At 39.8% G+C, this 100,899-nt stretch carries 135 protein-coding genes; 82 read left to right on the forward strand and 53 right to left on the reverse strand.

Translation table 11 applies throughout. The annotated features are described in order from the left end of the window. The first annotated feature begins 478 nt into the window (after positions 1-478). From BLP92_RS05960 to BLP92_RS05990, 7 genes are all read left to right on the forward strand, one after another. A complete protein-coding gene (locus BLP92_RS05960) occupies positions 479-949 on the forward strand; it encodes a hypothetical protein (protein ID WP_090841569.1) in 471 nt (156 codons plus the stop codon). 102 nt (positions 950-1,051) lie between these two features. Then, the gene (locus BLP92_RS05965) at positions 1,052-1,513 is read left to right on the forward strand and encodes a hypothetical protein (protein ID WP_244516674.1); all 462 of its coding nucleotides are present in this window, start codon (positions 1,052-1,054) and stop codon (positions 1,511-1,513) included. A 186-nt stretch (positions 1,514-1,699) separates the two neighbouring features. Beyond that, positions 1,700-2,152, forward strand: a complete 453-nt coding sequence (locus BLP92_RS05970) for a DUF4275 family protein (RefSeq protein ID WP_090841571.1) — start codon at positions 1,700-1,702, stop codon at positions 2,150-2,152. 237 nt (positions 2,153-2,389) lie between these two features. Next, entirely contained in the window at positions 2,390-2,830 is a 441-nt protein-coding gene (locus BLP92_RS05975; protein WP_244516676.1) for a stage III sporulation protein AH, read from the forward strand. 536 nt (positions 2,831-3,366) lie between these two features. Beyond that, complete coding sequence (locus tag BLP92_RS05980; protein ID WP_090841573.1) at positions 3,367-3,651, forward strand: hypothetical protein; 285 nt, start codon at positions 3,367-3,369, stop codon at positions 3,649-3,651. A 77-nt stretch (positions 3,652-3,728) separates the two neighbouring features. After that, positions 3,729-4,100: a hypothetical protein gene (locus tag BLP92_RS05985; protein ID WP_139148923.1), complete on the forward strand. Its 372-nt coding sequence runs from the start codon at positions 3,729-3,731 to the stop codon at positions 4,098-4,100. A 53-nt stretch (positions 4,101-4,153) separates the two neighbouring features. Then, positions 4,154-4,525 carry a hypothetical protein gene (locus BLP92_RS05990; RefSeq protein ID WP_090841577.1) on the forward strand — a complete coding sequence of 124 codons (372 nt, stop codon included), beginning with the start codon at positions 4,154-4,156 and terminating at the stop codon, positions 4,523-4,525. A gap of 280 nt (positions 4,526-4,805) precedes the next feature. Here BLP92_RS05990 and BLP92_RS05995 read toward each other — a convergent pair whose 3' ends face one another. From BLP92_RS05995 to BLP92_RS06005, 4 genes are all read right to left on the reverse strand, one after another. Further along, the gene (locus BLP92_RS05995) at positions 4,806-5,033 is read right to left on the reverse strand and encodes an AbrB family transcriptional regulator (protein ID WP_244516678.1); all 228 of its coding nucleotides are present in this window, start codon (positions 5,031-5,033) and stop codon (positions 4,806-4,808) included. A 126-nt stretch (positions 5,034-5,159) separates the two neighbouring features. Beyond that, complete coding sequence (gene relB / locus BLP92_RS18320) at positions 5,160-5,474, reverse strand: type II toxin-antitoxin system RelB family antitoxin (protein WP_425284427.1); 315 nt, start codon at positions 5,472-5,474, stop codon at positions 5,160-5,162. Continuing rightward, a complete protein-coding gene (locus BLP92_RS06000) occupies positions 5,369-5,692 on the reverse strand; it encodes a helix-turn-helix domain-containing protein (protein WP_090841579.1) in 324 nt (107 codons plus the stop codon). The genes relB (BLP92_RS18320) and BLP92_RS06000 overlap by 106 nt, the downstream gene beginning before the upstream one ends. Continuing rightward, entirely contained in the window at positions 5,689-6,051 is a 363-nt protein-coding gene (locus BLP92_RS06005; protein ID WP_090841581.1) for a type II toxin-antitoxin system RelE/ParE family toxin, read from the reverse strand. The genes BLP92_RS06000 and BLP92_RS06005 overlap by 4 nt, the downstream gene beginning before the upstream one ends. A 329-nt stretch (positions 6,052-6,380) precedes the next feature. On the opposite strand from BLP92_RS06005, the gene BLP92_RS18325 reads away from it, so the two are divergent. Then, positions 6,381-6,698 carry a TIGR04104 family putative zinc finger protein gene (locus tag BLP92_RS18325; RefSeq protein WP_090841583.1) on the forward strand — a complete coding sequence of 106 codons (318 nt, stop codon included), beginning with the start codon at positions 6,381-6,383 and terminating at the stop codon, positions 6,696-6,698. 269 nt (positions 6,699-6,967) lie between these two features. On the opposite strand, the gene BLP92_RS06015 is transcribed toward BLP92_RS18325, so the two are convergent. Further along, the gene (locus BLP92_RS06015; RefSeq protein WP_090841586.1) at positions 6,968-7,456 is read right to left on the reverse strand and encodes a toxin-antitoxin system TumE family protein; all 489 of its coding nucleotides are present in this window, start codon (positions 7,454-7,456) and stop codon (positions 6,968-6,970) included. Then, positions 7,457-8,194 (reverse strand): hypothetical protein, encoded by a 738-nt coding sequence (locus BLP92_RS06020; RefSeq protein WP_090841588.1) that lies wholly within the window; start codon positions 8,192-8,194, stop codon positions 7,457-7,459. Positions 8,195-8,571: 377 nt separating this feature from the next. Here BLP92_RS06020 and BLP92_RS06025 point away from each other — a divergent pair, with 377 nt between their 5' ends. Both BLP92_RS06025 and BLP92_RS06030 read left to right on the forward strand, forming a co-directional pair. After that, positions 8,572-8,799, forward strand: a complete 228-nt coding sequence (locus tag BLP92_RS06025) for a hypothetical protein (RefSeq protein WP_090841590.1) — start codon at positions 8,572-8,574, stop codon at positions 8,797-8,799. 89 nt (positions 8,800-8,888) lie between these two features. Then, entirely contained in the window at positions 8,889-9,701 is an 813-nt protein-coding gene (locus tag BLP92_RS06030; RefSeq protein WP_139148924.1) for an outer membrane lipoprotein-sorting protein, read from the forward strand. Positions 9,702-9,900: 199 nt separating this feature from the next. Here BLP92_RS06030 and BLP92_RS06035 read toward each other — a convergent pair whose 3' ends face one another. Together BLP92_RS06035 and BLP92_RS06040 are read right to left on the reverse strand one after the other, a co-directional pair. Then, positions 9,901-10,341: a hypothetical protein gene (locus BLP92_RS06035; RefSeq protein WP_090841594.1), complete on the reverse strand. Its 441-nt coding sequence runs from the start codon at positions 10,339-10,341 to the stop codon at positions 9,901-9,903. Then, the gene (locus tag BLP92_RS06040) at positions 10,299-10,754 is read right to left on the reverse strand and encodes a hypothetical protein (protein WP_090841596.1); all 456 of its coding nucleotides are present in this window, start codon (positions 10,752-10,754) and stop codon (positions 10,299-10,301) included. The genes BLP92_RS06035 and BLP92_RS06040 overlap by 43 nt, the downstream gene beginning before the upstream one ends. Before the next feature lie 395 nt (positions 10,755-11,149). Between BLP92_RS06040 and BLP92_RS06045 the strand changes: the two genes are divergently transcribed. Together BLP92_RS06045 and BLP92_RS06050 are read left to right on the forward strand one after the other, a co-directional pair. Next, positions 11,150-11,662 carry a hypothetical protein gene (locus tag BLP92_RS06045; RefSeq protein WP_090841598.1) on the forward strand — a complete coding sequence of 171 codons (513 nt, stop codon included), beginning with the start codon at positions 11,150-11,152 and terminating at the stop codon, positions 11,660-11,662. Positions 11,663-12,007: 345 nt separating this feature from the next. Next, complete coding sequence (locus tag BLP92_RS06050) at positions 12,008-12,340, forward strand: DUF3221 domain-containing protein (protein ID WP_090841600.1); 333 nt, start codon at positions 12,008-12,010, stop codon at positions 12,338-12,340. 88 nt (positions 12,341-12,428) lie between these two features. Here BLP92_RS06050 and BLP92_RS06055 read toward each other — a convergent pair whose 3' ends face one another. The 3 genes from BLP92_RS06055 to BLP92_RS06065 form a co-directional block, all read right to left on the reverse strand. Further along, positions 12,429-12,887, reverse strand: a complete 459-nt coding sequence (locus BLP92_RS06055) for a hypothetical protein (RefSeq protein WP_139148925.1) — start codon at positions 12,885-12,887, stop codon at positions 12,429-12,431. 107 nt (positions 12,888-12,994) lie between these two features. Then, complete coding sequence (locus tag BLP92_RS06060; RefSeq protein ID WP_090841604.1) at positions 12,995-13,420, reverse strand: RND transporter; 426 nt, start codon at positions 13,418-13,420, stop codon at positions 12,995-12,997. 176 nt (positions 13,421-13,596) lie between these two features. Beyond that, complete coding sequence (locus BLP92_RS06065; RefSeq protein ID WP_090841605.1) at positions 13,597-13,998, reverse strand: hypothetical protein; 402 nt, start codon at positions 13,996-13,998, stop codon at positions 13,597-13,599. Between the two features lie 197 nt (positions 13,999-14,195). On the opposite strand from BLP92_RS06065, the gene BLP92_RS06070 reads away from it, so the two are divergent. The 5 genes from BLP92_RS06070 (at position 14,196) to BLP92_RS06090 (ending at position 17,430) form a co-directional block, all read left to right on the forward strand. Continuing rightward, a complete protein-coding gene (locus tag BLP92_RS06070) occupies positions 14,196-14,660 on the forward strand; it encodes a hypothetical protein (protein WP_090841607.1) in 465 nt (154 codons plus the stop codon). A 17-nt stretch (positions 14,661-14,677) separates the two neighbouring features. Next, the gene (locus BLP92_RS06075) at positions 14,678-15,178 is read left to right on the forward strand and encodes a hypothetical protein (protein WP_090841608.1); all 501 of its coding nucleotides are present in this window, start codon (positions 14,678-14,680) and stop codon (positions 15,176-15,178) included. Positions 15,179-15,360: 182 nt separating this feature from the next. Next, a complete protein-coding gene (locus tag BLP92_RS06080; protein WP_090841610.1) occupies positions 15,361-15,645 on the forward strand; it encodes a hypothetical protein in 285 nt (94 codons plus the stop codon). Positions 15,646-15,905: 260 nt separating this feature from the next. Continuing rightward, the gene (locus tag BLP92_RS06085; RefSeq protein WP_090841612.1) at positions 15,906-16,460 is read left to right on the forward strand and encodes a hypothetical protein; all 555 of its coding nucleotides are present in this window, start codon (positions 15,906-15,908) and stop codon (positions 16,458-16,460) included. 247 nt (positions 16,461-16,707) lie between these two features. Beyond that, complete coding sequence (locus BLP92_RS06090) at positions 16,708-17,430, forward strand: hypothetical protein (protein WP_090841614.1); 723 nt, start codon at positions 16,708-16,710, stop codon at positions 17,428-17,430. Between the two features lie 255 nt (positions 17,431-17,685). On the opposite strand, the gene BLP92_RS17965 is transcribed toward BLP92_RS06090, so the two are convergent. Then, complete coding sequence (locus BLP92_RS17965; RefSeq protein ID WP_175444191.1) at positions 17,686-17,826, reverse strand: hypothetical protein; 141 nt, start codon at positions 17,824-17,826, stop codon at positions 17,686-17,688. Between the two features lie 100 nt (positions 17,827-17,926). Between BLP92_RS17965 and BLP92_RS06095 the strand changes: the two genes are divergently transcribed. Next, entirely contained in the window at positions 17,927-18,505 is a 579-nt protein-coding gene (locus BLP92_RS06095; RefSeq protein ID WP_090841616.1) for a hypothetical protein, read from the forward strand. Between the two features lie 573 nt (positions 18,506-19,078). Here the strand turns inward: BLP92_RS06095 and BLP92_RS06105 are convergent. Further along, positions 19,079-19,399, reverse strand: coding sequence for a hypothetical protein (locus BLP92_RS06105; RefSeq protein WP_090841618.1), 321 nt, complete (start codon positions 19,397-19,399; stop codon positions 19,079-19,081). A 371-nt stretch (positions 19,400-19,770) separates the two neighbouring features. Between BLP92_RS06105 and BLP92_RS06110 the strand changes: the two genes are divergently transcribed. Together BLP92_RS06110 and BLP92_RS06115 are read left to right on the forward strand one after the other, a co-directional pair. Next, entirely contained in the window at positions 19,771-19,962 is a 192-nt protein-coding gene (locus tag BLP92_RS06110) for a DUF6366 family protein (RefSeq protein WP_090841619.1), read from the forward strand. Between the two features lie 158 nt (positions 19,963-20,120). Beyond that, on the forward strand, positions 20,121-20,498 hold the full coding sequence (locus BLP92_RS06115; protein ID WP_090841621.1) for a hypothetical protein: 378 nt from the start codon (positions 20,121-20,123) through the stop codon (positions 20,496-20,498). Between the two features lie 215 nt (positions 20,499-20,713). On the opposite strand, the gene BLP92_RS06120 is transcribed toward BLP92_RS06115, so the two are convergent. The 3 genes from BLP92_RS06120 to BLP92_RS06130 all read right to left on the reverse strand — a co-directional run bounded on the left by BLP92_RS06120 (position 20,714) and on the right by BLP92_RS06130 (position 22,127). Next, the gene (locus BLP92_RS06120; RefSeq protein ID WP_090841623.1) at positions 20,714-21,031 is read right to left on the reverse strand and encodes a DUF3784 domain-containing protein; all 318 of its coding nucleotides are present in this window, start codon (positions 21,029-21,031) and stop codon (positions 20,714-20,716) included. 136 nt (positions 21,032-21,167) lie between these two features. Further along, positions 21,168-21,596, reverse strand: a complete 429-nt coding sequence (locus BLP92_RS06125) for a hypothetical protein (RefSeq protein WP_090841624.1) — start codon at positions 21,594-21,596, stop codon at positions 21,168-21,170. A gap of 108 nt (positions 21,597-21,704) precedes the next feature. Next, positions 21,705-22,127 carry a cytidine deaminase gene (locus BLP92_RS06130; protein ID WP_090841626.1) on the reverse strand — a complete coding sequence of 141 codons (423 nt, stop codon included), beginning with the start codon at positions 22,125-22,127 and terminating at the stop codon, positions 21,705-21,707. Between the two features lie 375 nt (positions 22,128-22,502). Between BLP92_RS06130 and BLP92_RS06135 the strand changes: the two genes are divergently transcribed. From BLP92_RS06135 to BLP92_RS06160, 6 genes are all read left to right on the forward strand, one after another. Further along, a complete protein-coding gene (locus BLP92_RS06135) occupies positions 22,503-23,366 on the forward strand; it encodes an alpha/beta fold hydrolase (protein WP_090841629.1) in 864 nt (287 codons plus the stop codon). 172 nt (positions 23,367-23,538) lie between these two features. Next, the gene (locus BLP92_RS06140; protein WP_090841631.1) at positions 23,539-24,021 is read left to right on the forward strand and encodes a hypothetical protein; all 483 of its coding nucleotides are present in this window, start codon (positions 23,539-23,541) and stop codon (positions 24,019-24,021) included. Positions 24,022-24,093: 72 nt separating this feature from the next. Next, positions 24,094-24,465 (forward strand): iron chaperone, encoded by a 372-nt coding sequence (locus tag BLP92_RS06145; protein WP_090841633.1) that lies wholly within the window; start codon positions 24,094-24,096, stop codon positions 24,463-24,465. 66 nt (positions 24,466-24,531) lie between these two features. After that, a complete protein-coding gene (locus BLP92_RS06150) occupies positions 24,532-25,095 on the forward strand; it encodes a GNAT family N-acetyltransferase (RefSeq protein ID WP_090841634.1) in 564 nt (187 codons plus the stop codon). A 304-nt stretch (positions 25,096-25,399) separates the two neighbouring features. Further along, positions 25,400-26,488, forward strand: coding sequence for a D-alanine--D-alanine ligase (locus BLP92_RS06155; RefSeq protein ID WP_090841830.1), 1,089 nt, complete (start codon positions 25,400-25,402; stop codon positions 26,486-26,488). A gap of 92 nt (positions 26,489-26,580) precedes the next feature. Further along, complete coding sequence (locus BLP92_RS06160) at positions 26,581-27,939, forward strand: UDP-N-acetylmuramoyl-tripeptide--D-alanyl-D-alanine ligase (RefSeq protein WP_090841636.1); 1,359 nt, start codon at positions 26,581-26,583, stop codon at positions 27,937-27,939. A 262-nt stretch (positions 27,940-28,201) separates the two neighbouring features. Here BLP92_RS06160 and BLP92_RS06165 read toward each other — a convergent pair whose 3' ends face one another. From BLP92_RS06165 to BLP92_RS06180, 4 genes are all read right to left on the reverse strand, one after another. Further along, on the reverse strand, positions 28,202-30,118 hold the full coding sequence (locus BLP92_RS06165; RefSeq protein ID WP_090841638.1) for an FtsX-like permease family protein: 1,917 nt from the start codon (positions 30,116-30,118) through the stop codon (positions 28,202-28,204). Beyond that, positions 30,108-30,866, reverse strand: coding sequence for an ABC transporter ATP-binding protein (locus tag BLP92_RS06170; RefSeq protein WP_090841640.1), 759 nt, complete (start codon positions 30,864-30,866; stop codon positions 30,108-30,110). Before BLP92_RS06170 ends, BLP92_RS06165 begins: the two co-directional genes overlap by 11 nt. 99 nt (positions 30,867-30,965) lie before the next feature. Next, positions 30,966-31,958: a sensor histidine kinase gene (locus BLP92_RS06175; protein ID WP_090841642.1), complete on the reverse strand. Its 993-nt coding sequence runs from the start codon at positions 31,956-31,958 to the stop codon at positions 30,966-30,968. Between the two features lie 5 nt (positions 31,959-31,963). After that, the gene (locus tag BLP92_RS06180; protein ID WP_090841644.1) at positions 31,964-32,641 is read right to left on the reverse strand and encodes a response regulator transcription factor; all 678 of its coding nucleotides are present in this window, start codon (positions 32,639-32,641) and stop codon (positions 31,964-31,966) included. A gap of 484 nt (positions 32,642-33,125) precedes the next feature. Here BLP92_RS06180 and BLP92_RS06185 point away from each other — a divergent pair, with 484 nt between their 5' ends. Beyond that, complete coding sequence (locus tag BLP92_RS06185; protein ID WP_090841646.1) at positions 33,126-33,374, forward strand: hypothetical protein; 249 nt, start codon at positions 33,126-33,128, stop codon at positions 33,372-33,374. Positions 33,375-33,522: 148 nt separating this feature from the next. Here BLP92_RS06185 and BLP92_RS06190 read toward each other — a convergent pair whose 3' ends face one another. Next, complete coding sequence (locus tag BLP92_RS06190) at positions 33,523-34,386, reverse strand: LysR family transcriptional regulator (protein WP_090841647.1); 864 nt, start codon at positions 34,384-34,386, stop codon at positions 33,523-33,525. 145 nt (positions 34,387-34,531) lie between these two features. On the opposite strand from BLP92_RS06190, the gene BLP92_RS06195 reads away from it, so the two are divergent. The 4 genes from BLP92_RS06195 to BLP92_RS06210 all read left to right on the forward strand — a co-directional run bounded on the left by BLP92_RS06195 (position 34,532) and on the right by BLP92_RS06210 (position 40,394). Then, positions 34,532-35,080 (forward strand): flavodoxin family protein, encoded by a 549-nt coding sequence (locus tag BLP92_RS06195; protein ID WP_175444202.1) that lies wholly within the window; start codon positions 34,532-34,534, stop codon positions 35,078-35,080. A gap of 349 nt (positions 35,081-35,429) precedes the next feature. Beyond that, a complete protein-coding gene (locus BLP92_RS06200; protein WP_090841651.1) occupies positions 35,430-35,882 on the forward strand; it encodes a CopY/TcrY family copper transport repressor in 453 nt (150 codons plus the stop codon). 107 nt (positions 35,883-35,989) lie between these two features. Next, positions 35,990-38,227, forward strand: coding sequence for a heavy metal translocating P-type ATPase (locus BLP92_RS06205; protein WP_090841653.1), 2,238 nt, complete (start codon positions 35,990-35,992; stop codon positions 38,225-38,227). A gap of 160 nt (positions 38,228-38,387) precedes the next feature. After that, positions 38,388-40,394 carry a copper-translocating P-type ATPase gene (locus tag BLP92_RS06210; protein WP_090841654.1) on the forward strand — a complete coding sequence of 669 codons (2,007 nt, stop codon included), beginning with the start codon at positions 38,388-38,390 and terminating at the stop codon, positions 40,392-40,394. A gap of 241 nt (positions 40,395-40,635) precedes the next feature. On the opposite strand, the gene BLP92_RS06215 is transcribed toward BLP92_RS06210, so the two are convergent. Then, complete coding sequence (locus BLP92_RS06215; RefSeq protein WP_090841656.1) at positions 40,636-41,079, reverse strand: small multi-drug export protein; 444 nt, start codon at positions 41,077-41,079, stop codon at positions 40,636-40,638. A 384-nt stretch (positions 41,080-41,463) separates the two neighbouring features. Between BLP92_RS06215 and BLP92_RS06225 the strand changes: the two genes are divergently transcribed. From BLP92_RS06225 to BLP92_RS17970, 3 genes are all read left to right on the forward strand, one after another. Then, on the forward strand, positions 41,464-42,069 hold the full coding sequence (locus BLP92_RS06225; RefSeq protein WP_090841661.1) for a TetR/AcrR family transcriptional regulator: 606 nt from the start codon (positions 41,464-41,466) through the stop codon (positions 42,067-42,069). A 398-nt stretch (positions 42,070-42,467) separates the two neighbouring features. After that, positions 42,468-42,869 carry a VOC family protein gene (locus BLP92_RS06230; protein ID WP_090841663.1) on the forward strand — a complete coding sequence of 134 codons (402 nt, stop codon included), beginning with the start codon at positions 42,468-42,470 and terminating at the stop codon, positions 42,867-42,869. A gap of 221 nt (positions 42,870-43,090) precedes the next feature. Beyond that, positions 43,091-43,234: a hypothetical protein gene (locus tag BLP92_RS17970; protein ID WP_175444192.1), complete on the forward strand. Its 144-nt coding sequence runs from the start codon at positions 43,091-43,093 to the stop codon at positions 43,232-43,234. A 273-nt stretch (positions 43,235-43,507) separates the two neighbouring features. Here the strand turns inward: BLP92_RS17970 and BLP92_RS17865 are convergent, their stop codons facing one another. Further along, entirely contained in the window at positions 43,508-43,624 is a 117-nt protein-coding gene (locus BLP92_RS17865; protein ID WP_139148926.1) for a replication domain protein, read from the reverse strand. Between the two features lie 70 nt (positions 43,625-43,694). Here BLP92_RS17865 and BLP92_RS06240 point away from each other — a divergent pair, with 70 nt between their 5' ends. Next, positions 43,695-43,937 carry a helix-turn-helix domain-containing protein gene (locus BLP92_RS06240; protein WP_090841667.1) on the forward strand — a complete coding sequence of 81 codons (243 nt, stop codon included), beginning with the start codon at positions 43,695-43,697 and terminating at the stop codon, positions 43,935-43,937. Between the two features lie 412 nt (positions 43,938-44,349). Here the strand turns inward: BLP92_RS06240 and BLP92_RS06245 are convergent, their stop codons facing one another. The 3 genes from BLP92_RS06245 to BLP92_RS06255 form a co-directional block, all read right to left on the reverse strand. Next, a complete protein-coding gene (locus BLP92_RS06245; RefSeq protein WP_090841668.1) occupies positions 44,350-44,886 on the reverse strand; it encodes a hypothetical protein in 537 nt (178 codons plus the stop codon). Positions 44,887-45,379: 493 nt separating this feature from the next. Further along, on the reverse strand, positions 45,380-45,703 hold the full coding sequence (locus BLP92_RS06250; RefSeq protein WP_090841670.1) for a hypothetical protein: 324 nt from the start codon (positions 45,701-45,703) through the stop codon (positions 45,380-45,382). Next, a complete protein-coding gene (locus tag BLP92_RS06255; protein WP_090841672.1) occupies positions 45,690-46,322 on the reverse strand; it encodes a DUF6088 family protein in 633 nt (210 codons plus the stop codon). The genes BLP92_RS06250 and BLP92_RS06255 overlap by 14 nt, the downstream gene beginning before the upstream one ends. Positions 46,323-46,374: 52 nt before the next feature. On the opposite strand from BLP92_RS06255, the gene BLP92_RS06260 reads away from it, so the two are divergent. The 3 genes from BLP92_RS06260 to BLP92_RS18330 all read left to right on the forward strand — a co-directional run bounded on the left by BLP92_RS06260 (position 46,375) and on the right by BLP92_RS18330 (position 47,446). After that, the gene (locus tag BLP92_RS06260) at positions 46,375-46,695 is read left to right on the forward strand and encodes a hypothetical protein (RefSeq protein WP_090841674.1); all 321 of its coding nucleotides are present in this window, start codon (positions 46,375-46,377) and stop codon (positions 46,693-46,695) included. A gap of 218 nt (positions 46,696-46,913) precedes the next feature. Continuing rightward, positions 46,914-47,195 (forward strand): AbrB/MazE/SpoVT family DNA-binding domain-containing protein, encoded by a 282-nt coding sequence (locus BLP92_RS06265; RefSeq protein WP_090841676.1) that lies wholly within the window; start codon positions 46,914-46,916, stop codon positions 47,193-47,195. Positions 47,196-47,278: 83 nt separating this feature from the next. Next, positions 47,279-47,446, forward strand: a complete 168-nt coding sequence (locus BLP92_RS18330) for a type II toxin-antitoxin system PemK/MazF family toxin (RefSeq protein ID WP_090841678.1) — start codon at positions 47,279-47,281, stop codon at positions 47,444-47,446. Between the two features lie 520 nt (positions 47,447-47,966). Here BLP92_RS18330 and BLP92_RS06275 read toward each other — a convergent pair. Both BLP92_RS06275 and BLP92_RS06280 read right to left on the reverse strand, forming a co-directional pair. Next, on the reverse strand, positions 47,967-48,251 hold the full coding sequence (locus BLP92_RS06275) for a helix-turn-helix domain-containing protein (RefSeq protein WP_090841680.1): 285 nt from the start codon (positions 48,249-48,251) through the stop codon (positions 47,967-47,969). After that, positions 48,226-48,606, reverse strand: coding sequence for a hypothetical protein (locus BLP92_RS06280; protein WP_090841682.1), 381 nt, complete (start codon positions 48,604-48,606; stop codon positions 48,226-48,228). Before BLP92_RS06280 ends, BLP92_RS06275 begins: the two co-directional genes overlap by 26 nt. Before the next feature lie 444 nt (positions 48,607-49,050). On the opposite strand from BLP92_RS06280, the gene BLP92_RS06285 reads away from it, so the two are divergent. After that, positions 49,051-49,599 carry a hypothetical protein gene (locus BLP92_RS06285; protein WP_090841684.1) on the forward strand — a complete coding sequence of 183 codons (549 nt, stop codon included), beginning with the start codon at positions 49,051-49,053 and terminating at the stop codon, positions 49,597-49,599. A gap of 787 nt (positions 49,600-50,386) precedes the next feature. Here the strand turns inward: BLP92_RS06285 and relB (BLP92_RS17870) are convergent. The 3 genes from relB (BLP92_RS17870) to BLP92_RS06295 all read right to left on the reverse strand — a co-directional run bounded on the left by relB (BLP92_RS17870) (position 50,387) and on the right by BLP92_RS06295 (position 51,890). Further along, positions 50,387-50,548 (reverse strand): type II toxin-antitoxin system RelB family antitoxin, encoded by a 162-nt coding sequence (gene relB, locus BLP92_RS17870; protein ID WP_139148928.1) that lies wholly within the window; start codon positions 50,546-50,548, stop codon positions 50,387-50,389. A gap of 265 nt (positions 50,549-50,813) precedes the next feature. Beyond that, a complete protein-coding gene (locus BLP92_RS06290; protein ID WP_090841686.1) occupies positions 50,814-51,407 on the reverse strand; it encodes a hypothetical protein in 594 nt (197 codons plus the stop codon). A 300-nt stretch (positions 51,408-51,707) separates the two neighbouring features. After that, positions 51,708-51,890, reverse strand: coding sequence for a hypothetical protein (locus BLP92_RS06295; RefSeq protein WP_090841688.1), 183 nt, complete (start codon positions 51,888-51,890; stop codon positions 51,708-51,710). Between the two features lie 425 nt (positions 51,891-52,315). On the opposite strand from BLP92_RS06295, the gene BLP92_RS06300 reads away from it, so the two are divergent. After that, the gene (locus BLP92_RS06300; RefSeq protein ID WP_090841690.1) at positions 52,316-53,380 is read left to right on the forward strand and encodes a hypothetical protein; all 1,065 of its coding nucleotides are present in this window, start codon (positions 52,316-52,318) and stop codon (positions 53,378-53,380) included. A 175-nt stretch (positions 53,381-53,555) separates the two neighbouring features. On the opposite strand, the gene BLP92_RS06305 is transcribed toward BLP92_RS06300, so the two are convergent. From BLP92_RS06305 to BLP92_RS06325, 5 genes are all read right to left on the reverse strand, one after another. Next, positions 53,556-53,753, reverse strand: a complete 198-nt coding sequence (locus tag BLP92_RS06305; protein WP_090841692.1) for a hypothetical protein — start codon at positions 53,751-53,753, stop codon at positions 53,556-53,558. A 230-nt stretch (positions 53,754-53,983) separates the two neighbouring features. Beyond that, entirely contained in the window at positions 53,984-54,421 is a 438-nt protein-coding gene (locus BLP92_RS06310) for a hypothetical protein (RefSeq protein ID WP_090841694.1), read from the reverse strand. 180 nt (positions 54,422-54,601) lie between these two features. Further along, complete coding sequence (locus tag BLP92_RS06315) at positions 54,602-55,063, reverse strand: GNAT family N-acetyltransferase (RefSeq protein ID WP_090841696.1); 462 nt, start codon at positions 55,061-55,063, stop codon at positions 54,602-54,604. A 70-nt stretch (positions 55,064-55,133) separates the two neighbouring features. Next, the gene (locus BLP92_RS06320; protein WP_090841698.1) at positions 55,134-56,330 is read right to left on the reverse strand and encodes a DUF2812 domain-containing protein; all 1,197 of its coding nucleotides are present in this window, start codon (positions 56,328-56,330) and stop codon (positions 55,134-55,136) included. Further along, entirely contained in the window at positions 56,323-56,664 is a 342-nt protein-coding gene (locus tag BLP92_RS06325; RefSeq protein ID WP_090841700.1) for a PadR family transcriptional regulator, read from the reverse strand. The genes BLP92_RS06320 and BLP92_RS06325 overlap by 8 nt, the downstream gene beginning before the upstream one ends. A gap of 510 nt (positions 56,665-57,174) precedes the next feature. Between BLP92_RS06325 and BLP92_RS06330 the strand changes: the two genes are divergently transcribed. The 5 genes from BLP92_RS06330 to BLP92_RS06350 all read left to right on the forward strand — a co-directional run bounded on the left by BLP92_RS06330 (position 57,175) and on the right by BLP92_RS06350 (position 60,882). Further along, positions 57,175-57,657 (forward strand): hypothetical protein, encoded by a 483-nt coding sequence (locus BLP92_RS06330; RefSeq protein WP_090841702.1) that lies wholly within the window; start codon positions 57,175-57,177, stop codon positions 57,655-57,657. A 177-nt stretch (positions 57,658-57,834) separates the two neighbouring features. Further along, positions 57,835-58,116 carry a hypothetical protein gene (locus tag BLP92_RS06335; protein ID WP_090841704.1) on the forward strand — a complete coding sequence of 94 codons (282 nt, stop codon included), beginning with the start codon at positions 57,835-57,837 and terminating at the stop codon, positions 58,114-58,116. 364 nt (positions 58,117-58,480) lie between these two features. After that, positions 58,481-59,203, forward strand: coding sequence for a class I SAM-dependent methyltransferase (locus BLP92_RS06340; protein ID WP_090841705.1), 723 nt, complete (start codon positions 58,481-58,483; stop codon positions 59,201-59,203). Positions 59,204-59,330: 127 nt separating this feature from the next. Then, entirely contained in the window at positions 59,331-60,077 is a 747-nt protein-coding gene (locus tag BLP92_RS06345; RefSeq protein ID WP_090841707.1) for a MerR family transcriptional regulator, read from the forward strand. 373 nt (positions 60,078-60,450) lie between these two features. Continuing rightward, complete coding sequence (locus BLP92_RS06350) at positions 60,451-60,882, forward strand: VOC family protein (RefSeq protein WP_090841709.1); 432 nt, start codon at positions 60,451-60,453, stop codon at positions 60,880-60,882. A 103-nt stretch (positions 60,883-60,985) separates the two neighbouring features. Here the strand turns inward: BLP92_RS06350 and BLP92_RS18165 are convergent, their stop codons facing one another. Beyond that, the gene (locus BLP92_RS18165) at positions 60,986-61,246 is read right to left on the reverse strand and encodes a GNAT family N-acetyltransferase (protein ID WP_342028381.1); all 261 of its coding nucleotides are present in this window, start codon (positions 61,244-61,246) and stop codon (positions 60,986-60,988) included. Further along, entirely contained in the window at positions 61,189-61,449 is a 261-nt protein-coding gene (locus BLP92_RS18170) for a hypothetical protein (RefSeq protein ID WP_244516680.1), read from the reverse strand. The genes BLP92_RS18165 and BLP92_RS18170 overlap by 58 nt, the downstream gene beginning before the upstream one ends. Positions 61,450-61,631: 182 nt before the next feature. Between BLP92_RS18170 and BLP92_RS06360 the strand changes: the two genes are divergently transcribed. Both BLP92_RS06360 and BLP92_RS06365 read left to right on the forward strand, forming a co-directional pair. Beyond that, positions 61,632-62,531 carry a DUF6612 family protein gene (locus tag BLP92_RS06360; protein WP_090841711.1) on the forward strand — a complete coding sequence of 300 codons (900 nt, stop codon included), beginning with the start codon at positions 61,632-61,634 and terminating at the stop codon, positions 62,529-62,531. A 191-nt stretch (positions 62,532-62,722) separates the two neighbouring features. Beyond that, the gene (locus BLP92_RS06365; protein ID WP_090841712.1) at positions 62,723-63,127 is read left to right on the forward strand and encodes a hypothetical protein; all 405 of its coding nucleotides are present in this window, start codon (positions 62,723-62,725) and stop codon (positions 63,125-63,127) included. Positions 63,128-63,243: 116 nt separating this feature from the next. On the opposite strand, the gene BLP92_RS06370 is transcribed toward BLP92_RS06365, so the two are convergent. Both BLP92_RS06370 and BLP92_RS06375 read right to left on the reverse strand, forming a co-directional pair. After that, the gene (locus BLP92_RS06370) at positions 63,244-63,603 is read right to left on the reverse strand and encodes a DUF4181 domain-containing protein (protein WP_090841714.1); all 360 of its coding nucleotides are present in this window, start codon (positions 63,601-63,603) and stop codon (positions 63,244-63,246) included. A 75-nt stretch (positions 63,604-63,678) separates the two neighbouring features. Next, complete coding sequence (locus tag BLP92_RS06375) at positions 63,679-63,867, reverse strand: hypothetical protein (RefSeq protein ID WP_090841716.1); 189 nt, start codon at positions 63,865-63,867, stop codon at positions 63,679-63,681. Between the two features lie 330 nt (positions 63,868-64,197). On the opposite strand from BLP92_RS06375, the gene BLP92_RS06380 reads away from it, so the two are divergent. The 14 genes from BLP92_RS06380 to BLP92_RS06440 all read left to right on the forward strand — a co-directional run bounded on the left by BLP92_RS06380 (position 64,198) and on the right by BLP92_RS06440 (position 72,810). Next, complete coding sequence (locus BLP92_RS06380) at positions 64,198-64,425, forward strand: hypothetical protein (RefSeq protein ID WP_090841718.1); 228 nt, start codon at positions 64,198-64,200, stop codon at positions 64,423-64,425. A gap of 186 nt (positions 64,426-64,611) precedes the next feature. Continuing rightward, positions 64,612-65,880: an MFS transporter gene (locus BLP92_RS06385; protein WP_090841720.1), complete on the forward strand. Its 1,269-nt coding sequence runs from the start codon at positions 64,612-64,614 to the stop codon at positions 65,878-65,880. A gap of 58 nt (positions 65,881-65,938) precedes the next feature. Continuing rightward, complete coding sequence (locus BLP92_RS17975; RefSeq protein WP_175444194.1) at positions 65,939-66,085, forward strand: hypothetical protein; 147 nt, start codon at positions 65,939-65,941, stop codon at positions 66,083-66,085. A gap of 18 nt (positions 66,086-66,103) precedes the next feature. Further along, positions 66,104-66,766 (forward strand): HAD family hydrolase, encoded by a 663-nt coding sequence (locus BLP92_RS06390; RefSeq protein ID WP_090841722.1) that lies wholly within the window; start codon positions 66,104-66,106, stop codon positions 66,764-66,766. 85 nt (positions 66,767-66,851) lie between these two features. Next, positions 66,852-67,178: a DnaJ family domain-containing protein gene (locus BLP92_RS06395; RefSeq protein WP_090841724.1), complete on the forward strand. Its 327-nt coding sequence runs from the start codon at positions 66,852-66,854 to the stop codon at positions 67,176-67,178. Between the two features lie 48 nt (positions 67,179-67,226). Beyond that, positions 67,227-67,685, forward strand: coding sequence for a GNAT family N-acetyltransferase (locus tag BLP92_RS06400; RefSeq protein ID WP_090841726.1), 459 nt, complete (start codon positions 67,227-67,229; stop codon positions 67,683-67,685). A gap of 69 nt (positions 67,686-67,754) precedes the next feature. After that, positions 67,755-68,051, forward strand: coding sequence for a TIGR04104 family putative zinc finger protein (locus tag BLP92_RS06405; protein WP_090841727.1), 297 nt, complete (start codon positions 67,755-67,757; stop codon positions 68,049-68,051). 70 nt (positions 68,052-68,121) lie between these two features. Beyond that, complete coding sequence (locus BLP92_RS06410; RefSeq protein WP_090841730.1) at positions 68,122-68,925, forward strand: aminoglycoside phosphotransferase family protein; 804 nt, start codon at positions 68,122-68,124, stop codon at positions 68,923-68,925. Between the two features lie 127 nt (positions 68,926-69,052). After that, entirely contained in the window at positions 69,053-69,538 is a 486-nt protein-coding gene (locus tag BLP92_RS06415; RefSeq protein ID WP_425284428.1) for a helicase, read from the forward strand. Beyond that, on the forward strand, positions 69,520-69,948 hold the full coding sequence (locus BLP92_RS06420; protein ID WP_090841734.1) for a hypothetical protein: 429 nt from the start codon (positions 69,520-69,522) through the stop codon (positions 69,946-69,948). The genes BLP92_RS06415 and BLP92_RS06420 overlap by 19 nt, the downstream gene beginning before the upstream one ends. Positions 69,949-70,765: 817 nt before the next feature. After that, the gene (locus BLP92_RS17980) at positions 70,766-70,927 is read left to right on the forward strand and encodes a hypothetical protein (RefSeq protein ID WP_175444195.1); all 162 of its coding nucleotides are present in this window, start codon (positions 70,766-70,768) and stop codon (positions 70,925-70,927) included. Positions 70,928-70,978: 51 nt separating this feature from the next. After that, entirely contained in the window at positions 70,979-71,464 is a 486-nt protein-coding gene (locus BLP92_RS06430; RefSeq protein WP_175444196.1) for a GNAT family N-acetyltransferase, read from the forward strand. A 157-nt stretch (positions 71,465-71,621) separates the two neighbouring features. Continuing rightward, on the forward strand, positions 71,622-72,122 hold the full coding sequence (locus tag BLP92_RS06435) for a VOC family protein (protein ID WP_090841736.1): 501 nt from the start codon (positions 71,622-71,624) through the stop codon (positions 72,120-72,122). 55 nt (positions 72,123-72,177) lie between these two features. Further along, entirely contained in the window at positions 72,178-72,810 is a 633-nt protein-coding gene (locus tag BLP92_RS06440; RefSeq protein WP_090841738.1) for a uridine kinase family protein, read from the forward strand. A 76-nt stretch (positions 72,811-72,886) separates the two neighbouring features. Here the strand turns inward: BLP92_RS06440 and BLP92_RS06445 are convergent, their stop codons facing one another. Further along, positions 72,887-73,849, reverse strand: a complete 963-nt coding sequence (locus tag BLP92_RS06445; protein ID WP_090841739.1) for an ABC transporter permease — start codon at positions 73,847-73,849, stop codon at positions 72,887-72,889. Beyond that, complete coding sequence (locus BLP92_RS06450; RefSeq protein ID WP_090841741.1) at positions 73,849-74,808, reverse strand: ABC transporter ATP-binding protein; 960 nt, start codon at positions 74,806-74,808, stop codon at positions 73,849-73,851. Before BLP92_RS06450 ends, BLP92_RS06445 begins: the two co-directional genes overlap by 1 nt. A gap of 279 nt (positions 74,809-75,087) precedes the next feature. On the opposite strand from BLP92_RS06450, the gene BLP92_RS06455 reads away from it, so the two are divergent. The 8 genes from BLP92_RS06455 (at position 75,088) to BLP92_RS18335 (ending at position 80,871) form a co-directional block, all read left to right on the forward strand. Next, positions 75,088-75,804, forward strand: a complete 717-nt coding sequence (locus BLP92_RS06455) for an NAD(P)-dependent oxidoreductase (RefSeq protein WP_090841743.1) — start codon at positions 75,088-75,090, stop codon at positions 75,802-75,804. A gap of 107 nt (positions 75,805-75,911) precedes the next feature. Beyond that, complete coding sequence (locus BLP92_RS06460; protein ID WP_280138085.1) at positions 75,912-76,145, forward strand: DUF4190 domain-containing protein; 234 nt, start codon at positions 75,912-75,914, stop codon at positions 76,143-76,145. A gap of 70 nt (positions 76,146-76,215) precedes the next feature. Further along, the gene (locus BLP92_RS06465; protein ID WP_090841746.1) at positions 76,216-77,049 is read left to right on the forward strand and encodes a dihydrodipicolinate synthase family protein; all 834 of its coding nucleotides are present in this window, start codon (positions 76,216-76,218) and stop codon (positions 77,047-77,049) included. Positions 77,050-77,110: 61 nt separating this feature from the next. Next, the gene (locus tag BLP92_RS06470) at positions 77,111-77,824 is read left to right on the forward strand and encodes a class I SAM-dependent DNA methyltransferase (RefSeq protein WP_342028382.1); all 714 of its coding nucleotides are present in this window, start codon (positions 77,111-77,113) and stop codon (positions 77,822-77,824) included. A 16-nt stretch (positions 77,825-77,840) separates the two neighbouring features. Next, complete coding sequence (locus tag BLP92_RS06475) at positions 77,841-78,029, forward strand: hypothetical protein (RefSeq protein ID WP_090841748.1); 189 nt, start codon at positions 77,841-77,843, stop codon at positions 78,027-78,029. Between the two features lie 377 nt (positions 78,030-78,406). Next, a complete protein-coding gene (locus BLP92_RS06480) occupies positions 78,407-79,015 on the forward strand; it encodes a dihydrofolate reductase family protein (RefSeq protein WP_090841750.1) in 609 nt (202 codons plus the stop codon). A 410-nt stretch (positions 79,016-79,425) separates the two neighbouring features. Continuing rightward, positions 79,426-80,562 carry a hypothetical protein gene (locus BLP92_RS06485; RefSeq protein WP_090841752.1) on the forward strand — a complete coding sequence of 379 codons (1,137 nt, stop codon included), beginning with the start codon at positions 79,426-79,428 and terminating at the stop codon, positions 80,560-80,562. Between the two features lie 222 nt (positions 80,563-80,784). Further along, a complete protein-coding gene (locus BLP92_RS18335; protein ID WP_425284432.1) occupies positions 80,785-80,871 on the forward strand; it encodes a putative holin-like toxin in 87 nt (28 codons plus the stop codon). A gap of 314 nt (positions 80,872-81,185) precedes the next feature. On the opposite strand, the gene BLP92_RS06490 is transcribed toward BLP92_RS18335, so the two are convergent. Next, positions 81,186-81,587, reverse strand: a complete 402-nt coding sequence (locus BLP92_RS06490) for a hypothetical protein (protein WP_090841754.1) — start codon at positions 81,585-81,587, stop codon at positions 81,186-81,188. Between the two features lie 394 nt (positions 81,588-81,981). Here BLP92_RS06490 and BLP92_RS06495 point away from each other — a divergent pair, with 394 nt between their 5' ends. Next, on the forward strand, positions 81,982-82,320 hold the full coding sequence (locus BLP92_RS06495) for an avidin-fold protein (RefSeq protein ID WP_175444197.1): 339 nt from the start codon (positions 81,982-81,984) through the stop codon (positions 82,318-82,320). Between the two features lie 427 nt (positions 82,321-82,747). After that, the gene (locus BLP92_RS06500; protein ID WP_175444198.1) at positions 82,748-83,248 is read left to right on the forward strand and encodes a Gmad2 immunoglobulin-like domain-containing protein; all 501 of its coding nucleotides are present in this window, start codon (positions 82,748-82,750) and stop codon (positions 83,246-83,248) included. A 121-nt stretch (positions 83,249-83,369) separates the two neighbouring features. Here the strand turns inward: BLP92_RS06500 and arr are convergent, their stop codons facing one another. Then, entirely contained in the window at positions 83,370-83,786 is a 417-nt protein-coding gene (gene arr / locus BLP92_RS06505) for an NAD(+)--rifampin ADP-ribosyltransferase (RefSeq protein ID WP_090841757.1), read from the reverse strand. Between the two features lie 318 nt (positions 83,787-84,104). On the opposite strand from arr, the gene BLP92_RS06510 reads away from it, so the two are divergent. Then, positions 84,105-86,117 carry a methyl-accepting chemotaxis protein gene (locus tag BLP92_RS06510; protein WP_175444199.1) on the forward strand — a complete coding sequence of 671 codons (2,013 nt, stop codon included), beginning with the start codon at positions 84,105-84,107 and terminating at the stop codon, positions 86,115-86,117. Between the two features lie 75 nt (positions 86,118-86,192). On the opposite strand, the gene BLP92_RS06515 is transcribed toward BLP92_RS06510, so the two are convergent. From BLP92_RS06515 to BLP92_RS06535, 5 genes are all read right to left on the reverse strand, one after another. Next, complete coding sequence (locus BLP92_RS06515) at positions 86,193-87,320, reverse strand: MFS transporter (protein WP_090841761.1); 1,128 nt, start codon at positions 87,318-87,320, stop codon at positions 86,193-86,195. Between the two features lie 74 nt (positions 87,321-87,394). Then, complete coding sequence (locus BLP92_RS06520; protein WP_090841763.1) at positions 87,395-87,910, reverse strand: TetR/AcrR family transcriptional regulator; 516 nt, start codon at positions 87,908-87,910, stop codon at positions 87,395-87,397. A gap of 303 nt (positions 87,911-88,213) precedes the next feature. Continuing rightward, positions 88,214-89,914: a cbb3-type cytochrome c oxidase subunit I gene (locus tag BLP92_RS06525; protein ID WP_090841765.1), complete on the reverse strand. Its 1,701-nt coding sequence runs from the start codon at positions 89,912-89,914 to the stop codon at positions 88,214-88,216. 22 nt (positions 89,915-89,936) lie between these two features. Then, positions 89,937-90,404 (reverse strand): cytochrome c oxidase subunit II, encoded by a 468-nt coding sequence (locus tag BLP92_RS06530; protein ID WP_090841767.1) that lies wholly within the window; start codon positions 90,402-90,404, stop codon positions 89,937-89,939. 31 nt (positions 90,405-90,435) lie between these two features. After that, a complete protein-coding gene (locus BLP92_RS06535) occupies positions 90,436-90,591 on the reverse strand; it encodes a cytochrome c oxidase subunit 2A (protein ID WP_090841769.1) in 156 nt (51 codons plus the stop codon). 348 nt (positions 90,592-90,939) lie between these two features. Between BLP92_RS06535 and BLP92_RS06540 the strand changes: the two genes are divergently transcribed. The 3 genes from BLP92_RS06540 to BLP92_RS06550 are packed head-to-tail and all read left to right on the forward strand — an operon-like array spanning position 90,940 to position 92,331. Next, complete coding sequence (locus tag BLP92_RS06540) at positions 90,940-91,383, forward strand: GNAT family N-acetyltransferase (protein ID WP_090841838.1); 444 nt, start codon at positions 90,940-90,942, stop codon at positions 91,381-91,383. Positions 91,384-91,442: 59 nt separating this feature from the next. Beyond that, positions 91,443-91,889 (forward strand): ASCH domain-containing protein, encoded by a 447-nt coding sequence (locus tag BLP92_RS06545; protein ID WP_090841771.1) that lies wholly within the window; start codon positions 91,443-91,445, stop codon positions 91,887-91,889. 25 nt (positions 91,890-91,914) lie between these two features. Further along, on the forward strand, positions 91,915-92,331 hold the full coding sequence (locus BLP92_RS06550; protein ID WP_090841773.1) for a hypothetical protein: 417 nt from the start codon (positions 91,915-91,917) through the stop codon (positions 92,329-92,331). A 76-nt stretch (positions 92,332-92,407) separates the two neighbouring features. Here the strand turns inward: BLP92_RS06550 and BLP92_RS06555 are convergent, their stop codons facing one another. From BLP92_RS06555 to BLP92_RS06565, 3 genes are all read right to left on the reverse strand, one after another. Then, a complete protein-coding gene (locus BLP92_RS06555; RefSeq protein ID WP_090841775.1) occupies positions 92,408-93,487 on the reverse strand; it encodes an NAD(P)H-dependent flavin oxidoreductase in 1,080 nt (359 codons plus the stop codon). 557 nt (positions 93,488-94,044) lie between these two features. Further along, positions 94,045-94,305, reverse strand: a complete 261-nt coding sequence (locus BLP92_RS06560; RefSeq protein WP_090841777.1) for a GlsB/YeaQ/YmgE family stress response membrane protein — start codon at positions 94,303-94,305, stop codon at positions 94,045-94,047. A gap of 243 nt (positions 94,306-94,548) precedes the next feature. After that, complete coding sequence (locus BLP92_RS06565) at positions 94,549-95,301, reverse strand: alpha/beta hydrolase (RefSeq protein WP_090841779.1); 753 nt, start codon at positions 95,299-95,301, stop codon at positions 94,549-94,551. Positions 95,302-95,642: 341 nt separating this feature from the next. Between BLP92_RS06565 and BLP92_RS06570 the strand changes: the two genes are divergently transcribed. The 7 genes from BLP92_RS06570 to BLP92_RS06600 all read left to right on the forward strand — a co-directional run bounded on the left by BLP92_RS06570 (position 95,643) and on the right by BLP92_RS06600 (position 99,593). After that, positions 95,643-96,026 carry a DUF302 domain-containing protein gene (locus BLP92_RS06570; RefSeq protein WP_090841781.1) on the forward strand — a complete coding sequence of 128 codons (384 nt, stop codon included), beginning with the start codon at positions 95,643-95,645 and terminating at the stop codon, positions 96,024-96,026. Between the two features lie 155 nt (positions 96,027-96,181). Continuing rightward, positions 96,182-96,442 carry a metal-sensitive transcriptional regulator gene (locus BLP92_RS06575; protein WP_090841783.1) on the forward strand — a complete coding sequence of 87 codons (261 nt, stop codon included), beginning with the start codon at positions 96,182-96,184 and terminating at the stop codon, positions 96,440-96,442. A 129-nt stretch (positions 96,443-96,571) separates the two neighbouring features. Further along, positions 96,572-97,051: a DsrE/DsrF/DrsH-like family protein gene (locus tag BLP92_RS06580; RefSeq protein ID WP_090841784.1), complete on the forward strand. Its 480-nt coding sequence runs from the start codon at positions 96,572-96,574 to the stop codon at positions 97,049-97,051. Positions 97,052-97,062: 11 nt separating this feature from the next. Next, positions 97,063-97,371, forward strand: a complete 309-nt coding sequence (locus tag BLP92_RS06585) for a rhodanese-like domain-containing protein (RefSeq protein WP_090841786.1) — start codon at positions 97,063-97,065, stop codon at positions 97,369-97,371. Positions 97,372-97,406: 35 nt separating this feature from the next. Further along, positions 97,407-97,979 carry a sulfurtransferase TusA family protein gene (locus BLP92_RS06590; RefSeq protein ID WP_090841788.1) on the forward strand — a complete coding sequence of 191 codons (573 nt, stop codon included), beginning with the start codon at positions 97,407-97,409 and terminating at the stop codon, positions 97,977-97,979. Positions 97,980-98,213: 234 nt separating this feature from the next. Then, positions 98,214-99,341 carry an MBL fold metallo-hydrolase gene (locus tag BLP92_RS06595; RefSeq protein WP_090841790.1) on the forward strand — a complete coding sequence of 376 codons (1,128 nt, stop codon included), beginning with the start codon at positions 98,214-98,216 and terminating at the stop codon, positions 99,339-99,341. Between the two features lie 24 nt (positions 99,342-99,365). Continuing rightward, entirely contained in the window at positions 99,366-99,593 is a 228-nt protein-coding gene (locus BLP92_RS06600; protein ID WP_090841792.1) for a sulfurtransferase TusA family protein, read from the forward strand. 495 nt (positions 99,594-100,088) lie between these two features. Here the strand turns inward: BLP92_RS06600 and BLP92_RS06605 are convergent. Then, positions 100,089-100,899 (reverse strand): IS110 family RNA-guided transposase (locus BLP92_RS06605; protein ID WP_090841841.1); only part of this gene is annotated, 811 nt, incomplete at its 5' end.

Raw genomic sequence — 100,899 nt, forward strand, 5'->3', positions numbered from 1 at the left:
CACTATGGATTTTGACGTTTATATCGATTTTATTAAACATATCCCCAATTCTTTTGGAGCTGAAAAATAAGAAATAATTATTTGTCGTGGGATCATTTTTATGAATAACAATAATCAGATACATAGAAAATCCAGAGTAAGATTGGATATTATAGTATGAATCAGTTTGGCGCGCTCAGTGGTTCCTTGTATAAAATTAATTCTGCGATTCAATGTAATGAAAAATAATTTAACTTTTTATTGTTTAACTGAACAGCCATCCCTCACCAGTGGAGATACCATCTCTTTAGGGGGAGAGAGAGTGTCCTATACAATCAGGCTGCAAGAAGATTTCCACTATGTTCCAGATGAACTCTATAACAATCCGTTGGAAATTTGGGAATTAAGTTTTGAAAAATAGTGGAAGTAACTTATTTGTGAGTTAAGTTACATTTAAAAGCTGGTAAACTTAAATGTTAATTTGAGGAAGGAGACTTTTATGGACTATTCTGAACTACTACAATACCAAGGCTATCTTTATTTAAATTCATTGTTCGAACCTGAAGACGGCACTTTAATTGTTGATATTGACCGCTGTATAATACCTGAAATTTCAAGTGGTGAAAATAATACTTTTTCTACTTATGACTCCGTCAATATGGATGAAACCCTCCCCGTTCTTCGGATTGAATTTGATACATATGTTGCTTATTCGGTTCGTAACGAGAGTTTTACTGCTTTGGACAAATACGAGGTTTATGAAGGGGGAGTTTTTTCGCTTTATTCAAAATCACGATATCTAGACTTTATTGAGCTCGGCACTATAGCTGATGATATACATCCTGGGAAATACAAACATTACGGAATAAATGCTCTAAATCACATAATTGATGTGATCTCGACGGAACCTCCAAGGATTTCATTCTTACAAAGAGATGGTCTACAAAATAACTTGTCTAAATTTATATAAGGATGTTGAATGTAGCTTAATACTAAGTTAAGTTACATTCAAATTTTCAGAAAATGAGTGTCCATGCGGTAATTAATCATTCTATTAAGAGGAGGGGACGTAGTGAAGTGGAATAAGATTAATAACTTTACCGACATTGAAAATTTTATGGATTTCTTCGGAGGATTTCACGATAGCTGTTTGAAAGAACTTTACATGTGGACGGAGGCTTTTGTTGATGAAGATCTCTCCATGAGTATGTCATCTGAATTGGATACCTGTGTACGTGTCTTGTTTCAAAGACAAGTTCTAGGACCTTCGGCAATCGAATTGCTCTTTAAAGGGGTTACTCACTTTCACATTCATCCACGTGCAGAAGACCAGGACTCAATCATTTATGGAGCTAAACTATTGCTGAAAGAAGGGCAATTCTACTGGGCAGAGAGTGAAGAATGGCAAATTGATCAACCGTTTCTTTATCCCATAAGCTGGATCTCCGCTAAAGAGCTTCATTGGCGTGAGGTCAGCTTATGGATGGGTAAAGAACAAAGATATGGTGTAATGAACAATGAAGAAAATCTTTGAATATTATAAGTTATAAATGTAACTTATTAGCTTACTTTTATGTACAAATAGAATTTTATCACTATTAATATTGACTGCAGGGTTACTATTTGTAACTGGCGGTAGTTTTTTAAAGTGCTGATATATTCAAGAAGCATGTTAAGCGATTTCTTAGGATATTACCAAATGTGAAAAGAGGTGTCATTCATGCCTAAAAAAAGAATGTCAGAAAAAACACAAAAGCAAGTAGAATTATTAAAAGTGAAAAATATACTAGTAGTATGCTTGGAAGCTGCGGAAGCTGAAGAACTGCGAAAAAATTGGGAAGGTGCATTTACGAAAAACATCACTCGGTTTGAGAAAAATCAAATTCATTTTAATGGGATGTTCTGGCATATATTTAGCTATAACAAAGTAAGCTCCTTAACGGGTAAAGAAGCGAGAGCTGCTTTTAACCAACAAAAGAAAAAGAAATGTTTTCTTTTTTACCAGGAAGAAAAGAGCGCTTTTTTTCTGGACAATGCTTCTGCTTTAGAAGATACAGATATTGTGAATAAACTTAACGGATTTATAGATGTATATATTGTAAGTGCTGATTTTAAGTGGACATATGTTATAACTCATGAGACAGAGTTTGGTCCCTACTTCTATAAAAATTAGATTGTTTTAATTTTCATGAATGTAGAGTTTCAATTTAGTATTTTTTATATAACGCTAAGTTTACATATTATTACTAATCGGGAGCTGTGTAACAGTCTAAGAAAAGAGGCTATCCAAAGCTGATCTTTCTCTTATAGAGGTACTTTTTTTATGCTTACAATCTCTTAGCATTCCAGGGTCTAAATTATAAAATTCGCTATAGCAACATGAATAATTTTTTAAAGCGGAGGAATTAAAATGCTGACTATAATGGAAAATGTAAAGAACAAACGATATAAAAAGCTAATTGACTTATTATACGTAAATTGCAATATATTTGCATTTGTTGAGGATAGACAACTGATGGAGATTGAAGATGAACGCCTTGCTTATATTGATTTTTTGATAGAACCAATCAAAGAACATTTCATTGAAAGAAAAATTCAACAAGAATGGGAAACGACATATCTACCTGAAGATACAGCTTATGTTTATTATTTCAATTTAAACAATGCTACAAGGCAATTCTTAAAAGAATGCAGCAATTCACTTTTTGATTGGAGAAGTCCAGAATTACCAGAGGACTTGATGTTCTACAAAAATGGAAAGTGCTTGTTGGCTGGCTGTTCACACGAAGAATTTTTCCTTGTTGATGAAAATATATGGGAGAGTTTTTTATTGAAAAACAGGCGTGGTTAGAAAAGCAAAACATTTGGGTTTTTAAAGATTTATGCGCGTGGATTGAATTGCAGCTTCTCTATGCTTGTCAGCTGCGGGTAGAGTGTCCTCTTTTACGTTTCCTCGATTATTTTCTTCTGCAGGGCCGGTTTCAATGATGATTTTTCGATTTTAAAGGTGTTTTTAATTCCAGATATTTTCTCTATGGCTTTCACTCCGCTTGCTTCCTCATTTATAGCAAAAGAATTTTCCTGCTGAGACTGCTCCGTATCTGCCTTCATAAATAGTATAATTTCACATTCGATTTATTGCTTCTCCAGTGAGAATGATCAGATGTTAAATTAAATCTTTATTATTACCGGTATATTCGTGTTAAAGCAAATACATAAGATTTAAGTCTGAAACAAAAAATACATCTTTCTCCGTTTGAATGTAGCTGCAAATAAAGATTCTAAAATGATCAGTAAGTTAATTCCATTTAAGGAAACATAAGATATAATAAGGTTATCTAAGTAAGCGGTACAGCATCGAAATAAAAACTTAAGGGAGATACCATCATGTGGATAATATTAGGGGTGATTGCTATAGCAGCAACTATTGCAAACCTCTGCATGTATGCAGCAGGTAAAGACTATAAAATTGCTATGGCAATGGGATTATCATTTACAGCGCTCACACTGACTGATGCATACAGCATGGTGTCGACCTGGGTAAAGGCGGAGGATTGGGGTGCTTTGTTTGATGTCGTGCCTACCATGGAAATAGCACTATGGATTTTGACGTTTATATCGATTTTATTAAACATATCCCCAATTCTTTTGGAGCTGAAAAATAAGAAATAATTATTTGTCGTGGGATCAACTTTAAAAATAATTTCTTTTCAAACTATCCAAATAATATAAAAGAAGAGGTGGCAACCTTGAAGATAATATTTAGATGGAGTATTCTAGTAATTTTTATTTTGTGCGGTTGTAATTCATCGAAATTGAGCTTTAGTGAAATTGATAATGTGCCTGATCATATGCAGGAAAATGTTGATTCGAATTTAAAGCTACAACAAATTACTGATGGAGAGAAAGGATATTATATTGTATTTCATTCAAGTGGAGAAGTAGAAACGGATTTAGATACACAAGGAGGCACTTTAACAATAAAATTGAATGAAACCAACCTGCAAGATGCTGCTGTCCAGCAAAATGTATACTATTTAACCACAGATGCAGAAACCGATACAATAGATGTTCATGTAAATGGTGAATCCACAGCTTTTGAGGAAATAGTTATTCAATAATCAGCGAAGAAATTCTTAATAACCTTTAATAATAAATGGCAGGTAGTGAAAAAATGACCTTTATTTGTTATATTGCAGCGGATGTTCCATTGACTGCAAGAAGTTATCAAGCACGTGATTTAGATGTACATTTCAATAAATATACAAAGGGTATAAAAGGGTTCAATCTTCCTTTACAAATTGAAATTGAATATGGCATTCTGACGAAAAAAGAGCTGGATATCTTGTTGGATTACCTTTATGAACACGCGGACCAATATAGAAAATGTACGTTCCAGGTGGCGAATTTTATCAATTCGACGAAACATTCAATGAAAGTCTTACAGAGGAAAAAGGTGTTACTGCATCAGATAAGGTCTCCCGAAGAATTGCTGTTAGAAGAAGGAGAGTTAATTACAATTAAGAAAATTCCGTTTATATATTAGGACATCTTATTAATAAAGAAATCAATTATTTAGGAAGAAGGAAGGCAACGAAATCGGTACGTATCACAAAACACGACCCTGAAAATAGAGATGCAAATGGGTATTACATCGTGGCAGAGGAATGGACCAGCATATCTGAGGTAGGAAACTCCTTCAGTGGAATAGTTTTTACGATGGAGGAATACCATCGTATGGAAGAAACATACATAAAAGCTGTGGAATTGTTCATGCAGAAAACTGGAACCACGCATTTGAAAATCAACTCATTGGAAAATTATAATCATGAAACAGAGAGGAATTTGAAAGACTGTAATTCGCGAAGCAGAATCTCAGCGCCTCTTGGGCTCAAACACGAGCACTTTTCGTAAGTGAATTCAACATTTTCATCTAAGACTTCTCCGGTAACGGCACAAGTGCGATCTGTCTCATATTTCCTAAGAAAAATCTTATCTTCTTCAAAAAAAATTCTGTCGGATCCCCTCCTGAAACACCCAAGGCACTTCTCCACCGATGGGGAGTGCCAATACGTCCTAACTGATCAACTTTTCTTACAATCCCAGTACTTTTCATTTTTACGACTCTTTTGAAAAATGAATATCATACATCGACTGTTATATACTAAATTTTTTTGACGTCATCCCAAGGAATGACTTGTTTCCATCCTAGCAAGAAAGCGGTCGAAATTTTCTCTATCCCATTCATCTTCAATATTTTCGATGATGATCTTTCGCATCAAGTCCGAGGCGGATATGTGTTTCAGTTTGGCGTAATCGCGGATGAGTTTGCTGTCCCGATCATCCACACGAAAGAAAATGTTGACCACAAAAAAACCTGGGAAATAGTTCAAACAGAAACAATTTGCTGTTCTTCGGCTACATGTGGCTGATTGCTCAAAATCTCTAATAGTCTCCGGGCAGCACCGCTCGGTTGGTTGGTACCGTGTTCCCACGATTCGATCGTTTTAACAGAAACACCGATTAAAGCTGCGAATGATTTTTGTGTTAAATTCATATGCAGGCGCAAATCCTTGATGTCTTGTGCAGAAAAAGTTGCTAGTTCCTTTATTACAACGGATTTGGTACGGGCTTTTGAGGGCTTACCTTCGGCATAGTCAATCGCTTGGCCTAAACTGGTTTTCAGTTCCTCAAAAAATTGTTTCTCTTTCATTTTTCATCCACCCTTTCGGAAGTATACAAGCTCTTCAGTTGGTCTACGAATTGTTTGAGCACCTTTTTTTGATCGGGTTTCAAGGTGGCTTGCTGATTTTTTGCGTAAATCAGCAGCAAAACGGTATGGGAAGCTGTCTGAATATCCAAATAGATAACTCGATAAGCACCACTTTTGCCCTGGTTCTCACTTTCGGGCGAAAAACGCATTTTTCGAAGGCCGCCTGTACCAGTGATGACAGCACCTTGACTCGGATCCATGAGTAATTGAAGTTCTAATTCACGCTGTTCAGCAGCACCGAGTCTAAGTTGTTTCCACTTTTGATCAAAATTTTCTACGTACACAAATGTCCGTTTCATAACTACCTCTTTGACTGATGACTTATATAAAGTATACCCTATTGAATAGGGTATTTCAATTTATGTTTTACTAAATTGTCCGATTTAACTTAAAAAGCCTATGAAGCGGAGCGAACATCACCTCTGCGCGCTGTACTGTTTCGTCTCATTCTAACTTGATTGGATTTGATCACAGTACAGGAGTTAGCATTCATCCAATTAATGAAGCGTGGGACACTCAAACAATAAACTGGGAGAATCAACCAGCAACAGGAAATTTAATTCCAACAAAAGGAACATATGATACAATAAAATCATCAATTTTTATTGGGTCTTAGGAGGTGGCAGTGATGAAACCTGTATTACCAACGTGTGAATCATGTGGTACGCAATGGACGTGGAAACAATCATTTAAAGCACTGCGAGGGTTTTACATGCACACCCAATGTCCGTATTGCGGGGAATCTCAGTTCGTCACCCCTTATAAACCTGGGCTGTTCCTAACATTTTTCCTTGCTGGCTCACCGCTTATAATGTTTTTATTCATCGATTTTACGGAATTAGGATTCTTAACCACATACGCAGTAATCCTGCCAATTTTGTTTATATCTAGTCCTTATATTTACAGATTGAAATCCAAAGAACCTCGACCGCCGATTGAAAACTGATTCTAAGGGACTGGCATTTCTGAAGGTTTTTTTGAACTTTATATTTTATTCTTTATTTCGGTATCTTAAATGATGATATTTTCAGCCTGAGAAATTCCATTTTGAAGGCTGATTTTTTTATTTTCATTCATCAACCATAGACTTTATCAGAGCCAAATTATTAAATATTACAAGGAATAGTCAAGATAACAATGGCAATCAAAGAAGCTGCAGATAAGCTTTTGAAACTTATCTGCAGCTTATACATTTGGTGTAAAGAAAAATAGTAATCAAAAGTTATGAGAACTGTCATAGTGTTTTCCCGTACAAATATAGGTTTGTAAGATTTGTATTACCTCTTCCAGGGTTTGAACGGCAGTAGATTTTCTTTGTTTAGGTTCTCCAGGCACATGGTGATGATGAAAGGGGTTGGTTTCTACCCAGCCAGAAGATCCTGGACGGTGGTTTTCGTTGCCGAAAGCCATGATGTGCCTAACTTGTTTCCCCTTGGCCCTTACTCTTTGTGATTCTTCCCAACCATAATGATACTGTATAATACTTCCGGATTCGTCTAATTTTTCGCTGATAGAAAGTATGGTTTCTCCGTATATCACATGATCTATTAAAGGGAATGCGGCTTTGATTTTATTTCTTCCTTTTGGTTGTATATACACTACAGAAGGGTATTTCACTTTTTCAAAAATTGAGGAAGAAGTATCTTCGAATAAGGAAGCAATGTAACCTAATCGTCTAATTTGATGCTGATTAGGAATATGCATTTAATCATCAAGGTCCTTTAATTCTTCTAAAGCGTCTTTCCAATCTTTAAAATCCTCAGGCTCTTCTAAATCGTATATATCGATTTTTTCATTTAAAATATCAGCAAAAATATTTTCGAATTTCCCACCATATTCTTCTTCGAAATTCTCTATTTCTTGCACCAGTTCTTCAATTAAACGTGCTTTCGTAAGATTTCTGCTGTCAAATTGAGCTTTTAATGCCAGAACCCGTGAGGCCCCTAGAGAAGATTGAAAGAAATAAGCATTATGGGCAGGGTATTTTTTATGCTGCGTTGTATCGGCCGTTTCCATGCCATTAGCAACCATACGGCTAAGAGTTGCTCTGGAAACACTTAACCTTTCCTGCAGCTGCTGGCTTGTGAGCAAATAATTGTTTTGATAAATAAATTCTAAATAGCCATATTCGGTTAATTCAAAATATAGTTTTTCTAAAAAAAACTTCAGTTCAGCAAAATCTTCTACAGAGGGAGCATCCATGCTTAAAAGCTCTAATTTTCGAAGTTCCGCCAAGTAACTATTTATTGTTTTCATGCTTTCTTCGTCAAAATTTGTCTTAAACTTTACATCATCAGATGGAGAGATATTGGTCACATATCGTTTGTAAAGAAGCTGCGCAAAATAAACGTGCTTTAAAAACTTACTAATGTAATACCGATAATCATCGCGAGTATCTTCCTCAGGAAAAAAAGCAGTCTGGGCAGCCAGATTTACCGTCATTGTATCAACACCTCCTTGAAGGTATTATAACAGAAATGAAACAAAAAATAAATTTTGTTTCATTAATAAAAGGAGCATTTTTGAAACAACTGAAAATATAGCTTGCTTTCAAAAAAACATATTCTAATTCATAGAATTCACTTACTTGAAAACTTTTTTAAATTAGAAATAAGAGTTGAATATAGATGAATTTGCTAAATTTCGCAGTATAATCTTCTTTGTTTTGTATGTGCAATGGAATTACAACAACTTCAAAACCCTCTTGTTTTTAGAAATATTTGTAATATGATTTCCGGTTTGTTATGTTCGAAGTGATTAGCAACTGTAACACCTTTCTTAAAATTTTTATCAAATAATTCATGGATAAGGTGGCTATGATGACAAATTCAAACAAATCAAAGTCGATGGGAATATTAGAAGCGATGGGTAAATCTCCATGGCGTTATTCATACAGCGCACTTTTATCTGTCGTGACGATGTTATTTATGGACATTGTATATAGTATGGCAAGCCCAAATGGCTTGTTTGGATTGATAGTTATCGCTGTCGCAGTTTTCTTAATAAATTATGCTTATGTCGTTAACAGAAAATCAAACAGGGAATAAAAACAGGAGAGGTTTGTTTGCATTTTTATAAAGCTGAACTAAATGTTATTTTCTTCTTCACAATATATGCAGGGAAAAGAGGTAATCAAGTGAAAAAACGATATATACTTTCTTTCACAAGTGTAATGGTACTCGCAGGTTGCGGTGATAACACTGCTGAAGAGAATGAGACAAATGATAACGGAAATGATGAAATAAATGAGGAAGCGGAAAATAATGCGCAGCTGGAGGAGGAAGAGGCTGCTGCTATTTTAGAGGAAGCATTAGCGGAGTTTGATGAGATAGAAAGTGTATACCGGGAAAGACCGATAGATTCTGACGGAGACGATCCGGACATTACGGGAGAGGAAAAAGAATGGGTTTTTGTTGAAGATGGCGACGTGCTCGTGCACCGGGAAAGAGAATTTCCGGAAGAAGAACTAAGGACGTACATGTTTACAGATCGGGAGGACCCAGAGTACGCAATTTTTTATGAGGAAGGCAGTCAAGAAGCGATCCGCTATCAAATTCCAGAGACTCCTACAGGAGCGGAAGAGGTGGCCTGGTTTCAACAGCAGCAGGAATTATTCGAAGCAATACTGGAGGATGGAGAGGCCGAACTGTTGAGAGATGAAGAATTAAATGGGTTCGATACCTATGTTCTCGAGACTTTCTATCAGGATGTATCTTACCGCTGGTTTGACCAGGAGACGCATTTTCAAGTTCGTGCGGAAGTCGACGTGGATCTGGAAGGGCCAGGGATAGTGGAGTCAAATATAGAAGAACGTGAGCTTACGGAGGAAGTATACACCTATGAAATCAACCCGACATTTGATGAATCTCTGTTTGAACTGCCGGAAGACATGGAACTCGCGGAAGGGTCTTATGAAGATATCCCGGAGGAACGGGTGGAAGAATTTTAATCATGCAGGAACTCTATTATATTTTCCTTTATGAATGAATTCCGTCATCCACTTTTAAATTGAAAATGTTTGAATGCTCCTATGGCAGGACCTTAAGCGTAGCAGAGTCATGAACTGCTCTTATTTCTCCGCGCAGCCGGGGATTATCATAAGCAAAAGAAAAGTGAATACTCCTTGATAAAAGCAACCCCTCCGTGAATTATCCTTCTATTAATGCGGTGTACAAAATATCTTCCTCTTCCACCACAGCGATAATATACAAAGAGGGTTCCTGCTTCTCTGAGGTGGAGTAAAGGGGCGTACCCGGAGGAAGCGCTGTGGAAGTAAATTCAGCAAAGTTTTCCGCGCGTAACGCAGTACTGTCAATTTCTCCAATTCTCTCTTCCTTTGTGAAATCCCTAATATCACCCCGCTCTATATTCGTAGCATTTGCGTATACTACGTCTTCGTATAGAAAGATATCTGCTTCAGGATTGGATGATAATATATCTTCAGGGTTCGGGTTTGCGGTTTCCTCCGGCGTATTACTGCAGGCAGCCAGCAGGAAGAAAATTAACAGTTTCCATTTGATAAGAGATCCCTCCGTTTCATCACGCCTTATTGGCTTTCTTCTAAATAAGAATCTGTTCTCTCGATCCACGTTTCTATATCAGCTGTCATTCCAAAAAATACATAGATTAAATAAGCGAGCGTCACGACAAAAAAACCTAAAACAATCCAATAAATAATTCTTCCTGACATCTCCATATAATCTCTGCTCTGTATTTTTGTTCGATAGAGGAAAAAGACGATGATTAATAAGACAATACTGGGGATTTGAAACAAAATTGTCTGCTGACGATCTATGATGTTTCTCAACGTTGCTGCAGCCAGAGCTACAGCGGAATCTGCATCTAAAGGGTAACTTCGTATTTCAGTCTGGTAAGAGCTATAAACCGTGAGCGTTTCGTTGCTTTCTTCGTAAGCATACCCGCCCGGCACAGCTTCCTGGAAATAAAAAAAGAAAATTAACATCGCAATTGGTATAAGCAGCAGGTAAGCAGCTTTTTTCAAAAAATCACTCCTATGTCTTTAATCTTTCAGCTGAAAGCACAGCGCAGCCAGACACGGATCACAAATTGTCAGGTGGACTGTCCAGTATTTCCACTGGATCTAATCATACAAACCAGGAGTCTTAAATCTATCCGAAAATTTCTCCACCGAGCGCCTGAATGTTCTCTTCCGAGGAATCAGAGCATCCGACAGTCAAGGCAAGCAGGGAGACACTAAATGTAAAGCCAGATAAATAGCGGATAGCAATCCTTTCTTTGTAAATAAATTCTATAAAAAAATTCTATTTCCTGCTTTCATTGAAACAACTGAGTCCTTATAACACTTAAGATGGATGCTATTTTCCAAAAATACCTGCTTGTGGTAACCTGGATATAAAATACAGCCGGGGGGATAAAATGAAAAGGGTATTCGCTTATTTTTTAGTCGCAACGATTTGTTTTGGAGGAATCATGTCACTGATCATTCAAAATTTTTCCCTGGGTATGACAAGCGGGCTCATTTTCGGGAGCCTTAATACACTATTTAATGGAACGATCCACTATGTAAACAGCGTAAAGCTGGGGATCAATCCAAATGCACCGCTGAAAGCGAAAAAAGAATTGATAGTAGCAATGCCGGAAAATGAAGCAATACAGGCATGCAGGGAAGCGCTGGATCAGCTGGAAAATATACGCACGGTAAAGCAGGAAGAGAAGCATCGGATTACTGCAACAACAGAAGCCTCCTTAATGACATTAGGAGAGAGCATGTCCTGTGAGTTTACGAGGCATGAAGCAGAGCAAACCAGGGTGTCTATTATCAGCAAACCAAAGCTTTCTACTACAATGATTGATGATAGAAGCAGCCATAAGAATTTACAGCGGCTGGCAGCTGCACTTCCCCGGGAAAAAGTCATTTCCCAAAAATGAAGCCTGGTTTTTGCTTGGGGGTGAGGGAGATCTACATAAAGGATCAACATTTTATCTTAGAAATGATACTTTTCATGACGGCATATATTTTCTATTATATTGAATTCTATTTTTAAATGTGATAAGCACAATCGTGACAGGATTCATTCTGATATGTTTATTACTTTCCCTGAAAAAATCTGAGTAGCACGAAAAGTATAATTGTAAAAACGATGATCGCCATACTTGCTATAAGTAAAAATTATTTATAAGCTTCTATTTTAAAAAGGGTTTGCTTAAGAAGGTTCAATTAATTTGAAACATCTGGCTTACGATAACGACTTATATTGTAAGGAGGCGTAATAAATGAAAAAAGCATTGTTTGGGCTTCTTACAATTATGTTAGTAATAATTGCTGCTTACTTTTTTTATAATCATGTACTGCATAATACTTACAAAGGGACAGTAATTAAAATAGAAGAGAATGCTATGTTGTTTGCTACAGAAAGTTCGCTCGAAATAGAAAAAGAACTTTCCGAGAAAGAGCTTCAGCAATATATGGATAATTCTATATGGTTTAATACTTCTGAAGAAAAAATAGAGAAAATACAAATTGGAGACATCGTAACGGTGCGGGCAGGAAATGCAGTTGATGAATCGCTCCCGCCGCGAATGGATGCAGAGCAGATTAAAAAATAGGTTCGGATAATGTTTGTAAACTTGAAAAATATTCTAGTAAATAGAAATAACACCCTGATTGAGACTCATTCTCTTGCAGGGTGTTATTTTAATACATCTCGTATATCTCACTTTCACTTACCATCCACTGATCCTCCTCATACATTAATTCCATCTCCAAACCTATCATCCCGTCCATACCTCGGTATTTTTGCGCTTGTATCACCATGTCAGAGGGGGACTCATAAGTCACTTCCTCCACACTTAATACAATCCCTTCCAAAATTCCCGTCGCAGGATCTTCTCTTTCTAATAACTCCGGAACAGTAGCGTTAATAATATCGACCTCATAATTATCCTCAAAGTGGTGCACAATTTCTTCTATTTCTGCTTCCGTTAAATCTTCTGCTTCAGTGAAATCAATAGAGATATACTGTTTGTCACTATTTAACGCCGAGTCCTCTTCCATTAATTTTTCGAACATCGCAATGTATGCCTGAGAAACTTCTCCATCCAGTTCGTCTTTATCCACGGAGCATCCGAACAGGAATAACATACCTATGGTCATTAGGATAATCCTCATTTTCTCTCCTTCTTTCAAAATGATTAAATACACGATATCGGGAAAAGACTGGTAATCATAATTTATAAATTTCTAAATTGCCATTGCCGGGCTTAGCTTCTGTGTGCAGTCCTGCGTTGTTCAATAATCAGATGAACAGAATAAGAAACGATCAAAATTATCCCTGTTAAAAAAGCGACAAATAAGCCTAGCATGCCCAGCATTCCGACCCATCCAATCGTAAATGTATTAAAAAATAGCTGATAACAAAATCCTAATAGAATAATCGCAATTGGAACATTAAAAGGAAATATGCGCTTCCAAGCGACTGCCAAAAAAGTAATCATAGCCACGATAATAACCGCAGTAATAACATTCAGGGATCCCCAACGAAATGCTGTACGGGACTGTGCAGCTTCCCCAACAGCGGTGGAAGTGTTTAAGTCATACATTGTCATGCCTGCAGTGATAATTGCCAGCAGTAAAGCTATGATAAAAACACTCCAATTTATGTTTTTCAAGGTACCTTCGTTCTTCATTTTAATTTCACCTCTTTCAGCTGTCTTCTTATGAAAGTGACACCACCATTTCACGTATACAAAAATAGCGGGGAGAGTAAAAGCAATTACATTATATCGAAATGTTAGTAACTTCTTTAACTCGTACCTGCTGGCAGTATAAATAAAATTTAGAGGATGTATCCTACAGAAAACTTCTAGCCTTCGATTAATCCTATATATCTGATCTCTTCACCTTCCACCACTGCAATATAAATAGCTCCTCTATGTTCATTGTGATCAAATATTTTTGTGCCCACAGGAAGTTCTGTCGCAGTTCCACTTTCAAACTCCTGAATATTTGTAGACTGCTTCGTGATTTCCATTACTTCTTCCCCTAAAGTTAAATCTGCTTCCATCACCCAATCGATATCCTCTGCATTGGAGTAAATAATATCTCCCGCCATAAAAATATCAGCATCCGGAGAACTTGATAATACTTCTTCAGCTGTAGGATTACCAATGGTTTCCTCTGCATTCCCCTCATTGTTGTCCGGTTGAATTTCACAAGCCGCTAATAATAAAATTACAACGATAAGTACGTATAATTTTCTTATCATCTGATTGCCCCCTTTATTGCAGTGAGATCCTTGGCAGTAGATTATTCAATATTGATTTTGTTAATTAATAATTTCCGTAATTAAATAAACTTTTCAGTGAGGTGTATAAGAATAAAACATCAGAACTGGAAAACTTATTTTCCAATAATATGGTACCATTAATATTAGCATAATTTGTTAGTCAAGGAGGAGAGTCTGTGAGTGATTTCAAGCTGACTTTTTGGAATCCAATTTTCAATCATGAAATTCAAGTATCTAATACTTATAGAGAAAGCGGCTACGATGCGCTTGAGCTGCATTCAGTGGAAAGGGACGCCGGGCTTTGTCTGATATTCGAAGATAACCAATTTATGTATAGATTTCATTATGAGCAGCTGGAAGAAGAAAACAGGTTTATGGAAATTTATTCAGTAGTTTTTACACCGGAGCATATGAGAAACGATTTAATAGGAGAGGCACTTGTCCTTTTAAATAAGCGAAACAAAAAGTTTTGGCCGTTTTTTAAAGCTGAAGGTTCTACATTACTGCAGTGGTGTAGAAATCAAATGTCTCTCCATTTACAAGCAGATAAATCCGTATGTCACCATGTTTACTTTACTTCGGATGAAGTGATTGAAGTTATTGCAGAGAAAGCTCCTGAAGTACAGATAGATAAAAAGTAAGAGAGGAGGGAACAAGATTGAAATGGGGGTTACTGCAGTTATTAACGGTTTTCGTCATCGTGATAATTATGTGGATGTCAAATTACATAAGTCAGAACAGAGCAATTCCAAATGCGGCAGGGGAGTGGACAGCTGTAAATTCACCTTACACTGTGTTTTTGGTGATTACACTTATTCTCGGTTGTTTCTTTCTCCTCTTTGTGTTTGAAGCAAGGAAAGAAAACAGTTTCTTCACGCATCCGCTTTGGCACAAGGGGCCTGTATTGATCGGTATAATCGGATTCGTCTCCATCGTGCTTTTCCTGGCAGGAGGAACATTCGGCCCTCTCATGCTATGGACAGCACAAATTCCAGCACTGATATACAGCTTTTTCATTTACTTTCTTTTCGTGATATTTATATTTATCTTCGCCATCCAGCATAAAAGAAACAGCTTTCAGCAGCCATTCGAAAAAACTATTTATATTTCTTCGCTTTGGACACTCGGACTGTTTTTTGGTGTGTTTTTTCTCTTATGAGAATAAGTGGTTCATCATTTTGAAATGAGGAAGAACATACTGCTAGAGGCAGTTTTGTCCGGGAAGCCTTCATAGAAATAAAGGCGGGTACTCATTATTTTTTATCTTAGAGTTCGCTTTCCATTAGTAGGAATCACCTGTATTTAATTTAAATGTCTGCATCATAGAAAGGAGAATAATTTTTGAAATCTCTGCTTGAGTTATTTGGTACTAATTATTTCACTCACATTATAGGAATTCTGAGTTTAGGCACTTTTCCTTTTCTTGTCGGTTATTTTATTCTTTATAAGAAATTTAATTTATCTGAAGAATGGAGTACGCTGATTCCTGGCAGTGTATGTGGGCTTTTATTATTTTGGATGACAGTTACATATCTGGATGATCCCCCGTATGTACTGTTTGGTTTTTTCGCTTTATTGATGGTCTTTATATTATTCAAACTACGCAGAAAGAAAGCTGCTCAGTGAGTCTACATACAAAAACATTAATGCAAACGAATTCCTCTTAAGCTTGAGAAAAAAATTAATAATAAAACAAGTTAAAATAAAAGAAGTGAAAGCCATTTTTGAAGCCCTGCATATAAAGAAAAGAGAATGGACTTTTACTTAAACTTAAAGGGAAGTAATACCTCACTAAGAGAATGGTATTTTTTTCGAACTTTTAACTACACAGGCTGCGTTGAATGAGTTTGTTCCTTATAAATTGAAGTGGAGAGGGGAAATCAGAAGTGAAGATTCTAATTATGATTTTTGCAGCATTACATTTTGTGAGTGGCTGCGCATCAAATGAAGATACTGTCGAATCTGAGGAATTGATCATTAAGGATGAGTGGAAGGCAGCATATGATGGGCAACCACTTAATATTGGAGTAATTGGGGAAAAACCAAGTAAAACCTTCGACAATATTACTTTTCACACAGCTGAACCTGAGTCATTGAAGCAAGAAGAATTTGATACGTATTTTATTACGGAGGAATATTTCGCAGATCTTTCAGAAGAAGATTGGAAACCTGTTTTTCTGAATATTAATACTCCGGTATTTTTTATGAATATTGATGTTCAAGCATTTATATACAGGGTGGAAGAAATGCATTATGAAGAAGCGAGTCCTAAAGCAACAGAGCACTCTCAAGGTTTCGTGAGAATTGAAGATAATATAAGGTCTTGGGGCTACGGAGACCCAATGGAGTCAACTGATGTCAATGAGACGCCAGATTGGATATTTAATTCAATTTTTAGAGACGTGGAAGAGCATTTACAGCAAGGAAATTCAAATAATTAATATTCAAATCTTCCTATTTCACGGGGGCATTGGCCGAAGAAGAAATGAATAATAAATACTAATAATAGTGCAATTTTGTAACTGGATCATTTTCGTTTACTAAAAATACAGGAGTATGCAATGCAGCAGGGAGTGTAATTTATTGTACATATTCGAGTTTTGCACTAGGAAACGGCGCGTGATCGTTTCATTAGTAAAAAACAGGGAATTCTGTAATCAATGAGAATGATAAGAGGAGGCGCTTTTTATGAAGAAGATAGTTACCTGCACCGCTGCGGGGGCCATAACAGTGCTCATTGGATGCAGTAATAATCAGGAAGAGCCTGCGGAAAATACCACTGCCGAGACAGCCGAAGAGGCCGCGGACGCGCAGGAGGTTTTGCAAAATGCAATTACGCTTCTTGAAGAAAGAGAAGACTATTTTGAGCATCGGGTGCTGGAGCGAACAGAAGAAAGCGATGGAGAAGAAGTGACGGAAATCAGAGAAAGAAAAATTTGGTCCTATCCCCAGGAAGATGGCCACATTCTCGAGCGTATAGAAACATCATATGATGGAACAGCTGTCCGCTACGAAGTCAGTGTGGAAGGGGGAGAAAGCCAGGTGGTTTTTTCCGAAGATGGAGATACTGCCACTGTAATGCCTCAAGAATATAATCCAGTGCTGACGCAAAAGGACACGTTGGAGCATGCCCATGAGCGGGAAGCGTATACGCTTGCCGGCACGGAGGAAATTCAAGGGGGAGAAGCTTACCGCTTAACGTTAAATGAAGAGGAAGAGGGAATGGAAAACTACTGGTTTGATACAGAAACATACTACCTCGTGAAAAAGGAAGGGACCAGTGCGGAAGGAGAAGTTCTTCATGTCACGGATGAAATTATGGAATTTAACCTGGATCCGGAGTTTGAAGAAGAAATGTTTGAATTAGAAGAAGTGGTACCTGAAGAGATGGAAATTGAAAGAAGAAGCTAGCAAATAAAACCAACATGTATATTGCCTGCGGATTCTTATCCTTTGATGAATCCAATGCAGCGGATTTCTTCTCCATGAACTACTGCAAAGTTAAATGCTGAGGAAACTTCCGGCAGATGCGTGGCAGCACCGTTTTGAAAATCTTCAATTTTCGTGGTTTGCAGTTCTATTTCCTCATACTCCTCCGCCTAGCGTTAATTCGCGTTCCATAGCACCGGAAGTATTTTCAGCGTATTGGTAAATGATATCCTTCATTTAGAAAATATCTGCATCAGGATTACTGGTGAGCACTTCTTCTGCCGTGGCGTACTTTGTTGCTTCTGGGTTGGAGGCAGCCGGATCATCTGCGCAGGCAGAAATTAAAAATACCACAAATACAAACAGTATATATCGCATAATATTCCTCCTTTTCCTTCGTTCATTCCATGGAAATTTTTTTACCAACCTTTAAAGTTTAAAAGAGCCAATTAAAAAAATAAGTGAAGGGGCGCCCCGGATGAAAACACTATTTTCTTTGTTTGTTTTATTATTACTTATATCAGCTTGTGGAACGGAATCTTCTAGTGGGAACCAGGAACTGGAACAAATAATAAATGAAGAGCTCGGGATAGAGCCTTTCATTCCCGAATATGAACCTTATCCAATAGGAATAGCAACGATTAATTATCATACAGAAGTCGAAAACAGGGAAGCTGTGCAGGGAGAACCGAGCGGAGCAGGTGTGTCTTACTTAACATCTAAAGAGGAAGAATTAGATTTAGATGAAGATTTAAAGAATGAATGGGAAGATAAGCAGCGCAAAAAACTCATTTACGGTGATTTTTATCAAGATCCGGTTGTGATTGATCTCACTGTATATAAAGGCAGCGTGGGAAGCGTTAACGAGGCAGAAGTGGTAGAAATTGAAGGGCACGAAGTGCAGTATCAATACTTGGAAAGAGAACATAATGATTATGTGGTGTACGCAATGGATTTTGACAGTTTCGGTTATATGATTATTTATCATTTAGTAGACGGAAGGACAGAAGAGGATGCAACTGAATTTGTCAGCGATATTATTGTTAACAATAAATAGAATGCAGCTCCAAAAAGTGCATGATCAAATTCAGTAAAAATTTTAACTAATCTAATTTAAGCGTTAGTGAAAGAAGCTATTTGTAATAAGTAAAAAGGACTTCTGTAACTGGAAGTCCTTTTACTATATTTATAAATAACACTGCGCGGAATTTTTATAATGATGCAGATAGGGTTACTTTTTTACGTAGGAGCCCTGAAATTTACCAGGTCATCATAAACACTGCGGAAGTGCCGATATGACGGGATTTTTGAAAATAGTAGACAGTGTGTTTCTAATTCAGCTTAAACGATCCTCAGCTGTCTTATAGATTTTTTCTTTATCACGTTTGCCGATGGCCACGATTTGAATCACTTGTATAGTACCTTTCACTTCTCTGAAAATGATCCGCAGACCCATTTTTTTGTTTTTCAATTTGTTGCATTGTGTCAAATTGCCATGAAGGGATTGTCCAGCTTCCATGCCCCTCAACTTGATGCGGTCTAATACCTTATTAACAAAAATTTATTGAGCGCTATCAAGCTTTTCATAATCTTCCTTTGAATGTTGTGTCCATTCAAGCTGATACATTCATTATTCCCATCCGTCTTCTTCATCAACTTCTGGATGCTCTTCTGCGATTGCTCCGCGAACTTCCGCATCTGAAAAAGTAGAGACATTTTCAGATAACAGTCGTTTTTCAGCCATCAAATCAGCCATTTGATCGTAAAGATCTTCTAGTTCCCTGTTTAAAGATTCATATTGTTTCTGAGTGAGCATAACTCCGGCAATCTTTTCACGATTAAAGACATACACGCCGGCGGCTTCTTGGTCTGCCTTCTGAAAAGCTTTCATGGGAGAGCGTTTCACATCCGAAATCGAAGCTGTTGGGACCTCAAGTATTCTCATCACCATTTTAATCCACTCCTTTAGTTATATTTATTATTTCCCTTTTAAATAACTTTTAAAAGTTTTTTGATAATAATTTGAACGCCAAGTGTAGCAAAGTACACTAAATGAATAAATATCTCGTATTTTTGAATGGTTTTCCGTGAGAGTTTAAATAGGCTCTTTGAACAATTAACAATATTTTCTAAGAAGATAGTGTATTATTTATTATAAGCAGAGCTGTTAGCTGCAATGGGTGTTAGTCTAGATAAATTCGTGCTAGATTGAAAATATTCAACAAGAAAAGTAATGGTTCGTTGAAGAGAAAGAAGACGCTAATACCAATGTTTTCTATGAAACTAACTGTAATTATAAGCGATAGAAAAGAGGAATTTGCGATGAATAATGATAAAGAAACGCCGGCACAGCGAAGAGAAAGAATGCGGCAGGAAGAGTTAAAAAATCCATCCAGCAGCATGCAGGGCAGCAATCTCGCTGATGTCACAGGGGGAATGGGCTGGAAAGGCTCGGGTCTGTTAATTTTACTGGTGATTATAGGATTTGTGATCTTCAGAGTATTTTTTAATTGAACTTTTATTAATTGAAAGAGGAAGTCTTCCCAAAAACTTCTGCAGTGAACATAATATAACAATAACTTCCTTTTAAAAAACGAAATTTTTATAAACCCATTTTTGAAACAATATTTGGAAAAAAACGTTCTAAATTTTTAAAGAGGGGGAGTTGTATTGTGAATAAAATTGCAGCGAGCGTTTTTCTTGCAGGCTTCTTATTCTTGGCAGGCTGCGCGGGGGAATCACCCTCTGAAAGTAAGGAAAATGAAATGCAGTCTTCAGTACAGTGGGCGGACGTTTTGTATTGGAACGGTACTAAATACCACTATGATGAAGAAAAAACCGAAATAATTTCCCGAAAGGATACTGATCAGGAGCTCGGAGAAATTACTTTCAGCGTCATGTTCAGTGAAGAGGAAGATAACCCGGACTATTTATTGCAGGAAAATGAAGCAACGATATTGAAAGAAGGTTCGAAATTTTATTCCATTGTTGGGGAAGACAGCAGCGAGTATTTGTATGCGGAAGAAAAAGTGTACAGGGGAGACGGTTAGTCGAAATAAGCCGAATTTCATTAACGAAATTCGGCTTTTTGAATGAGTGAAAACTCACAGGCACAATATGGAAAGCAGTATTAATTTTTTCTGGAAAGCAGGCGAACAACAAACCAAATTACCCCAATCATGACCCCAAGAACAGTTAAAATCAAAATGATTCCTGGAATCCCTACACCGCTTAGCATGACGACTCACCTCCTCAATATTTAAAATTATCTTTTAAATCGATTTCCAGTATTGGAGTAAACTATAGCAAAAAGAATAATACCTATAAATAAAATCAATCCAACGATAAATAACCCCTGGTTGTTAAAAATATCACTGAAAGCCCACAATAAAAGGCTGAAGCTGATACCGTACATCATTTTCCCCATGAATTTAGCTAAAGCTGTCTTATCGTATTCATCCTTTTCACTGGCGGACATTGTATTAAATCCAGCGATTAAAAATGCTCCTTTTCCTTTAGACAGGAATACAGCGATGATAAAAAAAGTAATAAAACCTATCAGGTTAATAATTACTCCTGTCAAAACAATCTCCCCCGTATTTAAATTGTGTTATTAATTTCTAAAAAAGTCACATCTGAATATAAATAGATACATACAGCTGGAGAGAGGATAATCCTACTAGCACTGTGTAAATAAAACCACCACTCCAAAGTTCACCTTAGTTGCCTGAAGTCGTTCCGAAACTAGTCTCTACTCCATTATTGTATAGTCTGATTACCTCGTATTCTTTATCAGGCTCCACTTCATAATAAACTTTGGTTTCAGCTTCCGCAGCATAATCAGCAGTAGTATCAGTTTCATAAAATAATTGTAGAGTTTCTCCCTCGGATTTCGCTTCAAACGCCGTAAAAAAAGTTACGGCATCTCCTTTCTGCACATTATTACTATTTAAATAAACCAGCTTGGAATTTCTTTTCTCGTCATTATATAAGTGCACACCATTTTCCTCATCCATACTTTGAAAAAACTCCCGTGCCTCTTTCGGAAGTGCTCGTTCATTTTGTTCAGAGGAGGATAATGCACTTTCTGATGCGCATGCGCTTAACAACCAAACACTTATCACCATGGTTAAAAGTGATTTCTTCAATTTTGCTTCTCCCGTCTCTTTATAAGCTATGCTGGATAATAAAATAATCTTCGTATACTAATTTATTTCGACACTTGGAAGTAAATTCCTTTTACTAGCTGCTTCATTTCAGTTCGCATACTTCTCTGGCAGCAGCTCCAGCACCCTGCATTTCACTATCTCATCTTTATAGGGAATAATGACGTTAATATTTTCTCCATAGTCACTGATGAGCTCGCGGCACATACCGCACGGCGCAACGGTCCAGCAGGCATCAATATCCTCATGTGGATGCGGATGTGCTACCGCAACGATTGTTTCAAATGTATGCTCTCCTTCAGAAATTGCTTTCCCAAGCGCGATCGCCTCGCCGCAGACAGCAATCCTTCCCACATTCGCTTCCAAATGCACCGCAGAAAAAATTTTACCCGAAACCGTCCGGACCGCAGCCCCGATATGGTGCTTTCCATATAGATAATTTTTTTCAATTACCTGGATCGCGACTTCTATCAGCTCGTTATCTTCTTTCGTTAAATCCAGTGTGTTCAGCATAAGCTGCCTCCTGGAAAGCTAAATTTGTTGTTACATCATATTTGGTATGACTACATGGATAAATAAATAATATCCCAGTGCACCGAGGGAGAGAAAAATAAGTAAGATCAGCCAGGGAAAAAATTTGGAATTCATAGGGTATAACCACCTTATTCAGCAGTTCTGCTGATGATAAAACGAAATGTCTTCTTTGCACCGTTACTTTATTATTACAAATTTTAACATAATTAGTTACTTCTTAGTGAATAATATTCTGTGAAAAGAGCAAGGTGTTAAAATATGCGTAGAAACAGGATATAATAGGGGCAGGATTTTCCATAAAATTTCATCTGAGAATACTGCAGGAAATTCAATGTGAAAAGGGGCGGTACAGCGATGGAAAGAACTATCGGGAATTTTCAAACAGAGGGCATCACGATGGAGTATTCAGTTGCAGGCAGCGGAAAGCCGGTCCTCGTCATGCACGGCGGACACTCGAATTACAAAGAAGCGTTTGGATATGAGGCCCTTCTGCAAAGTGGGTATTCCGTGATAACTCCTTCCAGGGCGGGATACGGAGAAACCTCCAAAGAAGCGGGGAAAAGTCTTGCTCTCGCATGTGAACATTATAAGAAGCTGCTCGATCATCTTCAAGTAGAAAGCGTGCATGTTATTGCCATGTCCGCCGGCGGGCCGAGCGGCATTTACTTCGCGGCTCATTATCCGGAATATGTTACTTCGCTCGTGTTGGAGTCTGCTGTGACTAAAGAATGGCTGACGCCAAAAGATAAGGAATATAAAGCAGCACAGCTGATTTTCCGGCCGGGAACGGAAAAGATAACGTGGAAAATGATTTCTCTCTTAAACAATGTTTTCCCAAAGTTCATCTTCCGGCAGATGTTTTCTTCTTTCAGCAGTCTGTCCTTTAAAGAGGCACAGGAATTAATTGCACCAGAAGATATAGACGCGATAAAGAAAATGAACAACCGCCAGCGGTCCGGCGCAGGCTTTCTAATCGATCTGGCGCAGATAAAGGAACTGTCCGAGGAAGATCTCCAGACAGTCAGCGCTCCCACGCTGATTCTGCACAGCAGGCACGACAGCTCCGTTCCATTCGCTCATGCGCAGTACGCAGCAAGCACCATTCCTGACGCGGAATTACGATTACTCGATACGTGGGGCCACCTGATCTGGCTCGGAAAACATGGTGAAAAAACAGATGCGTATGTGGTGAATTTTCTGGACGAGCATTCAGGATAAATTACAGTAAGAGACTGTTATCAAAGAAATGTGATGGCAGTCTTTTTTGGATGAAAAAAGTAGAGAACTGAAGCTTATATGGGAAATACCTGGATATATGGTATCCTTTACTTAAGAAAATTTGTCATTCCAGGATACCGGAACGAGACAGCAAGCGAAAGGAAGGTGCTCAATGGAAACTTTTATTTTTCACAAGCCGATCATTTCCTCCTATATTAAAATCGAAAGCTCCGAACACAAATTCGAAAGCCGCCGGATCAAAAAGCAGGCAGCGCAGGTAAGCGAAGTGTCGTTTGAGCTTCATGAAAATCAAAAGCTTGCAAGCGTGATCGAGGATATGCCCACAGGGCCGGCACGTGTTTGGAATTTCTCCTATCAGGAGAGGCAGAACGCAGCCAGGCTCACTGCACCGAGTCCGTTCGCCGGCCTTTCTACAAAAAAGAAAACGACACCAACCCTTCGGTACAACGGAGAAAACTTAAACATTCAGGAGCAGGAATTTATCACTGTGGAAAGAAATGGACAAATCATTGGTGAAAGCAGACTGCAAAGAAAGTTCCCCTTAAAAAAATATGAAATTAACATTGCAGAAGATATTTCTGAGGAACTGGCCTGTATATTATTATTGTTCTATTCAGTGAGGTACTCGAGATAATATCTTCCGCTCCGAAGGGCATCCACTCATGATAAAATAAAATAGAAGATGAATACAGGGAGGGGCACAATAATGAAAGAATTTGAGGAATTTTTAGCAAAGATTGATGATCCGGACCAGCAAGAGCGGACAGAAGAAGTGCTGCAGTGGGTGAAAGACAAATTTCCCCAGCTGGAGCCGAAAATTGCCTGGAACCAGCCAATGTTTACCGATCACGGGACGTTTATTATCGGTTTCAGTGTGTCAAAAAAGCATCTGGCTGTGGCTCCGGAAGCTGCAGGAATCGAAAAATTTGCGGAAGCAGCGAAAGAAGCAGGCTATGATCATACGAAGCAGCTGATACGCATTCCCTGGAACAAACCTGTTTCTTTTTCCCTGCTGGAGGAAATCATTCGCTTTAATATGGAAGATAAAAAAGACTGTGAGACGTTTTGGAGAAAATAGAATTTCACTTCAGCTGTTATCATTTTAATGTGGTAACAGCCTTTTTACTTAGAAAGGAGAATTCAGATGAAAATGGAAGATTTTTTGATGAATTTACCGAGTTTTGAAACGCCGCGGCTGATCTTAAGAAAAGTGGAACTGAGCGATCTGGATGATATTTATGCATTTTCCTCGGACCCGGAGGTGGCGCACCATATGACCTGGAGCGTGAATCAATCCAAAGAAGAGACTTATCGTAATTATGTTGAACCTGTGCTGCGGGACTATCAGACAGGAGAATCCGGGGACTGGGTGATCGTACATATGGAAGACGAGAAAGTGATCGGCGCCTGCTCTTTTGTAAAATGGGAAAATTCACATGAAAAAGCAGAGATCGGCTTTGTTTTACATAAAGATTACTGGGGACAGGGAATTGCGACAGAAGCGGTACGGGAAATAGTAAGATTCGGATTTGAAACGTGCAGGCTGCACCGGATCGAAGGTAAATGCAATTCGGATAACATTGGCTCAGAAAAAGTCCTGCGGAAAGCAGGCTTTACGTATGAAGGCACGCTCCGGGAGAACGAATTAATCAAAGGGAAATTCTGCGATACGAAAATGTTTTCTATGTTAAAGAATGAATTCATTTAAAATGTTGCCTGGCCAAGGGTGTTATTTTCAATAAAATATACTCCTGCTGCTATGAAGAAAAAATCAGTTTTCCCACAGAATCCCTAGTTTACTCCCGTCATTCTTCGGGAAACTGATAAACATTCCCCACAGCGGATTTCCCCCTTTCCCTGTGGATATTTTTTTGACTGAATCTCTAGGAAATAATCAGTGAAATCATACGGATACAGAAACATATTTCTACACAACTTGATGGGAAAACAGTATTTCCCCGGGGGCTGAAAATGGTACAATAAGAAAGGACTAACAAACTTGGAGGCGAATGATACAAATGAAACTTGGACTACTCTACGGCGGAAAATCAGCCGAACATAAAGTATCACTACAGACGGCAAAAGCAGTGATTCAGGCACTAGATCTTACAAAATATGAAGTACATCCGATATACATAACGGAAGAAGGCGAGTGGGTACGCGGCGCGCAGCTCACAAGCCCGGTGGAAAACGTGGAACAGCTGCGCCTGGCAGAAAACGGGCAGAGCGTATCGCCTACGGCGTTAAACACAGAAATTTTCCCGGCGGAAGAAAACCAGAGCGGCAGCGGCAAATTTGATATTGTGTTCCCGCTCCTGCACGGCCCAAACGGGGAAGACGGCACGGTCCAGGGACTGCTGGAGCTCTTGAACATTCCTTACGTCGGCAATGGCGTGCTTTCTTCCTCCGCGGGGATGGACAAAGTTATGATGAAAAATATTTATGCGCAGGCAGGCATCAAGCAGCCGGCCTATACGTGGTATCTGCGCCGCGACTGGGAGAAGGATGCGGAAGCAGCGTATGCGGAAGTGGAAAATAAGCTCGGCTACCCTTGCTTTGTAAAACCGGCCAATCTCGGGTCCAGCGTGGGGATTTCCAAAGCAGATGACCGCGACGGCCTGGCGGAAGCGTTCCGTGTGGCATTTGAATACGACCGCAAAGTGATCGTGGAAGAAGGCATCGATGGTCGCGAAGTGGAAATTGCGGTACTCGGAAATGACGACCCGAAATGTTCTGTCGTTGGGGAAATTAAACCGGAAGCAGGCTTTTACGACTATAAAGCTAAGTATGAAGACGGCACGACCGGACTGATCATCCCGGCAGACATTACGGAGGAAGAGTATCAGCGGATTCAAAAAGTCGCAGTGGAATCTTTTAAAGCGATAGACTGCTCCGGCCTTGTACGTGCTGATTTCTTTTTGAAAGAAAATGGAGAAGTATTAATGAACGAAATTAATACGATGCCCGGCTTTACTCCGTTCAGTATGTTCCCAATGCTCTGGCAAGAGTCCGGCATTGAATATCCGGAACTGATTGAAGAGCTCGTGCAGCTTGGGCTGGAGCGATTCAAAGAAAAGCAGAAAATTAAGCATACGTTTTAACAAATAAGCTCTCCATGAGGTTGACTCTGCAGTGAGTCAGCCTCTTTTTGCCGGGAGTAATAATGAAGCAGGAATGAGAAGGAGCGAATCACATGATTAAAAAATCATTGCAGGAAATAGCAGTATGGACAAAGGGAGAAGCAAAAGGCACCGCACAGATTGCAGGTGTTTCCACCGATACACGGACGATCAAGGAAGGAAACCTTTTCGTGCCCATTTCTGGAGAGAATTTCAACGGGCACGATTTTGCAGCGACCGCGATGGAAAATGGCGCAGTGGCGGCACTTTGGGGAAGAAATGAAGCAGCACCTCCAAAGACACTGCCCGTTGTTTACGTGGACGATACGCTGAAAGCACTCCAGGAACTTGCGAAAAACTATCTGAAATTTATTCCGGCAAAAACGGTCGGTATTACCGGCAGTAACGGAAAAACAACGACAAAAGATATGACGGCGGCAATTCTCGGCACGACCTACAAGGTACAGAAAACAGAAGGAAATTATAACAATCACATCGGTCTTCCCCTGACAGTACTTGCACTTGACGAAGATACGGACATTGCTGTGCTGGAAATGGGGATGAGCAGCAGAGGGGAGATTGAATTTCTCTCGAGCCTCGCAAAGCCGGAAGCGGCGATTATCACAAACATTGGGGAATCCCACCTGCAGGATCTCGGCTCGCGCGAAGGAATATCCGAAGCGAAGTTTGAAATTACCGCCGGACTCAAAGAAAACGGTACGCTCGTAATACCGGGAAATGAGCCGCTGTTAACTGCCAAAGTGGAAGGCACGCCGTTTAACGTACTCACCTTTGGCAGTACAGAAGATAATGATTACTACAGCATGGAGCTGAAGCAGGAGAAAAACGGCACGTACTTTACAGTGAATAAAGCACAGGAAGAAGAGTATTTCATTCCGGTCCTCGGCAGCCACAACGTGAATAATGCTCTTGCGGCAATTGCTGTGGCGCAGCAGTTTAATGTACCTGCATCTGCTGTGAAAAAAGGTCTCCAGCAGCTGAAAGTAACCGGCATGCGCACGGAGCTTCTGGAAGGTAAGAACGGGGTTACGGTAATTAACGATGCCTACAATGCAAGTCCAACATCTACACGCGCAGCAGTGTCACTGCTCGAGGATATGGAAGGCTACAATAAAAAAATTGTCGTGCTTGCTGACATGCTGGAGCTCGGTGAAAATGAGGAAACGTTCCACTTTGAAACTGGCGAAAGCATTGATGCAGAGAAAATTGACGCTGTCTTTACTTTTGGAACTCTCGGCAGAAAAATTGCAGAAGGCGCAGCCGTGCATTTTGCAGAAGACCAGGTAGCGGCTTTTGAAGACAAACAGGAGCTGATTCAGGCACTGCAGGATAAAGTAGCAGAAGGCGATATCATTCTTGTTAAAGGCTCCCGCGGCATGAAGCTCGAAGAAGTGGTGGAAGCCGTTTTGTAGAATGGTGAATTGATGGGTTTTAAAGAAAGCTCTATATCAAATAATTCAAGAAAGTAGAAAACCTACTAATTCGTGTTTGAATTAGTAGGTTTTTACCTGCATCACATTATCGATTTCTTCTTAAAATAGAATAAGGATTCAATTCAATATAATTCCTCCTCGAAAAAGGTGAATAATATAAGGGAAAGAATCCCCGATGCAGCAATATCAAAAGTCAAAAATTGTTCCGCTCATAAATTAATTGAGGCAGAGCAATTTTACTTTACATGCTTTCTTTTACCACTTTCTTATAGTACAGCAGTGATATAAGAGCGAATACAGAATATAAAATAATATAGGCTCCCATTACCGTCAGCATCGGTGTCCATATTTCACTGCCGAACAAAAACCACCCTGCATTCACCGCAAAATAGGAGTGCAGCAGACCGATAAGCAATGGTATGCCGAATGTGACAATCATTTTTATGGTGAGGCCTTTTATCATTTCGTTTTCCGAGAACCCGAGTTTCCGCAAGACTTGATAGCTGCCTTTCTCGTCTTCACTTTCACCAATCTGCTTGAAATAGAGGATACATCCGGAGGTCAGCAAAAATGCAAATCCTACAAAGCCGGTGATAAACATCAACATCCCCATGCCCTGCACCTGAGTCGTATACTGATTGATTTTCGATTGGAATGCTGGATTGCTTTCTTCCTCCATCATTTCAAAAATTTCCATACTGTCTTCTCCGGCAATATCAATTGCAAAACTTTCCCGGGGCTGCGCTCTTTCTTCGTCATAATTATGGTGTTCTTCGAGTGTGCTGTACACATCACTGGCCACCACTGCCTGCGGGAAACCGAATGCGACGTGAGACGGCAGTATAGCATCCTCCCCTACATGCACAAGCTCAAGTGTGCGGGTATAATCATCATTTACCAGCGTGACCGGATGATTCAGCTCAAACTCAATGTATGATTCCGTAATAAACGAAACTCCTGTAATGATCATTTCATTTTCATCCACATCAAATCCATCAACATGTTCCTCACTGACAATATTCAGCTGGAATTCAGAAATCAATCCATCCGATGCTTCTGTATCTACCTTAATGGCCTCTCCTGTCGCTTCATAGGATATAGTTGGGGTCACTACAGTTTCATGTTTAATATTATTGTCAGCCAAGAGCTCACTGTAGAACTGCATATCTTCTTCTTCATCAAAAACATAATCATGCGGCATAAACGCATCGACAGACTCACCAACAGAGTAATAGGAGATGTAGGAAAGTGACATCAGCCCCATACTGATTGCACTGATTACACTGATCAGAGTCAGTAGAAATGCATTCGATTTCATCTTGAACATGATGCTGGTGAGCGACAGGACATCTTTCACATTGATATGGCCATTTTTAGATCGCCTGATTACATTCAAAATGAATGCGACAGAGAATTTAAATGTAAGATAAGTACCGGTAATAGTCAGAAATAAGATACTAAACAAGAAGGGGAGCGTCCCGAAATCCATTATCATCGTAGACAGCCAGTAACCTGAAGCGATCATTGCCAGACCCAGTATGCCAAGTATTACAGTGCCTGCACCCAGCCGTTTATGGTTTGATTCACTGGACTTGTCAAGCGTAAGCATATTTATGAGTTGTGTCCGCTTTAAAAAGAGGTAATTTTGTGCCATCAGCAGTGCAAATATGAAGGCGAATAATAGGCCCGTCTGGAGGGCCGCTTCCACGGAAAAATTCATCCCTGCAGAAATTTCTATCTGCATCATTCTAAAAAGGATCATGAGCAGGGTACGATACAGCAGAAACCCAAAAGCGATGCCGATGATCAGGCTGCCAAGGTAAATGACCGCATTTTCCAGAATAAGTATCCTGAATATTTTCCTGCGTGTTAAGCCGATCAGCTGAAACAGTGCCAGTTCCCTGTTTCTTCGATTCAGAAAAATGAAGTTGGCAAACATGACGAACGTAACAATAATGACAACCAGCAGCACGGATCCTGCAATAAATCCTGTGCTCATCATGTCACTGGATGTTAATTCTTCTGCGACGCTGTCATCCCGGGACATAAGTACAAAGGAAAAATAGAGGACCACACTGAATACGAGTGCAAAGATATACAATGTATAGTTTTTTAGGTTCTTAAAGAAATTTTTTAAAATGATGGAGTTAAGATTCAACGCCGACACCACCAAGCACACTCTGCGTATTCATGATTTTCTTATAAAAGTCTTCCTGAGAATGATCGCCTTTTCTCAGTGTGGAATAGATCAGCCCGTCCTTCAGAAAAATGACCCTCCCAGAGTAACTGGCAGCAGTGGCGTCATGGGTGACCATCATAATTGTTGAGTTACTTTTGCTGTTCAGCTGCTGGAGTTTCCTGAGCAGGCTGCTGGCGGATTTTGAATCCAGCGCACCCGTCGGTTCGTCTGCAAATATGATTTTTGGCTGATGGATAAATGCTCGTGCCGCACTTGTCCGCTGCTGCTGCCCGCCGGAGATTTCACTTGGGTATTTGCTCTTTACATCATAGGTATCAAGTTCCTCTGCGACGAGCCTGAATTGTTTTTCCACCTCTGCTTTTTTCATATTTCTGATGGAAAGCGGCAGTAATATGTTTTCTTTTACAGTCAGCGTGTGGAGCAGATTATATTCCTGGAACATAAAACCAAGATCATTTTTCCTGAAATTGGCAAGCTCTTTATCTTTTAAATTTGTAATATCCTGCCCTTCTATAATAATGTGGCCGCTCGTTACTCTATCAATAGAGCTCAGCACATTCAGCAAGGTCGTTTTGCCTGAACCGGATGCTCCCATAATGGAAATGAATTCTCCTTGTTCAATATTCAGGTCAATCCCCTGTAAAACTTCCGTTCTATTCATCCTGTTCCCATAAGATTTTCTAATGTCACTTGCTTCAAGAATCATTATTTTACCTCCTAAGTTGTTATATCCTTATCTTACTCCTTTACATTTTTTGTTTCGTTTGATTCTTGTGACAGATGAGAAGACCATGTGACGTTTTTGTCACATGGTCTTCACCTCCTGCATTTCATTCTTTTTAGGAAAGGTAAGTATGATAGTAGTTCCCTCCCCGTAGCGGGATTGCACATCTATTACAATATCCATGGCATTGGCCGCTTCTTTTGTGAGATACATCCCCATACCCGTTGCTTCCCTGTCCCCATGGTCACTGGTGGATGTAAATCCTGCTTCAAATATTCTTGGAATATCTTCCGCTTTCATTCCTCTGCCGGCGTCTGTTATTTCCAGCTTCGGCCATCCATCCTCCAAATAGCTGTTTATGGAAATGTCACTGTCTTCCGAGTATTTGACACTGTTGCCGATGATTTGATCCATCATAAAAGAGAACCATTTCAAATCTGTCTCTACGTGGGTAAGGGAGAGATCTATATCGAACCCGATTCTTTTTTTTATACAAATGGTTCTTAATTTCCTGATAGTATGGGAAAGAACATTGTTAATGTCCACACTTTCAATATATAAATCTTTGCTGAGATTGGTGAGCCTTTTTTCATAAAGCATGTCATTCAGCATGGCGTCCAGCCTCAGCCACTCCACTTCCATTCTGGACTTTTCCGGTTGATCCAGGTCATCTATCATCAACTTCATCGTAGTCAGGGGCATCTTCATATCGTGTATCCATCTTGTCAATTCATCCAGATTCTCTTCGGTTTTTTTCGATTCACTTTCCAGGAGGGCATTATGATATTTTCTCATCACCGACAATTGTGCATGCAGCCTTTTTTGGCAGGGAGTCACAGGTGCCGGCAGAGTGTCTGTTTCTTCAATTCTTTCAGTACGCATAAACTCCAGCCTGTAATTTCTCCCTCTGAAAAAATCCCATATTAAAAATAAAGACAGCATAGCCGCATTTATCATACCGATGTACAGGAGGGGAAAGAGAGGAATGTCGGCATCTATCATTCCGATGGAAAGAAGCGAAAGATGAAACAAGATAAAGAGAAGTATCCAGTGCAGGGTTTGTCTTATATACATGAACCTCACTCCTTCAGCATGTAACCTAGGCCAGTTTTAGTAACAATGGCATCTTTCAGGCCGATACTTTCCAGCTTTTTTCTAATTCGGTTCACATTTACAGTCAGCGTATTGTCGCTGATGAATCTTGAATCGTCCCACAGTTGTTCAATCAGCGTTTCCCTGGTTACTGCCTGATTCACGTCATGGATCAGGATAGCCAGTATATATGATTCGTTTTTAGTCAGATGAATTTCGCCTTCCTTACTTTTCACTGTCAACTTCTTAAAATCAAACACTGCATCCCTGAATCTGACAGCGTCCATACCCTGATTCTGATATTGATACGTTCGTCTTAACAATGCCTGTACTTTTGCCACCAGCACATCAAAATTAAAGGGTTTCTGAATATAATCGTCACTTCCCAGCTGCATACTCATTATCATGTCTGAAGGATGATTCTTGGAGGAAAGAAAGATGATAGGGAGGTTTGAAATATCCCGGATACGCCGACACCAGTAAAACCCGTCGTATTTTGGCAGTGTAATGTCGATAATCACTAAATCCGGTTCCAGATTAATAAAATCATTTAAGACGTTCTCAAAGTCAGTAACCCCAAGCACTTGGTAATCCCATTCTTCCAGCCTTGTCTTCAGCTCATTAAATAACGACACATCGTCTTCGATGATAAAAATTTTTGACATCTATTCCACCACCGTCCAGTCTCTATGTAAAATATTCTTCAGTTTCCATTATAATTATAAAGGAAACTGGATATTTTGTATGCTTTCACAGAATATCATTCCTATTGGCTCTGCCGTGTGCAGCAAACAAGCTGTTCATATAAGAGGGTGAGATATGGATCTACAGGGAAAGAGAATTTTCGGAGGAAGAGAAGATCAGCTACGTGGTAAGAGGTATTGTATTTTTACAACTTTCTATGTATTGGGTTCTCCTACGTTTCCGGCGGAAGCTTTGGCCACGTAGCTGGTTTGAAGATTGGGCAGCTAAAAAGGACGAACAATAACCAATCAATTACTGTGTTTGAAGGTAACGTATGTGAAGTGAAGTTACATTCAAAATTTGATTTACCTGATTTATGAAATACAAAACAATTGTGGATAGATAAATATGATGCATCCTCGTTTTATTCTGGCAACACCCGGAAAATGGAAGGTAGGCGTATAAATGGAAAACAATATAAGGTTAGAAGAATTTATAGAGTTAATCTTAATTGGACACGATATTGAATTCCAGTTTGAACAAGAAAAATATTCAATAACAAACATAGATAGCGAAAGTACTTGTTTAACCAACATTACGGTGAAAAGTATGCAATTCTCTCCTAAAAGCGAAGCGTGTATAAGAAAATTGATTGTAAAAGAAAAAAGACTAGAGGAAGTAGCCGACCAGTTTATTATTGATATGATTTTTTAAAATGAGATTGATTAAAAGAAGCTGCCAGCATTACAAAGCTGTAAAAAATGAAGAGTTAGAAAAAGTATCCAGGAATTCTTCCAAGATACTTTTTTCATTGCTTGCAGCAATTTTAAATCACCCTTTGCCAAACTGGCTTATATAATATCTATTTCCCAACTAATTCCTGTCCCGGCTTCGGAAGAACTTCCAAAAATGCTTCTAAGTTAACGGATTGCCATTTATCTTTATGGATTGCTGTGTAGATGGCAATTGGTTCTTCTGCCATTTCCTCTATTAAATCACCATTTGCAATATCTTCTTCTACTGAAAAATAAGGGAGCATGGACCTGCCTAATCCCAGCAGCACACATTTTTTAATTGCTTCTATGCTCGGCAATTCTATTTTTTTCGCAGTTTTTCCCTCAATGGATAAATGCTTTTCTATCAGGGGGCGCCAGCTGCAGGAATACTCTGTGAGAAACATCGTGTCAGGAATCTGTGATTCTTCTTTATTTGCTGACCGAACAAGGGTCAGTTTCTCTTCTTTTAATTTTAGTATCGTTAGCTCTTTAGACTTCCAGTCGCTTCCTTCAACCAGTACCGCTGCATCAATTTCTCCTTTTTTAAACTGGGCCGCCAGGTTTTCATAATCGAGAGATTTTAGCGTCAGCTTCACTTCAGGGTAACGCACCATAAAATCTTTAATGATTGCAGGGAGCCAATAGATCATTAACGATTCACTCACTCCGATCGTCAATTCTCCAGCAGGAACGTTATCTTCTTTTATTACTTCTTTCGATTTTAAATGCAGATTAATAATATCTTTCGCATACGGTAAATACCGTTCACCAGTCTCTGTTAGCACGACCTTTTTGCCTAACCGGTCGAACAGTGGGTAGCCAAGTTCTTTTTCCAGTTCTTTCATATGGGAGGTGACAGAAGACTGCACATACCCTAATTCATCAGCTGCCTTTTTAAAGCCGCCGGTTTCGACAATTGTTTTAAAAGTTATCAGATGGCGCAGTTCCAAGGAAATCTCTCCTATCATTTATAATGAACGTTTCAATTAAAATTATTCGTTTTACTGAACTATAAATCCAGTATAAGCTTTATATATGCTAGATTCCATAGAAACAATATTAAATTTAAACGAAAAGAGGGATCCACTCATGAAGATTATGGCATTGCTTGGCAGCTCAAGAAGGAACGGGAACACAGAGTATCTGGTACAAGAGGCACTAAAAGGTATGGACTATCAAAGCGTGTATTTATTGGATCACAAAATAAATCCTATTGTGGATCAGCGGCATGAAACAAATGGATTTGATGCGGTGGAGGATGATTACGAAAAGCTGTTTAAAGAATTTCTGGACCAGGATATTATCATTTTTGCGACTCCATTGTACTGGTTCGGCATGCCTGGCCAGATGAAGATCTTTTTTGACCGCTGGAGCCAGTATATGCTGGATGACCAGTATAATTTCAAAGAAAAAATGCGGGGGAAGAAAGCCTATGTAATTGTTACCGGAGAAAATCCGCCGCCGAAAACCGCAGCGCTACCCTTAATTCAGCAGTTTCAGTATATTTTCGAATATGTAGGAATGGATTTTGTGGATTATATGATCGGGAAAGCAAATAAGCCGGAGGAGATTCGTCAGGGCACGTACGCATTAACGAAAGCAGAAATCTGGAGAAAAGAAATTAAAGATGTAGTTGTCATATAAAAAGCCGTCTAAGAACCTTCCTTTCATTTTTATTATAGGAAGGTTTTTTTACGAAGAGAACTGCTTATACGGAGTTTCTTCTACTGTTACGAAAACACAAGCTGAAGCCCGACTTTAAATAATGATACATGGATTACGCTGAAATATGAACTGATTACATGCTTACTGGAAAGATCAACTTAATGTAAAAAGATAACCCTGATCATTAAAAAACTCGTTCCCTCCGGTCCAAAAATATTCTTCCTCTGCGTTCTTTGCTTTACATTAATTGAAAAACCTTGACACTTATCGTTTACAATTGTAAACTAAATATAAGGATTACAAATGTAAACGGAATGGAGAGAGGAATATGAATACTGAAATAGATTACAAAATTACTGATGCAGAATGGGAAGTGATGCGTGTCGCTTGGGCGCACGATAGGGTCACAAGCAAAGAAATCATAAACGTGCTGGAGCAGAAAATGGACTGGAAGCCAGCTACGACGAAAACTTTTATCGGCAGGCTTGTTAAGAAAGGAATGCTCCATACGGAAACAGAAGGCAAGAAATATATATATTCCGTCAATGTAAGCGAAAGTGAAATAACCAAAAGAAATCTAAATGAATTTCTGGAGCGTATGTGTGATAAAGAGGTTGGCAATACTATAGTGCACTTAATTTCAAAAGCACCTTTAAGCTTCAAAGATATTGAGAATTTGGAAAAGATACTGGAGAGGAAGAAAAAAGATGCTGTGGAGGAAGTGCCATGCAGCTGTGTTCCAGGGCAGTGCAGGTGTCAGGATCATCACTGCTCCACGTGAAGCATGGAGGGAGGTTCGCGGCTGTTTTAAAAAGCAGCCAGCTTTTTTTAAAAATAATTTATACCATACCCATGTATAGTATATAAACCGCCAGAGGAGGAATGACCATGAATAAAATTAATATCTCAGTTTCCGGTATGACATGTGCTTCGTGTGTGAACCGAGTAGAGAAATCGATTAATAAAGTAGAGGGTGTTGAAGAAGCCCAGGTGAACCTTGCTTCCCATAGTGCACAGGTTTGGGTGGATGACGCTGTAACTTCCGAGCAGATTGTTCAAGCTGTTGAAAAGCTTGGGTATGGAGCGGACGTTCAGGAGGAGGGTGTGAAGGATCGCTCCGGCGAAGAAAAATTGGAGACAGATTCACTAAAGAAAAGTGTGTTCTGGAGCAGCCTGGTGACAGCCGTTGTTCTCATTGGGAGTATTCCGCATATGATGCCGCATTGGGGGGACTGGGTACCCGCGTTTCTTGCAAGCCCCTATGTGCTTCTTTTACTCACCTCCTATGTTCAGCTAGGTCCAGGGCGCCGTTTTTATACAAACAGCTATAAAGTATTGAAGAATGGTTCGGCGGATATGAATGTGCTTGTAGCAATGGGAACTACTGCCGCATGGTTCTACAGCGGGGCATTGACGCTTTTTCCAGCGTATTTGACAGGACTCGGTTTTCCGAATGAGTTGTACTACGATGTGACGACGGTCATCACCACACTTATTCTGGTGGGACGTTATCTGGAAGCAAAAGCCAAAGGGCAGACATCCACTGCGATCAAGAAGCTAATGAATATGCAGGCGAAAACCGCACGTGTTATTCGCGATGGCGAACAAAAAGAGATTCCCCTGGAAGAAGTGCAGATCAACGATGAAATTCATGTGCGGCCCGGGGAGCGTGTTCCGGTAGACGGTCATATTATAAGAGGGACCTCCTCTGTTGATGAGTCTATGATTACGGGCGAGTCGCTGCCTGTAGAAAAACAGGTAAAGGATGAAGTGATCGGTGCGACCCTCAATAAATCCGGAAGTTTTACGATGAAAGCTTCCAAAGTCGGAAAAGATACGATGCTTTCCCAGATTATCCGGATGGTAAATGAAGCGCAGGGTTCGAAAGCACCAATTCAAAGGATTGTCGACGTGATCGCTGCTTATTTTGTCCCGGCGGTTGTGTTAATTGCGCTCGGCAGCGCTGTTGTCTGGTTTCTGTTCGGACCGGACCCGGCATTTATTATGGCGCTTACCACCTTTATCGCCGTGTTGATCATCGCTTGCCCGTGTGCCCTTGGCCTTGCGACACCGACGGCGATTATGGTGGGAACGGAAAAAGGAGCAGAAAACGGGATCCTGATCAAGGATGCTACGAGCCTGGAGCGTGTGAAAAAAATTGATACGGTCGTTTTTGATAAAACAGGTACGATCACAGAAGGAAAGCCGGTAGTTACAGATTTGATACTTTCCGGCATTCTGACGAAGGAAGAGCTGCTGCAGATGGCAGCTTCGGTGGAAAACAGCTCCGAGCATCCGCTGGGGGAAGCGATTGTGGAAGCAGCAAAAGAAACAGGGCTTTCTCTAATTGAACCAGAAAGTTTTCAATCAATTACAGGTCATGGAATTGAAGCCGAATGGAACGGAAAAAAAGTGTTGATCGGCAACCAAAAGCTGATGGCTGGCCACGGTGTGGATACAGCTTCCATGAACAGCCAGGGCACTGCGCTTGCGAAATCCGGCAAGACACCGATGTTTGTAGCGATGGATGGAAAAATAGCCGGTATTGTCGCCGTAGCAGATACATTGAAAGAAAATGTAAAACAATCTGTACAGACACTCCAGAAAATGGGGATTAAAGTCCTCATGATTACTGGAGATCATGAAGATACGGCTGCAGCCATCGCCAGGGAAGCCGGAATCGATGATTATATTGCACAAGTGCTCCCTGAGCACAAGGCGGAAGCGATTAAAAAACTTCAGCAGAAAGAAAAAATTGTAGCGATGGTCGGTGACGGAATCAATGATGCACCGGCACTTGCGCAGGCAGATGTTGGCATGGCGATCGGTACCGGTACAGATGTAGCGATGGAAACAGCAAACATTACCTTGATGAAGGGGGACATTGCAAAAGTTGTCACAGCAATCCAACTTTCCAGAACAACTATGCGTATGATACACCAAAACCTCGGATGGGCATTTGGTTACAATGTTGTGCTGATCCCAGTAGCTGCTGGAGCGTTATTTCCTGTTTTCGGCATTCTCCTGAATCCAATGCTCGCCGGGTTGGCGATGGCGCTCAGCTCTGTTTCCGTCGTATTAAACACGTTAAGGCTGAGAAAATTTAAGTCAGTGCCTGCTGCATAAGCAGGCAGCCCAACTTTAAGCTGGGAGGGCAACTAGGTTATTTATGACGAACTCTTTCCCTGCGGAGCTTCATTTTTAACATGTGACTCGTTAGGAAGAAACAGAAAAAATTGTTAACACATTTATCGATCGCAGTACGATAAGAAAGGAGAGGAATTAAATGAATGATCACCATCAGCACCATTCATCTGAAGAACATTCTCATAACAACCACTCCGAAGGACATGCGCACCACGAAAACGAATTTAAAAAGAGGTTTTATGTTTCGCTGATCTTTATGGTTCCTATTTTACTTCTTTCGCCCATGATACAGTCCTTTATCGGAGTAGACTGGCGTTTTCAGGGCGACATGTTCATTCTCTTTGCGCTTTCCAGTGTCGTTTACTTTTACGGGGGCTGGCCATTTTTAAAAGGTGTATTTCAGGAAATGAAACAGAAGGCTCCTGGCATGATGACACTGATCGCTTTTGCCATTTCAGTCGCTTATTTTTACAGCACAGCAGTGGTATTCGGTGTTCCAGGGCATGAAATGTATTGGGAACTTTCTACGCTTATCGTTATTATGCTGCTCGGCCATTGGATAGAAATGAAGTCAATTAGGGGCGCATCGAATGACTTGGAAGAATTAGTGAGGTTTATGCCTTCTACAGCTCACTTGTTGGAGCAGGATGGAAGTACGCGGGAAGTAGCCGTTGCTGAGCTGCACCCCGGACAGCAGGTGCTTATTAAACCAGGGGAAAAAGTTCCAGTGGATGGAGAAATAATAAAAGGTACCTCTGAAGTGGATGAATCCAGTTTGACAGGAGAATCCGTTCCCATCCTGAAAGAAGCGGAAGATCAAGTAATTGGTGGATCTGTCAACGGAGAAGGGTCTCTTACAGTAACAGTGAAGAAAACGGGAGAAGAAAGCTACCTTTCTCAAGTAATTACCATGGTAAAAGAAGCGCAGGAGTCAAAATCACGAACACAGAATCTGGCAAATCGTGCAGCAAAGCTGTTGTTTTACGTAGCGGTGCTTGCCGGCGCTGCAACTTTGGTTATCTGGTTGACAGTTGGATTTTCCGTACAGTTTTCTATTGAACGCATGGTCACAGTGATGGTAATTGCCTGCCCGCATGCATTAGGATTAGCGACTCCGTTAGTTACTGCAGTATCCACAAGCCTGTCTGCCAAAAAAGGGCTGCTGATACGAAATCGTACGAACTTTGAAGAAGGACGGTATTTGGACGCGGTCGTATTTGATAAAACGGGGACCCTTACAAAAGGAGAATTTGGCATTACGGATTTTCTTGCAGCAGGGGAGAAAGAGGAAGATGAGATCCTTGCATTGGCGGCTTCCATTGAATCTCAATCGGAACATCCAATTGCAAAAGGAATTATTGCCGCATCAAAAGACAAAAATATTAAAGTTACTTCACCTGATGACTTTACGTCTTTAACCGGGAAGGGGCTGCAGGGCACTGTAAACGGAGAGAAGGTAATGGTGGTAAGCCCTGGATATATGCAGGAGGAAGAAATTTCCTATCCAAAGGAAGATTTCGAAGCTTTATCGGAAGAAGGGAAAACAGTAGTATTTGTGCTTCTAAACGACACTTACGCTGCCATGATCGGTCTTGCTGATCAAGTGCGGGAAAGCTCTAAAAAAGCTGTGGCAGCATTGAAAGACATGGGTATTAAATCCATCATGCTCACCGGGGATAATCAAAAGGTGGCAGAATGGGTAGGCAGGCAGCTTGACCTGGAAGAAGTATATGCTGGAGTACTGCCTCATGAAAAAGCAGAAAAAATCAAAGAAATTCAAGCGAAAGGATGGAAAGTGGCTATGACAGGAGACGGAGTGAATGATGCTCCCGCGCTCGCCAATGCGGACCTGGGTATAGCCATCGGAGCAGGAACCGATGTAGCGATGGAATCGGCAGATGTCATTTTAGTTAAAAGTGATCCGCAGGACGTAGTAGCATTATTAAAGCTCTCCCGCGCCACTTATCGCAAAATGATTCAAAACCTCTGGTGGGCTGCAGGATATAACATTGTCGCACTCCCGCTGGCAGCTGGAATTCTATATACCTTTGGAATTCTGCTTACTCCTGCGGCAGGGGCAGTCCTGATGTCGCTCAGCACCATAATTGTAGCGATTAATGCAAGATTATTAAAAACCTCTTCGTAAAAACGATAACTATATTCATTGTGCACTGCCATTCGATTCTTCTCTGAAAATTAATAAGCATAATAAAATAGAGGAAAAGAAGGCTCTGATCTCAATAGCAGATGGAGCCTTCTTTTATTTACTGATTTTAATTTCTACTGAATTCAAACAGTTCCTCTCCATACATGATGCGCTTTTGTGAACAGTAAGCAACTGAAATCCTGCTGCATTGTTAAGTCTTATTGCAGAGCATTAAAAAGTATTACGAAAAAAACTCAAACCCCATATTAGCCAATACAGCTATAATAAAACCTGTCACTCCTACGCTAATACCACTGTATATCCACAATTGTATTCTGTTGATCTTTAAAGCTTTTGCTATAATTCCAATCACCCAGACGCCTGTAACCGGTGTAAGAAATAAGATAAAGAAAACCCCGTATTTTTCAATCCGGTTTCGCCATTTTCCCCGCAGGGATTTATCACTCATTTTTTTCATGAATTTAAATTTCATTAACCAATTATATAAAAAATCAATTAAAGGAATAACCATCCAGTTGCCTAGTGATGCCCAAAGAAAAGCATCAAACCAATTAAGGCCTACTGATAATCCAAAAGGAACTGCAAGGTATATTTCAAAGTGTGGAAAAAAACCCATAAACCATGTCGTAGCTGCTAAACTAATATATTTTAATATTTCCATCATGCACTCACTCCTCTCTCAAAAATTCTAATGCAGGTAAATTTTATAAGAATCGCGACAGACCCCAGCCCCAGGAATATAGTAAGCGAAATGCAAAGAAAAATTCGCGATTCCGGGAGAGGGGGTATCCTCTGTACAGAAAGCACGCTGTAACAATTTAGAACTTCCGCAGTACGGCAGTGGAATATCATTCTGATTTCCAAAAAATTGTTTATAGTACATAGATCGACTTCCTTTCTATTTATAATTAATGTACAATATATTCATTAATGAACACTTTGTATGGTTTTATTGTAATTGACATATTATTCAGTGGTAAATCATCAAAGTTAAAGAAATGTACACTATAAAACAAATTACTAAAATTGTTCAGAGGGAGGGAGCCGGATGAAAAATAGGGAAGATGACAGAAGAGTAATGAAAACCCAGCAAGCGATCCATGAAGCATTTTCATTATTAATGGAGGAAAAAAAATATAGTAAAATTACGATTCAAGATATTATTGACCGCGCTAATGTAGGAAGATCTACCTTTTATGCGCATTTCGCCACTAAAGACGATTTGCTGTTCAGTAGTGTAGAGGAGTTACTGGAAGTACTTAACCAATATGTAAAGAGCTATATGGAACATGATGGAGAGGAACCAGAATTAATATCAGTAATAGAATTTTTTGAACATATAGAGGAAAACAGTAAAACAATGAGAGGGTTATTTAAAACAGAAGCGGCTGATTTATTCTTTGAAAAAGTGGAGGCATATTGGAAAGATGGAATGGAGAGGTATCTTCGGTGGAAAATACCGGCGGGCCAGGAACCGAAAGTGCCTGTAGAGATTTTAACAAACCATATTTCCAGCACGTTAATTAACTTATTGAAGTGGTGGGTAAACAATCAAATGTCCTATACTCCACTTCAAATGGAGAAATACTTTAGAGAGTTAATAAATCCCTGTATTGATTCGATTATTTATAACGATGCAGCCAAAGAAGCTTAATTGTTCTCTGGGGAAACAAGCAGCAGAAAAATTTCGCTACCTTCCCTCAGGGCAGTACCACCGGAAATAAGCAAAACCAAATGAAAAAGGGAAGCTTCCAATTCGAGATTGGCAGCTTCCCCTTTTTTATTGCACTTTAATTCGGTGAATAAGTTTTCACCATCTCATTTTTTATCTAATTATACGCTTTGAAATAAACATTTCGAACATTGTTTATGCACTTATCTTTTTGAGGACCGGTGAGAATAAGCCTGCCTCTGCCGGGTTAATTTATTCTTGAAACTCAAGTCGGGGTTATTTAATTTCCTGCCTCATAGACTGCTCTTGTGTCACTTTTAGAGATAATCTGCATCAATTTTAATCTATATATTACATGAGATAAAAAGGTGAGTGAGAGATTGAAATTCAATGCACTGATTCCAGAATTATCAGTTAATGATATTGAGAGGTCAAAATGGTTTTATATAGAGATACTTGGGTTCCGATTAGAATATGGAAGGAAAAATGAAAAATTTGCTTTTTTATCACTTAACAAAGCACAAATTATGATTGAAGAAATTAATGGTTATTGGAATACAGGGTTGTTAGAATATCCATTTGGCAAGGGCATTAACTTTCAAGTAATAGTAGACGATATTCAACCCATAATTGAAAGATTAAATCAAAATGAAATTTCATTATTTAAAGAACCTACTGTTAATGAATATAAAACTAATGAGAAAATAATCAAAGAGATTGAATTTCTCGTTCAAGACCTAGATGTTTATTTGTTGAGATTGTCACAAGAAGTTAGTAGTTAACTTGTTGGATGAATTTCGATTATTAACATTGGCTCCAAGTTAATTAAGTTTTAGTTTTCGATACTATATATTTTGAGTATACTTAAAACATACAACAAGTTGCTGAATCGAAAATAGTACTCACTGCTTGATTTGGTTGGAAATACTATTGGAGATTTTAAGTGCTGGCAAAAATAAATTATTGAAATATGGTCATTTAAGTTTAATTAGGAGGTCTTACAATGACAAGAGTTCAAATAACAATAGTGGTAGCAACAGCAGTTTATATTGCTTTAGATTACGCTGATGTTGGTGGAACTATTGCTAAGATTATAGATTCAAAAGATTGGTATAGAAATACCGGATGGATGGATATAGCACAATGAAATACATAAGATATTTAATATATTTTATTATAATTAGTACGGTTTTTTACTTTATATCTCAATATGTCACTCAAGATAAACAAATATTAAATATGATTATAGGTTTTATACTCCTATTCATAGTGGCCTTTCCGTTAATGTATTTAGAATTCATTAAGATTCAAAAAAGATATTGAAATTAAAAAACATACTCCAGACAATAAAAGACGCCCATAAAAGCGTCTTTTATTGTCTATTCTTCTTTACTAATAAAATAGTTTTCTTTTCCCGACTTTACATAGCAACCACATGATACGCTGATACTTCTTCTTCATCCTGCGGATTATCCGTCTGCACCAAATCTCCTTTTTCTACATCATCAAGATTTAATTCTTTATGAATCGTTTTCAACCCTTCGCCATATGCAGAGTTAGGTTTGATAAGTATACTCTTTCTTTATACAGTGAGCATCTCTGGATGCTTGATACAAAATGATTCGATTAAAGATGCTTTAGATAGCGCTGAATACAGACGCAGCCGTATCGTTTTTCGAAGACGCATGGAACTAGGTCTCTCCCAAACAGCGCTTGCAGAGAAAGCAGGAGTTACTCAGAAAACAATCAGCCGAGTTGAGGGTGGAGACCCGGGGATAAGAACAAGTACGATCGAAAAGGTATATGCAGCGCTGGAGATGAAAGAAGAAGTATCTGCCGGAACAAATTGATATTTTGCAGCTATATAGTATATAGATGAGGTGATGTTCAATGAATTCTTTAAGTGAGTATGCTAAAAAAGAATTATTTGATGCTTTGCAGGGAAAAGAGTCAGGTGCTGTTGTTATAAATGGTAAGTTGTTTTCAATTGAAGTGATAAATTAAGATTCAGCTATCGAGGATGACATCTCTGATACGTTATCAAAAGAAATGGATGAATATCCTGAACTTAAAGCTTCACTCACAAGGTATGTAAGCACCCCAGAAATGAAAAAGTATTCTGGAAGCGAGCTGAAAACCAGACGTAATGATAAAAGAAAATAACAACATTCTTCCAATCATCCACTTCACTAACTAATTTTTGATCGAAGAGAGAAAGTACCCTGACTGGGAGGGCGCAAACTAAACAGCCTAAAGCGTCGGCTAAAAATCTTGGGTACAAGCTGACTCGTTTAATATATTTGGTAAGTAGCCCATATTTTCTACAGTAACAATATCTTCGTTAAATGGTTTTAAGATATTGTTAACATGCTTTTTACTCGTTATCTTTGGATACCCTAAGCAAACGTTTAAAATACTATCAAGTTTTTTAGAAGAGCCTCCAATGAAGTACTGAGAAATATATGTACTATCTTCTGAAGCAACGATCACAAGTGGTGCAAAGTCCAATACATATTCAAGTTCTTCTTCTTTGATAAGTCGGTCTGCAGAAAATGCTGTTTTAAATTCAGGGGTATTGAAAGAGTTGATAGAACCATCTAATACATATAATACAGATTTTCTGTAAATACAATAAACCCCCAAGATTGTTTTATCCGGTGGAATAAAAGGATCTTCCATTAAATGAGCAATTCTATCATCATCTTTCTCAATGGGAATTGCATGAAAACGAAGCACTATCATCTTATCTATAAAATCTATGCTTTTTGGTACAAAATCTTTTTCAGTGTAAGTGTGCAAGGATATTTGCCCCCTTTCTTTTCATTCATATTTGAGTGACTGCTATGATTTCATAGTAATTATGAGGCAGGCGGGTAATATTTGCAATTCGTCGATACACTTGATCGCTCCTTAGATCATAAAGCGCTATGCCAAAGAAGCGATAACGGTAAAATCCTAAATGTTGTGGCTATATGATTATTTAAAACAAACAAAAAGAGAAAAATATTTTTTGAAGAGTGAGACATATGGCTGCATTACATGATTTGAGAAATCGTCTGATGCAGGATCATTCGATCAAAGAAGCTTTATAGAGCGCTGGAGATGAAAGAAGAAGTATTTTCCTGGAAAAATTGATACTTTGCAACTCAATGAAACTTCCGATTTTACTCCAAAAAATGTAAGATCGTTGATACACTGCCGCAAAACATCCGTGCCTATCGTATAAAGGGCGGATGTTTTTTGATACTGTGATTATTTGAAAAGCACTTTCCGTTAATAAGGAAGCTGCTTTTCAAACTATTTTGTGCGGAAGTATGGCGCTCTCTATAATGTCTCTAAGGGAGGCTGCTGCTGTATTATAAGAAACGTATTGTGATAAAAATTCCTGTGTATTTGTTTCGAAGTCGTGTTTGAAAAATTCTTGCTTTAAGATGCGTTGCAGAGAATCTGTTAAAAGGTATCCTTTATTAGAGGAATGTGTATTTTTGCCAGGCTTGCGTTTAAGAAGCAGGGAAACATAGTAGTCTTTTTCCACTTGAAATTCTTCCAAATTATATTCACCTGCTGTACTCTCAATAATTTCTCTGAAGTTCTCTTTCTCTTTATGTAAATTCATCCATAATCCCCGCCTCATAAAATTTCACTTTCACTTCTGGTGAGTAGACATTTAAATAAGATTGTATCTTTTGCTTATTAAGGGGGATTTCCTTCAGATAATCCCTGATTTTTAACATTGCGGCATCGATCGGCTCTTCACTGACACGTTCAAAATCGTTTACCAGCTCAATGACTTGAAACAACTTGTAATTTTGCGCATTTACTGTTGCCTTCGGCTGTTTAATGATGACTCTTTTATTGTAAAAAGTGACTTCTCTTTTAGCAGAGGACGTATTGTTCGTTACAATTGTCGGGATGCTTGCGGTTTGCGTAGTTAATCCCAACGCATTGGCGAAATTAATTCCTGTTTTATACCCAATGATTTCGCCGTTATCGTAAAGGTATTTTTTACTGACGATTTTATCAACACTTAATTTCGGATGTTTCAGGAGAGCGTTTTTTCGAGGAATAAAATAAATTCCTTTTCCTACCTTAGTTAGGTAGCCATTATCTGAAAGTCTTTTGATGACCTGTCTGAACGTATTCGGATTCATCTGAAAATCTTCTTTTAAATCTTTTGTAAAGATGGGTTCGTTATAGCCATATTTCGTGACAATGCGGTCGTAAATTTCCTTCATTTAAAACACCTCCTATACGTATTGTAACATTAATTAATAAGTGGCACAAAAAATGTTACAAATGCTTTTTTATGTGTTCCTGTCAATCAATTATCATCATTCAAGCATTATGAATTTTGCTTTTGAGCAAAATGGAGAAGTGGCTCTTGGGGTTCCCTTTACCTCTTCAATGGGTGAAGAATCTAGTGAGCTGAATAGAGGAGAACCATTCATAGAAAGTGTTTCTGCAGATTCTACTGAACAAGACTATCCAGAGCTTGATCAAGAATACACCTTAACTGTGGAGCCTTATTTCTATTTAGAGGAGGAGGAACCAAGAGAAGCTATAAATGAACCATATATTGAAGTGAGTGTTATATTTACCGACGAATAGTTTTGATTTTCGTGTTAAAGAAGAACAAAGGTCGGTCGTTTTCAGAAGGAGCCGAATGTCCGAGCGCCATCTCTGAGTTTCATTATCATAGTCCTATTTTTACTATCGAAGGAAAATGCTATAGCGAATTCGAAAGTATAGAAATATGTAATACTTGATGTTTGTAGATACTGCGTATATACATTAAATATAAACAGTACTTTAAGGAGTTGAATCGGATGGCGCAGATAAATAATAAAGTGAGTCATCGAGAAGCTAAACTTCAAAATTGGGGAAACAGCAAAGCAGTCCGGCTAACGAAAGAAATACTGGAGGAAGCCGGTTTTAATGAAACTGAAGATGTGGTTTTTAATGTTGAAGTGGAACACAATCGAATTTCTTTAGTGCCAAAAAGTAAATTGACCCCGTTTCAAAAGTTGTTTGAGGGATACACTGGCGGAAAACCCGAGCTAAAAGCTTATTGGGATGAAGCAGAACCAGTCGGCAAAGAAGATTGGTAATTTGCTAATTGGATAAAAATTGATCTGCCTGTACATCATCCTGCGTGGAAAAGTACAGGCATTCATTAATTGGAGGAGATACAGTGACCAGATTTTTTAAAGCAGGTGACATCATAAAGATCGATATGTCTCCCGCATCAGGGCACGAACAACAAGGATACCGACCAGCTATCGTTGTTTCAGAAGAAAATGTACATAAACAGACAGATTTAATTTGGGCCCTGCCCATCACAAATACTTATAGCCGATAAATGGCAGAACCAAGAATAATAAGACGAGCGGACAAATTATTCAAACAACAAGGTATGTACTGTGTGAAAAGATAAAAGCGATTGACCCCCTGGCTAAAAGAGCCAAATTCACAGATGAAGCTAAGAGAGACCTGATAGAAAAGTGCAAGGCTATAATTGGTGCAATTACTTATATAGGGTAAATCAATCAGAGACCAATCATAGTGCTTGGTCTTTTTAGTGCAAAAGGCAACCGTCCCGTTTCACGCTGGTCCGTGAAATGTTCCTTTAATAAGAGTCAGTTATAAAGATGAGACTATTAATAAGTTTATTCGTTGTTATCTTTACAGGGGTTTTACTATATGTAAATAGACCCCCTAAACCCACGAATGAGAGCACAGCCTGGTAAATTTATGATAATAGTAACAAAATAAGAAAACGGCAGTACAAGGATTAAACCCTGCGCTGCCGCTTTTTTCTTGTGGGGAAACTATATTAAACTGCTGACGAAGAAAGGCTTTTATGTTTATTAAAGAATGAATCAATTTTTTACTTTTTCAGGCTTGTCCCTGTATTCGGGAGTGATGACTGATAATTCACCTAAAGCGTAGAATATTTTATTATAAGTATCCGAAGTGGCATTAGCGTCGCCTGATTCTACCTTGGAAAGAGTAGATTGTGTGATATTACTGCCATTTTTACGGATTTCAACGATCAATTCCTGCTGAGTCAGACCAAGTTCGATTCTTCTTTTAAGAATCTTTTTTCCCATTAGCACAGAAAAGCTGTTTAAATGTTTTTCAGTCCCTGGCACTTGCTTTAACATCTGCATAACATCGTCGAAATTTTTCCTGGTCATTTGAATCATCTCCTTTTTGCTGTGATTCAAAAAAATTCCTCATCATCTTTTCACTTTTTATTACTGCAGCTTCAAACTCTTGAGAGAAAGTATACTTTTTAATAACAGCCTGCGTAAAATATAAATATTGGTTAAATTCATCCTCTTTATAAAAGAAAATTGCTCTAAATGCACCTGTCGCAGGCCAGTTAACTCTGAGTTCAAGTAATGGTGGGTGGTCATCAAGCTCTTTCACAAATTCTGCTAATGTAATTATATGTCCCTCTATGGATTCCCCTATTAAATTCCTTAGACGTTTAGGGGGAACTCCAATTTCTTCCATGTAATTAAATGCCTGCGTGATTCGATGCGATAACTCTCTGTAGTTTTCGTCTTCATAAGCAGTTATTGCTATCTACCATTGGCTGATTACCATTTTCATCTTCAAGAAATTCTATTACGATTGTCATGGAAATATATCATACAAGATATAAATATTCAATCAATTTATATCCTATATGATATAAACACCCCACTTACTTAGAAATATATTCTGTTCAATCTATCTATATTACAGAACGTTTGTTCCTGTTTCATCAATTATAAATAGAATGATTTAATAATCCTGATTGCAAAAGGTTATTCTCAAAGAGTCTTATGTAAAACTATTCCTATGATAATTTTTAAAAGGGCAATACGATTTATGATACACTCTATTTATCAAAAATTACCAACAACAGAGCAATCCTATAAATATAAAATTTAAAGAGAATAGGGGGAGTTTCATTTGTTAGATAGAAAAAAATTATTCATAATTTTTCTCGGAATTTTCGTCACAGGTTATGGAACTTTGGCAATTATTGAAACTTTAAATATGAATTTTGATACTGTAGAAGAAGCATTCGAAGATTTTCTAATGGAAGAGCACGAGAGTGAGGCGCTTGCGTCCAGTGCTGCTAATAACAGCTCATATTATGAAGACGACAAATACACTTTTGTCGCTTATGAGGTAAATAATAAGATTGCTGTAGTGCACTTTGAGGAAGGAATTTTCGGATGGAGCTGGAGAGGTGTCTCCCGGTATGACAGCGAAGTCAGATCTTCTTTAAATTCGAGTATCTGGCAGTCCGAGGATGAAATTACAATACATGGAGTCATTCCCGACACAATATCAAATAAAGTAGTGAAAGTGAAGGCAGGGAATGAAGAGGCAGAAATATTGGAGCTGGATGATAATTTGCGCGTGTATATTTTGCATATAAATGAGGGGACAGAAGAATCAGAAAATATTCAGGTGCGCTTTTTTGATGAAAATGGAGAAGAAATTCAATTATAGGGGCGTCAGAATTTAAACTTCTCTGAATTTTTGTTTTAATTTCGTACAAAAACTTAAGCCTTATAGAAGAAAGCAGATTGCGGTTTTAAACAGTCTGAAACTTAAAAGTATTCAAATTTCTACTAATTAATGTAAAATTTTAGTTGACTATTACCATTGTACAAATTAAGATAATCTTAACTATTGGAGAAGATAAATATTTGTAATTCTTCACTATACATAAATTATTCGAGGAGGAAGTGCAGCAGTGAGTAGGAGCTTAAAAAGAGTACTTATTACAATTTGTATAATTTTTATTGTTTTTGTTCTGATCGGAGTGGTCTCGATTTACAGCATTCCTTCAAGTTCATAAGATTTATTGAGCAAAACTTTTTAACGTGGATAAGTTTTGCTTTTTTTATATACTATATGTTTAGTAGGACAATTTTTTAAATAGTTGTCTAAAACTCATGAAACTAAAAAGATCGCATAGTGGTCATTAAATCCTTGGAGGATAAATATGGGAGAGTCATCGAATGAAATATAAATTACTTTTCATGGTCGTGCTTGTCTCTGTACTGGGAAGTTCTCTTGTTAGTGGAATAGATATAATAGACTTTAGAATGAAATCCATTATATATATTGTTGCAATGATATCTTTAATTATTGTAGGTTTTATTAGTGTTCGTAAAAATAAACTAACAGGAATTTGAAAATATTTTCCAGTTTTTTCTTTGATATTTTGTTATGGCAGTAAATCTAATTCTTTCCTCATATCATCGAAGGAAAAGTCACTGGGATTGGATTCTTACTCTTTTATCGCCAGCGTATAAAGTTCTAAATCGATATTATTTTCAATATGTTCTAAAACAATAGCACGAAATAATTCAGATCCGCTCATATTATTACTTTTGGCAAATTCTTTAAATAACTTTTCTTCCTCCTCAGGTAACCATAATATTACTGACAATTACTTCTCCTCCTTTCAAACATGAACTCTCTGCTGTATTTCCTTAAAAAAATAAATTACCGGATGTATATCATGCAGATGATGGGAGACCACTGCAGTTCCTACTTTTCTAAAGGTTGAAATTAAATTCGCCTACTTGTTTAATATAATTTCAACTAACTTACTTTCTCCCCAAAAATATGGAACGTATACTTTATCAAATGAAGATACTTTATTTCTTTCTCTTCTTAATAATAATTCCTTGAAGTTATTTATATCTGCTTCATCAGCCATAAATGAATAAATGTATAAATTCATTTCTTTGAATTGTTTGTACGTAATAGATTTTTTTTGCTTTTTCCTCATACATTTCTAACATCATATTAGGAATATTACCAGTCCATTGAGCAGGCGGAATCACCCATTGTACAATTCCTTTGCTATCCAGTTTATATTGATAGTGTGAATATGCAGTTAGATATATTAGTTCTTTATCTTTAAAATTACACAATTGCTCAATAGAAGTTAAAGGGATTGCTTTGTTGTTACTATTCACATAAGGATTATCCTCTAATAAATCATCAAATATAAAATTAATTTGCGTCTTATTTTGACGATTTAAATGTTTTTTATTGTGGCCAGCTGGATAAGACGTACATTGAGTCATCTTTAGAAAATTTAAAAAAGGCTTCCCGATAAGATTCCCGAAAATTATATTTTCATGAAATTCTGCAGTAACTACCTCTACACCAATATCATTAACATTATCCTGTATATCGGGTCTGTCACTATTTTTAGCGTGCGCATACTTTTCAAAATCGTATGATTTTAGTGTTTCTAAAGCATTTAGTTCAAGAGCATCATTCTGAAAGTTAAACACTGTATCACCTGCCTGCCTTGGAATACAAAAAATTCCCGACACTGAAATTCAATTTATAAATACAGGACAATTTTAGCATATTGTTAAAAAGAAAAACTTTTTTGCAAACGCTTGAAATCGAGTCTGTGTATTTCATCCCTAAAACTTCAATTCTTCCGTACACGAAAGCTAGTGCAGGGGAGCTGACTTATCTTAGAGCTATGTAAAAGCATAGGCATATATATTAATTGGAAGTAAAGTTTCAATGCAAAAAACACCGGATACCGAAAGAAGGCTCTCTTTCCGGTACCCGGTGTGCAGTTAAAGTTCTTTTTTCTCTGTTGTTTCTACCTCTTCAGGCGGGTCCCGATGATTTCTCGATCGAAGCATACCTGTTCCTTTGAGGAAAATAGTCATCGCGGCAAGGGAAACAGCAGACAGCATCAACACGCTCAGCGTAACAACGGATATTTCCCAATAAGCAGAGGAAAGGACGGTAGTCATAAGATCACATCCTTGATTTTCATTCGCGTGGATGAAAATATGCGTCTTTCTTTATCTATTCCCTGAAAAAGCCAGGACTAACCGCGGAGGTATCTACTTTTTTGAAAGAGTGAGATAACTTAAAAATTCTTATTAAACTCTGGAAATCCTGGTTGAAAAATGACCTCACATAATATGTACAAGTTTGTCCTGCCATATTTAGGGAACAAATTTTATAAGAGAAGTATAGTTTTTTTAGTTGAATACTTTCAGCTTGATATAAGAAAGGAGTCAAAAATGATACGCAATATTGTCTTTTATCTGATTATAATTCTAATAATAATAGCTGTTTTTCAGTTCATATAAGCTGCTCTTTTAAGATACTTAAAAATAATACCTGGGAGGTTTTTAATATTAAAAAATATGCAGCGTTTCCTTTTGCAGCAATGTTAATTTTTTCTGCCTGCGGCAATAATGATGAGCAGGATACCAATAACTCTCCGGAAAGTAATGAAGCAGAAGAGAATACAGCAGAAAACAATAGCGCCACAGAAGACGCTGAGGACGTGGATAATACGGCAGGCGGTGAAGAAGAGGGTAGCAGCAGTATCGGAAATAATGAGAACGAAAATAATGTAAATGAGACGAATCAAGCAAATAATAATCAAAATACGAACAATGATATAAATGAAGAAAATGAAGCTGACAACAGTATTGCAAACAAAGAGAATACAGAAGATGAGGAAGCAGACAGCGAAGACGAAGTGGAATACGCCCCGGAAGATGAAGGAGAAGAGCGGGAGGCTGTGACTGCGAAAGAAGATAATTATATGCAGGACGGCACGTTTACCGGCGGGGAAGTAACCGATGGAAAAAGTGTTGGTGCTATTGATCACGGCATTCATGAGGAGTATGAAAGACTTGTTCTTGATATTTACGATGGCTCTTACCAAGAGCTTGAGGGGCCTGCAGATATACCGAATCACTTTGAAGTATCAAAAGAAGCATATCCGGAGCGTCTCGTATATACATTGAGCGGGATCCGCGGCCAGCCGGAGGAGATACCAGACCTTTCGAACATGAATTATTTTTACCACATGGATATCATTCCATTATTTGATGATGCCACAATACAATTCGCTGTTTATTTGCAGGAGTCGATTGAATTTGAAGTATTCGAAATGCATGAGCCAGCGAAAATTGTTACGGACGTCCGGCCGGAAGAAGAGATGCAGGAGTATAAAGCAGTGTATTCTCTAAGAACGGCTTCTATTCCACAGGATGGTGATATAGAGGATATCCAAAGACGGGAGTTTGAATTAGGAGAAAGAGATGCAGTTAATGTGCGGACTTTACACTCCGAGGACAAAACCTTAACAGTGGAAGAAGGATATTATCAAACGTTAGAAGAAGCGGAAGAGAGAAAAGCTGAACTGGAGAACGAGGAACTGGATTTTGAGCTTCACATTGAAGAGCGGGGGATGCATGGCCTCCCTGAGAATATTGAATAATAGTTGTTTTATCTGTTTTAAAGCATTAATTTATGATTGGGAATTATGCAGCAGTGCATAAGGATGTTGAGAAATAACGAAAGAGCCTGTGCTGATAAAAAAATTTTATCAGCACAGGCTCTTTCTTCGGGAAGTTACATGGGTTTATCATCAATAGTTTTTCTTTTATTAGAATTTATTCCACGAAGTAACTGGAACCTAAATGCTGCACTGATTGATTATAAAAATCAATTTTATCTATATAAAGTGCCATTAATTCATGTGATTTTTCATCAGAAAGAGAAAATTCATGAACCATTGTATAATGCATCCCCTGAACAAAATACTTTTTATCAGGACTCCTCTTTTGCTGATTACGTAATTTACTCGCCAAGAAGATCCCTCCTTTAAGGATATTCTTTTAAAGATAAGACAGCTTTGGCTATATTCCTATCTTTAGGTTTCATAAAACGAGTGATGGATATTTCGAACATAATGTCCGAGGTGTCGATGCCAGATGATATATTAATGGAAGAAAGATTTCTGGATATCAAAAAAGAAGCCGATAACTGCTAATGAAATAAAAAATCTCCGTTGGAATAGCTGCCTTAAAATTCATTTGATCTAAACTATCTCTACATACAAAGTATAGGAGGCGGATTTTGCTAAATCACCTTCCCATTCTGCTGAAATTTCAAATATATACGTTCCAGGATCTTCGGGAAAAGTGACCTCATTATTTACTGCGTTCAATTCAGATATTGGCTCATTCTCACTCCATTCCTGGATACTTATACTTGGATCAGAACCGTCATCAAATACAATTGTTCCAATGGAGCCGCCATCAACTTCCGTCCGCTCCAACTCTTCAGATTGGACTAATTGCGGTGGTATATCATACTCTGCAGCACCCTCTGTCCAGTGGTAAGAACCACGAAAGGTGGATATTTCCGTATCGTCATTCACTACAACTTCTGCTTCCGGCGGCTCTGTATTGCAGCCGGAAAGGATGGTCGCGAAAATCAACAGTAATACTATCATTTTTTCTCCGGACATAACCATGTTCAATCCCTCCTAAGCTCTTAAAGGACTCCATATTATGGATTTTACCATATCAAAAACGTTAAGATTCAACATGGGATTTTCTGGTATTGAAAGTTGTGCTTTATTATTAACTTTTAGAGAGACTGGAAAAATATAATCATAGTAGCTGCGGAGGCAGTTTTAGAATATGTTAAGAAATTAAAGGTGTAGTTTTAGCCCTTGATGCGTAGCTTTAAATCCTAATTTTTCATAAAATCTTAGTGCATCGGGTCTTGCTTTATCAGTTGTGAGCTGAACTAAATGACAGCCTCGTTCTTTTGTGCGTTGGATTGCCCATTGGATTAGTTCTGTACCTGTTCCTTTTCCTCTTGCAGCGGCTGAAGTTCTGACTCCTTCGATTGTCGCTCTCCACCCACCTTGGTATGTGAGATAAGGTATGTAAGTAATCTGCAGCACCGCAAGCAATTCATCTTCATAACAAGCGATCACCAACTCATTATTTGGATCCGCAGTAATAGCATCAAATGCTTTCACATAATTGCTGGGGAGGGGATGCTCATACCGCTCCCGCTTATTTCCTAATTCGTCATCTGCAAGCATTGCAATGATTCCATCCAAGTCTTTTTTCTCTGCTAATTTAAACATTAACGATTCACCCATAAAATCTCTCCTTTTATGATTACAGTTTCATAATTTGTTGATGGATTTTCTCCATAAGGCTCACTGCACCTCAAACGGATTTTACAGATCTTCTCACTCTGAAATAGTAAGCCCAGGCCCGCAGAATAAGAATCAAAAACATACTTATAGCGATAGGATAGACGGTAGTATTGAACCGTTCGATCCCTGAAAGTGAAAAATACCCCTGCTCCAGTACAGCTGGAAGCATAAACGAAAAGAAATTTAAGCTGAATATAATCACAATCGGAGCGAACATCAGCGTATACAGTCTGGAAACTTTCATTGCTGCCCGTTTCTTGCTTTCGGGATCATCATAGATGGCAGGCTTCTCTTCTTCCTCTGTATAACCTTTTCTCCATATGGACCATTGCTGCCAGTTCATTCCTGAAACATATACGCGTTCCCAGCCTGCTTCACGGTGAAAAGCATGAGCGCTTTTATCCGCTCTTCCTTCAAAAATCGCGCTGTAGGCATACAGCTGCTTATCGGATCTCTCAAATTGAAACTTAAATCCTCCTGTATAGACATGGATCAAGTGCCAGCCTGACTGCTCTTTCTCTTCCAGCCATTTTACCAGTTTATCGGGTGCATATATCCATCCGAATTTATATTTGGTCTGCCGTTCGCTGGATCCGGCTTGGGGTGTATCTGGGGCCTCTTGTACAGTATAAGAAGGGGAACTTTCCTCAGACAAACGTTTTGCTTCTTTTTTCAGGGTGAGAAGAGAGTAGATTCCTATCAGCGTTACAGCAATCTGAACGGCGAACACAATATATGTAAAAATCCACATCGGACTTTCCACGCGGGTTACTTCAATCGGTCCGCTGCTTAAATAAAGAGGAAGCAGTATGCCGGCCTGCACCGTCATAGTAAATATAAGAAAGAGAAAATAAATCCACCAGCATGTTTCAATTTTACCGTTTCTTGCTTCCAAACCATCACGAACGATGGATGTTTTTACGTCTTCTTTTGGTTTGGAGTTTCCATACACTGCCCATTTTCGCTGTGCAGTCAACACCTGCCAGCTGTCTTCCTCCAGTGCTTTTGGCAGAGGATGCTGGCGGGTGCGGTCAAATGAGACAGCGAATGTTTCCTGTAAAGATGACTCATCTTTAAAAGTAAAGCGGCTTAATTTCGGCTGAAAATGTGTAAGCGTGAACCCCTTTTCCGCCATTTCTCCGAGCCACTGCTCCGTTCGCTGTATGTGAAAGCTCCAAAAAGGTTTCCAAATATGTTTTTTACTCATTTATATCCCCCCAGTGTGCCATTGCATTTGTATACAACTCTTCCAGCCTTGTCTTTTCTTTCTGAAGAACCGTTTTACCGAGCTCGGTAATCTCATACGTCTTTTTTCGTTCTTCATTTGCGTAGACGACGATTAAATGATCCTTCAGCATCTTGGTAATCGTCCCGTAAATTGTGCCGGATCCCAGCTTCAAGCGGCCGGAGGTAATCGATTCTACATATTTAACGATCCCATAACCGTGCTGCGGCTGCTTAAACAAACTTAATAAAATATAAAAAGCAGTTTCGGACATAGGCACGTACTTTTTAATCACTTTATCAGCAGGTGCTGTCATATCCTTCCTCCTCTGTATAATACAGTGTATTTTATGTCATGACGTGAGTATATCACATCGTGATATATAGAACAATGTAGTATTCGTAATTCTTCGTTCATCGTCTGACTGTAATGTAATTAATAGAACAAGCAGCGTTAGACGATATACCATATTATTGGTAAGGTGTATTAAAGAGCACAACTAGTAACCGCCTGCAGGATTTTCTGATGAATATGATTGAATGAAATAAATACTTCCAAATGATTCGAAAAAACACGATATGAAATTTGAACATTCTTTCGAGAAAATTCCTTAAAACAATAGATTTCTTTTCGCTTTTCCGCAAGAACATCCGACTTTCAGGAAAGAAAAATGTAATTCATCAAACAATCGAAAAACAAACAAGAAGTTTTAACATAAGAAAGGACGTTTAATCAAATGTTAAAAAGATTTTTGTCTAGAGTGTGGGTATCAATATTAATATCAAGTGCCCGCTTCGTAACGTATACGCTTGTAAGGAAGAAACATGTGAACGATAGAAAGAAAAAGCCTTATAAAGAAACTGTCAGAACTATGAAGTTTCTGGGAGAAATGCTGATAAAATCGAAACAGTTGAACGAAGATTTTTCCCAGGGACCTGAACCGATACGCACAGAAGCAGGGAGGAGACTGTTATTTGCTTTTATATTGCAGAGGGACAGACGCGAAGAGGAAGACTTTTATCTATACGCTGCTCAGGAGTGGATGAAGGATGTATATAAGCAGAGCATAAGAGCTTCGATTCTATTTTTCTTTCTCAACTTCAGTTTATATATAAGTGCCATTGGGCTCACTCGAGTTGTCGGGGAGATTGAAGGAATTCCAGCACTGCTCCTATTTACTCTCAGTATATTGTTTTCTTTCCTCGGCTTTTATCTTGCGCTGCTGGGAAAGAACTGGAAGAAAGGTGCCATGATAGGTATACATGCAATTATCTTATATCAGTTTACCTACTTTCTGAACGTAATTTAATAACAGCTGGACTTACTGTTGTTGAAAAAAGTAAAGATAGGACACACAGAATTATTACACTCTTTAAAAATTTGATAAAAACGCCTAACGTAAATGCTATGGTAAAGTAATTTATAACCAATGTAAGCACTTTCTTGAAATGAAGTTTTAATTTAGCAGTTAAATGGAGGTTTTAATTTGGGAAAATCAATGATAAAAAAAATTATCATTTTTGATTTGCTACTTATTTTTATATTTACGGTTGGATATGTTTTTATAGAGTATTTTTCTGGTATAGCTCATGGACAGGATTTGCTACTACTACTATTAGTAACTGTCATGGGGTCAATTTCTTTTACTAGCAAAGCTCTTGTTTGGGTAGTTGTTAATGGGGAAATCAATAAAGCGATAGGAATGCATGCTTCGTCTTTCATCTTCTTAGCATTATTTTTTTATGTTTTAGTATCTATGCTGAAATAATGCTTCTTATCTATGTGGCCGTGGGTTAAAAATCACCTACTAAGTGCCAGCGTAGGGAGAGCTATTTTCGTTTATAAGTGCCTTCTACTTCTTGTAGAGGATATTAGAGAACCCTTTACACTGAAGATTCTGAGGAGCGACCAGGTCGAGGAATTCATTTTGAACTTAGAAAAAGAATAAAAATATCGTTTTAAAAAGAATGAAACCATCGACAGGACGATGAAACAGAAATGCAGGTTAAAACTAAAAACCAGCCTTACAAACAAAAGTGTTCTATTTTTAGATTAATCGATCGGACTTAATTTTTTGGTTATATTCACGAATGGTATAATAAATAAACCAAATTAAAACGAGGTGAGCTTAGTTGAGCAGAGTAGAGCAGCGTACAAAATTAGATTTAGATCGCATTATTTTTATCGGCAGGACCTTCGAAGAATATTTAGATATGTTTTTGCTTTCTGCGGAGGAACTGCAGGGGAAGAAGATCCTGGATTGTCCCGCAGGAGCCTGTTCATTTACCGCCGCAGGGAACAAAGCAGGTTTTCAGGTTACAGCCTGTGACATTGCATATGATCATTCGCCTGAAGATTTAAAGAACAAAGGACTGGAAGATATACGCCATGCAATGGAACATATGGAGAAAGCAAAAAACAATTACTGTTGGGATTACTTCAGTAATATAAACAAACTGAAAAGTCACCGGCTGCGCGCACTGAAAGACTGCACGGACGATATGAAAGAAGCAGCAAACCGTTATGTGCCGGTGACACTCCCTGAGCTTCCCTTCAACAACGAAGAATTCGACCTTATTCTGTCTGCACATTTTCTTTTTATGTACGCTGACAGATTAGATTATCAGTTTCATCTGGAAACGCTGCAGGAGTTATTGAGAGTATGCAGAGAGGAAGTCCGAATTTTTCCTTTAGTCGATTTGGAAGGAAAACGTTATGAGCATTTAGATGAAGTTATCAGTTTTCTAGCTGGTCAAGGATATCAAGTGGAAGAAGTGAAAGTGCGGTATGAATTCCAGCGAAATGCTAATGCTATGTTGAAGATTATAAAAGGCTCACAGGAAAGAGGACAATGAAAAACGTTGTTCTCTTTCTTTTTTAATTTATTTAAACGAACGATTTTGCTAAAAAAGATTTTTTTAATTTGTTGACTCTCACGTTACGTCATACTTTAAAGTAATTAGTGAAGGAGGTGGCAGACAGGTGAAGTTAAAAGTAAAGGAAGTGGCGGAGCTCGTCGGGATCAGCGTCCGGACACTGCATTATTACGATCAGGTTCAATTATTGTCTCCCGCAAAAACGAGTTCTTCCGGGTATCGGCTCTATGCAGAAGCGGACCTGGAAAAACTGCAGCAAATCTTATTCTTCAAAGAACTGGGCTTTTCCCTGAAAGAAATTAAAAAAATCATTACCAGCCCTTCCTATGACGTGGAGGAAGCACTGCTGCTGCAGAGAAAAATGCTCGTTGAGAAACGAAAAAGTGTGGAGAAAATGATAGAAAACCTCGATAAAACAATGAAGCACAAAAAAGGAGAGATTTACATGACGAAAGAAGAAAGATTTGAGGGAATAAACTTCAGAGACAACCCGTATGAGCAGGAAGCCCGCGAACGTTGGGGCGATACACCGGTGGACGAGGCAAATGCAAACTTAGGCAACAAGTCACAGGAGGAGCAGGACCATCTGGCGGAAAAGTGGGAGATGTATTTCCGGAAATTTGCAGAGCTTCGCGGCAAGTCACCAGATGCAGCAGAAGTGCAGGAAGTAATGAGAGAATGGTATGATTTTTTGAATGAAAACTTTACCAGGTATTCGCTGGAGGCATTCTCTGGATTAGGGCAATTATATGTGAGTGATGAACGCTTTACGAAGAATATTGATCAATACGGGGAAGGGCTGGCACAGTTCATGAGTGAGGCGATGCAGCGGTTCGCTGAGAAAAAGAAGTAATACAATGAATACAGGAAGGGAGCAGGTGAGTATAAAAAAGTGTAGATTTGACCCCTGGCTGAGGCAAGGGGTCTTTTAAAGCTGGCGGATTTCAATAGTTCCCTTGCAAGTGGGAGTTTTCAAAAAGAAAGTATAACTTTAGCGATTGTCTCTTCATTTAACTAGGCGGTATTTACTTAACATCAAATGAAGATGTGGTTTTAAATAAATAATCAGAAAATTCATTGTATAAGAACGTGCGTTCGTTTATACTTGGAATTAACAACACTAAATAGAAAGGAGTCGTGATTTCTACAGGAATAATATTACGAGGTATCATTAGATGTAATGCGGGATGTCTGTAAATATTTGACTACACGAGGAGGCTGGTCATATGAATAGAATAAATTTAATAACCTTAGGTGTGGAAAATATCCCTACATCATTACGCTTTTATAGAGACGGATTGGGATTTGAAACATCTGTCAGTGAAGAAAATCCAGGTATTGTTTTCTTTAACAATAGGGGAACCAAGTTAGCGCTCTATCCGTTAGATGAATTAGCAAAGGATATAAATCAAAAGGAGCAGCTTGTACGCGGGAAATTTTCAGGGATCACCTTTGCTTTTAATGCACATTCAGCCGAAGAAGTAGACCAGGTGATGAAACAGGCAGAAAAAGCCGGGGGAAAAATCATTAAATCTCCGCAAAAGGTTTTTTGGGGCGGCTACAGCGGCTACTTTTCAGACCCGGATGGTTATCATTGGGAAGTAGCTTTTGCTGAAAGCTGGGAATTCGATGAAAATGAAATGTTAGTGATTAAGTAGGTGAATACTTTATTAATTTAAATATAGGAGGACAGCGGAGAAGCGTTGTTCTCTTTTTCTCATATAGTAATTGATCAGAAGTTATCTCATTCTTTAAATTAATTTACAAAAATCCTTTCATCCGCACTACTTTCCCGTCTACTTCAAGACCTGCTTCTTCCATACCCAGGCTTTGATAAAATTTTAGCGCGGGAGTATTGTGAGGGGAAACTCTTAAATGATATTCCTTTACTTTGTACGTGGAAAAGAACTCCAGAGCATACCTGTGGAGCAGCTTTCCCATGCCAAGCCCCCGTTTTTCAGCTGTTAAATAGTATAAATGAATATATCCAATTTTTGGCCCTCGTATGCACGGATACTTAATTCCAGCTGCCCAATAAAGTTACCTTTATCTTCAATTAACACAAATCCCGCAGGAAACTCGCTCACTTTTTTCTCCAGCCAGTATAGGTAAGCTGCTTCTTCTCCGAATCCGGAAGTGTCTCCAAAACTGACCCGAAAGGAATCTTTTCGAAATTCTAAAACAGTTCTTTTATGTTCTGTTGGATGAATAGTTTTGAAGCGCAATATAATCCTCTCTTTTCATTATAAATTATTAATACCTTAGCATAATTTACTAATTTTTAATAAGTCCCGTACAGGTAAATACTTTAAAAAGTTTGTAAATATAGGTTTTATTTTCCAATAACGAGGTTATAGGACCTTGTAACCTGTTGTGCCACGTAAATTTTATACAAAGGCGGGATTTGATGAAGAAAGCAGTAATTTGTATGAGTGCAGTAGCACTGTTTGCAGCACCGGCAGCGGTATCAGCAGAATCAGATGCAGCAGATATCCTAAACCAGTCAAACGAAGCAATGGACAGCCTGGACAGCTTTTCCAGCACAGTTTATATGGAAATGTCGATTGTAGAAAATGGCGAAGCTTTCACAACGGAAGCAACAGTAGAACAGGACGTATTCCTGGACCCTTTCAAACTGCGGCAGGAAACAACCACCGTTCTCCCGGAGCTTGGTGAAGAAGAGACGCTGATGTCCTACATGACAGAAGATGGCTTTTACCAGGAAGATGGAGAAGGCGGCTGGATCCGGCTCGATGACGGTCTTGGAGATATGATGACAGCACAGGATCAGCTGATGGATGCTGGGCCGATCGCAGAACACATGGACGTTACGGAGGAGGATGGCTACTACGTACTTACATACACCGGAGAGCCTGAAGACTTCGAAGACGTGATGGAAGCTGTGTACGAGATGGACGGAATGAACGGCGACATGGAGGGCATGGAGGAAATGGAAGATATGATGAATATCGAAGACATTTCCTATGAAATGCATATCGATCAGGACACCTATTATGTAACGGACGCAGTGGTAGATCTTACGATGAGCATGGAAATGGAAGGAATGTCTGTCACTATGGAACAAATGATGGAGATGAGCTTCCATAATTTCAACAACGTCGAGGATTTTGATCTGCCGCAGGAAGCACTCGAAGCAGATGATCTGGAAGACGTTCTCGAAGAAGAGCTCGGCGATGAAATGCCGGCAACGGCGACAAGCTACCCACTCTGGGCTGGTTTTGGAATCGCACTTGCTGCAGCTGGAATGTTCTTCATGACCGGCAGACGCCGCGGTGAAGTTTCATAAATTTTATGGTGAATTAAACAGAGAAGCCTGGTGAACGGTGCGGGCTTCTTTTTTGCGATCTTAAATAGAAAGAACAGCAGGGGGAAGTTACTATTAATTACATATAAATAAAATAAAGGATTATTTATATGGAAAGAGAAGAGTATATATAAGATTAACGCTGCTATAGTGCGAAGAGGAGAGAGCTCTTGATGAATAATATAAAAAGCCATCTGACATTCACGCTTATGCTGCTGGCATTCCTGCTGATGCTGATAACGGATTTTTTCCCAGCTTTTTTTCTTAGTATTTGGATTCCTGCAATTCTGTTTCTGCTTTTTTCTTATCTGAATGGGGTTACCAGGAAAAAAGAGGATAAACGGGACATCAAAAATTTAAAATTAAACATGCTTTATACAGCAGTACTTTTAGTCTTTTACTTTGCAGCAGCAGCTGTCCTGCATGCTTTGGGCGGTTCACCGCAGAACGCAACTGGTTTTTTCAACATTATTCTGATAATTCTTGGCAGCGGCTCTATTTTTTATCATTATTTCTACTATAGAAAAGAAATGAAAGCGAGAGCATTATACGGGGAATATTTTGATTCTCCTCGTTAATGAAGAAGACAGAAATACTTCTTAATAATTAGGAAAAGCAATAGATTTACCATAAGTAACCTGCACAGGGCTTTTCCATATAACATAAATAAGTAGGACACAGGTTTTTACCATTGTTAATTGTAATGAATGACTCCATATATAATTGATCCGATCATAAATAACACGCAGGTTACGGCGCTTAAGTAATAAGTTTTGCTGGATCGCGCGTACTTCCACTCCATGATAGTGCTGAATGCATACATAATACATGGACCAATAAAGATAAGCGGCCTAAGATGATGAAAATCTGTTATTGCCAAAATCATTACAATGAAATTAACAATATAGAGTACTTTCTCCACATATTTATGTAACTTATTTACGTAATCATTCTTTAAGTCTGATTCTTTTATATATTCCATATTAATCAATTTTTTATTAATAAAAATGCTTAAAATAACGATACTTATGATTATGATAAGAATGGATACCATGCCAGCCTCCTGAAAGTCCTTTCCCGCTTCATCCTGCCTGCTTTGTTTTAAGCACTTATCTCTCTAAATCGATTTTTAAGACCCAGCAAAAATAAAATAAAATACACCGGTAATAAGAAGCAAAGGCACAATTGCAAATAAGCTTTTTCTTACTATTCTAAAATGCGTCCGGGCGTTTCCGCCGCTGTCTGCCTGCGTAGCAATTTCCATCGCGAGCCCCAGTGCTGCAAGCGTCAGCACGCCAATTATTATCATCCAATTCACTGCGCACTCCTCCTTTTTTAATAGAAACCCCAATTATTTGGTAAAATCTGATAAAATAAATGTATCATAGATTTCTATATATGGAAAATCACTTCCTTTATTTTTTAAGTGCACCGAAGAAAGCAGTTTTAAAAGGGAGAGACCGCCAAATGGAGCCGGAAACAGCAGAGCTTTAAAGAAATACTTATCCATTTATACTACTGGCCACACAATAATTGCATTTCCTGCCAGACGAATGCTCTTAACACTTTTTTTCAGCGCTATTGAAGTTACGTTTGTTATTCTTTTATTTTTTCTTTAAATTAATCAGGGGGATAAAGGAGATTTCCAATGAAAAACATAGACAAACGCAATCAATTGGATGAAGAACCATTCAGCTATGTCACTACGAAAAGCAATACAGTATTCCTTCGTTACGAAGGGAAAGATATCAAGGTACTGAAAGGGAGGCAGGCAGAACAATTTCTCCAGAAAATAGCTGGTGCAAACTCCGTTAAAGAAGAACAGCTGATTTTAGCAAAAGTCACCGGTAATTTTAAGCGGGGCAATGAAAGATAAAACTTCAGTCCTCATCTGCTCCTGGATACATAAATTTTTAAAAAGTATTTTGTAAAAAGCTTAGCAATATAAGCAAAATATGATGTCTGCACTGTATTTATTCTCTATAGCTAATGCTCATTCCACCGCAGGTAATGTAAAGATAAAGACAATATAAATTCTATGAGGCAGTAGAAAGGAGACCAAATGAAATCCTTCCTTTTTGAACGAAATTTTTTGATTTTGCTTTCCAGTGTATTTATTAATGGCGTCGGCAGCGGGGTATATGCCGTCTCCGGAATGCTGCTCGTGCTGCATTTAAGCGGCAGTGTTCTCTACTCCGGCTTCGCCTTCTTTTCGATTACGCTTGCCAATGCCATGGCATTTCTTATCGCTCCGCTCACGAAATACTTTACCTATAAAAGAGGACTGTTTTTCTCCAGCATAATGAAGTCTGCTCTGCTTTTCTCCATTCCTTTGTTTTACATAACAGTCGGACTCAACGTTTACTACGTGCTTATCGTTTTGTTTCTCGTCAGCCTGCTGGCCCAGTTTTCCTATCCGATAGAAACGACGATCACGCCAATAATTGTAGGGAAAGAGAACTTGATCAAAGCAAATTCCTATATCCAGACAATTCGTGAAGCGATGGACATCGTTTTCTTAGCTGCTGCAGGTATTCTCGTCGTCCTGCTGGGATCAGTCCAGGCAATTTTCATTACAGCGGTATGTCATCTGCTTTCCTCCCTTACTTATACGCTATATACCTTTCCGCAAAACGAAGTCTCTGATAAACAGCAATCGTTTAAGAAAATTGCAAATGCCTATACTGCGGACTTAATGGCGGGGCTCCATCATATGAAGAATTCACTGATTCCGAAAATGATCTTTTCTGTTATTTTTATAAATATTGCGATGGGGGTAATGATGCCGAACCTGCCAGCTTTTGCTTTAATTAAAGGAAACGGGAACGAAGCGGTGTACGGATTTTATCTGGCGGCCATGTCCACCGGGGTTTTGATCGGCACAATGCTCACACCGCGGGTAAAGCAGATCAACTTCGGACAGCTGACGATTTCCACTTTTATCGGCACCGGCATTCTGTGGACGTCGGCAGCATTTCTGCCTGTGATTCCTTCGCTGATTATGTTCAGCCTGGGAGCCGTCTCTATCGGCATTATTAACATTTTTATCTTTACCGCAATCCAGCAGCAGGTGGAACCTTCTTTCATTGGGCGAGTAGTCACTGTGCTGACGAGTGCTTCTTCCATAGGGATGCCTTTCGGGGCGCTTGCAGGCGGCTTTATTGGAGAAACTTTTACAGCAGTAATTCCTGTTGCATTATGCGGCCTGTCAATGCTTCTATTCAGTGTGATCTGGCTCAGCAGTTCAGTGCTCCGAAAACTGCCGAAAATAGAAGAGACGAATTTTTTTCCTGTGAGGGAAAGCGCAGAATTGCAGCAGGAACCAAAATAGCGATATACACGTAAAGCTGAAGAAATTTAATTATTTATTTAAAAAGGAGGCACACCTGATGCATCCGGTGACCATTATTCTATTTATCCTCTTTGTGATTGCTATTATTTATTTTATGCGGCTCGGCAGTAAAACAGGAGGTACACACAAAGCAAATCCGCACGATACGTACCGTTTGTGGGACTGGTTCAGAAAAAAGCAATAACTTTCAGGAGGCGGCAGTATGATAAAAGCAGTGCTTTTCGATTTAGACGGTACGATGCTGGATAGAAATGCATCTGTACAATTATTCTTGGAAAATCAGTTTAAAAGATTTGAGAAACAGCTGAAGGGCATTTCTGAAGAAGCGTTTATTCGCAGATTTAATGAACTGGAAAAGCGGGGCTATATATGGAAAGACGTTGTGTATCAACAGCTAGTGGAAGAATATAAGCTGACAGAAGTCACCTGGGAAACGCTCCTGGATGATTACATAAATGAATTTCAGCACTTCTGTGTTCCCTTTGATCACTTAGTGCAGACGCTGGAGGAGCTAAAAGCGCAGGGAAAGGTATTAGGGATCATCTCAAATGGCATCGGAGAGTTTCAAATGAATAATATCGAAAGTCTCGGCATTAAAAGTTACTTTGACGTAATTCTAATATCTGCGTGGGAAGGTGTGAAAAAGCCGGATCCAGAAATTTTTCAGCGGGCTGTGAAAAAGTTAAAGCTTCTCCCGGAAGAATGTGTCTTTATCGGCGACCATCCGGAGAATGATGTGGTAGCCGCGATGAACGCTGGGATGAAAGGGATTTGGAAACAAGATGAAGGATGGAATCACAGAAAAGCAGATGGCGTCATAAACGATCTGGCAGAAATTCCGCAGGTAATCAGCAAATTAGAGTAGATATTAGTATATTTGCTCAAGATGCCCAAAAACTTATGAGCTATGCAAATTCCAGTACCTTAAATATGAAACGGAGGGACAGGAGATGGAGTATCGGGATCCAATCGGAGATATCCTTAAAAAGTCGAATGACCTGGATGAAAATTCTGGGAAAGGCAAACCGATGTCGAAGGAATATCAAAAGTACGATACATACCAGCAGTTTGAAAAAGTTGCGAGAAATGCGGGCTATCTTCCGGAATGGATAAAAATCCAGCATCAGATTTCTGAAGCACTATCTGCCTTAGAATCCTTTAAAGAGCTCAAGGATATCAATAAATTAATCAAAAAGTATAATAAGCGCTGCCCGCCGCCCCTGCAGAAAACCCTGATAACGGAAGAAAATTATGAAAGACAGAAGCTGCGCTGGTAACAAAAGATAGCAACATAACAATTGTTTGAAGAAAGGGGGTGTGGAGTCGTGGCTTCCTATAAAATCATAAAACTGCTTCCGGAGGATTATCACAAATTGAGCAGTATCCGAAAAGTGAATGAGGTACCGTCCCTGGAAAAAAAGTTTTACAGCGAATTATTAAGCGGAAACAGACTCACTTTCATTTACACAGAGAACTATCAGTTTCTCGGTGAAGGTTCCCTGGTTTTCACACATGAAGATCCGGATTTTACAATTCTAAACCAGAGAGTTTATTTATCCCGCATGATAGTGAAGGATACTTACCGCAATCGGGGAATTGGCTCTATTCTTCTTCAATATTTGATAAAGACCGCAAAAGATCTTGGGTACAAAGAAATAACGATTGGTGTAGATCTTGACAATCTAAATGCGAGACACCTTTACAAAAAACACGGGTTTACAGAAGTGATTTTTACTGGAGAAGATGAATATGGAGCATTTGAAAAACTTCTGAAAAGATTATAGTGCAAGCACCGAAATTCTTTACAAAAGATAATAAAACTTATCAACACTGCAGTAAGGAGGACAATCTGAGTGAAACTGCCGAATTGCTCTACCTGTAACTACTCGTTTCGCTGGAAAGAACTTTTCTTCACCTTTGGCTCAAAGAAATGTCCAAACTGTGGAGTCTATCAGTTTATTACTGCGCAAAAAAGACGACAGAGTGTATGGGTGAGCCCAATAGCAGCCGCCGCCTCAGCTATTTTTTTGCAGTGGGCGGGACTGCCATTTAGTATCACCATCCCTATTGTTTTAACTGTGGTAGTATTGGCGTTACTGCTTAATCCGTTCTTTTTGGAATTTACAGAGAAAGAAGAGCCGTTGTTTTAATAGAACCGTATCTATTAAGAAACTAAATGTAATCTAAACTTGTAAAATGTACCGAGAAGGGAAGGCGCTCATGAAGGACGAATTTGAAAAAGAAGAACTGCTTGCTGGCGGAAACGTCTCTCAGGTATATAAATCTGGCAAAACCGTGCGGAGAAAATTACATCCAAACAGCGATAAAATCCATGAATTACTGGCACACCTGGAAAAGAAGAAATTTCATTACGCACCAAAATTTCTCGGTATAGATGATAAAGAAAGAGAGGTCCTTACGTTTATAGAAGGAGAAGCGGGAAATTATCCTTTAAAAGATTACATGTGGTCGGATAAAGCTTTAACGAAAATTGCAGAAATGCTGCGGTACTACCATAACGCGGTACGTGACTTTACTTTTTCAGACGACTGGAAACCGATGGATAATACACCTGGGCCTTTCGAGATCATCTGTCATAATGATTTTGCGATTTACAATATGATTTTCAGGGAGGAGTTTCCTGTAGGAATTATTGATTTCGATGCAGCTGCACCGGGGCCGAAAGTTTGGGACCTCGCATATTGTCTTTACACCTGTGTCCCCCTGAGCAGATTTCATTTTAACGAAGCAGGGATAAAAGTATACTATGACGCTTCTCGAGATGCAGCGAAAAGAAAGCAGCGGATTAAATTATTTTTTGCTGCTTATGGAGAACCAAGTCTCAAAGCAAAAGGCCTGGAGACTGTAGTACAGAGACTAAAAGGGCTGTGTATGTATATGGAAAGAAAATCTCAAGAAGGCGATTCTGCTTTTCGAAAAATGATAGAAGAAGGTCATTATGAGCATTACCAGAAGGATATCGAATTTATTCAACAGCATGGGAAAGATTGGTTTGATTCTTAAGGAATAAATAGAATTCTTAATTAACAAAAGTGAGGAGGGATCCTATATTATTATATATCCTAATTGTCAATATACCGCCAGAACAGTAAAAATAGGTGGATTATCTAAAACGGAACTATTGAGAAAGTTGGAGGAAGTGCCGGTTTCTCTGAATGAATATGCCAAACAATTATTGAATGCTTCGGAATTTAATACTAAGAAGAAGTGCCTTGTAAAAACAATCGAAATCAAAGTTAAACATCTCGGCTTCTTAAGCGGAGCTAACACGGAGCAGCTTTACAATAAAGCTTACGAAGTTGGTCTGGTACCTGGACCAATTTCTTTGGCACCTCATCTTAGGCTGGAGTATTTGGAACAATCTGAAGAAGAATCATGTAATACAGTTCCTAATATCAGTAATGCTCCTCCAGGATCTATTACAGTCGCATCAACACCTATTGTAAAAGAGGACGAATTTCCAAAAGGTTTTTATCTTAGAAGTGTTAATGGAACATTATGGCTGCGAGGCTATGCAGCTGATGAACTTCATATATGGGAGCCTGATAGTTCTTTTATTTTTGTGGTACGCAGTAAAGAAAGAAAGGAAGTTATTAAATGCGAAAAGCGACACTAATACTTATTTCTATCATCTCATTTGCCATACTTGTATATTTTTTCTGGGACCGCTCCAACACCTATACTTTTGGTGAAGTGGTGGGAGAAGAACTTGCTGAAAATGAATCAGTGCATCGAGTGGTTATTACCAATCAAGAAATAGATTCCGAAAATTTTTCTCAACAAGTTATTTTAGAAGAAGATTTTTTTCAAAGGATGGTAAATGAAACTTCGCACACCGAGTTACGTGAAAAACAAGGATCTCCTGGAGTAAAATATGTTATTGATATTGAAACAAACAAAGATACTCGTCATTCCATTTATACAAATTTTGAAGATCTGCACATGAACGGTCGTAATTTTGAAATAACAGGAGAAAATTATTTAGTGAATTTCATAGAATCTGCTGATTTAAATTGGAACGAGTAAAATGATCAATAGAAATATAAATGCTATCAAAATTACTCCATTTATAATAAGTGAAGATACCAAAAATAAGAGGTAGAATTCACTTGCTTTTATTTGCTTAGCGTCTAGATAAAAACATGCTAAATATAACACTTACAATTACTGAAATTACTATTTTCAAAAGGTAGTTAGTTGTTATCCCTTCAATCAAATATACCTTAAACTTTTGTAGAAGTGTCGATTCTGGAACCCAATCGATAACTTTCCCAACGCCTAACATCTCAGGAAGACTAATTATTAAATATGCCAAGATAAAACCGAGAATAATCGGCTTAATATTCAAAGTATTCAAACTCCCATCTTCTTTTTTAAGTTATTTCACATAAATATAACAGGAAAATTCCAAATTACAAACTTTCAATCATAAGCAGTAATATTTTAGAAAGCAGGCTCAATATATAAAACTCAAGCGTTAATACTAAAAAGAAGACGGGGGAGTATCGGGAGCAGGAAAATCGAAAGTAACTACATTATTAAATCAGTTTCTCACCAATTCAAGGGCACTTTATTTTGATGATTATGAATGCAATGGTCCGGATGCCCCTGTTGAGTGGGCAGAGAGAGGGGGCGACCCTGAAGAATGGCAGTTGGACCCTATCGTAAATGATTTAAGGAAACTGTTAACAGAATCTGTATCTTACATTTTCTGAGTTAAACCCTGCCACTGGAGAGATTACGCTGCTGGAAAGTCCTTTCAGGATTGAAAGTTAGAAAGTCTTTTATTAGAGCAGGTTTCACGACAGCAGCAAAAACTGCTTTTCGAGAAGGGGTGAATATAATGAAATATAATGCGCATGCTTTATCTTATGCTATTATTTTCGCCATCATTACTTTGAGTATCACTAAAGATTTTTCAATTATATTAACCAATGGTCTTTTAGGATTTATAGTGGGTGACATTATTAAAAAGAACAATATCAAAGAATCAAACGCCGCTTAAATAATTCACTCTCAATACGTTAAATCTAAATCTAAGAAAGGAGAGATTCAATTGCCTTACATATTAAGAGAAATGAAGGAATCCGATATACCAGCAGTGCAGAAGGTGGCAAAAACTACATGGAACGCCACTTACGAAGGTCTCATACCACAGGAGACACAGGAAAAATTCATTCGACTCGCCTACAGTGACGACCGCATGCTCTTAAGATTGGAACGTTCCCTGCTGCTCGTAGCTGAAGCAGACGAGGAGGTAGTAGGGTTTGTAAATTTAAGCTTCCCAAATGATGAAGGGAAGGTGAAATTAGGTGCTATTTACATATACCCGGAGTTTCAGGGAGCAGGTATTGGATCTGCTCTGCTGGAAAAAGGAATTACGCAGCTGGAGAAAGCAAAAGAAATTTATGTCGATGTCGAACAGGGAAATGTTAATGGCATAAAATTTTATAAAGCCAGAGGGTTTCAAACAATACGGGAATTCGATGATGAAATAGGTGGATACAAGCTTAAAACTGTAGAAATGATATTGAATTTATAAGAAAAGACAGCTAAACAGCTTTCCATATAGCAGATTTAAATTTCAGCAATTGGAGAGGTATATAAAACGTTATTTGATGATTAATGAAATAATAAATGAAGATAAATATTTAAGAATAAACATTCATTTAAACTAGCTTAACAGGAGGAAATATATAATGATTCTCGGACTATACGAAGCACATTTACCGGTAAGCAACCTACAGCGTGCAATTGCCTATTATAAAAAGTTGGGCCTGGAGTTTTCCCATCAGCACGAAGATAAGCTGGCTTTCTTCTGGATTGAAAAAGATAAAAGCTGGCTCGGTTTATGGGAATCGGAAAAGGTAGAGCTCGATTATCATCCTTCTATCCGGCACATAGCTTTTGAAGTTTCTTTAGCAGAGCTGAAAAATTCCGCAGCGTGGCTGAATGACAGAGATTCACCCCCGAGGGAAGCATTCGGATTTGAACCAGTAGAGCCTTTTGTTATGGCGCATGACGGGATGGCGCATGCAAAAATTCACTTTAATGACCCGGACGGCAATAGTCTCGAACTCATCTGCAAGCTTCCCAACCCGCTAAATATAACGAAACGCATGTATCTAAGTGAATGGGAAAAGATGAATGAAGGAAAGAAAGTGAATAAATCAGGCAGGCGAGAGATGCAAAATGATTAACAGCGTACAAAGTCACTACTCCAAAGTAGAACTGATGAAATAAGAATTAAACAAAATAGCAGCCTTCGCTAAAGAAAAAGAAGGCAAAGTCATCATAGGCATAGCAGGCCACGGGGCTTCCGGCAAGACGACGTTTGCAAATCAACTGATAGAGTTACTGAACACAGACGTGAACTACCTTAATACAGATCCTTATATTATTAATGAGCTCAGAAAACATTCTCAAATTGATTATGAATTTCATAACGAGAAATATTCTTCTCGAATGACTGCCTGTCATCCCAATCCCCATCACATCCTTTCCCTGGAAAGGGATATTACACTGATTAAAAAAGATTTTGATTTTCTGACGATCGACACTCCTTATTTAAGAAGCACGCTGATTTCTTCAGATAATAAAATCAGTATCGTAGAAGGAATGAGCGCTGCCTTTGTGAATCCGTCTTTATATGATATCTCTATCTTTCTCTACACGGACGGTGAGACAGAACTGGAACGAAGAAGCCGGCGGGATGTAGCCGAGCGCGGTGCAGATTTGGAGCATATTAAAAAATCACATAAACAGCGCCGGATTCAGTATGAGTTATTTATGCACCCATACAGCGAAAGTTTCGATATTATAATTAATAATTCATGTGCAGAAAAGGATAAGGAAATAGCTTATCCATATAAAAACTCTCCCCAATAAGAACAATAAAAGAGCCTGCGCAGCAGAAACTGCGGTCAGGCTCTTTTTTACCAGGATCACTGTATTTTGCTTTCAATTACTCCGCAAAATCCTTCCGCTGGAAGTAAGTAAAGCTTGCTGCTAAAAATACTGCTGCATATACCGCGAGAACAATAAGGGAAAAAGTGAGTCCTACTTCCGGCAGTATTTCCTCTCTAATTGCGTATTCCGGCAGGGAAAGGTGCGGCAGGAATACAAATTGATACCAATTTGTATCGGCGAGCATGGCATTAAATCCCTGGGCAATGCTTGTAGCAAACAAGATGAAAATACCAAGGCCGACTGCGAGTGTCTGACTTTTAAATAATATCGAAACAGCAAAAGAAATAATGATAAACATTATCACATTTAAAAAGTACAGGCCGATCCGCGGAGGCAGGATCTGATCAACGCTGGAAATATAAGGTGCTGTATCAAAGTTATTCACCACAATTTGCGTGCTGAAGCTGCCTGTGCCAAATAAAAGGGTGCCTATCAGCAGGTTGGACACCAGCAATAGAAGAATGAGCGTGAGTGAAAAACCTGTGACAGTAATCAGTTTCGCAGCTAAAAACTTCCACCTTGAATAATGTCTTACAAGCAGGTGCTTCATTGTGCCGTTATCAATTTCAGAAGAGACGATGGAGCTTGCTGCAATTACAGAAAACAGCGTAATAAAAGAAGCAATGATGGGAAAACTTTCCTCCAGAAAAATCATATTGTTAGTTTCATTCGGATTTACTCCTGCAGCAATCATTTCTTCATTCCGCTGTATTGTTATTTCAGCATTTTCCACCAGCCATTCATCTGCATCCTCCTCTTCTATAATTTCCTCCTGCACTGCGATCTCTTCCTGCAGTCCCTCTTCCCAGGTTCCTTCCTGTTCTCCGGAAGTTTCAGGCTGGAACGAATGGAACATAAAAGCAGCGCCGAAAGTAATCACCAGAATCAAAATTGCGAAGGCCCATGTCTGTTTTTTGTGCCAGAGTTTAATCCATTCGTTTTGTATAAGCGTCAGCATTACTGCACCTCCTGTTGAAGCGTTGCATTATCTGCAGCGGTAAGCGATAAAAACTTTTCTTCCAGTGACGTTTTCTTTCTTTCAATCGCATACACGTCTATGGAAGCTTGCACGAGAAGCTTATTGATATAAGGGATTTTTTCTGCCTGCATTTTCAGCACGAACGTCTGTTGATCTTCCAAATCCAGTATTTCTATGCCAGGCAAAGATTCAATTAATTTTTTCGCCTGTGCCTGCTGCCCGGTGCCGCACTGAAAAGCGACGACGCGATCTTCGGCGGTATCTGCAGCATCTAAATCTCCGATCACGGTTTCATCAATGATACGCCCGCTTTCCATAATAACAACGCGGTCACACATTAGCTGCATTTCGGAAAGTAAATGAGAAGAAACAAGCGTGGAAATTCCCTGATCCGCAAGTTCCCGTAGATAATCTCTTAATTCCCGGATCCCTTTTGGATCAAGTCCATTTGTCGGCTCATCCAGAATCAGCAGCGCCGGCTGATGCAGCAGCGCCTGGGCGACACCGAGACGCTGTTTCATTCCGAGACTGTACTTTTTCACTTTATCCTGAATCGCATGTTCCAGCTGTACGAGCCGGACGATCTCTTCCATTCTTTCTTTGCTGACGGGATTTACCGCCATCCGTGCATGCTGCTGCAGGTTTTTCCAGCCGCTCATATAATCGTAGAATACAGGGTTTTCTACAATCGCACCAATCTGCGCTCTGCATTTCTGCGCATTTTCATCCATGTTATAGCCATTAATAAACACAGCGCCTGCCGACTTTTTGATCAGCCCGACGATCATGCGGATCGTGGTAGTTTTTCCTGCCCCATTTGGTCCGAGCAGCCCGAGAATCTCCCCTTTTTGCATCTGAAAGGATACGTCCTCTACAATGTTTTTTTGCTTATGTACTGTTTTCGTCAGTGACTGAATATCTAACACTACTTCACTCATATTCATCCTCCTCCTTTAGTATCCTCTCCTATTTACTGGATGATTTAGGAAAAGGTTTCATATATAATGAATTCAAAGAAAAAGTTTCCAAAAAGTAAATTTCAGGGACTTAAAATCGAAACAAATACAATCTGTCGTGAAAAAGTTCAGCAGTAACTTGGGAGATTATGTATTTATAGTGGCGGAAAAAATTTGAGTATTGGTTAAGAAACCAGAATAACTCCTGCAGAACGTATTTTTCATCCTGCGTAAAAAACTCAGAGGAAGAGGTGGAAGAAAATGAGAGTATTAGTTCTGGGGGCAAGCGGCGCTACGGGGAAACTGGTTGTAAAACAATTTATGCAAAGAAATATCCATTGCCGAATTCTTGTCAGGGAAAGTGCAATACTGGAGGAAGAGATAAAAGAAAGTCCCTTCGTAGAAACAATGAAAGGGAATATCAGTGAATTAACTGATTTGCAGATGGAGTCACTGGTAAGTGAGTGTAATGTTATTATTTCTTGTCTTGGACACAACCCTTCCTGCAAGGGGATGTTTGGGAACCCCAGGTATCTGGTGTTTCATGCAGTCAAAAGAATAACGGAAATCATCGAAAATCAACCCAGTCACAAAGTGAAACTGATACTTATGAGCACCGCAGGCTACACTGATGAGGCGACTGAAACAAATACGAAAAGCGAAAAAATTATCCTTTCTCTATTAAAAATGCTGATTCCTCCACACAAGGATAATGTGAAGGCTGCTGATTTTCTGGTGAAGGAAGCAGGGAGGAGAAATGAAAATATCGAATGGGTAATTGTACGTCCTGATACTTTGGTGGACCATAACGAAGAAAGTTTATATGAAGTATACGCATCTCCTATCCGAAGCCCTCTCTTCAATGCAGGGAAAACGAGCAGAATAAACGTCAGTCATTTCATGAAGGAGCTCGCAACCATAGATGAAGTCTGGGAAAAGTGGAAATTTAAAAGTCCTGTCATATATAATAAAGAGTAATAAACAAAATTCTGCCAAATCATAATTGAAAATACGTCATTTGCTTGGAAGTTAATTTTTAGGAGGAGAGTCCAATAGCCGCAAATACTAAAACGAATGCAAAAGCGATCGCAGGTTTCATCTTGGGAATTTTATCAATAATCATACTCTCGTTCGGATTATTTCTTGGAATCGTAGGACTCGTAATTTCACTCATCGCCCAAAAAGAAATCGAAAAATCGATGGAGCAGGGCGGGAAACTTGCAAAAGCGGGTGTGATTCTCAGCATCATCGGGATCGTCCTGCAGCTGTTCTTAACTATTATCGGTATTGCATCTTTGTTTCTAGTAACGCCTGGGTAATGACTTACTACAACGAATAAAAGTTTAGCAACATCTCTACGAAAATCACCAGACAAAAGGAGTATGTATCGTGCTGAATGAAAAAGTGCACATTGCCGTACCAACTGCTTTTTTCGAGGACGAATCCTTAAACATCGCAGGAACAATCGCTCACATCCGGGATCTTTACCAGCAGGGGATGCGATCTGTACTTGTTTCAGGAAGTACCGGGGAGCAGCACAGTTTAAGCCTTCAGGAGAAAATCGAGTTAGCGAATGGCCTGGAAAGAGAAGTGGAGTTAATTAGGAACATGGAAATAATTTTCGGAGTGGCTGCCGTAAGACAAAAAGAGGCAGAGCAGCTGGCAGAGAAAATCAGAAAATCTCACATATCAGGCATTATGCTGGGTTTTCCGCCGTATGTAAAGCCGACACAGGAAGAAGCTGTTATTTATGCGGAGAGTATTATCAAGCTCTGTGAGAAGCCAGTAATTTTATATAACAATCCTGGAAGAACCGGATTTGATTTGTCAGCAGAAAGTATTATTCAATTAAGTAAGCTGGACGCAGTAATTGGTATCAAAGACGCCGGAAGCAAAGAGAAAATAGCAGAAATAAAATCAGCGCTGCAGAAAGACTTATATTTTTATGCCGGCGGGGAGGAAGAATTGGAAGAAAAAACAGGGTATGGCTACGACCGGCTTTCTTCGATTACGGGAAATATTGCGCCTGAAGAGATCAGCTGCTGGTTTCATCAGCTGGTGGAAAAACAGGAAATCAGCAGTGAGGTGAAAGAACGAATCGCACAACTGAGGAAAGAAGTATACGAGGGAAATGCTGTACTGAATGTGAAGCATCACTTAAATCAGAAAAGCATTCCGGTGGGAATCTGCAGAAGTCCGATTGGGAATTCGTATGACGGATAATTTAGAAGAATATGCAGATCCAATTCTCTACGATAAAGAAAATAGTTAATTTGAAAAAGATATAAAATTTTTAAGAGAATGGGCCTCGAACGTTGAAGGACCAATCATTGATATTGCCTGCGGAACTGGCAGAGTAACCATACCTCTGGCAGCGGAAGGAAATAATATGATTGGGGTAGACATTCATGCTGGAATGCTGGCCGAAGCAAAGAATAAAGCTTCTCATCTGCAGCAGGAGATAGCATGGATACAAGATGACTGTACAGAGCTGGCACTAGACATTGAAAGTGAACTAATTTATTCAGCAGGCAATTCATTTCAGCATTTTATAACAAACGAATCACAGGATCTTTTTCTTTCCTCAGTATTTAATCATTTAAAGCCGGAAGGAATATTTATTTTTGACACCCGGTCTCCGCATAAGGAAGAATTGCAGACTACGGGTATGAAGGAGTTTTGGAAATCTTACATAGATGCAGAAACTTCAAATAAAGTTGATGTATTTACATTCAGTAACTATAATTCTTTAACGCAGGTACAGAATAATATTACAATCAGAAGACACATGAGTCCAGGTAATGAAATATTGAAAGAAATAAAAACACAAATTAACTTACGCTACAGTTTCCCAAAAGAAATGGAGAGAATGCTTCATGAAAATGGGTTTGAAATAGTAAACGTATACCAAGATTGGGAAGAAAGCCCCTTAACTGGCGAAAGCAAACAAATGATTTATATATGCAAAAAACAACAGTCAGGTAAAAAAAGGAAATAATGAGGAGGCGGTTAACATGGAAATTCTAACAGGACTCCTCCTGCTTGTTATAGCAGTTGCTTTCTGGATCGTAGGTTTAATACTGCCGAATTTCAGACATGCCGACAGTGAAGGAAGTGTGCCGGAAAAGAAGCTGTACAAATACGGGATAATTGGATTGCTCATAGGCGTGGGGTCGTTTTTAATTATTTGGTTAATTAACTGAAACTTAAAAGTTCTCTAAATAACTAAAATGCTTATATTCATTAACAGGAATACTCGAAAATCCGCTTCAGTTGTGAAAAAATAAGCACACAAACTTTAAAGATAGTGCTGACAGGTATTATTTTTCTAAATGCTACTCATTTTAAATTTTATTCATTATCTCCTGAACTTTTACTGTCAGCTCTGCAGTAGTCAGCCGCTTGATTACTTGGCTTCATCGATTTCCAAGTTTTATATTAATAATCTTAAACAGGATAAGGTAGCGGAGGAATAATTTTTCTGTGAATATTAATTAAAAATAACAAATTGCATCAGCTATTCAACGCAGGATAACTTATTCTCGTAATTTAATTCTTTTCATTAGGAGGAGGTTTTAAAATGAGTAAAGTGATTTTAAATATCTCAATGTCCTTAGATGGATTTATTGCAGGATTAAATGACAATCAGGAGCAGCCATTAGGAGCTCAGGCAGAAGCGCTTCATCATTGGATGTTTTCCGGCGATGTCCCCAGCCGCTTCAATCCCTTCTTCCAATTATCCCAGACTGATAGAGATTTATTCGATGCTGCAGCTGAAAAAACTGGGGCAATGATTGTCGGCAGAAGAACTTATAATATTGTGAATGGATGGGGAGGAAGTCACCCATTTAACAATGTACCGGTTTTTGTAGTTACCCACAATAAACCCGAGAACCCTCCGAAAGGTGCTACACCGTTTTATTTCATAACAGATGGAGTGGAAGAAGCAGTGAAACAAGCTAAAAAAGCAGCAGGAGGAAGAGATGTGAGCGTTGGAACAGCGAGTATAGCGCAGCAATGCATAAGCCAGGGACTGCTGGATGGATTGGATTTGCATATTGCTCCAGTAATACTGGGCAAAGGGATTCGTTTGTTTGAACAACTTGGAGAACAGCCTGTGGCACTGAAATCAACCGAGGCAATAGAGGGAACAGGTGTGATCCATGTGAAATATGAAATCATAAAATAAAAAAGGAAGTAATAATGATTTAAAATTATATGGAAGCAGGAAAAAAACTTAAAATCCTTTATTGAAAAGGTGAATGCTGATCAGGAAGCTATCTTCATCAAGGCAGGAAATAAAAATGCAGTACTTATTTCATTGGAAATCTGAATTTATGAAACACTTCATCTAAAATAAATGAAGCCATGCGCTATTGAGCTATGTCCACTCAATAGGGCATGGCTTTTTTTGTAACATCTCCAGACAAGTCCTGATAAAATTTTTATTTATCATTTGATTCATATACCCCAAGCTGATCAACCAAGAAAATGTAAGATTGTTTAATTATGTTAGTGCAGGGAAAAGGCAACTAAAGCAATATTCCCAGAGTATAAAATTGTATTCGTCATGCAATTCATTAGAAAGGATTTTTCGCTATGAGAAAAAGTATTTCCTTACATCCAATCATTTTGTTAGGTGCATGCAGCTTGATTGTTTCGGCTTGCGGAGATAATTCGAATTCAGAAATGAATGAAGCTGCAGAGACTTCGGAAGAGGAAAATACTGATACATCAGAAAATATAAACAGTGAGACAATAGATACCGAAACTGAAGATGAGAACGAAAACGATCAAGAGACGCAGGAAAGCAGTCAAAACTTCAATAATAATGAAGAAAACAGTGACGAGGAAAATTCACCAGAAGAAGCTAATGAGCTTGATGACGCTGAAAATCTTAATGATAGTGCAGAGGGTAACGAGCAAAACAGCAACGAGAATAATCAACAGGAAGAGGCTTTAGAAACTGGAAACAATGAAAATCAAAATAGTGAAGTAGAGAACAATAACCCTGAAAATGATAACTCGGGTGACAATGCTGATAATAATGAAACAAAAGAAGAAATTCCTGAAGATGATGTGGCAGAAATAGTATTTGATTATATGGAGGAAAATGAAGATTTTGAAACCGAAGACGTGAAGATCATGGTAGACGATAGAGAAGAGGAAGGATACCGAGCACAGGTATTTTCATTCGTACCTGAGGATGCGGAGCAGCAAGCCACGCAGACGCTCCGTTGGTATTATATAGATAAAGTAACGGGAGAAGTGCGAAACGAAACGACTGGAATGGAAGAAGAGAATGAAGAAACAGAAGAAGAAAATATAGATTGGGAAGAAGGAAATACCAGTGAATTAGTGTCGATGAGTGAGGAAAAAAGGGAGGCACACCACAGAAACATCGCTTCATCAAAAGAACACTTGATGGACCAGGTATATGATCATTTATTACTCCCTGGCGTGCACGAAAACACTATTTCTTATGAAGGAAGAGTCGGTCCTGAAGAAACGATTCGCTTTGAATTTACTGATGCAGAAGATATTTCCGATAGATCGATAGTAGACCTGGAAGTCGATGAAGAAGGGTATTTCCAGGTGGACATGCGTCAATATGACTTTTCTGCAGGGGAAGAAATTATCGTCAGAATTGCGGGCGGTGGATATCCGCAGGAGCAGGTTTTTGAACTACCGGTGCATCCAGCCGAAGAAGGAATAGAACATATTCGGGTGCGGTAAGTTTCATCTTTTCCAATAATTATAGCGGATACCTTCAGTAGCAATCTTAGGTATTCGCTATTTTTGTGAAAACTTATTTTCTTCTAAGTGAGTAGGCTTTAAATATACTTCAGAAACTAAAAATGCTGCAGAGTGAATTGGGAAATTGAGGTATAATGAAGAGACAGCAGTTCAGTAAACTCATAGGGGTTGGCACGCCTTCTGAAAGGAGGTGATGCCTATATGGTTTCTATTGCAGAGGCTTTGTCGCTGATGATTTCCTTCGGGATTTTAATTGTAGCGATGCTCGCATTTAACCATAAAAAATAAGCCCCTATTGAGTGGTCAGGCTCAATAATTGAAGGGCTTATTTTTAATAACCTCTTCCAGCCAACCCTTGTAAAGCTACTGACTGCTGCAGACCGTTAGTGGTGAGACACTAGCGGTCTTTTGTATCGCTTGTTATAAGTATTATACCCGAAATTTCTTATTTGAATCAAGGGCAATCAATATTTATTTTATCTTTTGAATAAAGCGAATGTTTAATATGATTTGTAGATTCAGTGAAACAGGATATTCATAAGAAGGAATTAGATTTTTTTCGAAGAGGTGTAGATGAAGCATATTTAAAAAATAAGTATAATTTAAGGTGATAACCTATAAGATCTTATTTCCTTCACCTTACCGGACTTTGCAGTATTACTGAACGTATATACATCACAAAAATCAATTTTCGAAGTATCTGCTAATATTATTACACCGTTTATGGAAGCGAATTTCCCGTGCGTGATCACTTGGTAAATTTCCAGGCAGTCAGGCGTGTCTTTATTTTCATCCTGCAAAGCACTGATGAATGAACTTTGCCCCTCTATCGTTTTATTATCTTTCAATTGATGCCATACAATAGATTCATCAGCATATTTTTTAATGATTTCATTTTGCTGGTTCAGCATAGCTGCAGTGAAATCAATCATTATTTGTTTTCTTGGTGCATTGTCACAGCCCTGGGGGATAATAAGCTTCATTTCATTTTGAGAACTGCTCATTTGTTTCCACCTCCTCTAATTATAAATAAATCGCTAACTTTTATTCCACATATGAATCTGGACTTCCACTGCGACTTTGTTAAATTTCCAGGGTTCATCAAAACTATTCTGGCTCAATACAACTAGTATATCGGAATTTTCATTTTCGAGGAAATTCTTTTGAAAGGAAGACCAGGGTAAGAAAATAAGAAAAGATAGGGAATTAATTCCGCTAAAAAGTAATAAATAAACTGACATATATGCATAGGGATTCGTGTTACAAGGAGAAAATATTTCTCAGAATAAAGGAAAATAGCTGGAAGTGTCTAATAGATAAAGTAAGGGAAATTAAAATTTAAAAGGTTGGTTCAACTGCTCTAAAGGAGAGGCAAATCAATATGCAGGAGGTAGAAACGTGATTAATTATAATGGCCGGACTTTCGTGTCCACTTCCAACACAGAAAACGGAGAAGTATCATCGAAAACTTATTTTGAATACAGCCAGGAAGACAATATTCTTACGGCAGACTACGGCGGCGGGGAAATAGTGAAGGGGCGTCTGGTCGGACTCGTTAGTGAGGACGGTTCTTTGAAGTTCCGGTACAATCACGTAAATACCGAAAATGAACTGCGGGGAGGCGAGTGCATTTCTACGCCAGAGGTACTGGATAACGGAAAAATCCGGCTCCATGAGAAGTGGAAATGGCTTTATAAAGAAGAGACGGAAGGCAGCTCCGTGGTAGAAGAAGTATAATTGACACGATGATAGAGAAAGAAATTCCTAATTTTTGTTTTCATCTGATTTTAAGGAGGCTGCATCATGCAATTTCTGATTGGGATACTCGCGGTTCTTTCTTCAGCCGGCGTATTAATTTACATGGGGAAATCCGGATATTCCTGGGATTCGAAAAAGAATAAAATGAAATAGTATCAAAAACGATTGGATATTTTTTTCAATCGTTTTATTTTTTCTAAGAAGTTTGGTCGACTCCAGTAAAATTAAAATCAGACCTGCCTGAAAGCCTGCTCCTTAAATCTTCAACTGCCAGTTTTGCTCATCGATTCTTTTAGTACGGTTAAAAGTACAACTATAAAATTCTAATTATTCTGTTAAATTAACTTAAATCAGGATAAAATAGAAAATATGGGGTCCGGTCTTTCCAGAAATGGGAGGATTAATTATGAGCAGATTAATAATGGCTGCAATACTGCTTCTTGCTTGTTTTCTTTTCGCCATCCCTGTCGGAGCTGACACAGAAGTAATGTATGAAAATGATTCGTTCCGTATTCACAGTGCAGAAGCACATGGACATACAATCCATATAGAAGGAGAAGCACGGGTTTTTGAAGCAACTGTTTCCTATGTGGTTGTAGAGGACGGATCAGAAATTGCAGAAGGATTTACTACAGCGACGGCAGGTGGTCCGGAATGGGGCGATTTCAGTCTGGAGATTGAAGTCGCAGCATCCGAAGAAGCAGCAAGGCATCTGACCGTGATTTTATTTGAAGAAAGTGCAGATGATGGCAGCCGTACACACGAACTGGAAATACCTATTGTCATGGGAGAAGAAGGAGAGGAGCTTCCAGCAACCTCTACCTCCTATCCTGTTGCCATGTTCCTTGGGTTGGCAGTCATTTTAGCAGGAATACTGCTGCTTTCCCGTAAACGCGCTATCATTTAAATCCAGGAATACCGGATCCCTTAAATTTACCGTGTTTAGTATGAATGTTTGGCAGCGGGCCGAAATTAGCCAAGTTTGATAGACGGACGCATAATGAGTTAAGCTGCTCCTCTCCTGGAAATTAATCATAGATCACATTTTTTCCTTCCTCCTTCAATTTTTTTAAGGAAGAAAGCATATGATTGATTTCTTTTTCTGAATGTCGTTCCCAAGCCCCTAATTCCGCAACTATTTTTAAAGGGAACTTCGATCTGTAGGACCGGGTAGGGTTGCCTGGAAATCTTTGATCCGTAAGATTCGGATCATTTTCAAAGTCGCCTGACGGTTCCACGATATATATTCTTTCTTTTGCAGAGGCAGCTGCGAGCTCTGCTCCCCATTTTGCGGCTTCCAACGTAGCAGTAAAGTAGATGTAATTGGACTTTTTCTTCTGATAATTCGATAAATAATTCGCCTCCAATAAATCTCCGATGTTAAGTTCCGCTTTTGTCCCATGAAAAAATGGCCCCTGATCCAACATCTCTTTTTTCTCGTGCATCTCATATCATTCCTTCCGCTTTAAATTGTGTAGAAATTATAATACAGGAATCATGTAAATTACAGTCTGTAATTCATTTAAAATTCGCAGTATAATGAAAGTAGAGAGAAAGAATGCGGCAAAGAAAATCCACAGTTTATTTTAGGAAAAGTGATCTTGATACCTGAAATCTGCATTTTTAGCACATCCTTCTGAAGTATTTCAGGCAATGCTTGTTAAGTGGCTAAATAACTACGAAAATAGTCATAAAAACCCCTCAACTTCCCAGCAGATACTGCCGATATAAATACGGTAATAATAACCGGGGGGAGAATGTTTATGAAGCTATCGATACGTACGAAGCTGCTCAGCTTTATTCCTATCATGATCGTGGTGGTACTTTTAATTACGGGAATCAGCTACAGCTTCGCCAAAGGAGAAATTGAAGAGCAGATTGAAGAGCGCCTTGCAGGACAGGCGGGAGAAACTGCCGGTAACATGGAGCGGGAGCTTGCGGAGCACCAGCGCATCGGGGAAACGCTCGCAGAAATTATCGGGGAAGAAGGGACAGAGCTTGCGGAAGCAGACTATGCGGCACTGCAGGAACGTCTCGTGCAGCTCAATGAAGCAACGTTTGGCATCGGTGTCTGGTTTGAGCCGTTTGCCTATGAAGAAGATACCGAATATTTTGGTCCTTACAGCTATGAAGACGGCGAAGCAGTTGTATATACGGATGAATACAGTACAGCAGAGTACGACTATCCTTCGCACGACTGGTACACTGCGGGCGTGGATGCAGGGGGAGCTTCCTGGACCACGCCATATTACGATGAAGCGCTTGATACCGTGCTGGTAACGACGAGCATTCCGTTTTACGGACCCGGGGATACGCTTGCCGGCGTCATTTCTGCCGATATGGATGCTGCGCAGATACAGCAGATGGCAGAAAATCTGGAAGTCGGAGAAAACGGCTGGGCATTTTTAATGGATGAAACAGGGACATTTCTCGCGCACCGTGACGCAGCAACCCTGGCAGAGGATCCTGTGCTGGAGGGAATCAGCGGCAATTTCGAGACAAATGGGACGACCCTCGCTTCTTTTGCAGACGGGGATGCCGTCGTATCTTATAATACACTGGACCAGAACGGATGGACGCTCGGTCTGGTGCTGCCGGAAGCGGAAGTATACGCAGGTGTAAATGCGCTGCTTCGAAACGTAGCGATCATTGCGGGAATACTCGTCCTGCTTACCGCAGCAGCGATGTTTGTGCTCGCAGGACGCATTACAAAACCGATCCGGGCACTGAACGAAGAAGTAAAACACGTGGCGGACGGAGATCTGACACGCCATATTCAAGTGCATACGAAAGATGAGACAGGTGAACTTACAGAGAGCTTTAATACGATGGTTACGAGCCTGCGGGAACTTGTCGGTTCTGTGCGGCAGTCGGTCCACACTTCCGCTGATGCTGTTTCCCAGCTCAGTGCAGTGTCCGAGGAAACGATGGCCTCAAGTGAAGAAATCTCCCGTGCCATACAGGACGTAGCGGACGGAGCCACGAACGCAGCAGGCTCTGCAGAACAGTCTTCGCAGCGAACTTCGGAGCTTTCCGACCAGCTGACGGCACTCGCTGCTATCACTGCATCGCTGAATAAACAGGCGAGAGAAGTAGAGGAAACGAACAAAGCAGGCAGCGAACAGACATCACAGCTTCAGGGGAAAGCGGAACAGACAGATGGGATGATCGGCCGAGTGGAGGATGTGGTCCAGGAATTATCAGAACGAATGGGCGAAATTTCTTCGATCGTCGGGACGATTGCTTCTATTTCCGAGCAGACAAATCTGCTCGCGCTGAATGCATCGATTGAAGCAGCGCGTGCGGGTGAGCATGGCCGCGGTTTTGCAGTCGTGGCGGATGAAGTCCGTAAGCTTGCAGAGGAAACTTCCAGGGCTACAGGCCATATCCGCAGTTCCATGGAAGAGATTCAGGAAAAAACATCCACCGCTTCTTCAGAGATGGCGAATGCAAGAAAGCTTTCCACCGAGCAGTATGAAATTACAGAGAAAACAGTTACCTCGTTTGACGAGATTGCTTCCCGCAATGAGCAGATGAACCTGCTGGTTGCACAGATGAATGAGGGAATTAATAGCATTACGAAAAACAAAGAGGAAGTTGTTTCTTCGATTGAAAATATTGCGGCAGTCGTGGAAGAAAGCGCAGCGGCATCGGAAGAGGTAAGCGCCTCTGCGGAAGAGCAGCTGAACGCACTCAGGACGATTGCTTACTCTGCAGAGGATCTGCAGTCTTCCAGTGAACACCTGAAAAAGCAGATAGAACGCTTCAGGTCATAACTATATGCGTAAAAAAACCGGCAGGACTCGTTCTGTCGGTTTTTTACTATGGAAGCTGACTACAGCATCAACTGCTTACCTGCGATTCTGCAGGATCGTAGTTTTCATTAACAACAGGAAGCATCCAGCGATAGAAAACAATATAAACGCAGCAGGATAGGAAAAGCTTTCAATCAACCTGCCTGCAGCTAAAGAACCTGCAGCCTGGCCCATGCCGAGAGAGAAAAAGGAAATGCTTACACCGAGAGAAGGAAAGCTGGGAAACTGCCGGGTGCCCCAGACGATAAACAGGCCGGTCATAAATATAAAGGAAATACCAAACAAGATGCCTGAAATATATATAGAGGGGAACGAAGGCACTGTCAAAGCTATCAGGGAAATAGTTAACGTTAGCGTGCCCCATTGGTAGGACCGGTGCAGCCCTAGAAATCGTATTACACCGCCTGCGATCCCCCCGATAATTCCTGCACTTCCCATCACCATCCAGAACATAATACTTTCATGTGAAGACATCCCGTGCACAATCGTCAGGTAGCTTCTTGAAAAGGTCCAGTAAACAGCAGAAATAAAACCGATGCCTGCGGAAGCACTGATCATCCAGCGCGCCTGAAGCAGTAATTTTCTGAGCGGAACTCTCTGTGTCTTCTTCACTGCGGGTACTCTTTTTTCCTCAACTATTGCCGCATTCCACTGATAAACAAGAAATGCAAGCACCGCGAACATCACATAGCTCCATCTCCAGTGCTCCGGAAAAATAACAGCAACGACCCCGGTGAAAACAAGTCCAAAGCTGGTGCCTGTATTTATCCAGGTATTCCCTTTTTCCTGCTGCTGCCTGGAAAATGAAGCAGCGGCCACCTGGCTGAAAGCTGGAGAAATCCAGCCGCTTCCTGTCCCTGCCACAAATGCGCTGATAAATAAGGTAATAAAACCCTGCGCACCTGCCATTCCAAGCATTCCTGCCATTGCAGTAAGCCCGGAGAGGAGCACGGCCTTTCTTGCGGAAAAATGTTTAATAAGCAGCGGGGAGGACAGTAAAGCGAGTGTATAAGCGGCATAAGCAGCGAAGCCGACATAGCCTGCCTGGCTTTCCGTAAGCTGCAGCGTTTTACTTATCTCCGGCAGAAACAGCCCAAAACTGTATCTTGCAAAAGCATAGGTGATTCCAATCATAGCAATTCCGGGAAATACAATTTTCCACATTACAACCACTCCTAATTTTAGATAGAACGATAACTCTATTTTCAGGAAAAAAAAGTAAGGCTTTCGCTTACTTTTTATTGATGAACCATGGAAAGCATAGCTTCTTCCACCTGCTCCATCTGAGAAATTTCTGCCAGAGCAGTAGCACCTTCAAATAACAGGGCCAGACGGATCGCATCTGCAGGGGCAATATTATATGCCGCAAAAAAGCGCTGCAGGTTTTCCTTATGGGCAAGTACCTTTTGCACAATCAGCTGCTCGGGCTCACTGCCGAACTCTTCTTTTGCCCGCAGAAACATGCATCCATTAGAAGTGCTGTTTTGCAGCCAGCGCAGGTGGCCGAGGGCGAGCCTTTCTTCTATCGGGCCAGTTTCTTGTTCCACGGTTTCTTCCAGTAAGGAGAAATAAGCTTCTTCTCTTCTTTTTAAAATCTCTAATATCAGGGCTTCTTTCGAATCAAAGTGATTGTATAAAGTCATAAGTGCAATTCCTGCTTCCTGCACAATTGCTTTTAAGCCGATCGCATGAAAACCATGCTGGTAAAATAACCTTTCCGCTGTCGTAAGCAAATCCTCTTTTTTACGGCTCATTCCATTCACCTCTTTAAAATTATATATAACGGTCATTCTAATTTATCATATATTTATTAGATTAACAATCAGGACACCTGCTAGATAACGAATCGATGCAATTTGTAGTAACAATTTATATAAATGTCCCCGGAGTGTGCAGTGTATACCTTCGAAAAAATTGTTGTTTTTGTGGAGAATAATCTCGTTTCGCTGAAATGCTAGTATAGAGGGCGCATTTTTAAAATTACCATTTACGCAAAGTGTAATTTTCAAAGAAAAAAGACCTCAGCCCAATAAAATCATAGGCTGAGGTCTTCCTTCCTAAGGCATCAAAAACGGAGGAGAGCCAGGCGAATGGCCTGTGGCAAAATTGATTAAAGGAATCACGTAAGCGATCGCAATCGAAATAACGGAGAGCGCCACCCAAATGGACCAGCGATCCATAAACAGGGGAGATCGGTCTTTCTCCCGGTAATCTTCCCCGATAGGAAACTCCGTCGTTCCCTTTGGCGCAAAAAATGCGAGCCGGATCCAAATGTACATGATGAGGAGAATGCCCACAAATAAGATCATTCCGCCTACAGCCATTAGTGTTTCATACAGAGCCCAGTCAGCAGCTGCGCTGTGTCCGCCGTAAGAAGTATCAGCCGTGCGTCGCGGGCTTCCAAGCAGGCCGTTAATGTGCATTGCGCCCGACATAAGAAGCATGCCGGCAGCCCAGATTAAAGTTTGAAGTATTGCCAGCTTGTTTAAGCTGCGGGTCAATTTTCTTCCGGACAAGTAGGGAACCAGCCAGTAGGAAACGCCGAAAAACGTCAGTACTACCGTCGTTCCTACCGTTAAGTGCAGATGCCCCGTCACCCACATGGAATTATGGACCACTTGGTTAACCTGGTTGCTGGCATTAATAATTCCGCCGAGTCCTGCGGGAATAAAAGCAAACATTGCGACAATGATCGCAAAGAAGCGGGCATCTGACCAGGGAAGTGTTTTCCACCATCCGAGCAGGCTGGTCACTCCTTTTGATCTTCCCGTCCGCTCCATCGTGGCAAGCATCGCAAATGCTGTCATCAAAGAAGGAAAGATGATCATGAATGTTTGAATCACATGTAAAAATTTCAGCTCCGTTGATAAGCCTGGATCCAGAATCTGATGGTGGAATCCGCCCGGAACGTTGGCAACAACGAGAATCACGACGGCAACACGCGCCAGGGAGTCACTGAATACTTTCCCGCCGATAATTTTCGGCATGGACACATACCAGGCCGAAATCGCAGTGAGCATCCAGATATTTACGAGCGTATGCCCGAATGCCCAGAATAAGGTCCGTCCGATCATCGGATCAATTGTCGGTACCCAGCCGAATGCCCACGGTATGACCATGCCGACGACAAACACGGCAATAAAAAGCGAGGCAAACACCCAGAGTACAAACACGGCGTTGGAGAAAAATGCAAAGAGCGGTGTCAGCTGTCCCGGGTTCCGCTTCCGCCAGCTCTGGTACGTAACAAACATCCCCACACAATTGGAAAGAATACCTACTACAATCATTGCAAGTCCGACATAAAACCAGGGATGCGCCTGCATCGGTACATAAAATGTGTACAGCACATTCGCATCACCGGATAAAATAAAAAACGAAGCAATTGCTGTACCGGCTGCCATGAGCCCAAATCCTGTCCAGCCGAAAACGAGCGTTTTATCAGTGAGTCCGCCCAGTACTCTTGAGGTTCCGGCATATAAATAACCGATGCTGAAAAAGGAGCTTAGTACGAGTACGAGCAGCACCCCGTGCGCAGTAAGCAAAGCATAATAACTGATCCAGGAAGGCAGCTCGATAAAGCCGCTTCGCACAAAGCCCTGCAGTAACCCGGCGGTGCCTCCGATTAATAATGCAATAAATGCGATATACAAATTGGCACTGGATAAGCGGGAATCCCTTTTGGCTATTCCGGTGACTGCTTCCTCGTTCACTTCTGTTCCTGGATGAGGAGCTGTAGCTTCTCTGATAGGCTGCGTCATATTTTTCCCTTCTTTCTATCGTTTAATAGACGGTAATCGTATTTGCCATATACTCATGTCCAAGTCCGCAGTATTCATTGCATAAAATTAAGTACTCTCCGGGTTCATTGAATGTATGGCTGATTTTAGAAATATGGCCGGGAACTACCATCACATTGACGTTCGTATCTGAAATCTTAAAGCCGTGCGTGACGTCCGGTGAGGCGAGGGTGAAGTGCACCGTGGCACCAGCAGGTATTTCCAGATCTCCCGGCTGAAACGTAAACATTTCTGCAATCATCGCAATCTCATATTCGTTATCCCCAATTTCCGTTAATTCCGCATCTGCAAACATTTCTGAATCCCTGACACTCTCAGGATCCATTGTCTCCGCATGGCTCGGCGGCCCCATTTCCAGGAAAAACGTCTGTACAGCCAGGACGCTCAGGAAAACGACTAAAATCAATGTACCGATGATCAGCCATAGTTTTTCATAACGGTGTATATGCATAAGCTGGAACGCTCCTTTCTGCTTGCTGTAATTAATTTCGTTCTAGAAAAATCCAGAAAACGCTGGCCCAGGACAGAAGCATAAAGGCTGCAATAATCAGTACGGAAACGAACGTGCCCTTCAAAGATGTTTCTTCGGGATCAGGCTTCGTTTCTTTTTTTCTGTCTGCATAAGAATTCTCCTTCATCTTTCAGTCCCTCCCTTCTTTTGAATTAGCATGTACCAAAGTAATTTATGCTTTTCCGGCGGCGTAGTTAAAGGTTCTTCCCGATAAAAATTACTGGAAAAAGAGGATAAGTCTCCTTTGATATTAATTATAGGGAACGGATTATTGTAAAACCTTGACGTATATCAAGGTTTTGTATTCAGCTGGAGATATGGCTTTTTATTTTTGAAAGTCGCCATAATTGTAAAGTCCCGGAAACAAAGGGAATAACAGCACTTAGCATCAGCTTTATGAGAAACTGCTTCTCAACTCCAAGATTTTCCTGTACTTTAAAGGAGAGTAGAAAATAGTTAAAAAATGGAGGAAGCTATGCGAATCGAACGAATTACATATGACACAATTCCGTCGGTAGTAAAGTTATTTGATGCTTACAGACAGTTTTACAAGCAGCCGGGAGACAAAAAAGCAGCGGAAGAATTCCTCATGGAAAGAATCACCAAGGGAGAATCAGTTATATTTGCAGCTTATGAAGATGAACAGCCTGCAGGATTTGTGCAGCTGTATCCGACGTTTTCTTCTGTTGCGATGCAGAAAATGTATATTTTAAATGATTTATTTGTGGCTGAAAATTTCCGGAAAAGCGGTGTCGGCAGAAAGCTGATGGAAACGATCTTTGCTTTTTGCAAAGAAGATAAAGCCCGCTCCGTGATACTGGAAACCGCCGCAGACAATTATTCTGCACAGAGGTTATACGAACAGCTGGGAATGAAGCTGGACGGAGTAAAGCATTACGAAATGAATTTCGAATCGTAATAAAATCCAGGGCAGTTCTTTTAAGTTATTCAATTGAGAAAGAAGTGGGGGAAGCAATAATGAATCAGAAAGCACAAACTTATTGGAACGAATTCTGGCAAGAGAAAGATACCTCAGCCAAGGTCACCGCAGAGCAGTTTGGGGCGGAACCGGATTATCTGGCGCAGCTAGTGATAGAGGGGACGAAAACAGCGACTTGCTCCGGACATATTTTTTATGAAATCGAGAATGAACCGCTCCCGGAAGTGGGACAGTACATGATTGTATTAAACAGTGAAGATCAGCCGGTGGCCATCATTCAAACAACGGAAGTTACGTTGACTCCGATGAATCAGGTATCCGAAGAGTTTGCGGAAGCAGAAGGCGAAGGGGATAAATCCTACCAGTATTGGTGGGACGCCCACGAATCTTTTTTTCGAAGCGAATTAGAGAAAGCAGGAAAGGAATTTTCCGAAGAAATGCTGCTTGTCTGTGAAAGGTTTCAGCTGGTGGATGTAAAAGAATAGTTCTATTTATGTTCATAGGAGAGGGATGGTTGAATTGAAAAAAGTTACTTTTTGCAGCTTTATTATCTTATCGTTTCTGCTCCTTGGATGCAGTGACACGGGTGCTGCCCAAAATGTTCCGGTGGAAGCGGTCATTCACTCTATTGTAGAAGATGAAACTAACAGTGAACTGTCACTTAGCAAAGTAACTGAGTTTTCCTGGGAAAAAGCATGGTTAATTGAACCTTATACGACACAGGAAAGTATCAATGATCAACTAGGCACATTTTATGAAGATCCAAGCAATATTGAGCAAAGAGACGATATCTATCTTTTGGTATTCATGAACGATACCAAAGTAGTGTCATATGCAGAAATAGAGCGCCAGCAGTGCAGTCTTAATATCGGAGCGCAGGATTATCTGACGCCGGCGGAAGATACGGTATTCATCGATAGACATTAAGTTATTGCAGCTGCGCTGTGAAGGAACCATTCCACATAAAAAGAACCTGGAGGTCCAGGTTCTTTTTTGCATTGCCTCACCAATTCGACTTGATTTTTTCCGCATCTGCTGCAAGTTTCTTCATAAAATCTTTCGCATGAAGATCCTGCGCTAATCTCGGGCTCTGACCGGACCAGAGAGACATAAATTCTTTATTCTTCTGTTCTGCGGAGGCTTTCCGAATCCCTTTTGTCAGAGAGTTCTGTACCGGGAAATTCGGAAAAGACTGCTCATGATTTTTCATTTCAGCAATAAATGAATTTTCTATTCCTCTTGCCCATCTTCCGGAAAAAGCACGGGTCACAGCAGTCTGATCTTCTTTCGCTTCGAATATTGCTTGTTTATAAATATCCGGTGCGCCGCTTTCTTTACACGTGAGAAACGCCGTACCCATCTGCACTCCTGCAGCCCCAAGGCTGAGCGAGGCAAGCAGCCCTCTCGCATCCATAATTCCTCCTGCCGCTATGACAGGAATGGAAACCTGGTCAACGGACTGCGGGAGAAGGGACATTAATCCAACAAGATTCTGCTTTTCTTTATCGAGAAAGCTGCCGCGGTGGCCGCCGGCTTCACTTCCCTGCACCACAACCGCATCCATTCCTGCTTTTTCATTCTCTACCGCTTCCTCCACAGTAGTAGCGGTGCCTATCAAATACACGTTATGCTCCTTTAACTGTGCAATTACTTTCTTCGATGGAATCCCAAACGTAAAGGAACAGACAGGCACTTTCTCCTCCAGCACGACTTGAATATGCTCCTGAAAAACTTTTTCTGTTTTTTCTGCATCCGGGTATTCGACTTGATGATCCAGCGGTATATCCAGCTTTTCTCGGACAGAAGACAAAATTTGATTTGCCTCATCGATTTCCTTCTGATTTACCTCAAACGTTTCCGGAACGAATAAATTGATGCCAAAAGGAGTAGAAGTCTGCTGCTTCAGCTCTTGCATCTGTTCCCGTGCCTGGGAAGGAGTCATATATCCCGCACCTATCATGCCGAGCCCCCCTGCTTCAGAGACTGAGGATACAAGCGAGGAAGTGGTTGCTCCGCCTGCCATCGGTGCCTGAATGACCGGGTATTGAATGTTCAGCTGTGCTGTAAAGGAGTTTGATAACATCTTTTTTCCTCCTGTTCTTCATATATTATAGTCGTATCTTCAGTAATGAAAAGAATTTTCTGAATTAAATAAAATTTCCCTGTTGGAAAACCTAACAGGATCCAACACGGATGAAAACAGATCGTTTACTATTAGGACATAGAATAACAAGGAGGGGAAACCAAATGAAAAACATTGAATTGACCCTATACACAGATGAAGAGCTGTACTGGGCTATTTATCAGCAGGAACAATTAAACAAGCAGGAAAAATAACCGCAGCATCTATCTGAACTTTAAATATACTATTTCAATTTCGCAGTAATCAACGGAACTTTTAATTACACACAGTAAAAAAAGGATTATTCTGAAGCAGAACGACTGCAAAGCACCTCTTCTTATGCGCTGTAACATTAATGGCATGAAGAAGAGGTGCTTTCTCTCTGCCTGAATTTTGACTATAGTATATCAAAATCTAAGAATACGTGTGGTACGCAATTTGTTTTAAGACCTAAAAAAAGAGAAGCGGTAAACATCCGCTTCTCTTTCACTTGCTTATTTTCCTTGTGTTTCCGCAGTCTATGCCTTACTGTTACCACGGATAGCTTTCATAATAACTGACACAATTAAGATTAAGATAATTGCACCGAGTATACCGCCGACAATATTAACGCCGCCGACTTCTGGTCCAATATCAAGACCAAGAGAGTTACCAATGGAAGCACCGACAAGACCTGCAATAATATTACCGATGATACCAAATGGTACGTCTTTTCCTAAAATAACACCTGCGAGCCACCCAATGATGCCTCCGACAATTAATGTAATAATCCAACCCATAAAAACATCCTCCTTTTGTAATAGTGAAATGAATGAATAATTATTGCATAGCTGTCTTTACCCAGCAAAAAGAAATTCTAATCATTATTGAGAAAATCTATATATTCACACATTTCTGAATTAGGAAGAAGGGTTTTTTATAAACACTTTAAATGTCTCTTTGGAGAAGCTGAAGCAAGGTAGGTACAGCTGTTAAAACTGGAAAATATGTCAAAAAAAGAAATTCATTTTTAAAAGAATACCTTAACTTTTTACCGTGTGATAGCGTGATAAAAAATGTGATGCTTCTTTAAAAACCACTTCTTTTTCTTCTCCAATCGTTAAAATATGACCCGATCGTTTATAAAGCTGCAGCTCCTTATGAGAAGAAGCTACCTGTGCCAGCATTTCCTTCGCGCTGGATATATATACAGGCTCATCCAGTTCTCCCTGCATCATCAACGTAGGTACTTGCACTTGTTTAACTTCCTCATTGCTGGTAACAAGAAGTTCCTGCAGTTCCGTAAGAAACTCTTTGAAAACATGATTCCAGCCCTGTGTTTCTTCTGAAATTTCCTGCTCGTTTTTTCCTTCCAGCTGCTTATAGCGGAACGCATATGTTTCTACACGCTGCAGCAGTTCTTTCAGGTTTTTTGCATGAAACGGGGCACACATAGATACAGCAGCCTGCACCGGATAGTGCGCAGCTAACCGCAGTGCGAGCAGACCACCTAAAGAAACGCCGGCGACAGTTATCTCTTCATATCCTTCCTCCCGCAGCCATTTAAGTGCTTCCACCGCTTCCAGCCACCAGCGGTGCGGGGAGGTTTCCAGGAGCTGTTCCGCCGGGCCGCCATGACCGGAATACAAAGGACTGTATACAAAATACCCTTCCTCCGCTAAATGTCTGCCAAGCTTTTTAACTTCCAGCGTTGAACCTGTAAATCCGTGAAGGAGCAGCACCGCTCCATGCTTTCCGCTTCCCAAGTTAAAAGAGGACGGAGTTTTAATTTTCATTATGTACCTCCTGAAATGTGTAAGTAATTATCGTATATGCGAAAAAAGCTTCTACATTCATTAACCATACCGTGAAAATAAATAAAAATGAAGTGCCGGTGGAAGAATGTGTTCAGTTTATTCCAGGCACTTCATTTGAAACCATCCGGCAGGCGTGATATTCTTACTTTTGTAGATACCCTATAGGGTTTATATTCGTTTCATTTTTTACTTATCGAAAATAATTAACAAACCTATCAGTAAAGATGGTACTGCCGGTATTTTATGACGGGAAAGTTTTCTGAAGCTTGGAAAAAGGTATGGAAGCAGAAAGACTATTAATTAGCAGAGGAGCGGTAATTATGTTTCATTACACAGTAGAAACATCGAAAGGCAGACAGGAAGCTGTTGATGCATTAGAAGAAAATTTAAAAGAAGAAAAGTTTGGCGTTCTCTGGAATTTTGATCTGACCGCAAAGCTGCAGGAAAAAGGAACAGATTTTAATACACCTTATACAATTTTAGAAGTATGCAACCCGGAAGAGGCAAATAAGGTGTTATCGGAAGAGCTGCTTGCAGGCTACTTTTTACCATGTAAAATCGTCGTATATGAAGAAGAGGGCACAACGAAAATCGGCATGCCGAAACCAACAGAATTAATTGAGATGGTGGAGAACGAATCAGTAAAAAAACAGGCAGCAGATATTGAAACGAGAATGATCAGCTGTATTGATAAGACTGTCTAGGCAATGGTCCAAACTAACTTACCCCTTAAGGTATGTCGATACGACAAAAGAATTTTTCCAGAAAATAAGGTTTAATTCTATGTATTGACATTATACCTACAGGGGTATATAATCACTTTATAAACCTTTTAATATAGCAGCAGGGAGGGGATATCATGGAATACGATAAGCAGGTACAAAATAGACTTAAGCGCATTGAAGGACAATTGAAAGGCGTAATGCGTATGGTGGAAAATAAAGAAGACTGCCGGAATGTCGTGACACAGCTTTCAGCGGTGGGAAGTGCCCTGGACCGTGCGACGGCATTAATTGTGAGTGAGAACCTCGAACAATGTGTCCGGGAAAGTATAGAAAAGGGAGAATCTACAGAAAATTTAGTGAAAGACGCAGTGAATCTTCTTGTGAAAAGCAGATAAAAATTCGTACAGCTTTCCAGTTGACGAATTTTTTCTCGGCTGTTAATATACCCCTATAGGTATTTAGAGAAAACATCTTTTATTTAACTAATTATATACCCCTATGGGTAAAAAGGAGAAGAAACATTTATGGATCAGAAGAAAACGACCAATATTATTTTATTCAGCGGAGATTACGATAAAGCAATGGCAGCTTATATAATTGCAAATGGTGCCGCGGCTTATGATCATGAAGTTACCATTTTTCATACGTTCTGGGGATTGAATGCCCTGCGAAAGAACAATCCGCCTACTGTAAAAAAAAATTTCCTTGAAAAGGCATTTGCAAAGATGATGCCCCGGGGTGCAGACAAAATGAGTTTGTCTAACATGAACATGGCTGGTATGGGGCCGAAGATGATTAAAAAAGTAATGAAAAAGCATAATGCAATGACGATGCCGCAGCTGATAGAAATGGCGCAGGAGCAGGAAATCAACCTGGTCGCATGTACGATGACCATGGATCTTCTCGGATTACAAAAAGAAGAATTGCTGGAAGACGTGACTTATGCTGGAGTTGTAGCATACCTTGCTGATGCGGAAGATGGAAACGTCAATTTATTTATTTAATGGAGGAACCAATGAATCAAATGAAAGCAAATCAAGTGGAAAAATATCTGCAGGAGCATTCAGATGCTTCTATAATAGATGTGCGTGAAGTGAAAGAGGTAAGGGCAGGGAAAATTCCAGGAGCTGTTAACATACCACTGCGCCTGCTGGAGTTCCGGATGCAGGATCTCGACAAAACGAAAAAGCATGTTCTGATCTGCCGCTCCGGAAGCCGAAGTGCATTAGCAGGAAGAGTGCTGGAGAAGAATGGATTTCAGGTAATTAATGTAGATGGCGGTATGCTGGAGTGGGAAAACGAACAAAGAAAAATTTTTTATTAAATTATATACCCTTATGGGTAAATGGAGGAATAAATATGATTCATACAGATAAATTGTTAGATGCCAAAGGACTTGCGTGTCCCATGCCGATCGTCCGTACAAAAAAAGCGATGAATGAACTGGCACCAGGCCAGGTGATTGAGGTGCAGGCGACGGATAAGGGATCACTTGCAGACCTGAAAGCCTGGGCAAAAAGCAGCGGCAATCAATATCTTGGCAGTACAGAAGAAGACGGTGTGCTGAAACATTATCTGCGCAGAGCAGATTCCGAGGAAGAAAAAGAAGAAACGCAGTTTCCCCATACAGTAACGAACGCGGAACTGCAGGAGCAGCTGGACCGGGAAGACCCTATAGTGCTTGATGTAAGAGAACCTGCTGAATTTGCATTCGGCCATATTCCCGGAGCTGTTTCTATCCCCCTTGGTGAACTGGAAGCACGTACCGGAGAGTTAGCTTCTGAAAAGGAAATTATTATTATCTGCCGCACAGGAAGCCGGAGTGATTTCGCAGCCAAGCAGCTTGCAGAAAAAGGCTTTCCAAATGTGAAAAATGCAGTGCAGGGAATGAGCGAATGGGAAGGAACAACAGAGCAGTCTAAAATGGAATAAAATCATCAAATGATGCATTAATAAATGAAATCAATAAAATCACTCATGCTGATTAATCTTAGGGGAAAAGCTGCATGGTGTAAGGATAAATAGATCTTCTTCACCGGGTGAAACTTAGAGAGCAGCCAGAAGTCAAGCCCGTAGGAAGAAGTTCGTAATCAGGATAAAGTAAATCTATAAGAAAGAATGAGCGTAAAAAAATTTAACTGAAAATATACACATGGGGGTATGGAGATGACAGTTCAATCAATTTCTGCAGCAGAAGTATCAAAAAAGGTAGTAAACAAAAAACCTTTATTTATTCTCGATGTTCGAAACGAAGATGCATTCGCAGATTGGAAAATTGAAGGAGAAAGTATTGAACATTTAAATAAACCGTATTTTGATCTGTTGGACGGGGTGGAGGAAATTATCACTTATCTTCCGGAAGAAAAAGAAATTGTTGTGGCCTGTGCGAAAGAGGGTTCTTCCCAGATGATCGCGGAGATGCTTCTGGAGGAAGGGGTGGAAGCGAAATTTCTGGAAGGTGGCATGAAATCCTGGAGTGAACATCTGGAGCCGGTCAAAATTGGAAATCTCACAGATGGCGCAGAACTATTTCAATTCGTCCGTCTTGGGAAAGGCTGCTTATCTTACATGGTGATTGCAGACGGAGAAGCTGCTGTGATTGATGCGACGAGAATGACCGATACTTTTTTAAATTTTGCAAAGGAAAAAAATGCAGTAATTAAGCATGTATTTGATACACACCTGCACGCAGATCACATTTCCGGCGGAAGAGTTATCGCGGAGGCAGCAGGCGCAGCGTATTATCTTCCCCCGGCAGATGCAGGGGAAGTAACGTTTGATTTTCAGGAAATCACAGACGGATGGAAAGTCGGGCTGGGTAAATCAAACGTAGAGATAGAAGCGCTGTATACTCCCGGGCATACCATTGGATCTACTTCATTTATTGTGAATAATCAGTATCTGCTGACAGGAGACATTCTTTTCATTGATTCGATCGGGCGTCCGGATCTTGCAGGACGCGCTGAGGACTGGGTAGGGGACTTGAGGGACTCCCTGTACAGCCGGTATCCTGCTTTGGCAGAAGAACTGATAGTCCTGCCGGCACATTTTATGAAAATGGGTGAATTAAATAATGATGGCAGCGTGGCAAAAAAATTAAAAGATTTATTCACAGAAAACCATGGACTGAACATTAAAGATACGCAGGAATTCAGAGATATGGTCACAATAAACCTGCCTCCGCAGCCAAATGCATATGAAGAAATCAGGAAAACGAATATGGGGAAAATTACTCCGGAGGAAGAAGAGCAGCGTGAAATGGAAATTGGGCCAAACCGCTGTGCAGTAAGATAAATTTAAACTGAAGGAGAGATAAAAATGAAAGCAGATAAAGTATTAAATGCGAAAGGACTTGCTTGTCCAATGCCGATTGTAAAAACACGTAAAGAAATGAAGGAAATGGAGGCTGGAGAGATTTTAGAAATCCAAGCCACGGATAAAGGTGCAAAAGCAGATCTGACTGCATGGGCAAACTCAGGCGGGCATACACTGCTCGATCACGAAGAAGCAGACGATGTATTTACATTTTGGATTAAAAAGGGCTGAGGGGAGAAGGGGTATCAATGCGATGCCCTTTTCTTTTTGGAAGCCTTTTTGACAGAAGGAAACTTCGCTGCAATTGACTTGCTGTGACGAGGTCTTCAGCTTCCTGATATGAACGAAACTGTCAAGAGAAGAACTCCCTTTGCCATTGGTATTACATTTTGACCGACCTAAAGAACCAAAGCCTTTCGGCTTCTTTTTCAAGTTCTCGTGTTCTTTCGGATCGCTTGAATTCCTCCTCTTTTCTTTCGGCGTGCCCGTAAAGGTAAGCACACGGCACGAAGGCAAAAATAGTGGCGACGGTTCGCACTCTGATATCCGTGGGTTCTCACATGGTCTCTTTCCGGATTAAGGACGTTACCACTAACTCAGGACGTGCGTTCATCCGGTGAAACCGGACTAGCACAGAGGAAGCACGTGGATGTTCCTTACCGGTCTTTCCTCTTTGCCTTCGAGCCCTGGGCTCATCTATCGGGTGTATTTCCGGGAAGAAAAGGATTACATTTGTTCGCTGGCGGGTGGCAACGGGTCGATTTCTCGAGAGATCGCCCAGATGAAACCAAGGAGTTCCCGGGCGACGGCAGTAACGGCTTTGTGACTTTCTTTTCCTCTGGCGAGCAAACGGTAAAATTTTTTATGAAGCCGATTTTGCGCTTTCCAGGAGATTAACTGCACTGCGGGAGAACTGCCAACTTGTCGTTTTTTCAAATCTCCTTTGACCGCAGGGGAATAGCGGTAACTCCACCCTGCCTCCACCAACAAATGACGTATATGCCGATTCCCGGTTTTCGTAATGCCTCCCTGATTCCGTCGTTCTCCGCTCGAGTATTCGGAGGGGACGAGACCGGCGTATGCCATCAATTGTCCGGGGGTGCGGAACCGATGAAAGGATCCAATTTCTGCGACAATTCCGATGGCTGTAATGAGTGCCACCCCTTTGAGGCATTGAAGTGCCTGAATCATGGGGGCGTGAACCCCTTGAATCGACTGAGTATAGATTTCGTCTTCCAGCCGTTGCACGCGTAGTTCCATTTCTTTGAGCTGATGGTAATATTCCCGGAAAACAACCCGCAGGGTATCCTGAGAGAACTTCAGTGTATCTAACCACTCTCTGTATTTTTTCGTTTGGCGCTTCACGCCTTGCGGCGGTCGAAGCTCGTGGCGCAGGAGAAACTTGCTCAACCTTTGACGGGTCCGAAGTTCATCTTCTTTTGCATCTTCTCGGCAGCGCACCAGATCGCGCAGTGCTTCATCTGCTTCCGTCGGCACGTAAATCGAGGTTAACTCTCCGGCACGATACAGTTGTGCG

It is taken from the genome of Alkalicoccus daliensis (genome assembly GCF_900103955.1).
GTDB classification, from domain to species: Bacteria; Bacillota; Bacilli; order Bacillales; family Salisediminibacteriaceae; genus Alkalicoccus; species Alkalicoccus daliensis.

Coding starts and splice junctions, on each gene's coding strand:
- BLP92_RS05960 (WP_090841569.1), top strand. CDS start 479: ATGGACTATTCTGAACTACTACAATACCAAGGCTATCTTTATTTAAAT.
- BLP92_RS05970 (WP_090841571.1), top strand. CDS start 1,700: ATGCCTAAAAAAAGAATGTCAGAAAAAACACAAAAGCAAGTAGAATTA.
- BLP92_RS05975 (WP_244516676.1), top strand. CDS start 2,390: ATGCTGACTATAATGGAAAATGTAAAGAACAAACGATATAAAAAGCTA.
- BLP92_RS05980 (WP_090841573.1), top strand. CDS start 3,367: ATGTGGATAATATTAGGGGTGATTGCTATAGCAGCAACTATTGCAAAC.
- BLP92_RS05990 (WP_090841577.1), top strand. CDS start 4,154: ATGACCTTTATTTGTTATATTGCAGCGGATGTTCCATTGACTGCAAGA.
- BLP92_RS06000 (WP_090841579.1), bottom strand. CDS start 5,692: ATGAAAGAGAAACAATTTTTTGAGGAACTGAAAACCAGTTTAGGCCAA.
- BLP92_RS06005 (WP_090841581.1), bottom strand. CDS start 6,051: ATGAAACGGACATTTGTGTACGTAGAAAATTTTGATCAAAAGTGGAAA.
- BLP92_RS18325 (WP_090841583.1), top strand. CDS start 6,381: ATGAAACCTGTATTACCAACGTGTGAATCATGTGGTACGCAATGGACG.
- BLP92_RS06015 (WP_090841586.1), bottom strand. CDS start 7,456: ATGCATATTCCTAATCAGCATCAAATTAGACGATTAGGTTACATTGCT.
- BLP92_RS06020 (WP_090841588.1), bottom strand. CDS start 8,194: ATGACGGTAAATCTGGCTGCCCAGACTGCTTTTTTTCCTGAGGAAGAT.
- BLP92_RS06025 (WP_090841590.1), top strand. CDS start 8,572: ATGACAAATTCAAACAAATCAAAGTCGATGGGAATATTAGAAGCGATG.
- BLP92_RS06045 (WP_090841598.1), top strand. CDS start 11,150: ATGAAAAGGGTATTCGCTTATTTTTTAGTCGCAACGATTTGTTTTGGA.
- BLP92_RS06050 (WP_090841600.1), top strand. CDS start 12,008: ATGAAAAAAGCATTGTTTGGGCTTCTTACAATTATGTTAGTAATAATT.
- BLP92_RS06055 (WP_139148925.1), bottom strand. CDS start 12,887: ATGACCATAGGTATGTTATTCCTGTTCGGATGCTCCGTGGATAAAGAC.
- BLP92_RS06060 (WP_090841604.1), bottom strand. CDS start 13,420: ATGAAGAACGAAGGTACCTTGAAAAACATAAATTGGAGTGTTTTTATC.
- BLP92_RS06065 (WP_090841605.1), bottom strand. CDS start 13,998: ATGATAAGAAAATTATACGTACTTATCGTTGTAATTTTATTATTAGCG.
- BLP92_RS06090 (WP_090841614.1), top strand. CDS start 16,708: ATGAAGAAGATAGTTACCTGCACCGCTGCGGGGGCCATAACAGTGCTC.
- BLP92_RS17965 (WP_175444191.1), bottom strand. CDS start 17,826: ATGCGATATATACTGTTTGTATTTGTGGTATTTTTAATTTCTGCCTGC.
- BLP92_RS06095 (WP_090841616.1), top strand. CDS start 17,927: ATGAAAACACTATTTTCTTTGTTTGTTTTATTATTACTTATATCAGCT.
- BLP92_RS06105 (WP_090841618.1), bottom strand. CDS start 19,399: ATGGTGATGAGAATACTTGAGGTCCCAACAGCTTCGATTTCGGATGTG.
- BLP92_RS06110 (WP_090841619.1), top strand. CDS start 19,771: ATGAATAATGATAAAGAAACGCCGGCACAGCGAAGAGAAAGAATGCGG.
- BLP92_RS06130 (WP_090841626.1), bottom strand. CDS start 22,127: ATGCTGAACACACTGGATTTAACGAAAGAAGATAACGAGCTGATAGAA.
- BLP92_RS06135 (WP_090841629.1), top strand. CDS start 22,503: ATGGAAAGAACTATCGGGAATTTTCAAACAGAGGGCATCACGATGGAG.
- BLP92_RS06140 (WP_090841631.1), top strand. CDS start 23,539: ATGGAAACTTTTATTTTTCACAAGCCGATCATTTCCTCCTATATTAAA.
- BLP92_RS06145 (WP_090841633.1), top strand. CDS start 24,094: ATGAAAGAATTTGAGGAATTTTTAGCAAAGATTGATGATCCGGACCAG.
- BLP92_RS06150 (WP_090841634.1), top strand. CDS start 24,532: ATGAAAATGGAAGATTTTTTGATGAATTTACCGAGTTTTGAAACGCCG.
- BLP92_RS06160 (WP_090841636.1), top strand. CDS start 26,581: ATGATTAAAAAATCATTGCAGGAAATAGCAGTATGGACAAAGGGAGAA.
- BLP92_RS06170 (WP_090841640.1), bottom strand. CDS start 30,866: ATGATTCTTGAAGCAAGTGACATTAGAAAATCTTATGGGAACAGGATG.
- BLP92_RS06175 (WP_090841642.1), bottom strand. CDS start 31,958: ATGTATATAAGACAAACCCTGCACTGGATACTTCTCTTTATCTTGTTT.
- BLP92_RS06180 (WP_090841644.1), bottom strand. CDS start 32,641: ATGTCAAAAATTTTTATCATCGAAGACGATGTGTCGTTATTTAATGAG.
- BLP92_RS06185 (WP_090841646.1), top strand. CDS start 33,126: ATGGAAAACAATATAAGGTTAGAAGAATTTATAGAGTTAATCTTAATT.
- BLP92_RS06200 (WP_090841651.1), top strand. CDS start 35,430: ATGAATACTGAAATAGATTACAAAATTACTGATGCAGAATGGGAAGTG.
- BLP92_RS06205 (WP_090841653.1), top strand. CDS start 35,990: ATGAATAAAATTAATATCTCAGTTTCCGGTATGACATGTGCTTCGTGT.
- BLP92_RS06210 (WP_090841654.1), top strand. CDS start 38,388: ATGAATGATCACCATCAGCACCATTCATCTGAAGAACATTCTCATAAC.
- BLP92_RS06215 (WP_090841656.1), bottom strand. CDS start 41,079: ATGATGGAAATATTAAAATATATTAGTTTAGCAGCTACGACATGGTTT.
- BLP92_RS06225 (WP_090841661.1), top strand. CDS start 41,464: ATGAAAAATAGGGAAGATGACAGAAGAGTAATGAAAACCCAGCAAGCG.
- BLP92_RS17970 (WP_175444192.1), top strand. CDS start 43,091: ATGACAAGAGTTCAAATAACAATAGTGGTAGCAACAGCAGTTTATATT.
- BLP92_RS06250 (WP_090841670.1), bottom strand. CDS start 45,703: ATGAATTTACATAAAGAGAAAGAGAACTTCAGAGAAATTATTGAGAGT.
- BLP92_RS06255 (WP_090841672.1), bottom strand. CDS start 46,322: ATGAAGGAAATTTACGACCGCATTGTCACGAAATATGGCTATAACGAA.
- BLP92_RS06260 (WP_090841674.1), top strand. CDS start 46,375: ATGTTACAAATGCTTTTTTATGTGTTCCTGTCAATCAATTATCATCAT.
- BLP92_RS06265 (WP_090841676.1), top strand. CDS start 46,914: ATGGCGCAGATAAATAATAAAGTGAGTCATCGAGAAGCTAAACTTCAA.
- BLP92_RS06275 (WP_090841680.1), bottom strand. CDS start 48,251: ATGTTAAAGCAAGTGCCAGGGACTGAAAAACATTTAAACAGCTTTTCT.
- BLP92_RS06280 (WP_090841682.1), bottom strand. CDS start 48,606: ATGGAAGAAATTGGAGTTCCCCCTAAACGTCTAAGGAATTTAATAGGG.
- BLP92_RS06295 (WP_090841688.1), bottom strand. CDS start 51,890: ATGACTACCGTCCTTTCCTCTGCTTATTGGGAAATATCCGTTGTTACG.
- BLP92_RS06300 (WP_090841690.1), top strand. CDS start 52,316: ATGTTAATTTTTTCTGCCTGCGGCAATAATGATGAGCAGGATACCAAT.
- BLP92_RS06310 (WP_090841694.1), bottom strand. CDS start 54,421: ATGGTTATGTCCGGAGAAAAAATGATAGTATTACTGTTGATTTTCGCG.
- BLP92_RS06315 (WP_090841696.1), bottom strand. CDS start 55,063: ATGGGTGAATCGTTAATGTTTAAATTAGCAGAGAAAAAAGACTTGGAT.
- BLP92_RS06320 (WP_090841698.1), bottom strand. CDS start 56,330: ATGAGTAAAAAACATATTTGGAAACCTTTTTGGAGCTTTCACATACAG.
- BLP92_RS06325 (WP_090841700.1), bottom strand. CDS start 56,664: ATGACAGCACCTGCTGATAAAGTGATTAAAAAGTACGTGCCTATGTCC.
- BLP92_RS06350 (WP_090841709.1), top strand. CDS start 60,451: ATGAATAGAATAAATTTAATAACCTTAGGTGTGGAAAATATCCCTACA.
- BLP92_RS06360 (WP_090841711.1), top strand. CDS start 61,632: ATGAAGAAAGCAGTAATTTGTATGAGTGCAGTAGCACTGTTTGCAGCA.
- BLP92_RS06365 (WP_090841712.1), top strand. CDS start 62,723: ATGAATAATATAAAAAGCCATCTGACATTCACGCTTATGCTGCTGGCA.
- BLP92_RS06370 (WP_090841714.1), bottom strand. CDS start 63,603: ATGGTATCCATTCTTATCATAATCATAAGTATCGTTATTTTAAGCATT.
- BLP92_RS06380 (WP_090841718.1), top strand. CDS start 64,198: ATGAAAAACATAGACAAACGCAATCAATTGGATGAAGAACCATTCAGC.
- BLP92_RS06385 (WP_090841720.1), top strand. CDS start 64,612: ATGAAATCCTTCCTTTTTGAACGAAATTTTTTGATTTTGCTTTCCAGT.
- BLP92_RS17975 (WP_175444194.1), top strand. CDS start 65,939: ATGCATCCGGTGACCATTATTCTATTTATCCTCTTTGTGATTGCTATT.
- BLP92_RS06390 (WP_090841722.1), top strand. CDS start 66,104: ATGATAAAAGCAGTGCTTTTCGATTTAGACGGTACGATGCTGGATAGA.
- BLP92_RS06395 (WP_090841724.1), top strand. CDS start 66,852: ATGGAGTATCGGGATCCAATCGGAGATATCCTTAAAAAGTCGAATGAC.
- BLP92_RS06410 (WP_090841730.1), top strand. CDS start 68,122: ATGAAGGACGAATTTGAAAAAGAAGAACTGCTTGCTGGCGGAAACGTC.
- BLP92_RS06420 (WP_090841734.1), top strand. CDS start 69,520: ATGCGAAAAGCGACACTAATACTTATTTCTATCATCTCATTTGCCATA.
- BLP92_RS17980 (WP_175444195.1), top strand. CDS start 70,766: ATGAAATATAATGCGCATGCTTTATCTTATGCTATTATTTTCGCCATC.
- BLP92_RS06435 (WP_090841736.1), top strand. CDS start 71,622: ATGATTCTCGGACTATACGAAGCACATTTACCGGTAAGCAACCTACAG.
- BLP92_RS06445 (WP_090841739.1), bottom strand. CDS start 73,849: ATGCTGACGCTTATACAAAACGAATGGATTAAACTCTGGCACAAAAAA.
- BLP92_RS06450 (WP_090841741.1), bottom strand. CDS start 74,808: ATGAGTGAAGTAGTGTTAGATATTCAGTCACTGACGAAAACAGTACAT.
- BLP92_RS06455 (WP_090841743.1), top strand. CDS start 75,088: ATGAGAGTATTAGTTCTGGGGGCAAGCGGCGCTACGGGGAAACTGGTT.
- BLP92_RS06475 (WP_090841748.1), top strand. CDS start 77,841: ATGGAAATTCTAACAGGACTCCTCCTGCTTGTTATAGCAGTTGCTTTC.
- BLP92_RS06480 (WP_090841750.1), top strand. CDS start 78,407: ATGAGTAAAGTGATTTTAAATATCTCAATGTCCTTAGATGGATTTATT.
- BLP92_RS06485 (WP_090841752.1), top strand. CDS start 79,426: ATGAGAAAAAGTATTTCCTTACATCCAATCATTTTGTTAGGTGCATGC.
- BLP92_RS18335 (WP_425284432.1), top strand. CDS start 80,785: ATGGTTTCTATTGCAGAGGCTTTGTCGCTGATGATTTCCTTCGGGATT.
- BLP92_RS06490 (WP_090841754.1), bottom strand. CDS start 81,587: ATGAGCAGTTCTCAAAATGAAATGAAGCTTATTATCCCCCAGGGCTGT.
- BLP92_RS06500 (WP_175444198.1), top strand. CDS start 82,748: ATGAGCAGATTAATAATGGCTGCAATACTGCTTCTTGCTTGTTTTCTT.
- arr (WP_090841757.1), bottom strand. CDS start 83,786: ATGCACGAGAAAAAAGAGATGTTGGATCAGGGGCCATTTTTTCATGGG.
- BLP92_RS06510 (WP_175444199.1), top strand. CDS start 84,105: ATGAAGCTATCGATACGTACGAAGCTGCTCAGCTTTATTCCTATCATG.
- BLP92_RS06515 (WP_090841761.1), bottom strand. CDS start 87,320: ATGTGGAAAATTGTATTTCCCGGAATTGCTATGATTGGAATCACCTAT.
- BLP92_RS06520 (WP_090841763.1), bottom strand. CDS start 87,910: ATGAGCCGTAAAAAAGAGGATTTGCTTACGACAGCGGAAAGGTTATTT.
- BLP92_RS06525 (WP_090841765.1), bottom strand. CDS start 89,914: ATGACGCAGCCTATCAGAGAAGCTACAGCTCCTCATCCAGGAACAGAA.
- BLP92_RS06530 (WP_090841767.1), bottom strand. CDS start 90,404: ATGCATATACACCGTTATGAAAAACTATGGCTGATCATCGGTACATTG.
- BLP92_RS06535 (WP_090841769.1), bottom strand. CDS start 90,591: ATGAAGGAGAATTCTTATGCAGACAGAAAAAAAGAAACGAAGCCTGAT.
- BLP92_RS06540 (WP_090841838.1), top strand. CDS start 90,940: ATGCGAATCGAACGAATTACATATGACACAATTCCGTCGGTAGTAAAG.
- BLP92_RS06545 (WP_090841771.1), top strand. CDS start 91,443: ATGAATCAGAAAGCACAAACTTATTGGAACGAATTCTGGCAAGAGAAA.
- BLP92_RS06550 (WP_090841773.1), top strand. CDS start 91,915: ATGGTTGAATTGAAAAAAGTTACTTTTTGCAGCTTTATTATCTTATCG.
- BLP92_RS06555 (WP_090841775.1), bottom strand. CDS start 93,487: ATGTTATCAAACTCCTTTACAGCACAGCTGAACATTCAATACCCGGTC.
- BLP92_RS06560 (WP_090841777.1), bottom strand. CDS start 94,305: ATGGGTTGGATTATTACATTAATTGTCGGAGGCATCATTGGGTGGCTC.
- BLP92_RS06565 (WP_090841779.1), bottom strand. CDS start 95,301: ATGAAAATTAAAACTCCGTCCTCTTTTAACTTGGGAAGCGGAAAGCAT.
- BLP92_RS06570 (WP_090841781.1), top strand. CDS start 95,643: ATGTTTCATTACACAGTAGAAACATCGAAAGGCAGACAGGAAGCTGTT.
- BLP92_RS06575 (WP_090841783.1), top strand. CDS start 96,182: ATGGAATACGATAAGCAGGTACAAAATAGACTTAAGCGCATTGAAGGA.
- BLP92_RS06580 (WP_090841784.1), top strand. CDS start 96,572: ATGGATCAGAAGAAAACGACCAATATTATTTTATTCAGCGGAGATTAC.
- BLP92_RS06585 (WP_090841786.1), top strand. CDS start 97,063: ATGAATCAAATGAAAGCAAATCAAGTGGAAAAATATCTGCAGGAGCAT.
- BLP92_RS06590 (WP_090841788.1), top strand. CDS start 97,407: ATGATTCATACAGATAAATTGTTAGATGCCAAAGGACTTGCGTGTCCC.
- BLP92_RS06595 (WP_090841790.1), top strand. CDS start 98,214: ATGACAGTTCAATCAATTTCTGCAGCAGAAGTATCAAAAAAGGTAGTA.
- BLP92_RS06600 (WP_090841792.1), top strand. CDS start 99,366: ATGAAAGCAGATAAAGTATTAAATGCGAAAGGACTTGCTTGTCCAATG.